This is a genomic window from Mycobacterium sp. NBC_00419, from assembly GCF_036023875.1.
Taxonomy (GTDB): Bacteria; Actinomycetota; Actinomycetes; order Mycobacteriales; family Mycobacteriaceae; genus Mycobacterium.
This window is the reverse complement of sequence record NZ_CP107931.1, coordinates 1-112,862: the sequence shown is the minus strand read 5'-3', so window position 1 is coordinate 112,862 and position 112,862 is coordinate 1. Positions and strand designations below refer to the sequence as shown.

Sequence of the window (112,862 nt, the reverse complement as noted above, 5' to 3'; positions counted from 1 at the left end):
GGTGGGTGAACGCATCCACGACGGGCCCACCGAGGCCGGCCAGCTGCGCCTGCACGATCTCCTGGCCGACACCCCATGCCGCGACGACTGCCACCTCGTCGTCCAGACGGCGGTCGTGGACGGTGATCGCCATGCCCAGGGCTTCGGGCAGGTCGCGGTGGATGCGTTCCAGAATCCGCTCGAAAAGCTCAGCGGGACGGGAATCGTCGCGAGGCTGGAAGCTGGGTACAGGCATTGCTGAGTATCACTCCCTGGCGACGACGGTGGCGACTCGGTCCAGCCCGGAGATTCCCAGGAGCGTGATGATGGGTCCGGTGGACGACACGATCATGGTCAGGTCGGTGGCCGCGGCCACGCTGAACAAGGCGCGGACCGCCGCACTGTCGCAGTAGTTGACCGCCGTCAGGTCCACGGTCAGCACCGCCGAACCCTCGGCGGCCCGAGTCAACGCGTCCTGAAACTGCGGGACGTTGGCCAGATCGATGTCGCCGGAGGCGGCCACGACAGGCGTCGTCCCATCGGCGGCCACGCCGACCCGGAACTGGGCCTCTGTCATCGGGTCAACTCCTGATCATCTCGACGGTGGTACCGCGTGCTGTGACGTTGCGTGCAGTTCGACAGGTGCGGCGATACCTCGTCATCCGTGGCCCCCGGGGCCGGGCGGCGGTCGCCGGCACGCGTCGCCGGACGCAATCAGAGTGAGCCTGTTCCCCCGGCGATGCAATCGCCGCAGCCTATCAAGGCGCCTTTGCGGTTTCAGCAGTAGTCAATGCGCCCCAACCACTAGGCTCACCTGCGGAGGGCCGCGGGGCACTGGGCCCCGAAAGCGCACGATTGATGAGGGTGGATTGATGTTCCGCGAGCTCGTTACCGCAGCAGCTGTCGCCGGCGCCGCACTGTGTGTGGCCCCGTCCGCCGGAGCCGACGAACCCCACGGCCCGTTCGCCGGTGACCCGCCGGGCATCAACTACGAGGCCTACCTGCACGCCCCGTGCTACAGCTTCGACCGCTTCATCTTCGGCCGCGGCCCCGGCGGCGAGCCGTTGGCCTGCCACTGGATTCCGAACCAGTCGACGATCGGGATGGACCGCTCTCCCGCCGACGCCGGCGCGTGGGTCGTCTCGTACAAGCTCTACGGCGTGCAGACCGTCGGCTCACCGTGCCCCGGCCCGCAGGCCGCCGCCCAGTCGCCCGACGGCCTGCCCATGTTGTGCCTGGGGGCACAGGGCTGGCAGCCGGGCTACCTGACGTCGGGCGAATGGGGCAACGGAAGCTCGTTCAACCCAGTCAGCTGAGCGGCTTCCGTCAGACGGCGGCCGCGGCCTCGTTGAGCTCGTCGAGCCGGCTGGTCGACTCCAGGTACTCCTGAACCCAGCGCTCGATCACCGTCGCGGTCTTGTCGACCTTGGTGAACTGGCCCACGACCTGACCCACCGGGTTGAACGCGACATCGACGGTCTCGTTGGGGTACTTGTTGGTCGCGGCGACCGCCATCCCGGAAACCATGTACTGCAACGGCATTCCGAGCGGCTCGGGGTTGCCCGCCGTCTGCCACGCCTCGGTCCAGTCGTTCTTAAGCATCCGGCAGGGCTTGCCGGTGAACGAGCGGCTGCGCACGGTGTCGCGGCTGGTGGCCTTGACGTAGGCGGCCTGCTGCACCGGAGTGTTGTGCGCCTCCTCGACCATCAGCCACTGCGAGCCGGACCATGCGCCCTGGCAGCCCAGCGCGAGCGCAGCGGCGATCTGCTGACCGCTGCCGATGCCGCCGGCGGCGAGCACCGGGCGGGGTGCGACCTCCTTGACCACCTGAGGCCACAGCACGATCGATCCGACCTCACCGCAGTGCCCGCCACCCTCGCCACCCTGGGCGATGATGATGTCGACGTCGGCCTCGGCGTGCTTGCGCGCCTGCGCGGGGGAGCCGCACAGCGCTGCGACCTTGCGGCCGGATTCGTGGATGTGCTTGATCATGTCAACCGGCGGGGTGCCCAGCGCGTTGGCGATCAGGGTCACCTTGGGGTGTTGCAGCGCGACCTCGACCTGCGGGGTGGCGGTGGCCTCGGTCCAGCCGAGCAGCTGCAGGGCGTTGGAGTCGGCGTCGGAGGTCGGGACCCCGTGATCGGACAGCAGCTTCTTGGCGAAGTCGAGATGCTGCTGGGGCACCATCTTCTTGAGCATCTCGGCGAGTTCGTCGCCGGACATGTCGGCGTTCATGCCTTCGTACTTGTTGGGGATGACGATGTCGACGCCGTAGGGATGGTCGCCGATGTGCTCGTCGATCCACTTCAGTTCGATCTCGAGTTCTTCGGGCGTGAAGCCGACTGCACCGAGTACGCCGAAGCCGCCGGCCTTGCTGACGGCCACCACGACGTCACGACAGTGGGTGAAGGCGAAGATGGGGAACTCGATACCGAGCTCATCGCAAAGGGGAGTGTGCATGACCGGCTCCTTAAAGCGGGCGGTTATCGACTGGAACGTGTTCTAGTTTAGTACCCCCGTACCCCGTCAAGTCCAGGTGTTACCCGCATCGACCTCACGAATGCCTATCGGCCCAGGTCGATCAGCCAAAGCGCCCGGGCGCGCCGCCGGAAACCACCTCGGCGACCAGCCACCGGATCAGCACCACGATGACGACAGCAGATCAGGCGCGCCATGAGCCGCGAGGTGGTGGTCACCCGCCGGTAGTGGCCGAGATCGACGCCAGCACCGAATCCTGAAGTTGCTCAGCACGTCTCGAGGGCCAGCCGGCCTGGGTGTCGAGCCACTGCATGCGAACGACAGTCCGGTGCTCAGAGTCATGGCGGCCTTCACGTGAACACGATGCGGACGTCATCCCTGTGTCACTTAACTGCGGCGCGTGCAGGAGTACCGTCGACAGTGTGCTCGCCGCAGAGCACGGATCAACGAATGGGGCCCATCATGGTTCTTCAACCGAGAGCCCGCCGCATCGTGACAGCCGCCTTAGCCGCCGCCGCTCTCAGCGTGCCCCTGGTGCCCGCTGCTACCGAGACGCTCACGCCGCCGGAGGCGGTCGCCAGCGCCGGACCGCCGGACTGCGTCAACGGAGTCGTCCCGCTCAACCCGTACGTCGTGAACTGCAATCTGCCCAAGCGGCCCACCCGCGTCATCGGATCCGCGCCCGACGCCGGGGCGATCATCGCCTGCCGGCACGTGCCGATCTGTATCTCGTACTACGTGAACTACCCCGGCACCGTGCTGATCCCGGGGTACCGACCCTAAGTCCGCGAACCCACGCCGGTTCGGCCGCCGACCAGCAATGCGCCGGCGCCCACCAGGAGGCCGACCACGGTGACCGGGATCGACCAGGCGCGCCGCGACGACACCTCCGACTGGCATTGCGCCACGTAATCGGCGTGCGGGACAACCTGGTTGAGGATCGGGACGTTAGCCACCGTCTTGCTGTTGGCTTCCCGGGCCGCGGACAGATCCGCCGAAATCGCGTTGCCACAGCCGATGCTGCCGCCGTTACCGTCCGTGGTGGACACCGGCACCAGCAGCGCGATGACACCGACCGCGAAAAGCACCGCACCAACCACTAGGACCAACCGCTTCACCGTCACGTCTGTCTCTCCTCGGGATGTTCGACGAATCGCAGCGGTGTCTACCCAACCGCCGATGACGCCAAACGCCCCCGGCCCGCTACGGCGCGGAGAACAACTCCACCTCGGACACCAGCGGCAGGTTCAACGTGGTGCGCAGCCCGGCCGGGGCGGCGATCACGGCCGGGATGGCGTTGACGACGCGAGCGGCGCCCGCGGCGATGGCCGCGTGATTGTGGTCGCCCTTGGTGCTCGTCGGGCAGATGTCGACGACGTAGGACGGCTCACCGGTGATCTCGACACGGTAGGAGCCGCCCTCCTGCGCGGGCTGCGCCCAGTCCGGCCGCAGGTCACCGCGCACCCGGGTGACGTGTTCGACCACGATCGCGGCGTGGTCGCCGACCATGCCCTTGATCTCGAAGCGGACCGCGGCCACGCCGCCCTTGGGGATATGGCCGGCCGCGATGTCGAAGGCCTCTGGGGCGGGTTCGCGTTCGTAACTCTCGGTGATCGAGTCCAATTCGAGGTTGAGGCCGTCGGCCAGCTGACGGATCGCGCAGCCCCACGCGACGCTGAGCACGCCCGGCTGGAACAGCATGGGCACCTCGTCGAGCGGCTGGCCGAAGCCCATCACGTCGAACATCACCGTCGCGCCGTCGTAGGTGGCGTAGTCGGCGATCTCCATGCAGCGCACCTGCGTGATGCTCGCGCAGGTGCTGGCGAACGCCAACGGGATCAGGTCGGTGATGAAGCCCGGATCCACCCCGTTGATGTAGATACTCGAATCACCTTGCCGCGCAGCTTCTTCCAGTGGTGCGATGTACTTGTCGGGCATGACACCCCAGGGGTACTGCAGGACACCGGGGGAGGTGCCCACCACGTTGATGCCCGCGGCGGCGATCTTGTAGACATCGGCCATCGCCTGCGGCATCCGGTTGTCGCCCATGGCGCAATACACCGCGCAGTCGGGACGAGTGGCCAGCACGGCGTCGAGGTCCTTGGTGGCCAGGATGCCGGTCGTCACATCAAGCCCGGCGAGTTCGCCCGCGTCCTTGCCCACTTTCTCGTCGGCCGACACACACAGTCCGGTCAACTCGAACCCCGGATTGCTGATCAGTTCGGACAGGGCCAGGCGCCCGACGTTTCCGGTGCCGATGTGAGCGACGCGGATAGCCATTCGTTCTCCTCGCGACGGTGAAGGTGTCGACACAGTATGCGCACTCGGCGGCGGAACTGGAACAGGTTCTATTTCGCCGAGACCGCTGAGGTAGCCTGTCGCGTCATGGGACGCGTAGCTGACAAAGTGGCAATCATCACCGGTGGAGCCCAGGGGATGGGCGCGGCCGACGCGCGGATGCTCGTCGCCGAAGGCGCCAAGGTGGTCATCGGCGACATCCTCGACGAGAAGGGCCAGCAACTGGCCGACGAGCTCGGCGACGCCGCGCGCTACGTGCACCTCGACGTGACCGAGGTCGACGAGTGGCAGGCCGCCGTCGACACCGCCCTGAGCGCCTTCGGCAAGGTCAACGTCCTGGTGAACAATGCCGGCATCGTGCAGGTCTCACCACTGAAGTCGATCGACGTCGATAAGTGGAACCGCGTGCTGGCCGTCAACCTCACCGGCGCGATGCTGGGCATCAAAGCCGTGCTGGAGCCGATGAAGGCCGCCGGCGGCGGGTCCATCATCAACGTCTCCTCGATCGAAGGCATGCGCGGTGCGTCCTGGGTGCACAGCTACGTCGCCTCCAAGTGGGCCCTGCGTGGCCTGACGAAGTCGGCCGCGCTGGAACTGGCCTCCGACAACATCCGGGTCAACTCGGTGCACCCCGGCTTCATCCGCACCCCGATGACCAAGCACTTTCCCGACGACATGGTCGGTGCACCGATGGGCCGTCCCGGCAAGCCCGAAGAAGTCGCCACCTTCATCGTCTTCCTGGCCAGCGACGAGTCGTCCTTCTCGACCGGCTCGGAGTTCGTTGTCGACGGTGGTCTGATCACCGACGTTCCGCACCGCGCGCTGCCCTGATTTTTTCAGCCCTTGGGATTGCGGCGGGTCCGCAACGCCAGCGAGCTGAACGCCGCCCCGATGGCGGCCCGGCCCAGCGCCGGAAGGTGCCCCAGCGCATTGGCCGCCGCACCGGGCCGGCCGGGAATGGACAGCCGCAGCACCGGCCAGTCCTGAGCCGCGGCCTTGGCCGCCAGGCCCGGGCGCGGGTTGACCGGCCGGGGATGCCCGACCAGCGCCATCAGATGGGCGTCTTCGTCGCCGTCGGCATAGAAGTAGCTGCGCGCCAGATCCACCTGGTTGGCGTCGCAAAACCGTTGCACGGCAGCCGCTTTCTGCCGGCCCCAGACGATCGGCTTGGATATCTGCCCGGTGAGCATCCCGGCCTCGTCGAGGTCGAAGGTGTTGCACACGACATTGGTGATGCCCAGCGCGCGGGCCACCGGCTCAGCGTGGATGGTCAGTGCCGAGGAACTGAGTACCACGGTGTGGCCGCGGTCTTGGTGGGCGGCGACGATCTGGCGCATCTGCGGATAGACCCGGTGGGCCACCTGCTCGACGTAGAGCCGCTCGCCGACGACGTCGAGGTCGGCCAGTGACTCGCCGCGCAGATACCCCGCAGCCCGAACCAGCAGCCGCTCGAACTGCATGCGGCCCAGCTTGTAGCGCAGCGAGGCCTCCAGGACACCGAGCACCTCACCGGCGCGGGCCTGTCCGCGGCGGATGCGGTCGCTGGCATGCGCCGTCGCGGTGAAGCCGGCCACCAGGGTGCCGTCAAGGTCGAAGAAGGCCCCGACCGCCGGTCCCTGCGGACTGCCGGTGATCTGCGCGACGGGGTCCGCTGACAAGATCACCCCACCATCATGACCGAGGCTCAACCCAGCGACAGGATCACCGGTTCGCCGCCTGGCCTGGCTCCGGCCACCAGGCCGGCCGGAATCCGGACGATACGACCCGGCGAAGCCGGCCACGCCAGACGCCGCCTGCCCACCTCGACACCGCCCTGACGTGCGATGACAGTGGGGAAACGCACCAACGTGTTGGTCCAGGCAAGCAACCGGTCGCGGGCCGGTGCGACGTCGTCAGGACGCATCAGCCCGGGGCTTATCCAGCGCAGCGGCGGCTCGGCCAGCAAACGAGTGGCGAGGCTCGACGGGACACGGCCGTCCAGGAATGCGTGGACCTGGGCGGCCACGTGCCGGCCGTCGAGCGCGGCGACGTCCGCGGTGTCCACCGGGTGCACCAGGTTGCCGATGGCGAACACGCCCGCCCGGCTGGTGCGCAGCGCGGTGTCGACCAGCGGTCCGCGGCTGTGCTCGTCGAGGGCCAGGCCGGCCGTGCGGGCCAGTTCGTGGTCGGGAACCCAGTCCCCGGTCAGGACCACGGTGTCGCAGTCCACGATCCGCCGGGCACCGGTGTCGATGTTCTCGATCTCCACCGCGCGCACGGTGGCGGAGCCGACGATCCGCGTGACTCGGGTGCGCGTGGCCACCGTCAGGCCAAGCCCGATCCGGGCCGCGGCGCTCAACCCCGTGTACGACTCGGGCCGGTGATGCACGGTGGTCATCAGGGCGGTGCGGCAGCCGGCGTGACGCAGGGTGAGAACCGCCGAATAGCTGACCAGTTCGGCGCCAACCACGACAGCGCGACGGCCGACGGTGCCGCCCTGGATGGTCACCAGGTTCTGCAGGTGCCCCGTGGTGTAGACACCGGCCGGCCGGTCACCGGCGATCAGTCGGGCGGGTCTGGGCCGTTCGCGGGCGCCGGTGGCCAGCACCACCGCCCGGGCCCCGACCGTTTCCCGGCCGCGCGGCGAGGTGGTGTGCAGCGCGTGATCACCGGCCCAGTCCGTGACCGTCGTCTCGGTGCGGATCTCGGCGCCGGCCTCGATCGCTTGGGCGACCAGTCGCCGCGCGTACTGTGGACCGCTGATGACCGTGCGCAGATCACGGATGCCGTAGCCCAGGTGATCGCTGTGCCGGGGTATGCCACCGGCCATCGACTCTCGTTCCAGCACAATCACTTTCAGTCCGCTGCCGGCGAGCTCAGCGGCAGCGGTCAGCCCGGACGGGCCGGCGCCTATGATGGCGACGTCGGCGCTCACCGCGGCTCCTCGAACCACCGCGAAACCTGCGCGCCGCAGAAGAATCCCTGACAACGGCCGTTGAGCACCCGGGTGCGCCGGCGCAGGCCGTCGAGGTCCATCGGCGGGATGACCGAGCGGCGGGCGTCGCGAAGTTCGCCTTCGGTGACCCGCTCACAGAAGCAGACGATCCGCCCGTAGGCGGGGTCGGCGCTGATCGCGGCCGCATCCTGGTAGGGCCGGGGGAAGGCTTCGCCGAGATTCGGCATCCGCGGCGCCGCGGGCAGATCGTCCCGGGGCGCCATCGCCAGCCCGGCCTGCTCGAGCAGGCCGGCTGAATGTTCGGCGATGGCCATGCCGGCAGTGAGCCCGGTGGAGCGGATGCCGCCGACCAGTAGGTAGCGCTGGACCGGGTCGGCCTCGATCAGATAGTCGCCCGCGTCGATGGCCGCCCGCAATCCGGCATAGGTTGCGGTGATTTCCTCCTGCAGCAGTCTGGGCATCAGCCGACTGCCCTTGTCCAGCAACGATTCCAGGCCGGCTGTACTGGTCGCGGTGGCGCCGCGGTCGGTCAGGTCCTCCGAGGTCGGGCCGAGCATCACATTGCCGTAGATGGTCGGGCTGATCAGGACACCCTTGCCGCGGGAGGTCGGCACCGGCAGCACGATGGTGTCCACCAGAGGCCGGGCGAGCTTGTCGTAGACGATGAGCTCCCCGCGCCGCGGTGTGACGGTGAAACGCGAATAGCCGAACTGGGCGTCGAGCCGGTCGGCGCCGAGCCCGGCAGCGTTGACCACCCATCGGGTGCTGACCGGACCGGCGGTGGTGTGCAGGGTGGTGTGATCGGGCCCGGCGCTCACCGATTCGACCCGATGTCCCCGATGCAGTGCCGCACCGCGGTTCACCGCGTCGGTGGCCAGTGCCAGGTTGACCGTCCAGGTGCAGATGATCGACTCACCGGGGACGGTCAGGCCACCCAGCGCCCCGGGTCCGAGGTCCGGGACGAGGCGGTACACCGTTGCGGCGTCGACGAGTTCGCACTCCGAGTACTCGTTGGCTTCGGCCTGCGCCTTGAGCGAGGGGAGGGTGGCGAGCTGTTCGTCGTCCCAGGCGACCAGGACTGCGCCGGTGCGTTCGATCGGAATCCCGGTCGGTTCGGCATACTGCGAGAGCAGCTGATAGCCCCGCCGGACCAGCCGGGACTCCAGGGTTGCGGGCTTGGCGTCGAAGCCGGTGTGCAGGATCGCGGTGTTGGCCTTGCTGGTGCCGTCACCGACGTCGTCGCGGGCATCGAGTAGTGCCACCGACAGTCGGTGGCCGGCCAGTTCACGGGCGATCGCCGAGCCGACGATGCCGGCTCCGATGACGGCGACGTCGTAGACCGGGGTCATGCCGGGTTCCCGAAGGTGGTCTCGGCGAGTTCGCGCCACCGGCAACGGAATTCGTCGGCGCGATCCTGCGTCCATCGGGGTTCGAAGGAGGCTGGCGGGGTCCAGGGCGCGACGACGGAGTCCAGCCCCTGCGCCGGATGCAGACTCAACCGGGCCAGCGCCGCCGCTCCCAGCGCGGTTGCGTGCGCCGACGGGTAGACGTCCACCGGCACCTGCAGGATGTCGGCGGTGGCCTGCATGAGCACCGCCGACTTGGTCAGGCCGCCGTCGACCCGCAGCCGGGTCAGCGGCGCGCCGGTGTCGGTTCCGATGGCAGAGGCCAACTCTGCGATCTGGGCGGCGATGCCCTGCAGCACCGCCAGCACGAGGTGCCCGGGCCCACTGGCGAGCGTGAGCCCGGAAATCGTTGCGGTAGCTCCGGATTGCCACCACGGGGCCGCGAGGCCGGCCAACGCCGGGACGCAGAGCACACCCTGGCTGTCGGCCGCGGCGACAGCATCCAGGTCCTCGGCCCCGGCGATCACCCCCAGCGAGGCCAGCCAGCGCACCGCTGATGCGGCGGTGTACACCTGCCCGTCGACGCAGAAGGTGTCGGTGCCACCGATCCGCCATGCCACCGAAGTCGTCAGCCCCGAGGTCGAGCGCACCGGATCCGAACCGGTGTTGGCCAACAGGAACGCGCCGGTGCCGAACGTGCACTTGGCCATCCCGGGCTGCAGGCAGGCTTGTGCGAGCAGCGCGGCCTGCTGATCGACGACGATTCCGCCGACCGGAACGTCAGCACCGAAACATGTTGTGGTGCCGATTATTTCGTCGTTGCCGACGATGCGGGGCAGGGCTTCGTCCGCCAGGCCGAACAATCGCAGCAGATCCCCGTCGAACTGCTGGGCGCCCAGTTCCACCAGCAGTGATCGGCTGGCCGTGGTGGCGTCTGTGACGAACTCACCGGTGAGTTGATGCAGCAGCCAGGAATCCGATGTGGTCACCACACCGGCGGTTTCGCGGTGACGACGCAGCCAGGCCATCTTGGGGGCGGAGAAGTAGGGATCGAGCACCAGTCCGGTGCGTGCCGCGATCTCGTCGGCGTGCCCGGCCAGTTCGGCGCACAGGGCCTGCGCGCGGCGGTCCTGCCAGACCACCGCGGGGGTCAGCGGCCGTCCGGTGGCAGGGTCCCAGGCCAGCACCGTCTCGCCCTGATTAGCAAGGGACACAACCTCGATCGGCCGGCCGGCTTCGGCGACCGCCGCACGCCCCGCCGTCAGCACCGAATCGAGTAGTTCCTGGGCATCCTGCTCGACTCCGCCGTCATCGAGGTAGCGCGGGTGTACCGGCACCTCGGCCAGCCCGACCACTCCGGCATCGGGGTCGACGACGATGGCCTTGGTGCCCGACGTCCCCTGGTCGATGGCAAGGACGGTCACGTCAGACATACAACCACGGCACCCGGGAATTACTCGCGGCGGCAAGCGTTGGACAGCGACGCCCGCCGCGACGGCCGCGTCGCGCTGACCATCGTCGCTCCTGAGCCGGGCGCGGTCATGACGCCGTATCTGTGGGTGACCGGTACCGCCCGCGTCGTCGAAGGCGGGGCACCGGAGCTGCTCACCGAGCTCGCCGCCACGATGGTCAAGGCCGACGGCGTCGAATTTCCGCCCAAGGATGCGCCGCCCGGATATCTCACCCGGATCCGCATCGACGCGGTGGGCGGTGTCGGACCCTGGGCCTGACAACCCCGGGTCAGGTCCGGGGCTCGGCTCCGGCCTTGGCGGCTTCCAGCTCGTCTTCCCAGGCGCCCTCGTCACGGCCCAGCGCGATGGTGGCCGCGGCCATGGTGCCCGCCGCGATCAGCAGAGCGACGGCGACCGGCTTGCTCACTGCCAGGTGCTCGCCGAGAACCACCTCACCGAGCAGCACCGCCACTACGGGTTCGAGCACCAGCATGGCGGGCACCGAGGCGCGCAGCGAGCCGGCGTGAAAGGCCGACTGCTGCAGCAGCGTCGCGATCACACCGACGACGACCAGCAGGTAGAACACCGGTGAGGCCATTACCCGCGCCAGGTTGCCTTCGGTGACGAGGTGCATCACGAGCTTGGTGAGCACGGCCACCACACCGAAGAGCACGCCGACGCCGACGGCCAGCATCAGTGCCCGGCGCCAGTCCGAGAGCCGCAGCGCCACCAGCAGGCAGCCCGCGACGAACAGCACACAGATACCGGCCGCGATCACCGCGGTCAGCGCCGAGCCTTCGTAGTCACCGGGCTCCGTGCGGGCCAGCGCAACGAACACCCCGAGCGACAGGGTCAGCAGCACTGCCCAGCCCCACTCCGAGCGGGTGACGCGGCGGTGTGCCAACCGCGCACTGAGCGGCAGGGCGAACAACAACGCCGACACCAGCAGCGGGGCGACCAGCAGGATCGACCCGTACGCCAGGGCCACCGCCTGGAACGCATAGCCGGTGCCCGCCGCGGCTGTGCCGGCCCACCACAGCCGGCGGCGGAGCAGCGTGGTCACCATCACGGCGCTGACGCCCTGGTCGGCGGGGACGTCCATGGTGGCTCGCTGGCGCACGACGATGCCGATAGCGGCGAACACCGCGCCGGCGAGGGCAGCTGCCACAACGAGTGCGTGCTGCAGCAATGTCCTCAATCCCTTCCACGACGGTGGCGTCCGAACCCCGACCCTAGGGCACACTGCCGAATAGCGAGCCTCAGCGCACTTGCACGACGACCGGAGCGCTGTTGTATCCGGTCACTCTCACCCATTGTGCCGGGGGACCGGAGTCGGGCACGGTTGCGGTGATGTCGACGGTCTCGCCGGGGAAGACGGTCACGTAGTTGTCGTCGTACTGGATCGGCAGGATCTCATCGGACAGCGGGCCGGTCAGCAGTTCGGCCCGCTCGAAGAAGGCGATCTTGGTCGTCGGGTTGTGCAGCTGCACGGTGACGTCGCGGCCGCCCGCGGCTGCCCGGGCGCTGATGTCCAGCGGCACCTTGGGCAGGTAGTTCAGCGCGGTCATATCGGCCCAGCTGACCTGCCTGGAATCGAATGCGGCGTCGTTGGCCGACGGCCCCACGTCATCGACCTGCTGGGACTGCCAGTAGACGTTGTTCGCGACGACAGCTCCGGATGAGTCGAGCAGTTCACACCGGACGAAGAACACCGGCGAGTCGGCAGGCCCGGGCGGCAGCGTCATCGCCTGCACGGCCCCGCCGGAGTCGACGGTGACGTCGTCGGCGGCCCGGTCGTCGCGAAGCTTGCCCGCCAGGTCATACGTGCGCACCCGGACCCGCATGTTCTCGCGCTTATCCGGTGTCTGGTTGACGACGGTCACCCTGGCCTGGCGGTGGTTGCCGGTGGCATAGGAGTCGAACACCACCGACAGCGGCGCCAAACCCTTCTTGGCGCCGTAGTAGGCACCGCCGGGGCGCAGGTAGTAGTCGAAGATGTTGCCGAAGAACGACGGCCAGTGGCTGTTGAGCATCCAGTAGATCGTCATCTTGTGGCCGTCCCAGCCGTTGGCGGCGAAGGACTCGAACTGCGCCCGGGTGGCCTCGTAGTGGGCCAGTTGCGCCTTGTTGGCGAACATCTCGGCATTGACCGACGGACCGTAGCGGCGGTCGATGACGCGTCGGACGTTGACCAGTTGAGAGTTCTGCGGCCCGGACCCGGCGTGGAAGAACCAGGTGTCGTTGATCGGCCACATCTTGTCCGGCGGGATGAACTTGCGCAGGCTGGCATAGGGCGGGATGTGCTCGTTGTCGCCCTGCTCCGCCGAGGACCCGCGGGCCGCGCCGTAGCGGCCGCTGAACCAGTACGACGGCGGGCGCCAGCTGTAGGGGCCGGCCATCTGGATGCCGTCCCACTGCGGCCGCCCGCCCGCATCGCGGGCGAATGACGACACGGTGTCGACGGTCGCGTTCTGCCAATGCAGGTCGTCGAGGATGCGGTGGTAGTCGGCCAGCACCCCGGCCGGCGGACGTCCGTCGCTGCCGTTGGCCCAGATGAACACCGACGGATGCGAGCGCAGCATGTCGATCTGGGAGCGCATGCTCTCCTGGGCGACGCGGCGGTCCTCGTCATCCCACTGCTGCCACTTCTCCCACTGGTTACAGCACATCCAGCCGTACATCAGCGGGATGCCCATCTCGTCGGCCATCTCGACGAACCGGGCCGAGGAGATCTTGGACTCCAGCCGCAACATGTTCAGTCCGAGATCCTTGACGTAGCGCAGGATCGCCGCATCCCGGTCGGGGTCGTATTTGAAGAGCAGATCGGGGGTGTAGGTGGCCCCGCGCACCAGGAAGTCCCTGCCGTTGACCTTGAGGTAGAAGTTGCCGCCGGTGCCCAGTTCGGCGAAGGAGTCGTCGCTGTCGCGGCTCTGGGTGATGCTGCGGATGCCGAACTTCGAGGTGGCGACGTCGGTGGCGACACTGTTCTGCACGAACTCCAGCTTCAGGTCGTACAGGTTGGGCGGGCCCATCGTGTAGGGCCACCACAGATCGGGATTGGCGACGTTCAGCGCGGCGAATCGATCAGGGGTGAAGGAGATTTCGCGGTCTTCGCCGGGTTGCAGCGATACCGGCTCGTCGACGTGGATGGGCGCCTTGCCGTCGCGGGTGATGGTCGCGCGCACCACCCCGCGTACCCGGTCGGTGGAGTAGTTGTGCAGTCCGGCGTACACGGTCAGGCGGGCGCGGTCGGTGTCGGGCAGGGGCAACTCGGAGTTGACCGTCGCCGAGCCGATCTGCACGGCACCGGATGTCTTGAGGTGCACGGGCTTCCAGATGCCCGCATTGCGGTCGGGGACGAACGAGTTGCCGTTGGCCGGGTTCTTGTCGGGCCCCTGATAGCCCAGATAGCGCCAGTTGATCCAGTCGTACCAGCTGTCGGCGAGTTCGACACCGTCGACGTCCTGGATCGCCCGTTCCGGGGTGACCTTGACGGCCAGCGTGTTGGGCTGACCGCGGCGGATCGCGGCGGTGACGTCGAGTTCGTGGTCGTTGTACATGCCGACGATCTGACGGTTGTCGGCCACCCGACGACCGTTGAGCCAGATGTCGGCGCGGTAGTTGATCCCGGGGAAGTCCAGCACATAGGTCTGCTGATTGGCGGGGGCGTCGAAGGTGGTGCGATACCACCAGTCCTGTTTGTAGAGATCCTGCGGAACATCCTTGAGCAGATTCTTGCCGTAATACAGGTTGGGATAGACGCCGTCGTCCTGGAGGATCTGCAGCACGGTGGCCGGCATCCGCTTGATCGGGTGCCAGCGTGAATCGTCGTAACCGGCCACCGACACCGTGGCCCCGTCGGCGTCGAGCTTGCTCGCCGAGCTCAGTGTCCAGCCGGTGGCCAGCTCGATGTCCTGGGCGGCCGACGGCGCTGGTCGGGCGACGACACCGAGGTCTCCGGCGCACACCAGCAGGAGCACGACGAGGAGGATCGCTCCGAGCCTCTTCGCCACCGTCGTCTGACTCCTTGCATCGAGTTTGCGAGACGACAACGGCACGGCAAACGCCACCTTGTCGCGGGGTACATCTTGGCAGAGCCCAACCGGGCGCGCCCGGACTGGTTTATGTGGGGCTCGGCACAGGGATCACCCGATCTGTCCTCGCGGTTACGAGTTGCAGGGAGGCGGCCGCCCAGACTCAGCCGTCGAACTAGGCTTACGCCATGACCGACCAAGACCGCGCCGCCGCTCGCCGCGAGATCGCCGATGCCCTGCTGACCGCCCTGGAGCGCAGGCACGACGTGCTCGACGCCATCGTGGACTCCGCCGACCGCGCCTCGGCGGTCGAGCAGATCACCGCCCTGCTGGGCACCTCACGACGAGGTGGTGAAGCGGTCATCGGGATGTCCTTCGACCAGCTGACCAAGGATTCGCGGCGCCGGATCGCCCAGGAGATCGAGGACCTCAACAGCCAGCTGAGCTTCACCCTCGGTGAGCGCCCGGCGAGTTCCGACGACAGCCTGCAGCTGCGCCCGTTCTCCCACGCCGACGACCGCGACCTGTTCGCCACCCGCACCGACGAGATCGGCGCCGCCGGCGACGGTTCGGGTTCGCCCGCCGGCGACCTCGATGACGAAATCCGTTCGGCGCGTGATCGTTTGAGTGCCGAGGAGGCGGCCTGGTTCGTGGCCGTCGACGGTGACGAGAAGGTCGGGCTGGTCTTCGGCGAGCTCGTCGAGGGCGAGGTCAACGTCCGGATCTGGATTCACCCGGAGCACCGCAAGAAGGGTTACGGCACCGCCGCACTGCGCAGGTCACGCTCGGAGATGGCGGCCTGCTTCCCGGCGGTTCCGCTGGTGATCCGTACGCCTGGCAGCACTCAGGGCTGACGGCCCGAACCGATGTCCAACGTGCAGGTCGCCGCAGTCATCGCCGCCGTCGTGGCGGCGTTCGGCCTCGTCGCCCTGGTCGTCGTGCTGGTCTACCGGCGGCGGTACCGGGCTGCGGCAGCGGAGCTGACCAGCCAGATCGAGGCCGAGGGGATCCTCCGCCCGTTCGAGAAGGGCGTGTACCGGGGCGCCACGGCGCCCGGATATCCGGTCGTCAAGAACAACGGCCGGATCGCGCTGACCCGCAGGCGATTGGTGTTCGTCACGCTCACCGGGGTGACCGTGGAGATTCCCCTCGATGCGATCACCGGCCTGCGCCAGTCCACAGTGTTCAAGGCCAGTGTGGCCGGCGGCTACACCCATCTGGTGGTCGCCACGGCGGCCGGTGAGATCGGCTTCTACGTCACGGATCTGCCGACCTGGTTACAGGCGCTGGCCGACGCGTCCGGTGTCGCCCCGGCCCACTCCTGACCGCGCAGCGGCGCTGCGTAATCTCGCACCTATGAGCGCACGCGCGGGAATCGTGGTGACCGGTACCGAGGTGCTGACCGGGCGGGTGGCCGACCGCAACGGTCCGTGGGTCGCCGACCGGCTGCTGGAGTTGGGCGTCGAACTGGCCCACATCACGATCTGCGGTGACCGTGCCGCCGATATCGAAGCCCAGTTGCGATTCCTGGCCGCTGAAGGTGTCGACCTGATCGTCACCACCGGCGGGCTGGGCCCGACCGCCGACGACATGACGGTCGAGACGGTGGCGCGATTCTGCGGGCGGGACCTGATCCTCGACACCGAACTGGAAGCCAAGATCGCGGCGATCCTCAAAGCACTGATGGCCCGCTACACCGGGGTCGACTTCGACGCCGTCATGGCCGCAAACCGCAAGCAGGCCATGGTGCCCGCGGGCGCCGAGGTCATCGACCCGGTCGGCACCGCACCGGGTGTGGTGGTGCCCGGCACGCCTACGGTGCTGGTGCTGCCCGGCCCGCCGCGTGAACTGCAGGCGATGTGGCCGAACGCCGTCGCCAGCGGTGTCGTCCAGAACGCCATCGCCGGACGGACCGTGTATCACCAGGACACCGTCCGCATGTTCGGGCTGGCCGAGTCCGGCCTCGCCGAAACGCTGCGGGAGGCCGAGCGCACCATCGGTGACTTCACCGACCTGGAGATCACCACCTGCCTGCGCCGCGGCGAGGTCGAGATGGTCACCCGCTACGAACCGCACAGTGCGGCGGTCTACGACCGACTGATGACGCTGGTCCGCGAGCGACACGGCGCGATGGTGTTCTCCGAGGACGGCTCGCTGGTCGACGACCAGGTGGCGGCGCTGCTGGCCGGACGGCGGATCGCCACGGCCGAGTCGTGCACCGCAGGGATGCTGGCCGCCCGCCTGACTGACCGCCCCGGCTCGTCGGACTATGTCGCCGGCGGAGTCGTGGCCTACGCCAACGAGGCCAAGACAGATCTGCTCGGAGTCGACGCCGCCCTCATCGACACCCACGGGGCGGTGTCCCAGGAAGTCGCCGAGGCGATGGCCGCGGGTGCGCTGGACCGGTTCGGCGCCGACACCGCGGTCTCGATCACCGGCGTCGCGGGCCCGGGCGGTGGGACACCGGACAAGCCGGTGGGCACGGTGTGGTTCTGCGTGCGACTCTCCGACGGCACCACGGTGAGCCGATCGGTGCGTCTGCCGGGGGAGCGTTCGGATATTCGGGAACGGTCCACGACGGTGGCGATGCACATGCTGCGCCGGACGCTGCGCGGCGAGACCGGTCCGACCTTCAGTTGAGGCAGATCGCGGCGTCGTCGATGTCGCCGCCGCGGGCCACGGGGGACTCCAGATCACACAATCCGAAGAACCGGCCGCCGAGGTGGGCCAGCTCGACGACGATCTCGACCCGATCGAGGCCTGCATCCAGGGCTGCGTCGAGCAGTTGGACGATCTCATCGCGGCAGACGTGGGCGCCCTCGGTCCGGATGTCGGCGGCCTGTGCGCGACGGGCCGCGCGGATCATCCGCCAGGCATAGTCGCGCTCGTCAGCGAACTGGGTCATCTGGAGAGCCTTTCGACGGCGGTGCGACGAGAACGCCGTCGATGCACCGGTTGCTTCAGTACGGGCCCACACTGCCGCGCCGCGACGGGCGGCGACCAGAGGCTTGTGGCCCACTGTAGGCGGGACGTTCGCCATGACAAACCGACGAAAGGTCGGATTAGCAGGCGCTCAACGGATTCCGGCTGACACCGAGGGGTCGACCGGAAAGTCGAAGTAGGTATCAGGGTAGGGCTCCGGCTGGAAGGTGAAGTGCCACCACTCCTGGTCGTAATTGACGAAGCCCTGATGTTCGAGACCTTCTTTGAGAAGCAGCCGGTTCTTGAGTTCATCGCCGCCCACCCGCGGGTCGAGGGTGTGGGCGAGAGTATCGAAACAGTCGAATCCGGTACCCATGTCGACTGAATTGTCGGGGAATCGGATAGCCTGTGGCGCAGCACAATCCAACAGCGGTTGATCCGCAGCGTAGGGCGCCTCGGTCGCCGCGGGCAGCGCGACCAGAGTGAGGTCCACGGTGCTTCCACGGCTGTGCCCGGACTTCTCGGCGATGTAGCCGTCAGCGAACAGCACGGACTTGTCCACCCGGGGATAGAACTCCGGCTTCATCCGCTGATCGGCGAGATCTCTTGCCCACGCGACGAAGTCGTTGACGGCGCGTTGCGGGCGATAGCAGTCGTAGACCTTGAGGCTGTAGCCGCGCTCGAGGAAGCCTTGTTGGGCGCGGCGTAGTGCGCCGGCGGCATCCCGGGTCAGGATGCACGTCGGGCTGCGATAGCCGTCGACCGGATCGCCGGTGAAGTTGTGCGCGGTGAAGTACCGCATCTCCTGCAGGATCGACGGGTCGACGTCCTGCAGGGCCACGAAGTCGGCCGGCGCGGCGGGATCAGGTTGGGCCAGCGCAGTCGGCGAGGCCACCACGGCAAAGGCCGTCGCGACCGCAATCAGCCAAAGATGCTTGCGCTCAGCGCTTTTCGTCACGATCCCAGAAGTCGAGCATCGTACCCAGAATATCCTCGGCGCGCCCGAGGCCGGCAAGGTGGCTTTCCCCGGGAAGTCGGTGCAGTTCGGCGTCGGGCAGGGCGTCGACGACATGGCGGCCGTGGGCGAACGGGACGATGTGGTCGCGGTCGCCGTGCCACCACCGGACCGGCACCTTGACCTCGTCGAGCCGGAAGCCCCAGTCGCGGGCGAACACCACGATGTCGGCGAACGGCGCCGCCAGCTGCTTTCGGCTCCCGTTGAGAAGGTCGTCGAGGAACATCGCCTTGAACTCCGGACGCACCAGCATCTTGCGGTCGGCCTCCGGTGAGATGCCGGCGTAGATGTAGAGGGCCGGTCCGGCGACCGGACGGACCAGCCGGATGAAGGTGCTGGCGGCCAGCCGGATGGGCCCGCCGGCCACCTCGATGAGCGGAGCGACGACCGACCCGAGCGCCATCAGACCGCCGCCGATCGCGTCGGGCCCCACCGTCGGGGCGACACCGCCGAGGACGCCGGCGGCCACGATCCGCTCGGGCAGGGCGGCCGCGCAGCCCAGGGTGTAGGGGCCGCCGCCGGACAGTCCGACGACTGCCATCTTGTCCACACCGAGGGTGTCGGCGATGGTGGTGAAGTCGTTGGCGAACGACAGCACGTTGTCGTACTGGAACGGCGTCGAGGAGCCGATCCCGGGCCGGTCGATGCCGATGAGCCGGATGCCGCGCTGCTCAGCGAACACCCGCGCCTCCATAGGGATCTGGCGGCGCGCACCGGGAGTGCCGTGCAACCAGAACACGGCGCGCCCCTGCGGATCACCGAACTCGGCGAAGCCGATCTGGCGGGCCTCGCCGACGGCGATGTTGCCTTCCAGCTTCGGGCGGGCGATAGAGACAGCCATGGGCTCAGTGTCGCACGCGCACCACACGGCCCCGCACAAGTTCACCGGACAGCAGAACTCAGTTCCGGCCCAGCCAGCCCGGGGGCCGGCGGCCCGCCCACGGCAGCGCGATCTCCAACTGAGCGGCCAGCTGGAGCAGCACCGTCTCCTCGGGTGCGGTGAGCAACACCCCGATCGGGAGGCCGTCGGGGGTGGCGGCCAGCGGCAGCGAAATGGAGGCCCATCCGGTGACGTTGGCCATCGTCGTCCATCCGGTGTGGGCGAACTCGACGTCGAAGAACGCCCGGGTGGTGCCACGCGGTTGGTCGAGTACCCGATAGGGCGGCGGCGGGGCCAGCAGCGTCGGCGTCAGCAGCACGTCGTAACCGGCCATCCCGGCCGCGAAACGCCGCGTCTGACCGTGCAGCGAGTCGATGGCGTCGGCGTAGGCGACGCCGGTGGTGGTGAAGCCTTCGCGCATCATCACCCAGCTGCTCGGCTCGAATTCGTCCTCGCGCGGCTCGCGGCCCAGATGGGCCGTCGCGAGGTTGTACAGCTGCACGTTGCTCACGTTGTGCAGGACGGCGATGGCGTCGGCCACCGCGTCGGCGTCGAAGGCCGGGGCACCCGGTGCGATCCGGTGGCCCAGGTTCTCCAGTGCGCCTGCGGCGGCCTCGACTGCGGCCGCCACCAGCGGGTCGGTGCCGGGGCCCGGGAACGGCGACTGCGTGCTGACCAGGATCCGCTGGGCCGTAGGGGCATGGCGGATCGCGGCGGCGAACGGCTGCGCGGGCAGGGCCGCGTTGTACGGGTCGCCTGGCGCGGATCCGGTGACCGCGTCCAGCAGTGCCGCACTGTCGCGCACGGTCCGGGTCAGTGCGTGTTCGACGGCCAGCCCTTCCAGGCTGTGCCCGCCCGGTGCGAACGACGTGCGTGCACGGCGTGGTTTGAGCCCGACCAGCCCGCAACACGACGCGGGCACTCGGATCGAGCCGGTGCCGTCGCCGCCGGAAGCCGCGGGTACGACCCCGGCCGCCACGGCTGAGGCCGACCCGCCCGACGAGCCGCCCGGTGTGATGGCCGGTGACCACGGGTTGACGGTCGGACCGAACAGCGAAGGCTCAGTGGTGCAGTGGTTTCCCCACTCCGGTGTGTTGGTCTTGCCGAACACCACCAGACCGGCATCCAGATAGCGCTCGACGAGCCAGGCGGTCTGGTCGGCGACATAGGTGCGCAGTGCCCGGCTGCCCATCGCCTCGGGCGCGCCGGCCAGCGAGGCGCCAAGATCCTTGAGCAGGAAGGGAACTCCGGCCAGCGGGCCGGCCGCACCGGTTCGCAACACCCCGGACTCGTCGAGGGTCGCGGCCTGCTCGCGGCCCCGGTCGAAGAGGTCGGTGATGACGGCATTGAGCCGGCGCGCAGCTTCCAGCCGCCAGATCGCGGCGTCGAGCAATTCGACTGCGGACACCTCACCGGCCGCGGCCAGCTCGGCTTGGCCGATCGCATCGAGGTCCGCTAGTTCGGCGGCGAATATGGCATCCATTGCCCGCGATCCTTGCCGCCTGCGACCGCGGCGGCAACCCGAGACGTCAGTGCTTGTTGTTGGCGTCGAGCAATTCGCTGGACTGGCTCTGGTCACTGGCGGCCTGCTGAGCAGCTTGTTGTTGCTCCTGGGCGGCCTGCGCATCCTCGGTGGCCTTCTCGGCCGCGCCCTCCGGGCTCGCCAGCGAGTTGCCCGGCTTGCCTGCCGAGGCCAGCTTGGCGTTGCAGTTCAAGAACAGCAGGACGGTGTCGGTGACCGGGCTGAAGTTGTCACCCTTGAGCCAGGGCGCCTTCTGCGAGCGCGTCACCACGCAGTCACCCTCGCCGACGGAGTCGCCGACCGATGACGCGATCACCGCCTTCTGCCCGGCGCCGCTGATGGCTGAGGACGCATCCGAGTAGGACTTGCCCGCGTAGTCGTCGGCGGCTGCGACGCCTGTGCCGACGAATGTGACCGATACCGCAGTAAGGGCGAAGGCGCCAAGCCCAAGCCCGATGACCTTGTTCACGTGTGTGCCTCCCGTGCCCATCTCCACCAGCTGCGTCACAGTCATCGGGACGCGAAACCACAGGCTAGAGGCAGTTTCTGCGAAGAAGCTGGGTGGTGGCTGCGAGCCCGCTGGGGTGCCCTCGGCGGCCCGCGGCTCCGACGGGTCGTCGCGCACCGGCACGACACCGGCCACCTGCACGACAACATCGGTTCGCCCGACTGCGGTTCACTGGGCCCATGGCATCAACACGGCGGCACCGGTCATCGGTGTTGCGCGACCCGCTGTCGGTGGGATTCGAGGCGCATCGCGGGCTGCTGATCCTGCGGTTGCGCTGGCACGCTCGGGCGGCCCGCCGGGCGGGGTCCTCAGAGGGCGGTCTTGTTGACTCTGGACCGGTATGACGACGGCGTCTCGCCGCAGAACTGGGTGAACGCCCGGGTGAATGACCCGACGCTGTCGAAGCCCACGGCCGAGGCGGCCTGCGCCACCCGCTGACCAGGGGCCGCGAGCAGGGCCATGGCGCGCAGCATCCGTGCGTGCAGAAGATAAGTGCGCCAGGACAATCCGGCCTCACTCTGGAATTGACGACGCAGCGTGCGCTCGGATACCGCGACGGCACGGCACACCTGCTCGAGGCTGACCGACTGCAGGTGCTCCTTGGTATAGGCCATCGCGGCGGCGACAACGGGGTCCTCGGACGTCGGAAGGCTCAGTGGCGCTTCATGATCCAGCGCCTCGGCCACCAGGTTGGCCAGGGTGACGAAGAACGAGTCGGACACCGCGTCACCTGCCGCCCGGGCGATCGGCCAGCGCATCGCATAGAGCAGCATCTCGCGCAGCAGCGGGGACACTGCCAGGATGCGCGCCCGGTCCCCGGGGTTGGACATCACCGACGGGTCGAACATCACCGCCAACGTCTTGACCGAAGGGTTCATCGTCGCCTGGTGTTGCAGGCCGGCCGGAATCCACGCCGCCTGCTGCGGCGGCAGAAGATAGTGCGCGGCTGCGGTCTCCACCTCCACCACCCCGCCGATGGCGTACTCAATCTGGTGAACGTCGTGGACGTGCCATCCGGTCACCAGTAGGTCACCTTCGTACAGATAGCTTCCGGCCAGGACCCGGCCACCGCGCCGCAGTTCGATCTGGGCAACGTTGGCCGGTGTGGAGCCCGGCCTAATTCTGGCCGTTTGGGCCAAGTCTCTGGCCGAATGTGCGGAGACGGTCACGATTATCGAGGGTACAACTGAGGCCATGAATGTCGACGACCTGATTCTGGTGAGCATCGATGACCACGTGGTCGAACCGCCCGACATGTTCCTCAACCACGTCCCGGCCAAGTACAAGCCCGAGGCCCCGATCGTCGTGACCGACGATCGCGGCGTCGATCAGTGGATGTATCAGGGTCGCCCGCAGGGTGTCAGCGGACTCAACGCCGTGGTGTCCTGGCCGGCCGAGGAGTGGGGCCGCGACCCGGCCGGCTTCGCCGAGATGCGCCCGGGCGTCTACGACGTGCACGAGCGAGTCCGCGATATGAATCGCAACGGCATCCTGGCCTCGATGTGCTTCCCGACGTTCACCGGCTTCTCCGCCCGGCACCTGAACATGACACGCGAAGACGTCACCCTGGTCATGGTGTCGGCCTACAACGACTGGCATATCGACGAGTGGGCCGGTTCCTACCCGGACCGCTTCATCCCGATCGCGATCCTGCCGACGTGGACGCCCGAGGGGATGTGCGCCGAGATTCGCCGGGTGGCCGCCAAGGGCTGCCGGGCGGTCACCATGCCGGAACTGCCTCACCTGGAAGGACTTCCGAGCTACCACGACGACGACTACTGGGGGCCGGTGTTCCGGACGCTCTCGGAGTGCAACGTGGTCATGTGCCTGCACATCGGCACCGGCTTCGGGGCGATCAGCATGGCGCCCAACGCACCGATCGACAACCTGATCATCCTGGCCACCCAGATCTCGGCGATGTGTGCGCAGGATCTGCTGTGGGGCCCGGCGATGCGCAACTATCCCGACTTGAAATTCGCCTTCTCCGAGGGCGGCATCGGCTGGATCCCGTTTTACCTGGACCGCTGCGATCGCCACTACACCAACCAGAAATGGCTACGCCGCGACTTCGGCGACAAGATGCCCAGCGACGTCTTCCGGGAACACTCGCTGGCCTGCTACGTCACCGACAAGACGTCGCTGAAGCTGCGCCACGAGATCGGCATCGACATCATCGCCTGGGAGTGCGACTACCCGCACTCGGACTGCTTCTGGCCGGATGCTCCCGAGCAGGTTCTGGCCGAACTGACTGCCGCAGGCGCCGACGACGCCGACATCGACAAGATCACCTGGCGCAACGCCTGCCGGTTCTTCAGCTGGGATCCATTCGCCCGCACGCCCAAGGAGCAGGCCGGCGTCGGCGCCCTGCGCGCCAAGGCCACCGACGTCGACGTCTCGATCCGCTCGCGCAGCGAGTGGGCTGCCCGCTACGCGCAGAAGCAGCTCGCCAAGGCCTGAGCAGGGGGTTGGCCGCGGCGGCGCCGTTGTGCCCTGATCTTGTCGTGGGGTAGTGGCATACTCGAACGCATGTTCGCACGAAGTCCGCACTACGACTACTTCGCGCCGTCGGATACGGCGCAGTCTCGCGGGCTGATCACGCAGATCGGGTTGGCCTCGCGGGCTGAGAACCGCGCTGCCGCCTTGCGATTGCGGGCGATCTGCGAGTTGTTCGAGTTGCGGCGCGCTGAGCGTGGCGAGCGTGCGGACTGGGCCGTCGACACCTGGGCAGCCGTCGGTGCGGAGGTCGCTTCGGCATTAAGGATCAGCTTGGCCAAAGCCGGCAGTTACATGACATACGCACTGGGCATGCTGACGCTGCCGGCCGTCAGCGAGGTGTTCCTCGCCGGCGATATCGACATGGGTGTGTTCCAGACGATCTACTACCGCACCGAGCTGATCACGGACGCCACCGTCACTGCCGAGGTGGACCATGAGCTCGCCGCGCTGGTGGCCCAGTGGCCGTCGATGACCAGAGGCCGGCTGGCGACCATGATCGATCAGGTCATCGCCCGCCATGATCGCGATGCCGTCCGCCAAGCTCAGGAAAAGGCCCTGGGTCGGCGGGTGACGTTGTCGGACAAGGGTGACGGCACCGCGGAGCTGACCGGGGCGTTGATGAACACCGATGCCGCCGCCCTCGACAACCGGCTCGACGCACTCGCGCGGACGGTGTGCGCGGATGATCCGCGCACGGTCGACCAGCGTCGCGCCGACGCCCTGGGTGCGCTGGCGGTGGGGATGGATCGGCTGGCGTGCCGGTGCGGGAGTGCGGAATGCCCGGCTGGACAATCTCCGGCGAGCAGCGGGGTGGTGATCCACATCGTCGCCGAACAGTCCAGCGTGGAAGACCGGTCAGACAAGCCGGCCTATCTCTTGGGATCCGGCACGCTGGTGTCCGCGGAGTTGGTCGCCGAGTTGGCCAGGCAGGCGCGGGTGCGGCCGCTAATGAATCCCGCCGACGCGTGCCCTGAGCGCGGGTATCGGCCCTCGACGGCGCTGGCCGACTTCGTACGTGCGCGCGATCTGACCTGCCGAGCACCCGGTTGTGATCGGCCGGCAACCCATTGCGACCTCGACCATACGATCCCGTGGCCGGCTGGACCCACGCACGCCTCCAACATCAAATGCCTGTGCCGTGTTCACCATTTGTTGAAGACTTTCTGGGGTTGGCTCGACCGACAATTACCGGACGGGACCGTGGTCTGGACACTTCCCAGTGGTCGCAGATATGTCACCACGCCGGGTAGCGCAGTGCTATTCCCCCGACTATGCGACCCCACGGGTGACATCACGTCGCGGTCGGTCCGGCCCGACGACGATCGCTCCGGCGAGCGCACCACGATGATGCCCATCCGCACGCGAACCCGGGATCAGAACCGGGCCGCTCGCATCGCTGCCGAACGTGCTCACAACCGAAGACCCACCGTTCACGCCGACAACGCCTTCGGTACGACTTCACCACGTCCCGACGAGGATCCGCCGCCCTTCTGAGAGCCCTACGGACCAAGAAGTTTGGTATCGGTAGCCGCGGCCGCAACCTGTACTTGCTCCTGACGGCGCCAACTGGGCGACGCACAGAGCGAAGGGAAAACCCGTGAAACGAGTTCTCGCGGTCGGTATCGGCGTGATCGGCTGCAGCATGCTGCTGATGGCGTGCTCGGACAACAACAGCGGCAAGGGCACCGCGTCGGCAACAGGTTCCGCGCCGACCAGTGCCACCGTCGCCAGCGGGGGATCGACCTCGGTGAAGGTCGACGGAAATGATCTGCCGGGTTTAGACCTCAGCACGGTGACGTGCGTCAAGCAGGGCGGCAACATCAACATCGCCAGTGGAGCAGTCGGCGGTCAGCAGGGTCTCGGTGTGGTCATGACCGACGAACCCACACCGAAGGTGACCTCCCTTGGCATGGTCGTGGATGGCAGCGCACTCGCGGTGAGCGACACCATGGGAGTCAAGACCGGTTCTGCCGACGTGAAGGTTGACGGCAGCACCTACACCATCAGTGGTGAGGCCGCCGGCGCCGACATGAAGAACCCGATGGCCGGGATGATCACCAAGAAGTTCGAGATCACCGTCAGCTGCAAGTGAGTTGAGCCAGCACGGGGAGGGATGGCGGACGTGTCACGCACGTCCGCCATCCCGGCGTTTGTCCGGACTGACGGCGCGGCCGACTTATGATGCAGCCGTGTCGATCCCCGGCGAGCTGGAGCGTGCTCGCCAACTCATCCTGGCCGCCAAGGAAGAAGCGGCCAAAGATCTTCTGCTGTCGGTCCTGCCCGAGATCGAGCGCGACAACCGCGACGATCTGGCTCTGGAAGTGTTCGCCTTGCTCGGCGAGCTGTATCTGAACCGAACCGCCTACGACGGCACCGAAGAGTGCCTGCGGCGTATCGACGAGTGCCTGGCGGCCTACTCGCAGGCCGCGCCCGGATCCGAGGAAGACCACATGACGTCGAGCTACCGGCTGCGGGCCCAGTTCCTGCGGGTGGGCCTGGCCGCGGCGCAGGGGGAGCACGAAGCGGCCGCCGCCCAGCTGGCGACTCTGCAGGACGACGACTGCGTGCAGCGATTCCCCGACCTGGCCGCCGACCGGCAACACCTCGGCGCGCTGGCCGGTGTCCTGTGCGCGACGGCGTTATCCGACGACGACCTGCACCCCCGCGCGGCAGCGTTGTGGCGCACCATCATTCCGGTCGTCGACGACCTCACCGAACCCTCGGATGCCGCCGACCAGCTGCTCGTGACCGGTGGTCTGGCCTACGGCCGGTTCTGTGTCGAGACCGGCCGGCTGGCCGAAGGCGAGCAGTGGCTGCAGCGGGCCGGCGCCCGGGCGCAGCGCCGGGACTGGACATTGTATTGCGCGCGAGCAGAACTCGAGACCGCCGCCGCCAGCTGGATACGAGGTGACCACCAGACCACCGAACGCCTCGTCGGCGGGGCCTACCCGGTGATCGCCGAGGGCAACCGCGCCCATGACGTCTCGCGGTCGTGGCTGTACTTCGGGCTGACCCGGCTGGGTGTCGGAATGGTGGAGGCCGCCGACGAGTCCTGGTCGCACGCCGAACGGCATTGGCGCGAACTTGGCAAGCCGCTTCATATCCACCGGATTCTGTTGCAGCGCAGCTGGATATCGGTGTACCGCGGTCGATTCGCCGAGGCCGTCGAACAGGTGGCGCAGGCTCGCGAACTCCTGGATCAGTGGCCACGCTCGAGCTGGCTGCAGTACGCCCGGCTCGACGATCACCTCGGCAACATCTGGCGGGCGGATGCGCTGGCGGATATGGGCTTCGACGGAATCAGCGAGCCGACCGACGACTTCAAAGCCACCGAGGCCCGGCAAGCGGCATCGCTGGGTGTCACCCGGGTCGAGCCCGGAAGCGACGCGCACCGCAGTGCGATGGCGAAGCTGGAGCGGGCAGCCGAGCTGAAGATCCCGGCCGCCCTTGCCGTCGACTCGGTGCGGTACTCGATGTTGGACGCGGACTCGCGCTGGCGCTGGGCTGCGCATGTTTCGGGGCGGATGCTGGCCGGCGCCTTCTCGGTGGCCTGGGAGTGGGAGAACACCGAGCTGCTCAGTGAACTCATCGAATACCACAGTGCACGAGGGACGTTCGCCCATGAACCGCTCGACGAGGCATTGGCCTGGGACGGCGGTGTCAGTACGACGGTGGTAGCCGACACCGCGGCAGAAGAGGCACTTGCCGCGGGCGGGGGATCGGTCGACGGCCTCACCCTGACCACGCTGGGTCCGCTGCCGAGACTGCAGATGGACCCTGCCCGCGCGCCGATCCTCGAGCGCTACCGGCAGCTGGCGCAGAGCCGCTACGGGCAGACCGTGACTTCTGACGGCCCGGCATGGTCGACATGGCCATGACCGCCGCCACGCTCGTGCTGCGGTTCGCCGATCTGGGCGTCGCGACCTACGGCAGCCTGCGGGTGGTCGGCCAGCCCGAGCGCACGGTGACCTGGGTGGTCGAGGAACCGATCCTGCTGGCGGCCATCGAGGAGCTACAAGGCGCACTGCCCGACCCCGAGGGCGCCGAGACGCTGGCCGAAGCGCTGAACCGGGCGCTGACCAGTGGCCCGTTCGCCACCGCCGAGCGTGAGCTGACGCTGGCCTACATCCTCGGCGTGCTGCTGATCTCCGCCCCGGCCTGGCAGCTACTGGCCGACTGCGTTTCCGATCCCCTTCCGCTGCTGTATATCTCGCCGAGCGCCCGGCTGGCCCGCATCCCGTGGGGCCTGCTGGCCGTGCCGCTGGCCGGCCCCAGCCGCGAGGAGTTGATCGCAGCCCGGGCCGCAGCGATCACCACCAGGGGAACCACGGCCGCCCGCATCCCCTGGCAACTCGCCGACATCTCCACCCTGACCGAGGGCCATCGGCTGATGGAACTGGCCGATGTGCTGATGGCCGTGCCACCCAACATCGCACACGCCCCGCGTACCCCGGCCCGTTGGCCCGAAAGACGTTCCACAGCAGCACTTCTGGTACTCGACCCGCGGGTGCCCGGCCAGCGCCCCGACTCGCCGCTGGGCTCGGTGCTGGGCCGGCCGTCGCCCGACACCCGGCTGTCCCGGCATTTCGCCGACGTAATGGCACGCCGCCCGGTCCTGCCTGATGCGCAATCGGCCGTCGAGCTGTTCCGCCGCACCGACGCCGACCGGGTGTGGTTGGCCGCCCAGCTGCAGCAACAGCCGAGCCGGCTGCTCTATGTCGGACACGCCAGCGCCGCCGACCGCGCCCACGGCTACGCCGACCGCGCCGCGATTCACCTGGCCTGCACCGCGGCGCAGCCGGGCGCTGCCGAGCCGGTCGGCGATCACCGCCCGCTGCTGGCCGCCGATCTGATGTCCGCGCAGCTGCCGATGCCGCCGCGGGTGGCACTGCTGGCCTGCGGTTCGGGTGGGGATTACCAGTTCGACGAGGCCACCGGACTGGTGGCCGCGATGGTGCTGTGCGGCAGCCAGCTGGTCACCGCGACGCTGTGGTCACTACCCACCACCGCCGGCTACCGCCGGTTCACCTCATCGATCGGCGACCCGATGGCCGACGTCGTCATCGCCGTCGACGCGGCCCACGAGGCCGACGACGCCGCGCTCGCCGTCAACGCCTGGCAGCGCACGCAGATGCGGCGCTGGCGCGACGGCGACACCAGCGCCTGCCCGCTGTACTGGGCGGCGCTGGTGACGTTCTCGGTGGACGGTGCCCGGTGACCCCGTCACGCCTGGGGCAGGCACACCGCGATCGTCGACTCGTTGTCGGGCCGGTAGTAGGTATCGACGATGCTGCCCGGCTCGACTTTGGGCAGCTCCGAGGCCGGGACCACGGTGATCTCGCGGGCCGGGAACTGGCCGCCGCCGCGCCTGCGCACCATCACGTCGAGTTCCACCTCGCGGAGGTCTTCGCCGGCATATCCGGTGGCCCGCATCCCGGTCACCACACCCGACGACCGGGTGCCGTGCCGGATCAGGTCCGCCTGGGTGTCGGTGAAGGCGGCGCGCACGGCGGTCACCTCGTCGGCCAGCGACAGCCGCTCACGGGCCTGCGGGTCGAACGAGACCAGCAGGATCATTCCCGGCCGCAACGACGAGGCGTCCGGGTCGCCCTGGCGATGGCAGAGCCGTCCGGCGAAGCGCTCGCCGTCGACGCTTTCGACCTCGATGACCACGAGGGGATCGGCAGAGTCGGCGACGGCCCACACCGTTCCGAGTGCGACGGAGCGGGCGACCGTGGGCCTGCGCCGCTTCGGCCGGGGCGGCTGGCCGCACAGACCGGCGGCGACGATGATCGTTGCGAGTGCGATAGCGGAGACGACGGCAATGGCGCCCAGCAGTGTGTCAGACATGCCGGCAAGGCTGTCGCGGCAGCCGGGCTACCGAACCCAACTTTGCCCGGCCCTTATTCTGACGGGATGGACGCCGGGCCTGGCACGGTGATGACCGCCGGCGCGACGCATCCGCGCCGGGCGGTGATCGACCGCGCCTGGCGGGCGATCGGACCCGGCGTCGAGGTGCTCAGCGGTGACGACGGCGGGCCGCTGCGGCGGACCGTCAAACGCATCCTCGACCCACTGGTGTTGCGGCTGCGGGCCAATGCCGCCTACTCGGCCCCGTTCGTCAGCACCGAGGTGGCCGGGGAGATGACGCGCCTGATCGCCGAGCACGCCGAGACATTGCGCTGCACCGCTGCGTGGTTCGGCCTGATGAAGGCGCAACGCCGCCGACTACGCGTGACCACGGGCAACGCCCAGGATCTGTACTTCCCGGTGTGTTTCGAATTGGCGGTGACCAAGGGCGGACCCGCCCAGGACGGTGCGGACGTGGCTGCCGCGACTCTGCGGGCCGTCCACGACGACCGCGACCGTACCGACGTCGAGGTACTCAACCGCCACCTGGCCAACCCGCAGGTCCTGGCCCGGTTGTCTCGGCAGCTGCAGCACAGCTGGGCCGATGTCCAACCGGGCGACACCATATCCGGCCCGTTCTTCGCCGGCCTGACCACGGTGCTGGGCCCGGCCGATTCGCACCGTGAACGGGTTGCCCGACAACGTGTGTGGTCTGCCCTGATCGCCGATGCGACGCCCTACAACGTGGGCGCGTCCGCCCGCATCGCCGGCGCACGTCTGCCGTGGTCGCTCGTTGCGGTGGGGCTCACCTCGCACCTGCCGCTAGAGCCGCCGCAGGTGGTCGCCGACACCGAGGGGGAGCGCCCGCTGGACCGCGGGGTCGTCGACCGGGTGCGGGCCACCTTGCGTCGCGCCCTCGACCGCGACGAATTGCCCGACGTTCCGCTGCTGTGCGCCGAAGAGGTCGATCGGGCCTGCGCGCCCTGGGGGTTCCTCGGCGAGGACAAACAGGCCACCCTGGTCGCCGGGATCGAGGTGTCCGGTGAGCTGGCACCACTCGATGAGCACGCCGTGGCCCGCTATCAGCTGGCGGCCACCGTCCAGGCCCGGCTTCGCAAGGAGGCCTACGTGCTGCATGCGCGGCGGGTACTGGCGGCGGGCGAACCCATCCATCCCCGCCAGCGCCACGTCGTCGACGATCTCGCGACGTTCGCGCGCCCCTACCTGAGCCGATTGTGGGCCCGGCTGCATGGCCGGGACGTGTGGCAGGAGCCCTGCGACGATGTCGAGGACATCAGGGCGCTACTCGAGGGAGTGGCACGCTCGGTGAGCCTCGATCACCGGCAGCGCATCAAAGCGATGCTGGAAGTGCAGGTGGCCCAATGAGATTGGTCGCCGATGAGGGACTGTGGAGCACCGGGCCGGCGCCGGCGCCGGTGCCGCTGGCCGCGGTCGTCGAAGTCGACGGTGCGGTCCTATCGTGGACGGTCGACGAGTCGCCCGAGCGCCCGCCGCAGATCACCCTGACTGATCCGGCGCGCGCGGACTGGCTGTGGCGGGTCGTCGGCGAAGCGGGGCACCGCGCCCTCGCCTCGGCAACCCAGGGCACTCCGCCGGGGCCTTCCGCGGAGGTCGAGATTGCCAGCCTGGAGGTGCTGCCCGGATCGGTCGACCAGCTCCGCCGTCTGGCGCTGGGGCACTGGCTGCGCAGGTTCTGGCCGGCCAGCGTGCCAGACGGGATCGCCGGCCTGGACGCTGCCGTGCTGGATGCCGAGATCGCGGTGGTCACCGCCGACGCCGATGACTTCTTCGGCGACGCGACGCTGGATTCCGACATCGCCGCGCTGCTGGCCCCGCACGCCGACGCGCTGCGACGTCACGTCGCCGCCGGTGACCCCCGCATCGTGGAATTGGTGCGCCGCTGCGTGGATCTCGTCGACGACGCGGGAATCGAGGCCCCGGGCTGGCCGGCGGTCGCCGACGCTCTCGACGAACTCGGCGCGACACCGGCGGGCTATCCCTCGGGCAGCCGGGACGACTACGCCCTGGCCGCCGGCCGGGGCACTCGATTCGAACCGGCCACGGTGATCGCCAGGGGAGTGACGTCGATGGCCTGGACCGCGGTACCCGGCGCGGTCTTCGACGCCGCCGAGGACACCGTCGAGTGGATCATCGCCGCCGAAGACGGGCAGGCCGTCGCGGCTATCAACACCCAGACACTCGGACCCGGGTCCCCGGCCGGCATTTCGGTTTCCCTGCGCTGCAACACATTACGCGCCGACGGGGTTCTCGACGACGATGGACGGGCGAGCCTGGCACTGGTGGGAGATCACGGCGGGCCGGTCACCCCGGCCCAGGCCTGGGATGCCGACTGGTCGGCGACGACGGTGACGGTCGGCGTCGCGGTCGACGAACCGGCCCAGGTGCGCGACCGGATCAGGCGGTTCGTCAGACAGCGGTTGGACCGGCCCCGGCCGGATGCTTTTCTGGCCGAGATCCTGGCAGCCGAGTCCGACTACTAGGTGGCCAGCGGGGAGGGCGGGCCCGGCTTGGCGTTGGCGGCGTCGCGGCGCTGGGCCGCCATCCCGGCGAGCGCCTCGAACACCACCCGGTGGGCGGCATTGACCGTCAGTTCGGCGTGGTCGTAAGCCGGCGCCACCTCGACGACGTCGACGCCGACCACGTCATGCTCGTGGCACAACTGGCGGACCATGCGCAGCAGGTCGGCACTGGTGATACCACCCGGTTCCGGCGTCCCGGTACCCGGTGCGTGTGCCGGATCGAGGACGTCGATATCGACTGAGACATAAAGCTTGTCGGCCTTCGCGAGAGCCTCGCTCACCGCCTTGGCCATCACCGACTTGAACCCGTGATCCCAGATCTCCTGCATGGTGTGCCAGACCATGCCTTGTTCCTGCATCCACTCGAAGGTGTCCTGCGGGGGCCAGTAGCCCCGCAGGCCGACCTGCACGAAGTGTGTTCCCGGCACCGCACCGGACTCGATGAGCCGGCGCATGGGGGTGCCGTGGCTGGCCAGGTTGCCGTCGATGATGTCGGCGGTGTCGGCGTGCGCGTCGAAGTGCACGATCCCGACATTGCCGTAACCGTGCACCTCGGCGACCGCGGTGGCGGCCGGCCAGGTGATCGAGTGGTCGCCGCCCAGGATCACCGGGACGATGCCGCGCGAGGCCACGGTGTGCACCCGCTCGCGGATATTGGCATGTGACTGCTCGGTCAATCCGTGCGGGCACCAGGCATCGCCGAAGTCGACGACCTCGAGCCAGTCGAAGATCTCCAGCCCGAGGTCCATGTGGTAGGTGCCTGGCTCATAGGCGGTGGAGCGGATGGCGCGCGGCCCGAAGCGGGCCCCGGGCCGGTTGGTGGTGGCCACGTCGAACGGCGCGCCGACGATCGCGACGTCCGGCTGCCACGAGTCGAGCTGCTCGGGTTCGGTGAGGAAGGGGCGGTTCCCGAATGAGGCGACGCCGGCATAGGGCAGATCCAGCTGCTCTGCCATGCCAGGTGGCAGTTCACGGTTGGGCTTGTGGTTATGGCCGGAACTCATTGGGCAGACAATACCTCCGGCCGCCGCCGGCAGCGGTGCCGTTCGCCTCATCGGGTGCAGGACCTAGTGCCCTTTGCTGCACCACCGGGGAGCGGGACAGTAGAGGTGGGCGGGCGCAAAGGGGGAGGAAGCTACATGTTCTTCACACGCAGGCATGTCCACATGAGATGGCCTCATCGGCGAATAAAATTGACGCACAACAACTTCTGGCTTCATTCGCGGCCCGCGCATTTTCGGCCCGGGACGGTGCCGACATTTCGGCTCACCGACCGACTGCACGAGGGCCGCACGGTCACCGTGACAGCCAACGAGATCTCGGCAACACTGTCGGACTGGCTGTCCGAACTCGGGGTGCGCAGCCCGCTGACAGAGGACCTCGCATCCGCGCTGCGCGGTGGCGACTGGACCGCCGCCCGCGCCATCGCCGAGAACCTGTCGGTGGACGTCACCTCGATGTCCTGACGACGAGTCCCGCCGCTCTGAAATCCGATCAGACCAGGGGGGTTTCGGGTTCGTCGTCCTCGTCCAGCACACTGAGCGTCGGGCGGACCACGTAGCGGGCCTGGTTGCCGCCGGCACGGCGTGCCTCGTACATCGCCGTCGTCGCCAGCGCGACGATCTCGTCGAGAACCTCGTGCGGTGGATGCGCGGCCAGCGGCCGAAGCGGCGTGCTGACCACGCCGATACTTGCCGTCATCCCGGTCGGGCTCGCGGCGATGGCACCTCGCACCCGCTCAACCAGAGGCGACGGGTCGGTGGTGGTGAACGTGTCGGCGATGAGGTATTCGGCGTCGCCGATGTGGGCGACGATCGCGTTGCTGCGCACCGTTTCGCGCAGGGCCTGGCCCGCCGCGATCCGGGCCCGGTTACCGCCTCGGTTGCCGACCACACTGACCATCGCCGCGAAGCTGTCGATGTTGACGAGGGCGACCACCAGGTAGCGGTCGTCGTCGCGGTTGCGGGAGGCCAGCAGCGTTGCGGCCTGTTCGTCGAACGCCTCCCGGTTCAGCAGACCTGTCAGCGGCTCGTAACCGTCCGGGCCGACCGCGGTTCCGGTCAGCCTGACCACGAGGCGACACGAGAACGCGGCGAACGCGAACAGCAACAGCAGCATCGTGGCGGACACCAACGCCAGCAGCGGATCACGGTCGGCGATCGTCACCGCCAGGAAGATGACCGTCGCGACGGCCACCGTGATGGTGGCGATCAGCAGTCGCATTCCGTGCAGAAGAGCGACGTACCCGATCATCAGGGCAAACGCGGTCGCACCGGATAGGCCGTATGCGGGGTCGACCGGGGTGAGGCAGGCTAACGGGACCCCGACCATCGATCCTCCGGCGAGGAGGGCGGATTCGGTGCGGGTCGGCCAGCGATGCCGCAGCCAGATCGCGCCGCTGGCGAAGCAGGCGATCGCGACCGCACCCAACACCCAGCCGCCGCCCGGCTCCCGCAAAGGAAGCGGGCTGATCAGCACGACCAGCAGCATGACGCCCAAGGTGAACAGGAAGGACGCGCTGACGCGGGAGGTGAAGGTTTGCGCTCCGCGAGCGGCCAGCAGCGCGGTGAGTGTGTAGTACTGATTGAGGCTGCGGCCCATCCACGGCAACCTCATGCACCATTCCCCTCGATGATCGCGTCGGCTCTCCGGTGTGCCCAGCAATCCCGAACACCCTGTTGGCCATGGCCGGGAACCGAGCCTAGCAAACACTCGCACACCTGGCCACCCTCCAATGGCAAAAACCGGCATCCAGGCCGCCGGCTGCGCTCAGGTGCCGGGTGAGCCTGTCGCACGGTGCACCGACACGGCGTAATCGCCGCCGCTGAAGGGCTGGCTGTCCCAGGTGGCCCACCGCGACACCAGCGTCAGCCCAGCCTGCTCGGTGAGCCGGTCGTATCGTTCGATCGGCAGCCGGTCGGGCCGCAGGCTGAAGCCTGCGACCAGTAGGCCACCCGGCGCCAGCCGTGCCACCAGGCCGGCCAGCACCTGTTCCTCGGTCCCGGGCTCGAGGAAGATCATCACGTTGCCGGCGAGCAGGACGACGTCGAACGGCCCGTCGACATCGGAGCCCAGGGCAGCAAGATCGGCTTGGATCCACGGCAGCTCAGGAGCTTTGCGGCGAGCCGCCGAGAGCATTCCCGCATCGGCGTCGACGCCGGTGACCGCCAGGCCACGACGGGCGAGCTCGATGGCGACCCGGCCCGTTCCGCAGCCGGCGTCGAGCACCGATCGGCCGCCTGACTCGCGCAGCAGTCCCTCGACGAAATCGGCCTCACCGTGGATGTTGTGCCCGGCGTCGGCCAGCGATTGCCATCGAGCGTCGTAGTCGGCACCGCGGGGCGCCGTGGACTTCTGCCACCGGTTGCTCATCACACCATCGTCGCAGAAACCCGGATCAGGCCGGCACCACGATGGTGAGCTCATTGCCGTCCCGCTCGACGCGCATCTTCGCCCGCCTCGCCACCGCGGCTACCCCCGCCGCGTCGTCGGGTTCGGATCTGGTGGCCGCCAGGACGCGGGCCAGCCGACCCTTGTGGGCCTTGTTGAAGTGGGTGACCACGGTGCGCCGGCCGTCGGGGTGTTCGGCCAGGACGTCGACGCGCACCGCGCCGGACAGCTTGCCGAGCCCGGCGTAGGAACCCGAACGCAGGTCGACCACAAGCTCGGCGTCGGCCAGATCGGCAAGCACCGGCTCCAGGATCGGCCGCCATCTGGCGGCCAGCGTCGGGCGGCCGGGGAGTTTCGACGACGCTGACAGCCGGTAGGCCGGCACCAGATCGTCGGCTCGCAGCAGACCGAACAGCGCTGAGCCCACAGCGAGCCGGGCGCTCGCGCGTGCGGACTCGGCCCCGCGCAGCGAACCGACGTCGAGCGCGTCGTAGAGCACGCCGGTGTAGCGCGTGATCGCGGGCAGTGTCGGGGAGCTCAGCAGTGCGGCGTTGCGTTCGACCTCGGCGTCCTGGGTCGACGACAGTCCCAGGGCGCGCCTGCTGGCCGCCACGTCGGAGGCCAGCTCGACGAGTTCGTCGACGAGTGTTCTGCGCAGCGGCGTGAGTTCGGGCGAGCTCAGGGCATCCAGGCGCAGCGCAGGTCCGTCACCTCCGACTTGTTTGGTCTCCGATGGCGGCAGCAGCACGATCACGACGCAGTACCTTAACCGCCGCCGGCACGGCGCCGAATTTGGTCAGCACGGTTGCGGCGCTGCGGCGCCCTCGGATATTGACTGACCTGTAAATTGGTTGTCATGTCGCTGAGAACCTTGCGGAGGCGTTGGTAGTGCTCGACGAACAGCTTTCTGCCGCGGAGGAAGTCCGCCGGCTGAAGCTGCTCATCGACCGGCTGCCCGCGATCATCGGCTACTGGGACCGCGATCAGTGCAATCTCCTGGCCAATGACACCTACGTGGAGTATTTCGGGTTCGCGCCGGGAGAGGTCCGCGGCCGGCACATGCGGGAGATCGTCGGAGCCGAGCTCTATGCCACCGTTCTGCCGCACGTCGAGGCAGTCCTCGCCGGACGCATCCAGGCGTTCAACACCACGCTGACCGATTCGCGCGGCGTCAGCAGGCAGTTCGATGCCACCTACATCCCCGACATCGTCGACGGCGAGGTCCGGGGCTTCTACTGCCACGCCATCGACGTCACGCCCCGGGTCGAGGCCGAGCGGGTCCGCGACGCCGCGCTGCGCCTGTTCCAGGTCAGCATGGCCAATGCGCCGTTCGGCGAAGCCGTGCTGACCACCGGCGGCCGGGCCTTGCGGGTCAACCCGGCGCTGTGTCGCATGATCGGGTACACCGAGGAGGATCTCGCGGGTGCGGACTACCGCATCTATGTCCACCCCGACGACGTAGGCGCCGGCGAGGACGAGATGGAAGCCCTGCTGGCCGGAACGGTGCAGCAGATCTCCTCCGAGCGCCGTTATCTGCGCCGCGACGGCTCCGTCATCTGGCTGCAGCGCACCGCGGTGCTGGCACCGGGCGCGGACTACGGCGCCGACGACGTGGTGATCGCACAGTTTCAGGATGTGACGGCCCGCAGGCACGCCGAGGCCGAATTGGCCCGCATGGCGGTCACCGACCAGCTGACCGGTCTGCACAACCGCCGCGCCCTGGTCCATCAGATCCAGGAGCATCGAGCCGCGGCACCGGCGGCTCCGGTCGGCATCGTGTTCATCGATCTCGACTCGTTCAAGAACGTCAACGACGAGCATGGGCACGCCACCGGCGACGCCGTCCTCACCGAGGTCGCGCAGCGACTCAGCGCAACCGTGCCCGCTCCGAACTCGGTGTTCCGGCTCGGTGGTGACGAGTTCGTCGTGCTGCTCCCCGAAGCCCAGGACGCCGCTGCGGTGTCCACCGTGGCCGAGCGGATCTGCGCGGCGATGACCGAGCGCTACGGCCTCGGCGACATCGCGGTGCACCTCACGGCATCGGTGGGCTGGACCTGGGGGCCCACCGACGATCTGGAAGAGCTCATCCGCAACGCCGACCTGGACATGTATCGGCACAAGGCGCGCCTGCGCGGGACCACTCAGCGGTAAGCCAACAGCAACGGCACACGCTGCTCGGCGGTGGTCAGCGATCCGTGATGGCCGACGAGGGCCGACTCACCGGGCTCTACCATGCGGCGCAGCATCGCCGCGTTGCCTCGTGCCGCTGCGACGACGTCGCCGATACGTGGCCGGACACGGTCAGCCACCGCCGCCCCGAACCAGCCCGCGTCGATCGCCTCGTCTCTGGTCACCACCCAGGCCCGGGAACCGAGCGTCTCGCTCCAGGTAGCCCGAACGTCTGCCACGGCACCGGCCTCGGTGTAGACGTGCCGGGCCCGCGGCTCACCGCCCAGCGCGGTTACGCCGTCCAGAAGTGTTGGGGTGCTATCGATATCGACTGATTCCGAGCTGTCGACGCTGACCATCCCGTGGTCGGCCACCACGGCGAGCAGCCCGCCCGGCGCAAGCGCGTTGAGAACCGATTCCACCAGACGATCGACGTGTCGCAGCTGCATCCGCCAGGCCGGCGAGCCCGGCCCATACAGGTGCCCCAGCAGGTCCAGTTCGCTGTGGTAGCCGTAGCAGAACCCGCCTGCGGCCACCGCCGAGTTCACCTGGGCGGCCAAGTCGCCCAGCGCGTGCACGCCGACATACTGCCCGCCCCGCAGCACCGCACGCGTCAGTCCGGAGCCGGTGAACTCCGCACCGGACACCACGCTGACGGCCACGCCCGCGGCGTGCGCCCGCTCGAAGGTCGTCGGCATCGGCTGGACCGTCTCGGGGATGGCGACCTCGCGCAGATCGTCACCCCAGGGGTGCGGGCGCCAGCGCAACGCGTTGATCACCCCGACGTCGGGCAGCCGGAAGGAGTAGCCGACCATTCCGTGTGCGCCGGACGCGCAGCCGGTGCCGATGGCGGCCAGCCCAGCGGCCGTCGTGGACGGAAACCCCACCTGCAGTGTCGGTCCGCGCAGTTCAGCCATGACCGGGGCGTCGGCGCGGTAGGTGTCGAGAAGTTCAGCGCCCAGCCCGTCGATCAGCAACACACAGGCGCCGCCTACCGGGCCCGGCAGGGCCAGGCGGTTGTCGAAACCCGCCACCCCCATCGCCGCGAGGACTGCGGGCACCACATCGGCGAGGTGCGGCGCAGCCGGGTCGGGGCGGGGTAGATCCACGCTTGGAAGCCTGCCACATCGGTGCCCGGCCGGGATGGGAGTCAGGGTGTCCCGAAACCGGCCTTCGCGAGGATCGCCTGACCGGCCGGGCCGGTCACCAGATCGACGAATTTGCCTGCTAGACCGGGGGATTGGGCCTGTTTGAGGGTGGCGATCGGGTAGGTGTTGACCGCCCCGGATGCTTCGGGGAACGGTACCGCGGTGACCTTGTCGCCGGCCGCAGCGGTGTCCGTGACGTAGACGAGTCCGGCGTCGGCCTGCCCGCTGGTCACCTTGCCCAGCACGTCGGTCACCGAGGATTCCTCGCTCGCCGGGGCGAGGTCGACGCCGGTGGCGGTCTCCACCTTCTGCGCCGCCGAGCCGCACGGCACCTGCGGCGCGCAGACGACGACGCTGATCCCGGGCTTGGCGAGATCCCGAAAAGTGCTGATCTGCTTGGGATTTCCCGGCGCCACCGCGATCGTCAAGGTGTTGGACGCGAAGTTGACCGGGGCACCGGCCAGCAGACCGGCCGCCGCCGCCTTATCCATGTTCTTGGTGTCGGCGGATGCGAAGACATCAGCGTGGGCGCCCTGGGTCAGCTGGGTGACGAGATCAGCGGAGCCCGCGAAGGAGAACTCGACCGACGAGCCGGGGTTGTCCTTGTTGAACTGGTCACCGATCTCGGTGAAGGTCTTCTTCAACGATGCCGCGGCGAACACCACGATCTTTCCACCGGCGGGCGCCGAGGAGTTCTGGCCCGAACCACAGGCGGGGAGCGTGACGAGAAGCAGCGCCGTGGCCAGCGCGGGCCACCGCCGTTTCATGACTGCCCGCCCGGGGTCTCGACGATGACCGTGGTGGCCTTCACCACCGCGACGGCGATACTGCCCGGCTCGAGGTTGAGGTCGCGCACGGCCTCACTGCTCATCAGCGAGACCACCGTGAACGGGCCGCACTGCATCTCGACCTGGGCCATCACGGTGTCCGTAACGACCCGGGTCACCAGGCCGGCGAACCGGTTGCGCGCCGAGCTGGCGATCGACAGCGGGTCTTTCGGCGCGACCGAGGCGTGGTCGCGGGCGAAGGCGGCCAGCGCGGCGCCGTCGATGGTCTTGCGCCCGGCCGCGTCATTGCTGACTGGAAGGGCACCGTCGTCGATCCACCGCCGTACCGTGTCGTCGCTGACTCCGAGAAGTTCGGCGGCCTCGCGAACTCTGATAGTGGGCACGTCGGCAGCCTAACCGAAATGTCCGCATCTGCGGTTCAAAAGTGGCTATACACCCGCGAACACGGAGATAGAGCGTTTCGGGGCGGTGCAATCAGGGGTGTCGACCGTAAGGTGTGGCGGTGCCAGGCAAGAGATACGTTGCGGTCGCGGCAGCGGCCGCGTGCTGGTTTCTCAGTCCAGTCAGTGCCCAGGCCGACCCGAACGCGCTGTGGACGATCGTGCACGACCAGTGCGTCGCCGACGAACTCGCGCACCGCGATCCGGCGCCCTGTTCCCGGGTGGATCTCAGCGGCGGTGAGCAGCATGGCTACGTCGTCATGAAGGACATCGACGGAGCCCGGCAGTACATGCTTTTACCCACCGCGCGCATGTCCGGTATCGAGAGCCCCGAACTGCTCGCACCCGATGCGACCAACTACTTCGCGCTGGCCTGGCAGGCGCGGGCATTCGTCGAGCAGCGGGCCGGGGGGACTCTGCCACGCGACTGGATGAGCCTGGCGGTCAACTCCGCGGTGTCGCGGTCCCAGAACCAGCTGCACATCCACCTCGATTGTGTGCGCGCCGACGTGCGCGACGCATTGCGCGCACAAGCCGCCCTGATCGGGCCAACGTGGGCACCGTTTCCAGTACCGCTGGCCGGGCATACGTACTGGGCGATCGCGGTGCCGGGCACCGAACTGTCCGCCAACCCGTTCACCCTGCTGGCCGACGGGATCGACGGGGCACGCGGCGACATGGGGCTCTACACCCTGGTGGTCGTCGGCGCCGACGACGTGGGCGGGCGACCGGGCTTCGTGGTGTTGGCCGACCGTGCGAACGGCGAGACCGGCGATTTCGCCGGGGGAGAGCAGCTACAGGACCACGACTACTGCCCGCCGCCGATTCCCGCTACCGGCTCAACGGCCAAATAGGGTTACGACGGCGGCAGCTGGCCGTTGCCGGACGCACCGGCCAGGCCGTTGATGACGTCGATGTAGTGCTTGAGCTGCAGTCCAGACAGCCAGGGCGGGTTCTGGCCCGGCGGCGGCGCATCGGTGAGCTGCCACGGCTGGCAGCCGTTGGTCTTGAACGCGGTATCCGTCGGCTCGATCTGGACGACCTGCGGCTTGCCGCTGAGCGCGTTGTCCAGGGTGCTCGCGCCGTCCGGGCCGCCGATCCGCCGCCAGTAGCACCGGTCGCCCTCGACAGGGCCCGCCGAGGCGTAGGTGCCCGCGACGATATCGCTGCCGACGGTGTAGGTGCCGTTGTGGTCGATCGCCGTTTGAGGCGTTGCGGGCGGGGTCGTCGGCGCCGTGGTCGGAGCCAGTGACAGCGCAGGCGCCGCTGACGGCGCCGCCGACGTCGAGGGTGTCGGTGCAGGTGAAGGATCCGGCGTCGTGGGATCAGCGCCTGCGGCGCCGGCTCCCGCGAGGACCGCGGCAGCAGTCAACGCCGCAGCGGTCAGGATTGCTGATGTTCGAACCACGTTGATCAGGGTACGCGCGCCGGCCGAGCCGGCGAGCCGCGCTCAGGCGGTCTTGCTCAGCAGCGGCAGCAGGAAGCGGCGGCGGTTGAGGATCGCGTCGTCGAATTCGTGCTCGGCCTCAGCCACCGACGCCACCACCGGGAACAGGATGTCGTTGTTGCGGATACGCAGACGCCGGGTCACCGCATCGCTGCCGACGACAGCCCAGTCCACGCCGACCACACTGCAACGGTCATCGACGGCGAACAGCAACCGAAGTGCTTGGGGGCTAAAGGAATCCACCCCGCTGAGATCGAGCACGAAGGGCTGGTCGGCCAGGACGAACCGCTTGACGTAGTCGGTCACCTGGTCGACGTTGGAGGCATCGATGCGGCCGCTGATCGCCGCTACTGTCGCCACATGCCGGAAGTGGGCGCGAACGTGGGCACCCTTGTAGTCAACAGCGGGGTTGCCGTAGCGAGAGGTGAAACTCGTCATGTGCAGCCTCAATTCCGGTCAGTGTGCGGATGCGGGTACGCCTTGCGGCCTCCCCACCAATGACCCAAACGCTATGCCGCAAATCTAAGGCGGCTGGGAGCAGTGCCTAAAACTCTGTTAAGAACCCAACTTTCGCTCGACTCCGCGAAAACGGGCAACATCGACCGAACCGGCGCGACCCTACTGATCAGTAAGGATCGCTGGACGGCACCTCTAGGAAAGCGCCGGCAGGACCTCATCGGTGAGCAGCTGCACCGATTTCCAGGCCTCCTCGATGGGCATCCCGCCGACCAGCGGATGCAAGGTGATGGGGCCGAAGTCCTCGGCGCCGCGCACTTCGGCGATCAATTCCTCCGGGGTCAGGAAGCGGTACCGCCCCGAGGCCCGCACCTGGTCGAGGGTTTGCACACCGGGCAGATGCATCAGGGACCGGGTCTCCTGCGACCACTGCCCATAGGTCACGGCCTCCCACAGGATGTGCTCACCGAGTTCGGCCCAGGCCCGATCTGGGTCGGTGTGCAGGTAGATCATCCCGCGATTGACCTCGGCGGGCATGATGACGAACGGCCGGATGCCGGCCTCCCGGCACAGCTCGCGGTAGTACTCGGCGAGGTCGGGCCGGTGGTCGGGCAGGCTCAACGGCAGACCGAAGCGGACCGCACGGCGCACCGTCGCCCGCACCCCACCCCCGACATACAGCGGCGGACGCGGGCGCGACCAGGTGCCCGACACCACGCCGGTCTCCCCGGACCAGGCCGCCAGCATGGTCTCCAAGGCCTCGTCCATCAGCTCACCGCGCCTGCTGAAATCCACGCCGAGGGTGTCGTACTCGACTTCGCGATAGCCCAGGCCGACGGTGGTGTGCAGGCGCCCACGGCTCATCGCGTCGACAAGGGCGATGTCCTCGGCCATCCGGACCGGATTCCACAGCGGCCCCAGCGCGCAGTCGATGCTGGCGATGATGTTTGTGGTGCGGGCCAGCAGCATCCCGGCGGTCATGACCGGATTGCAGCTCCACCCGTGGCCGGTCGCGTGGTGCTCGTCGACGCTGACGGCGGCAACCCCGCGGGTGTCGACGTACTGCGCCAACTCCAGTGCCGCCGAAAGCAGTTCACCTTGGAGTTTGGGATCGCCACCGGGGGAGGCGAAGTTGAACCGCAGAACAGCAAGAGCCATCAGAGCACTGTATTGGGTACGGGTCACGGTTTGGCAGACCAGGTTCGTCGGTTCCCGGTTCTGTCGGGTGGCGCCGCTACGGTGACTGCGTGCGCGAGGACCCGACGCTGAGCACCGCCCTGCAGTGGCTGGGTCTGTGGCTCGTGGCGACCGCGCTTCTGGGGCTGGCGGGTCTACTGAACAACGTGGTGTGGGTGCTAGCCGCACTTACCGCGCTCGCCACCGTGGTGAGTGCGTGGCGGGCCGGGCTGGCTTATCTCGACCATCGGCAGAACCGGCGTCTCGACGCCCTCTACCGCGCCTCCGGGCAGGCCGCCGTCGACGCGATGACCGGCGTCGAATTCGAGCACTACGTCGCCGCGGTACTCCGGGGTCGTGGCTACGACATCGAAATGACCAAGGCCACAGGCGATTTCGGGGTCGACCTGATCGCCACCCGCGACGGCGTGCGCACCGCGGTGCAATGCAAGCGGGCGGCCCGGCTGGTCAACGGCGCCGCGATCCAGCAGGTGGTCGCGGGTGCGGCGGTCTACGAGTGCACCGCCACTATGGTGGTGTCCAATCACCGCTACACCAGAGCGGCCGAACAGCTGGCCGAGGTGCACGGCTGCGCGCTGGTCGATCGCACCCGGCTGGCGCGACTGGCGCGCAACCCCGTTCAGCCGACGAAGCGCTCCCGGTAACTACGCAACCGGGCGGCCACATCGTCGGGGTCGAGTCCGACGTCGGCGAGGTCGTAGATCACCTCGCCGTAGCGGCCCCGGGGATGCGCTGCGATGAACTCCGCCATCGCCGAACGCACCTCGTTGTCGAAGGGCTGATCGGCCAGTTCGTAGATCGACGCCAGCGTGCCGGCCTCGTCGGCCATGAAGTCGGTGAAGCGCACGTCGATCGACTGATCGGCAGGCAGCACATCGCGGTGCCATACGCATCCGTTGAACAGGTCTTCGGCGCGGCCCAGCCAGTAGTTCCCGATCTTGCGCGGATCGGGATGCGCGGTCGCCATCCGGGAGGCGTAGGCCACCATGGTGGACATCGACCGGGTCACGTCGACGGGATCGCGATGGGTGACGACGAACGTGGCGTCCGGGAAGGTCGCATACAGCGTCGGGAACTGTTCAAGGTGCTGCGGCGATTTGAGCACCCATCGTGTTCCACCGCGAAGGAACTGCAGTGCCTTCAGGCTGCGTTTGAGGTAGGCATACGACGGGCCCTGATCGTGGGCTTTGTAGTACTCGGCGAAAGTCGGCAGATAGTAAGTGGTTTCGAACAGCATGGTGGACAGATCGTTGGCCAGCAGCTGAATCTCTTCGTGCGCGTGGTCGACGGTCATGTCGTGCATGCGCCGGAACTCCGGCATCGAGGTGTTCACCAGATCCAGGCCGGCTGAACATCGGTCCTGGCGCGCTTGGTCCTCCTCGCCGGGTGCGGGGAAGGGCTCGAGGCTTTCCCAGTACGGCAGGTAGCGCAGGTTCGGGTCGGCGGCCATCAGGTTGTGCAGGTGGGTGGTCCCGGTGCGGGGCAGCCCGCAGATGATGATGGGCCGTTCGATCTCGATGTCCTCGATCTGCGGGTGCTCGGCGATCAGGGCCTCCAGCCGCAGCCGGTTCACCAGGTTGCCGACGAGTTGCTCGAAGGCCACCGCGACGCCGACATCGGACAGTCCGGCCTCCTCTCGCAGCGATGCGCACAGCACGTCGAGCCGTTCACGGAAGGCCGGGTCGCCGAAATCGTCGAGTCCGGTTCGCTCAGTCGCCGCGGAGAGCAACGCCTGCGGATCGAGTTCGAGAATTGCGCCATAGCCGGCCAGCGCCTCGCGCATCGCCCACGCCGCCTCGGGATACACCGGGTCGGCCAGGTCGGTGAATCTGATGGGCGCGGGCCGGGCGACACCGGCGGTCATGCCGACAGCTCCGCGACGTCGACCACCCGGCAGGTCGGGCGTGTGGGGGTTTCCTCGGGCAGGAACCAGCGCAGCCAGATCAGGCCCTTGCGGCGCCCGGCGGTGGACACCCAGTTGGGCTGGCCGGGATCGCTGTCGCTGACCACGATTCGCCACGACCCGTCCGGCTCGTAGGTGACATGCGCGCCGTTGATGGTCACCTTCTCGTAGGTGTAGTCGTAGGTGTGCAACCACGGGTTCCACAGGCAGAGGTTCCAGAACACACAGGGCGGCGACGTGCCTTCGATGATCAGTGCCTGATTCGGCGCCAATTCGTAGGCTCCCATCGCGTACGCCGCATCGCCTGCCGCCCAGCCGTAGGTCTGTTGCGGAACCGGGTAGGGTTCGGCGATCTCGTTCGGCGGCTCGACCTTGACGGGGATGAACGAAACCTGTTCGTTGAGCCAGTTTTTGGCTGCCCGCAGCCGGCGGATCAGGTCGGTGCGGCTCTCGATGAGGCGGGCCGGCGGGTCGACGGCCTCGATCGTCCACTGCACGCGCCGATCGGATTCCGGGTTCTCCAGGTAGTCGCGGGTCAGTGCGACGACGGCATCGGGTTCGAGTTTGAGCCATGCCCTGGGCTGCGGATCGGGGCTGATGGTGAACTCGAAGTTGCCCTCGTCGTCGAACTCCAGTGAGCGGTCGTTCATGGTCCCGACAATCCGATTGCTGTAGTGCCCGTCGTCGGGGCCGCCGTAGACGGTGATGGACAGATACACCGAGTCACCACGGTTGCCGCGGACCCGGTAGGTGCGATTCGGGTCGATCGGCGCAAGCTGATAGAAGGCGTCGGAGTTGTCGCCGCCCCAGCGCTGGTAGGGGCCGATCACGTCGACGAACCGGGGGTTGGCCTTGTCACCCCACACGTAGGCGTCGACGGCGACCCGCAACAGGCTGAACGTCAGGCGATAGCCGTCGATGACGTCAGGCTCGTCAAGTGGGGGATCGGCGTTGAGGATTTTGCCCTCGATGGCCGCGACCTCATCGAGCAGGTCGCGGAACGCCTTCGAAAGCTCCTGCGCCACAACATCGTTCGTCATCGCTGTTCCTTGTCTTGTCGGTCGTCCTGCACGCCTCGCATCACCAGGGCGGACAGCTTGTCGGCGAGTTGATCGGAGGTGTCACGCCCGTCGACCAGCGCGGTGTAGAACGCCGCTCCGACGAGGGTGTTGAACAACGTGTCGGTGTCGACATCGGCGCGCACGACGCCCTGTTCGGCGCCGGCGCGCACCAGTGCGGCCAGCTCGGCGCGGATCATGTCATCGAGCAGTTGCTGTGTGCGGATGTGCAATTGGGCGTCGCGGCGCCGTTCGGCAAGGATGCCCATTGTCGCTGCCTCCACCACCGGCTCGCGCCAGAAGGCGAGCGCCCGCCGGATGAATTCGTGAAGATCGCGGGTGAAGTCCCCGGTCCGCACCACCATGTCGGGTTCGGCGGCCGAACCGAACGCCGCCTCGAACACGACATGGGCTTTCGACGGCCACCGCCGGTAGATCGTCGGGCGGCTCACGCCCGCCGACCGGGCGATCGACTCCATGGACACCTGCTCGTATCCGACGTCGGTCAGGAGCCGTCGGGTGGCCGCCATGATGGCGTCATCGGTGCGTGGATCACGGGGCCGCCCACGCACCGGCTCGCGTCCGGATTCGGGTTCCGGGACAGCGGTGGGGCTCACGGCGGTTTATGTTTCGTTACGTCACGTAAATTGTCAACAGGCTTCTGCCCGCGCGATTACGCAATTCTGACCCCTGCCGCGATGGCGTAGCCGCGGTTTGGGCAGGGCCATACGGTGAACTTCTGAACAGTTCAGTTCGTGACACCACCGTGGGCCGCGCGCACACCCGTCGGCGTCACGGCGAGACCATCAACGGCCGGGAGGTCACCTCATGAAACTTCGATTCCACCGCGCCATCCGAACGGCCGCCCTGGTTCTGGCCAGCACCGCGCTGGTGTTCAGCGTGGCCAGCCCGCCGGCCGCCGTCGCCGACGACCAGCTGAACTTCACCGGAACGACCCTCAGCGGCGCCCCGTTCAACGGGGCAAGCCTGCAGGGCAAGCCCGCGGTGCTGTGGTTCTGGACGCCGTGGTGCCCGTTCTGCAACGCCGAGGCTCCCAACGTCAGCGCGGTGGCGGCGGCCAACCCGAAGGTCACCTTCGTGGGCGTCGCCGCCCGGTCCGACGTCGGTCAGATGGAGAACTTCGTCTCGAAGTACAACCTGAACTTCACCAACCTCAACGATGCGGACGGATCGATCTGGGCGCGCTTCAATGTGCCGTGGCAGCCCGCCTACGTGTTCGTGCGTCCCGACGGAACCTCGACGTTCGTGAACAACCCGACCTCGGCGATGTCGCAGCAGGAGCTCACCGACCGGGTGCGCGCCCTGGCCTCCTGACGTCCCGGTGGACCAAAACCTGATTGGTCTGGCCTTCGCCGCCGGAATGGTGGCGGCCTTCAATCCCTGCGGATTCGCGATGCTGCCGGCCTACCTCGCGCTGGTCGTCAACGGAGAGGAATCCAGCCGCCTGGCGGCGGTGGGCCGCGCACTGGTTGCCACCCTCGCGATGGCACTGGGCTTCCTCGTGGTGTTCGGATCCTTCGGCCTGTTGACCGTGTCGGTCGCCTCGACAGTGCAGCGCTATGCGCCGTACCTGACCGTGGTTGTCGGGATTTTCCTTGTGGCCCTGGGATTGTGGCTGGCGTCCGGGCGGGAACTCGGACTCGGTTCGGGCCCTGCTCGGTTCGGTGGCCGCTGGACACCCACGGCCAAGGTCGGGTCGATGTTCGGCTACGGCGTGGGGTATGCGATCGCATCCTTGTCGTGCACCATCGGCCCGTTCCTCGCCGTGACCGGCAGCACCGCACGCGGCGGTTCCCTGCTCGACGGCCTCGCGGCCTACGTGGCCTACGCGGCCGGGCTGGCCCTCGTCGTCGGGGTACTCGCGGTGGGGGTCGCCTTCGCCAACTCGACCCTGGTCGACCGCATGCGCCAGGTGTTGCCCTACGTCAACCGGATCAGCGGGGTGGTGCTGGTTCTCGTCGGGCTCTACGTCGGCTACTACGGCGTCTACGAGATCCGGTTGTTCAGCGGGGGCGGCAGTGCGCAGGACCCGGTGATCGACGCCGCGGGCCGGATCCAGCGGGCGGTGGCGGGCTGGGTGTACGCACACGGCGGCTGGCCGTGGCTGCTGGCGCTCGGAGTTCTGCTCGCCGCGGCGGTGACCACCGGGGTGCTGTGGCGCCGACGCCGGCGCAGCACCGTCGGCTGAGACCACTGCCTGCGCCGATACACAGTTCAGTGGTGCGCACAGCGGGCATCGTTATACTCCGCTGCACGTCCGAACCCGGCTCGGCCGACGAGGAGATGGGACAGGCAATGAAGTATCCGGTGCGAACTCTGGGGGGTGCCGCCGCCGTGGTGATGGCGCTGAGCGGCATTCCGCTGACCATCACGACGATCCAGCCCAGCGGCGAGGCCAAGGCCGATGTCTGCGCCAGCGCGGGCCGGCGGGTCACGGTCAGCGGCTGCGCCAATCTGGCCGACGTGGTGGCACCGTATGTCCCGCCGCCGGCCTACTACGCGCCTCTGCCCGAGGACTACCCGCCGCCTCCGCCACCGCCACCGGTCACCGGGTGCGTGGGCTGGAATGGCCGTTGGGTCAACGCCGGCGCCTGCAACTAAGCACTAAACGACGAAACCCCGCGGACCGAAGTCCGCGGGGTTTCGCTGTTTAGTGCTGTCAGGCCAGATCGAACCGGTCGTTGTCCATGACCTTCGCCCACGCCGCCACGAAGTCCTTGACGAACTTCTCCTTGGCGTCGTCCTCGGCGTACACCTCGGCCAGCGCCCGCAGCTGCGAGTTCGAGCCGAAGAGCAGATCGACACGGCTGGCGGTGTACTTGGCCGCACCGCTGCTGCGATCCTTGCCGACGTAGGTGCCGTCGTCAGCCGACGACGGTTCCCACTTGGTGCTCATATCGAGCAGGTTGACGAAGAAGTCGGTGCTCAGCACACCCGGCTTGTCCGTGAACACACCGTGCTTGGTGCCACCGAAGTTGGTACCGAGCACGCGCAGCCCGCCGACCAGAACCGTCAGCTCCGGACCCGACACACCGAGCAGGTTCGCACGGTCGATCAGGTGGTACTCCGCGGGCAGGTTCAGGCCCTTGCCCGCGTAGTTGCGGAAACCGTCGGCCTTGGGCTCCAGGTAGGCGAACGACTCGACATCGGTCTGATCCTGGGTGGCATCGCCACGACCCGAGGTGAAGGGCACCTCGATGTCGAATCCGGCTGCGGCAGCTGCCTTCTCGACACCGACGTTGCCGCCGAGGACGACCAGGTCGGCAAACGACACCGGGAAGCCGGCCGAGGACTGGATGCCCTCCAGCGCCCGGATCACCTGAGCCAGTTCGTCAGGCTCGTTGACCTCCCAGCCGAGCTGCGGCTGCAGCCGGATCCGGCCGCCGTTGGCGCCGCCGCGCATATCGCTGTTGCGGTAGGACGACGCCGACTTCCATGCGGTCGAGACCAACTGCGCCACACTCAGACCCGAGTCGGCGATGGCCGACTTGAGCGCGGCGACCTGATCCGCCGACAGAGCGGTCCCGGCCGGGACCGGGTCCTGCCAGGTCCAGGTCTGCTGGGGAACGTCCGGGCCGAGGTACCGGACGACCGGACCCATGTCGCGGTGCAGCAGCTTGAACCAGGCCTTGGCGAACTCGTCGGCGAGCTCCTCCGGGTGGTCCAGCCAGCGGCGGGTGATCTCGCCGTAGATCGGATCGAACCGCATCGAGAGATCGGTGGTCAGCATCGACGGGTGGGTCTTGCCGTCGCCCTGGGCCATCGGGACCGAGTTGGCCCAGCCGTCGTTCTTCGGCTTCCACTGGTTGGCGCCGGCGGGGCTCTTGAACAGCTCCCACTCGTTGCCGTAGAGGATCTCCAGGAAGCTGTTGTCCCACTTGGTCGGGGTGTGGGTCCAGGTGACCTCGAGCCCACTGCTGACCGTCTCGTTGCCGAGGCCCGAGTTGGCCCAGCCGAGGCCCTGCATCTCCAGCGGCGCGGCTTCGGGCTCGACCCCGTTCTCGACCGGCGTGGCGCCGTGGGTCTTGCCGAAGGTGTGACCACCGACGATCAGCGCCGCCGTCTCGACATCGTTCATCGCCATCCGGCCGAAGGTCTCGCGGATGTCGACCGCCGCGGCCAACGGGTCCGGAACACCTTCCGGGCCTTCGGGATTGACGTAGATCAGGCCCATCATGGTGGCGCCCAGCGGGTTCTCCAGCTTGCTGCGGTCGCTACCGGCGTAGCGCTCCTGCGAGCCGAGCCATTCGGCCTCGGCGCCCCAGTAGACGTCCTCTTCGGGCTCCCAGTAGTCGGCCCGGCCGAACGCGAAGCCCGCGGTCGCGAAGCCCATGTTCTCCAGCGCCCGGTTGCCTGCGTAGACCAGCAGGTCCGCCCACGACAGTTTCTTGCCGTACTTCTTCTTCACCGGCCACAGCAGTCGGCGCGCCTTGTCCAGGCTGACGTTGTCCGGCCAGCTGTTAAGCGGGGCGAAGCGCTGCATGCCCTTACCGCCGCCGCCGCGGCCGTCCTGCACGCGGTAGGTGCCGGCGGCGTGCCAGGACATCCGGATGAAGAACGGACCGTAGTGGCCGAAGTCGGCGGGCCACCAGTCCTGCGAGTCGGTCATGACCGCGTCGACATCCCGAGCCAGTTCGTCGAAGTCCAGGCTCAGGACCTCGGAGCGGTAGTCGAAGTCCGGGTCCATCGGGTTGATGACCTCGGGATCCTTCTGAAGGATCTTGAGGTTGACGGCGTTCGGCCACCAGTCGCGGTTGCTGCCGCCCTCGACGGGCGGCTTGATGCGCATCGGGCAACCGCTCTCGGCGGGTTCGCTCTGTGCCGCACCGATGGGTGGGGTTTCCTCAGCCACGTTCATTCCTTTCGGGATTGGGTGTTGGTGAATCCGGCCGCGATCACGGTTGTGATCGCGAAATCTGGTGGGTGGAGCAATCGGGGCACAGGCCCCAGTAGATGACCTCGGCTTCGTCGATGGCGAAGCCTTCCAACAGGCCGCTGTCGTCGGCCGCGGTCAGGCAGGGCGCCTCGCCGACGGCACAGTCGACGTCGCCGATCACCCCGCAGTGGCGGCAGACGATGTGGTGGTGGTTGTCGCCGACCCGCGACTCGTAGCGCGCCACCAGACCCGAGGGCTGGATGCGGCGGACAAGGCGTGCCGTGGTCAGAGCGTGCAGGACGTCGTAGACGGCCTGGCGGGAGACATCGGGCAGGCCGGCGCGCACCACACTGAAGATCGTCTCGGTGTCGGCGTGCGGGTTGGCCTGCACGGCCTCTAGAACCGCTACCCGAGGCCGCGTGACACGCAGGTCAGCTGAACGCAGCTGGTCTGCGAAATCCGACATCGAGCTCACAAGGGAGATACTTCCACCCTTTTCTGGAATGAGTCAAGACTAAGTTTCCGGCGTGTCGGGGAGTCCTCGATCACGGTCGAGGCGCGTCGCCGGCCTGGGTCGGCACGACAGGCGTGAGCGGTGGCAACGGTTTCGGGCTGAAGTCGTTGGGTCCGCCCGTCATCCCTTTGCTGGTCGGCTGGACCGGCCCGGTGGTGGTGGTCGGCGCCGGCGCGTCCGAGGGGCTGCCGCACGCCGCCAGCACGGCCACTGCGGCCGCCGCCAGAAGCGCGGCGCAACGCCGTCCCGTCGAACGCCTCATCCGCTGACCCTCCGCACGATCCCACCCTGCACCCGAAGCCGGGCCGCGGGCACGTACCGAAGCTACCCCCCGGCCCGGTGCCCAACAGAAGTTTGCCCGATCTACCGACGGATGTCCTGCTAGGCGAGACGGGACCAGTGCCGAGCGCCTGTCTGAAGGTCGGCTCGGTATGGTGATGCGTCCCCTGTCGTCTGATCAGGAGCAGCTTGGTGCCCCTCAACACGGTCGCGCTCGAACTCGTGCCACCGAATACCGACCGCGGTCCCGAGGAGATTCTGGACGAGGCGCGCAAGGTCGTGCGGTTCTCCGGCGAGACCGGGCTAGCCGGGACGGTCCGGCACGTGATGATCCCGGGCATGATCGCCGAGGACGACGACCGTCCGGTGGAGATGAAGCCCAAGCTCGACGTGTTGGACTACTGGTCCCGCATCGCACCGGAACTTCCCGGCGTCCGCGGACTGTGCACCCAGGTCACCGCGTTCATGGACGAGACCGCCCTGCGCGGCCGGTTGGCCGAGCTGCTCACCGCCGGCATGGAGGGCATTGCCTTTGTTGGGGTTCCGCGCACGATGAGCGACGGCGAGGGCTCCGGCGTCGCCCCCACCGATGCCCTGACGATCTACCGCGACCTGGTGCCCAACCGCGGCGTCATCCTGATCCCCACCCGCGACGGCGAGGCCGGACGATTCGGCTTCAAGTGCGGTCAGGGCGCGACGTACGGGATGACGCAACTGCTGTACTCGGATGCCATCGTGGGGTTCCTGACCGACTTCGCTCGCGAGCACGACCATCGCCCGGAGATCCTGCTCTCGTTCGGTTTCGTCCCCAAGGTCGAAACCCGCGTCGGGCTGATCAACTGGCTGATCCAAGATCCCGGCAACGCGGCGGTCGCCGCCGAGCAGGACTTCGTCACGACGCTGGCCGGCAACGAACCCGAGATCAAGCGCAAGATGCTCGTCGACCTCTACAAACGGATCATCGACGGCGTCGGCGACCTCGGCTTCCCGCTGAGCATTCACTTCGAGGCCACCTACGGCATGTCGAAGGCGGCGTTCGAGACGTTCGCCGAGATGCTGGCCTACTGGTCCCCGTCGGCCTCCTGACAGTTCGGCCGCCGTGCAAACCCTGATCGACTTCGACAACGCGCCGGTGTTCGCGATCCCGGTCCGCGACGGCTACGCCGGCTTCACCGGGCGCGAGGGAATGCTGCTGGAGGGCCCGCAGGGCTGGGGTGAGTTCAGTCCCCCCGGCGCTGCCGCGGACCTGCACACCGTCCGTTTCCTGACCGCGGCGGTCGAAGCCGGAACAGTCGGCTGGCCGGACCCGGTACGCGGGCGGGTGCCGGCCGCGGTGGCCGTGCCCGCCGTCGCTGCCGATCGCGCCGCAGTCATCGCCGCACAGGCCGGCTGCGCCGCGGCCGACGTACGGGTGGCCTGCCATCCGGACTCCTTGTCCGAGGACATCGCTCGGCTCGAAGCGGTGCGCGGCGCACTCGGACCGGCGGCCGCCATCCGCTGCGATGCCGGGGGAGCGTGGGACGTCGATACCGCCGTCGCGTCCATCGCCGCCCTCGACGCCGCCGCGGGCGGGCTCGAGTTCGTCGAGCAGCCGTGCGCGACGCTTCCGGAGTTGGCCGCCGTCCGCAGGCGCGTCGACGTCCGTATCGCCGCCGACGAGTCGATCCGCGATGCGCTCGATCCGTTCGGTCTCGACCTCGCCGACGCCGCCGACATCGCCGTGCTCACGGTGGGTCCGCTCGGGGGTGTGCGCCGCACACTGCGGCTGGCCGAGGCCTACGGCATGCCGTGCGTGGTGTCCTCACCGCCGGACTGCAGCATCGGCCTCGCCGGCGGTCTCGCGGTGGCCGGCGTGCTGCCCGAACTTCCCTTCGCCTGCGGCCTGGCCACCGTCATGGTGCTGCAGGGTGACCTGGTCTCGCCGGGCCGTTCGTTGATCCCGGTGGACGGCCATCTGCCCGTCGCGCCGATGCCGGCGGCGCCCGACCGCGATCTTCTGCAGCGGTTCGCGGTGACCGACGCCGAACGGGTCGCGCAGTGGCGCGAGCGATTGCGGACCGTCCAGCACCTGCTCTAGCGCCGCGGCCGCCAGGCCGCGATGGCGACACCGACTCCGATCAACGCGATCAGCGGTCCCAGCACCGACCACGTGGTCGTATTGCTCATCGGACTGCCCTGCACGGCCCCGAAACCCTGCAATGTGAACAGCAGGCCGAACAGCGCCACCAGGACACCGAGACCACCGACGACGTTGCGCATGTCAGTTCTTCCCTCCGTTGGGGATGGCGGCCGAGACGGCCCGCATCAACACTCGTTTGACTTTCACCGCACCGGTTTCCGCACTCGCCCGCTGCGGCGGTTCCAGTTGCAGCACATCGCCTTCGGCGATCGCGCCCGGTTTCACCACGTCGCCGTACGCGCCGAGGCACCGTCTCGAGTGGGCAGCGATGGCCCGGGTGATGTCGCGATCCTGCTTAAGCTCGGGCTGCTCGTGGGAGGGCATGACGCAACGGATGGTGGGGATCAGCGGCGCCAGGTCGGCGTGCGGGCCGTGCAGCACACCCCCGCACCAGTCCCACTCCGGATGCGCCGAGTCCGAGGCGGCATCGACCAGGATCGTCGGCCGGAACCGCCGCACGTCGAACTCGGAATCGGGGGCCAGCGCCGCCATCGCGGCCAGGCTCTGCGTGGTCAGGATGTGCACCGGGTAGGCGTCGACGTAGCTGCCGACCGGGGTGGCATACCGGGTGATCTCGGCTAGCTTGCGCACCGGGAACATCGACAGGTCCGGCAACGGCTCGTCGTCGGCGAGACCGAAGATCGTCCGCAGGTCACTCTTGGTGGCCATCGGGGTTCGGTATTGCTGACGCTCGGATATCGGTGGCAGCGAACGTAATTCGACGTCGTGGTCGACATATTCCGACAATGCCCGGTGAACACCGGGGTCCGAGCTGGAGAACTCCCGGCCGTCGGGCAGTCCGATGAGGACCTCGGGCGCATGCCCCGGCCCTGCCTCGGCGGTCGGGGGCTGGGCGTATCTGGCCGTGCACCACAACAAACCCGGCAGCTTCTTGGCGCTGGTGGTGGTGTCGTGTTCGACGTCACGCACCGCCCAGGTGCGATCGGCGTGCAGACCGAGCGTTCCGATCTGGGCTGTGGCGATCCGCTCGCCGGCCATCGACTTGACCGGGTATCGCCAGAGGGACACGATGCGACCGGCCTCGACCATGGGTGCCAGCTTATGCCTGCCGCCCGCCCGCCGGTGAACGTGTCAACGCCCTGCCGTTGGCGCTGTACTCACCTGCTGCCAGGATGGTGCTGCACATTTGCGGTAGGGAAGGCGCCAGGGCAACACCATGTACGACCAGAGCAGCGGCTGGGACTCCAACGAATCCCACGACGTCGGATTCCGCATCGATCCGGTGCTGGCCCGCAGTTGGCTGCTGGTCAACGGCGCTCACGCCGACAAGTTCGCGGCGGCGGTACGGTCGCGGGCCGACATCGTCGTGCTCGACATCGAGGACGCCGTCGCGCCCAAGGACAAGATCTCGGCGCGGGACAACGTGGTCCGCTGGCTGGCGGCCGGCAACAGCGACTGGGTGCGCATCAACGGCTTCGGCACGCCGTGGTGGGCCGACGACCTCGAGGCATTGGCCGCGTCGTCGATCGGTGGGGTGATGCTGGCGATGGTCGAGTCCGTCGACCATGTCACCGAGACCGCCAAGCGGTTGCCCAACATCCCGATCGTCGCCCTGGTCGAAACCGCGCGCGGACTGGAACGGATCACCGAGATCGCTTCGGCGAAGGGAACCTTCCGGCTGGCGTTCGGCATCGGCGACTTCCGCCGCGACACCGGCTTCGGCGACAATCCGGCCACGCTGGCCTACGCACGGTCGCGATTCACCATCGCCGCCAAGGCCGCGCACCTGCCCGGCCCGATCGACGGCCCGACGGTGGGCTCGAGTGCATTGAAGCTCAGCGAGGCCACCGCGGTCTCCGCCGAGTTCGGCATGACCGGCAAGATCTGCCTGACGCCGGATCAGTGCCCGGCGGTCAACGAGGGCCTCGCACCGTCGCAGGAAGAGATCACCTGGGCCAAGGAGTTCTTCGCTGAATTCGAGCGCGACGGCGGCGAGATCCGCAACGGCTCGGATCTGCCCCGGATCGCCCGCGCCAACAAGATTCTCGACCTGGCCCGCGCCTACGGCATCGAGGTCTCGGAGTTCGACGACCAGGAAGTCCATGTCAGCGCCCCGTCGGACACCTACCACTACTAGGCTTCACCTCCTGCGGCCCCGCGTAGCTTTTTTCAGGAGCAGTGCCATGACCTCACGCCTGTTCAGCCTTGCCGGACGGCTGATGAGCCGCCCGTGGATGCGGCCGGTCACGCGCACGTTCAGCGATCTGCACGCGACCGTGTACCGGGCGACCGGTGGCGCGGCGCAGAACCCGAACTATCCGACCATGCTGCTGACCGTCACCGGCCGTAAGAGCGGCAAGCGGCGGACGGTGCCGCTGATCTACCTCGAGGACGGCGATCGGCTGGTGATCGCCGCGGCCTATGCGGGCAGCGATTCCGATCCGACGTGGTGGTTGAATCTGCAGGCGAACCCGGAAGCTGTTGCGCGGCTGCGGGATCGGGAGATCCCGGTGCGTGCCGAGCTGGCACCCGCCGAACAGCGCGGCGCGCTGTGGCAGCGGCTGGTGGCGATGTATCCGTACTTCACCGAGTACCAGCAGCGCACCGGCCGGGAGATTCCCGTGGTGATCCTGACACCCACCGGATAACTCAGGGTTTGACGGCCTGCAGCGTGTAGCTCAGCGGCAACCGATCGCCGTGTTCGGTCAGCCGCCATTCACCGTCGTCGTCCTGGCGCATCCGCCCGGGCAGCGCATCCCAGGGCACCGAGTCGTGTTCGACGAGCATGGTCAGGCGCAGGCCGGCGTCGAGTATCGCGGTGACGATCTCACCCATGCCGTGGTTCCATTCCCGCGATTCGGTGTGGGCGAAAACGGAATCGGTCTCCACATAGGTGTCCGAGGCGTCGAACCGTAACGGCTCCTCGTGTTCGAAGTACGGATATGCCAGCGCGATGACGTCGGTGCGTACCTCGTCGACAGACCACAGCACCGGGTGACCCTCGCGCAGGAACAGCCGCCCGCCCGGCCGCAGCAACCGGGCCACCGATTCGGCCCAGCGCCCGACGTCGGGCAACCACACCAGAGCCCCGATTCCGGTGTATACGAGATCGAAAGCATTGTTGCCCAACGCTTCCGGCGCTGCGTAGACGTCGGATTCGACGTAGTCGACGCTCACCCCCGCAGCCGAGGCGACGCCGCGGGCGATCTCCAGCGCGGCGGGGGAGAAGTCCAGGCCGGTCATCCGCGCCCCGAGACGGGCCAGCGAGATCGTGTCCGTGCCGATGTGGCACTGCAGGTGTACCGCGCGCAACCCCGACACTGCCCCCAGCCGGGGGACGTCGAAGCGGACGACGTCGGAGAGCCGGTTCGGATCGGCGATGAGTCGTTGAACGGCATAGTCCGGCGATGCCGCATGCGCCGGGGCGCGCTCGTCCCACATCGCGCGGTTGACCTCACGGTGCTCGGTGTACACACCACCACTGTGGCAGCACGCCGCCGATTCAGCCCACGTTCACCCGCCCGGCATCAACCGAACATTGAAACACGAAATGGATTTCCGTATTCTTGTGTCTACGGTCACGATCTGAAGGAGATGATGATGTCCCACCCGATTCGCCGCCGGGCGGCCCTGGTTCTCACGCCGGTGATCGCCGCGTCGATGGTCTTGGCACCCGTGGCGGCCGCAGAGCCGGCCCCGCCTGCACCGCCACCCGGGTCAGGACCCGCCGACCTGATCATCGGGGAGATCGAGGCGCTGGGCTACAACGTGGCGATCAACTGGGTCAACGGGCAGGACTCGACCCCGCAACTGGCACGCTGCCGCGTCGTGGCGTTCCACAACCCGGACAGATCCGGCGGACCCGCCCAAGCCGGGACGACCGTGTACGTCGACGTCCTGTGCCCTGACGAGTCCGAGGACTGAGCCGACTCCTACAGGTCCACCGGCATCGGGGTGACGTTCCAGATGTCGTCGCAGTACTGCGCGATCGCCCGGTCCGACGAGAACTTCCCGCTGCGGGCCGCGTTGAGGATCGACATCCGTGACCAGGTGTCGCGGTCCTGCCAGGCCGCACTGACCTTGGCCTGGCAGTCCACATACGAGCGGTAGTCGGCCAGCACCAGGAACGGGTCGTGGTGAATCAGGTTCTCCACCACGGGTCGAAGGACCTCGGTGTCCCCGTGTGTGAACGCCCCCTGCAGGGTCAACTCCAGCACCTCGGCGAGTTCAGGATCGTTCTCGATGTAGCTCGCGGGCCGGTAGCCCTCGGCCTTGATCCGCTCCACCTCGTCGACGGTGAGGCCGAACAGGAAGAAGTTCTCGGCGCCGGCTTCCTCACGGATCTCGACGTTGGCGCCGTCGAGGGTCCCGATGGTCAACGCGCCGTTCATCATGAACTTCATGTTGCCGGTGCCGGAGGCTTCCTTGCCGGCGGTGGAGATCTGCTCGGAAAGGTTGGCAGCCGGATAGATCAGGTGGGCGTTCTGCACGTTGAAGTTCGGCAGGAACACCACCTTCATGAAGCGGTTCACATCGGGGTCGTTGTTCACCGTCGCCCCGACCGCGGTGATCATCCTGATGATGCGCTTGGCCATGAAGTACCCGGGCGCGGCCTTGCCGCCGAAGATGAAGGCCCGGGGGGCGATCGCGAAACTCGGATTCTGCTTGAGGCGGTTGTAGAGCGTGATGATGTGCAGGACGCTGAGATGCTGGCGCTTGTACTCGTGGATCCGCTTGACCTGGATGTCGAACATCCACGTCGGGTCCAACTCGATACCGGTGGTCGAGTGGACGAACTCGCCGAGGCGGCTCTTGTTGGCGCGCTTGACATCTCGCCAACGCTGCCGGAACTCGGGATCATCGACGAAATTCTCGAGTGCGCGCAGCTGGCCGAGTTCGGTCAGCCAGCCCTCGCCGATCGTCTCATCGAGCAGGTTGCGCAGACCCGGGTTGGACAGTGCCATGAAGCGGCGCGGCGTCACGCCATTGGTGACGTTGCCGAACCGCTCCGGCCACATCTCGTAGAAGTCCTGGAGCACACTGGCTTTGAGCAATTCCGAGTGCAGCGCCGCCACCCCGTTGATGGCATGACTGCCCACCGTGGCCAGGTGCGCCATCCGCACGCTCTTGCCGCCCTCCTCGCCGATCAGCGACATCCGGCGGATGCGGTCCTCGTCGCCGGGAAAACGTGCGCGCACCTCGTCGAGAAAGCGGTTGTTGATCTCGTAGATGATCTCCAGGTGCCGCGGCAGCGACTCCCCGAAGATCGCCAGCGGCCACGTTTCGAGCGCCTCGGGCAGCAGCGTGTGGTTGGTATAGCCGAACGTCTCCAGCGTGATACCCCACGCCTCGTCCCACGTCAGATGGTGCTCGTCGATGAGCAGACGCATCAACTCGGCCACCGCGATCGACGGATGGGTGTCGTTGAGCTGAATGGCCCACTTCTCGGGCAGCGCGTCCAGTGGCAGGCTCGCCCGCTCGGTGTGGATACGCAGGATGTCCTGCAGCGAGCACGACACGAAGAAGTACTGCTGCTGAAGCCGCAGACGCTTACCCGCGTCGGGTTCGTCGTTGGGGTAGAGAACCTTCGAGACCTTCTCGGCGACGACTTCGTCCTCGACGGCCTTGTAGAAGTCGCCGGTGTTGAAGGCCTCCAGCGCGAAGGACTCCACCGACCGGGCACTCCAGAGAGTCAACGTGTTGCACGTATTCACCCCGTAGCCCTGGATCGGGGTGTCATAGGAGACGCCCTTGATGACCTGTTGGGGAATCCAGCGCACGCGGTGATGGCCGGCCAGGTCCTCGTACTGCTCGGTGTAGCCACCCCAGTTGACGATGTAGCTGGCGTCCGGCTTGTCGATCTCCCAGGGGTTACCGCCCACCAACCAGTTGTCGGTCTTCTCGACCTGCCAACCGTTCTGGATCTCCTGGTCGAAGATGCCGAACTCGTAGCGGATGCCGTACCCGATCGAGGGGCGCTCCAGGGTGGCCAGCGAGTCCAGGTAACAGGCGGCCAGCCGGCCAAGGCCACCGTTGCCCAGCCCGGGCTCCTCTTCACAGGCGATGATCTCGTCGAGCTCCTGACCGAGCGCGGCCAGCGCCTCCCGGGCCTGCTTCTCGATGCCGAGGTTGAGCAGGTTGTTGCCCAGTTGGGGGCCCATCAGAAACTCGGCAGACAGGTAGCACGTCACCTTGTTGGACAGGTCGAGCCAGTCCTGGGTGGTCGCCATCCAGCGCTGCTGCATGCGGTCGCGCACCGCTAGGGCCAGCGCTCGGTAGTAGTGCTCGGGTGTCAGCGCCGCGGCGGGCCGGGCGATCGAGTACATGAGGTGGTCGCTGATCGCGCGGCGCAGCGCGTCCGCGGACAGGCCGGTGCGGCTGTGCTCATGCGGCGGCGGGGCGGACCCGGTGGCGTCGAAATCGCCCACGTTGCCGGCCGTGGTGTTGACGACGTCGGTCATTGCCTGCTCCCTGCTTCTAGACAGCTGCTGTTGAGGACCGCAAGTCTGACATCGCCACGTTTCAGCGCGGCGAGGTCCGCGAGTCGCTTCCGTGAACTATGGCCCATCAGCGGGCGTGCTGCAGGCCGAGCAAATCTGACGAGTCCCGCTTCTTGCCTCTGCCCGCAGCTCGGGGCTATACAGTTTTTCAAGGTTGTTCACTGCCGTGCAGCCCACCGCGTCAAGATCGGAGAACTTCAGTGACGTCGACTGTCGAAGCGGGGGATCAGGTCCTGACCGTCGCGCGGGGGATGCGCGATCTGGTGGCCGCCCGGGCCGCCGAGTCCGAGCAGTTGCGCACCATGTCGCCGGCGATCGTCGAGGAGATGTGGGGCAGCGGCCTGATGTCGTCGTTCAACCCCGTCGAAGCCGGCGGGGTCGAACCCACCTTCGCCGAGATGATCGAGACATGGATCGAGATGGCGTGGCAGGACGGATCCTTCGGCTGGATCGGCATCGCCAACCTGCCCTCGGCATTCGCGGTCGCCGCGTACCTGCCGGACGACGGGTTCGCCGAGGTGTTCACCGCCAACGACAACAAGGTGACGATGGGCGGGCAGTTCTTTCCCAACGGCCAGGGCGCCGCGGTCGACGGTGGCTACCGGGTGACGGGGTCGTGGAGTTTCGGCTCCGGCACCGGCCACTCGGAATACGTGTGCGCGGGCTTCTTCCCGCTCGACGACGGCCAGCCGCGGATGGCCGAGGACGGCCTCCCGGACATGCAGGTGGCCGTGATCCCGCGCGAGGAGATCGTGTTCAAGGACGGCTGGCATGTCCAGGGCCTGCGGGGAACCGGCTCGTATGACTACAGCGTCGAGGACGTCTTCGTGCCCACCAGCCGGACCTTCCCGCTGTTCTCCCGTATCCCGAACCGGGGGAGTTCCCCGGCCACCCGGATGGGCCTGATGCCGGTGACCGCCGCGGGCCACGCGTCGTGGGCGCTGGGTGTGGCCAAGAGCATGCTCGACGATGTCCAGGCCCTGGCGGCCACCAAGTATCGGATGAGCGATATGGCCTCGCTGGCGAGCCGTCCGACCTTCCAGAAGGACCTCGCACACAACGTCTCGGCGTGGCGGGCGGCCCGGCTGCTGATCCTGGACGCGTTCAGCGCCGCCGAAGCCGCCGTCGGCGCCGGCGAGGACCTCACCCCGATGCTGCGGGCCGACATGCGCGCCGCTGCCGTGTACGCCACCGACGTGGCACGCAACTGTGCCGAGTGGGCCCACCTGGCGGCAGGCACCACGGCGATCCGGGAGGGCAGCCGGCTGGAGCGGGGTTTCCGCGACATCTACACCGGCACCCAGCACGCGTTCATCAGTGAGAAGGTCGCCATGGACGCTGCCCAGATCTGGCTCGGCATCATCGAGGATCAGCCGGGTCTGTAAACCGCGGCACGCTCAGTGATACCGGCGCCTCGAGCGCCTGTCGCCGCTAGAGTCAGGAAGCTATGACGACCTGGTCGGCCCCGGCGACACTCGATGCCCGGTCCTGCAGCCGCCGCCAGGCCAGACGCCTCAGTCGGCAGTTCGCCGAAGTGGGTGTCGACATCACTCCCGAGCGCCTGCGGCATATCGCGATGGGCCGGCCGAGCAGCGAAGCAGAGTTGATCGACGTCAACTTCGCGCTCACCGCCAGCCAGCTGCTCGAGGAGAAGCGCCAGGCCAAACGTGGTCGCAGACAACGCCACCGGTGGACACGGTCGCTGATCGTGATCGGTGCGGTCGTCGTCGCACTCAACCTGCTGCTGTGCCTGGGACTGGTGATGTTCGTCCTGACCCAGCACACGTCACCGTACTGAGGGGCGCTACCCCTTAGCCGGTCACGTACGAGTCGGCGACGTCGAGCGCCTTGTCCAGGATCGCCAGACCCTCGGCAACCTCGGCGTCGGTGATGTTGCACGCCGGGACCGCGTGGATCCGGTTGAAGTTGGCGAAGGGCAGCAGGCCCCCGGACTTGCACGCGGCGATGACGGCGTTCATCGCCTCACTCGATCCGCCGTAGGGTGCCAGCGGTTCCCGGGTGGCCTGGTTGGCGACGAGTTCGATCGCCCAGAACACACCGAGCCCGCGCACCTCGCCCACCGAGGGATGCCGGGAGGCCAGCTCGTACAGGCCCGGGCCGAGCACCTTCTCGCCGAGCCGGGCTGCGTTGGCCACCATGCCCTCGTCTTCCATCGCGTTGATGGTCGCGACCGCTGCCGCACAGGCCAGCGGGTGTCCTGAGTAGGTGAGCCCGCCCGGGTAGGCGCGGTCGGCGAAGGTGGCATAGATGGCGTCATTGATGGCCACGCCACCGAGCGGCACATAGCCGGAGGTGACGCCCTTGGCGAACGTCATGAGGTCGGGCACGACGTCGAAATGGTCGATGGCGAACCACTTTCCGGTCCGACCGAAGCCTGCCATCACCTCATCGGCGATGAACACAATTCCGTGCCGGTCACAGATCTCCCGCACGCCGGCCATGTATCCGGGCGGGGGCACCATGATGCCCGCGGTGCCGGGCACCGACTCCAGGATGATCGCGGCGATGGTGGTCGGGCCCTCGTGGGCGATGAGACGCTCGAGGTACTCCAGCGCGCGCTGCGATTCCTGCTGCTCGTTGTCGGCGTAGAACGACGAGCGGTACAGGAACGGGCCGTTGAAGTGCACGACGCCGGCGCTGGCGTAGTCGTTGGGGTAGCGCCGCGGGTCACCGGTGAGGTTGATCGCGGTGTCGGTACCGCCGTGGTACGAGCGGTAGCGGGAGAGCACCTTGCGCCGGCCGGTGTGCAGCCGGGCCATGCGCACCGCGTGCTCGACGGCGTCGGCGCCGCCGTTGGTGAAGAACACCCGGTTCAGGTCACCGGGGGTGCGCTCGGCGATGAGGCGGGCGGCCTCCGAGCGCGCGGCATTGGCGTGCTGCGGGGCGATGGTGCACAGCTTGGCTGCCTGCTCGGCGATCGCCGCGACGACCTTCGGGTGCTGGTGGCCGATGTTGGTGAACACCAGCTGGCCGGAGAAGTCGAGCAGCTTGGTGCCCTCACCGTCCCAGATGTAGGAGCCCTCCGAGGCGACGACCGTCATCGGCTTGATCTGCGCCTGGGCCGACCAGGAGTGGAAGACGTGCTGGCGGTCCAGCTCGTAGGCACGGGCGGCCTCGGCACGGGCGGTCTCGAGGTCCTGGCCGCTGGGCAGCAGGTGGGAAGCGGTTGCAGTCATGTGAGTGAGTGCCTCTTTCGAGCTCAGTTGTTCTGGGGGAAGCCGAGATTGATGCCACCGTGGCTGGGGTCGAGCCACCGGGTGGTGACGACCTTGCCGCGGGTGAAGAAGTGCACTCCCTCGGATCCGTGGGCGTGGGTGTCACCGAACAACGACGACTTCCACCCACCGAAACTGTAGTAGGCCGTCGGCACCGGGATCGGCACGTTGATGCCGACCATGCCGACCTCGACCTCGTTCTGGAAGCGCCGCGCGGCGCCGCCGTCGTTGGTGAAGATCGCGGTGCCGTTGCCGTAGGGGTTGGAGTTGATCAACTCCAGCGCCTCGTCGTAGGTGTCCACCCGGACCACCGACAGCACGGGTCCGAAGATCTCGTCGGTGTAGACGCTCATCTCGGGGGTGACGTGGTCGATCAGCGTCGGGCCGAGCCAGAAGCCGTCCTGGTCACCGTTGGCGGACACTCCGCGGCCGTCGACGACGATCGTGGCGCCGTCGGCCTCGCCGGCGTCGATGTAGGAGGCCACCTTGTCCCGGTGCACCTTGGTGACCAGCGGGCCCATGTCGGAATCCTGGGTGCCGTCGCCGATCTTGAGCGTCTTGGTGCGCTCGGCGATCTTGGCGACCAGCTCGTCGGCGATCGGACCGACGGCCACGGCGGCCGAGATGGCCATGCAGCGCTCGCCTGCCGAACCGAACCCGGCGTTGACCATGGCATCGGCGGCCAGATCCAGGTCGGCGTCGGGCAGGATCAGGGCGTGGTTCTTCGCTCCGCCGAGGGCCTGCACCCGCTTGCCGTGCAAGGTTCCGGTCGAGTAGACGTACTGCGCGATCGGGGTGGATCCGACGAACGACACTGCCTTGATCGCCGGGTTGGTCAGCAGTTCGTCGACGGCGACCTTGTCGCCCTGCAGCACGTTGAACACACCGGCGGGCAGGCCGGCCTCGGCCCACAGGTTGGCGATCCACAGCGACGCCGACGGGTCCTTCTCGGACGGCTTGAGCACCACGGTGTTACCGGCGGCGATCGCGATGGGGAAGAACCACATCGGCACCATGGCCGGGAAGTTGAACGGAGAGATGACGGCCACCGGCCCCAGCGGCTGGCGGATCGAGGCCACGTCGACGTTGGTCGAGGCGTTCTCTGTCATGCCGCCCTTGAGCAGATGTGCGATACCGCAGGCGAATTCGACGACTTCCTGGCCGCGGCTGACCTCTCCGAGTGCGTCGGAGAGCACCTTGCCGTGCTCGGCGGTGATGAGCTCGGCCAACTCCTGCTTGCGGGCGTTGAGCAGTTCGCGGAACGCGAACAGGATCGTGGTGCGCTTGGCGATCGAGGTATCCCGCCAGCCCGGGAAGGCGGCGCGCGCGGCCTCGATGACGGCGCGTGCGTCGGCGACGTCGGCCAGGGCGACCTGGCCGGTCACCTGGCCGGTGGCCGGGTTGGTGACGGGTGCGGTGCGGTCGCTGCTGCCGGCGAAGGACTTGCCGTCGGCCCAGTGGGCGATGGTGCGGACGCGGGTGTTGGGCGCTGCGAGGGTCATGCATTGATTCTCAACGGCCCAGTCCCACCTCACCGCCGACAGTATGTATGCATCTGCCGCTGAACTCTTACACTGTGTAAGTGCAACCGACGCTCCAGGAAGTTCTCGACCTCCCGGCGCTGCGCGCCGGCGAGCCGGAGGTGGTCTGCGCCGGCCCGTTGGACGTCCCTGTGCGCTGGGTGCACGTCAGTGACCTCGCCGACTTGTCCGGTCTGCTGACCGGGGGCGAGTTGGTGCTGACGACGGGCCAGGCGCTGGCCGACCCGCAGGTGCGCGACGGCTATCTGCCCGGGTTGGCCGCCGCCGGTGCGGTGGGTGTGGTGATCGAACTCGGGCTGCACGTCCAGGAGGTTCCGGAGTCGGTCGTGCGGTCGGGCGCCGAGCTGGCGTTTCCGGTCATCGTGCTGCACCGCCCGGTGCGCTTCGTCGACGTCACCGAGGATGTCCACCGACGGATCGTCGCCGACCAGTACGCCGAGGTGGCGTATGCCCAGCGGGTGCACGAGGCCTTCACCGCGCTGAGCATGCGCAGGGCCTCGATCGACCAGATCATCGCCGCCACCGCGGACATGCTCGAGACGCCGGTCGTCTTGGAGGACCTCAACCGCCAGGTGCTCGCCTTCGCCGCCCGCGGGGTCCCGACTTCGCAACTGTTGTCGGACTGGGAACGCCGGTCCCGGCTTGCCGGCCCGCATTCGTGGACCGCGCGACCGGTCGGGCCGTACCGCGAGGTGTGGGGCCGGCTGATCGCGCCGGCTGTCGTCGACCCCGATTCCCGGACGGTGACCACGCTGGAGCGGGCGGCCCAGGCGCTGGCCCTGCACCGCATGGTCGAGCAGAACCGGACGTCACTGGAGTTGCGGGCACAGAGCGGCCTGGTGGACGACCTTCGCCGGGGGCGCATCGTCGACGAGGCGGAGGCAACCGCACGGGCCCACGCCTTGGGGCTGCGTCCTGCGCTGACCTACGTGCCGATGGCGGCGCGCCTTCGAGAAACTGCCGCCGCCGATCAGGTGGTGGTTCAGCAGCGCCGGGTGCGCACGCTGGACGCGATCATGCACGCGGTGCGCGCGGCCGGTCATACCGGGCTGGCCGCCACCCGCGACGACGGCCAGATCGACCTGGTCCTGGCGCCGCAGCGGGCCAGCTACCAGCCCGGTTCGCTGGAGGCGGCACTGACGCTGGTGTGCGCGGAGATCCGCCGCGCGGTGCTGCGACTCGACGGTGTGAGCGACTGCGTGATCGGCGCCGGACCCGAATCGAGCCGCCTCATCGACGCCGTCGGCGGATTGCGCGAAGCCGGTCACGTGGCCGAAGTCGCCATGTCGATGCCGTTGCACGACAAGCCTTTCCATCGTTCCGCCGACGTCCGGCTGCGCGGCCTGATCTCGCTGATCCGCTCGGATCCCCGGGTGCAGGCCTTCGCGGAGACGGAGTTGGCCGGCCTGCTGGCGCACCGGGCCACCCACGGCGACGACACCTTCGACCTGCTGCGCGCCTTCCTCGATGCCGGCGGCAACAAGGCCGAGCTGGCGCGCACATTGCACATGTCGCGGCCCACGCTGTACTCGCGACTCGACGCACTCGAGCGGATCGTCGGCCTCGATCTCAACGACGCCGAGTCGCGGGCGTCGCTGCATGTCGCGATGCTCGTCCTGGGCTCGGCAGGGGAGTAGTCGCGGTCACTCCTGCTCCACTTGCCGGCGCTCGTCCTTGAGCCGTTCCTTGCTGCGCAGCAACCGCAGCAGGGTCACCAGGACCAACCCGCCGACGATGTTGCCGACCACCGTATAGCCGAACCAGCCCAGCCAGTCGGCGTAGCCGAACGGAGCGTCACCGGTGATCAGCGCGCCGAAGATGAGCAGCGAGTCCAGTATCGAGTGGAACAGCGTGAGACCGGCGAGCAGGAACGCCCCGGCCACCGCGGCCGCGATCTTGCCGGGTACCGAATCGGTTCCGTGCTGCATCCGCGTCATCAGCGTGATGACCATGCCGCCGAGCACCGCCAGCGCCGCGGTCTGCACCGACAGCGGCGCCGTGGCGAAGTGCTCGGCCGACTCGATGGTCTGCTCGGCCAGGTTCGGCAGCGCCGCCATGATCAGCGCCATGATCACCCAGCCGCCGAGCAGGTTCGCGGCCAGCGTGCCGCACCACAGCTTGAGCAGCTGGCCAAAGCTGGCCCGCTTGGCCGCCACCGTCGTCACCGGGACTAAGAACCCCTCGGTGAACAGCTCGCTGCGCCCGAGCAGCAGCGCGAGGAACCCGATCGAGAACGCCAGGCCCGCCAACAGCTGATTGTGGGTCTGCGCGAGTACCGACAGATACGCCAGGACTCCCATCGCCACCTCGGTGCCACCGAAGAACCCCGTCACCAGCACCTCCCGCCAGGTGCGGTGCAGACGCTGGCTGCCCTCCTCCACCATCCGGCCGAAGGCTTCTTCGAGTTCGTCCTCGATCGGACTGTCTGACTCGCCGAGTTGGCGCTGGCTCGTTGTGCTCACGGCGTCGGGTACCCACAAGTGGTACCGCAATACACTCGACAGCCGTGGGCATACTCGTCGGGTTCGCGCCGTGGATCGTGTACTGGGTCCTGGTCGGCAATGTTCCGTTCGACACCGCGGTGCTGGTCGCCCTGGGCACCGCGATCGCCGGGCTCGTGCTCGGACGGGTGAAGAAGGCGCCGGGGCTCACGTTCGAAATCGGCGCTGTCGCAACCTTCTCGGTGCTGGCGATCCTGACCTTCACGGTCAGTCAGTCGTTCATGGAGCGGTGGATTCAGCCGCTGAGCAACGTCGGCATCTTCCTGGTGGCACTCGTCGGCGTCCTCGTCGGCAAGCCGTTCGTCCGCGAGTTCGCCGCGGCCGGCCGGCCCGACGATGTGGTCAACAGCGAACTGTTCGGACGCATCACCACCACGTTGACCTGGATCTGGGTCGCCGCCTTCGGCGCGATGACGGTGTCGTCGGCCATCCCTCCCATCGTGCAGGGCGACGCGACCATCCTCGACACCAGGACGCCGCTGTCCTTCCTCTGCTACTGGGTCATCCCGTTCGCGCTGCTGGGCCTGGCCGCACTGGCCTCACGGCTGCTTCCCGACAGGATGACCGTGCCGGACAACGTGATTCGCGAGACGTCGTTCGTGGCCTACAGTGAGGCCGCCATCGACGAGCTGTACTACCTCGCGCAAGAGCATGCCAATCGCGAGGTGGGCGCGGGTAAAGAGGCCTACGACGTCAAGGTCGGCGGCATGGGTATGGCACTCACCGGCGACGACACCCGAAAGTCGTGGCCGTCGACCTATCGGGTTCGCGACCGCGCCCGCTAGGGCTCCGTCTCCGCGAGGGCCTTAACCCCGGCCACCACGACCGTCATCGACTGCCGGAACTGTTCCATCCTCGTATCCACGATCTCGGCGGCGCGCTGCGGCTCCCGCTCGATCATCATGGTGACGCCGGACTTTCCCGTGCCCAGGCGCGACGAGTAGCGCAGTCGCGTCCCGTTGGTTGCTGGCGACAAGTCGAACCGCCAGATCGCAGCCGGTCCCTCGGGGTCGCCGACCGTCCATTCGAAGGTTCGCGGCGGCTCGAAGACGGTGATGTGCGAGCGGGTGGTCCACACCCCCACGGCCTCGTGGCGGTTGGTGCCCAGGAACTGGGCGCCGAGGCAGGGCGCATCGAAGCTGTCGGCCCAGCGAACACTCTGGAGTTCGGTGCTCAGCGGGGGCATCAGGGTGATGTCGCTCACCAGCTCCCAGACCCTTTCGATCGGCGCTGCGATCTCGGTAGACACCTCGACTACGGGCTGCGCCATGGCGCACAGCATAGGCACCCACCAGACCCGGTGGGCCGGAGTTCTCAAACACGCTGAGCGCCAACGGCGCAGTCGGCACACCGTCCGAAATCGCAACTGTTTGGCCAATATTGGACAGCGCTGAGGACACCGTTGCGTCACGGTTCGGACAAAACGCCTGCTCAGCGAAAAATCCGGGTAGCCGCCGCCAGGATGTTTGCTGTAGAAGTGACAGAAGTGAAGTGTGTGAACACCGAGGGAATTTGCTCCTGAGGCGTTCGCAGCACGGGGGATATGAAGTTCGGCCTGCGGTCGCATCACCAGATCATCGGCAGGCCCGTAGGAGATGGAGTCAGAAGATGAAGCGCCTGTGTGCCAGCCTGTATGCCATTGCGATCAGCCTGGCCGTGTTGCTGGCGATCCCGGGCTTGGTGTCGGCAACGGCCGGCGCCGCGCCGGTGAGCCGCGATCAGTACGTCAAAATCGTCATCGACCGCGGACTGGCCCAGCGCGGGGTTCCGTACTCGTGGGCCGGTGGCGACATCACCGGTCCCACCCTCGGGAAGGGGGCGGGCGCCACGACGGTCGGTTTCGATTCCTCGGGCCTGATCCAGTACGTCTACGCCGGCGTCGGCGCGAAGCTGCCGCGTTCCTCGGGTGACATGTACAACGTGGGCCAGCGCGTCACGGCCGACCAGGCGCTTCCTGGCGACCTGATCTTCTACGGACCCGACGGCACTCAGAGCGTGTCGATGTTCCTCGGTAACGGTCAGATGCTGGAGGTCACCGACACCGCGGTGGCGGTCTCACCCGTGCGCACCAAGGACATGGCGCCGTACCTGGTCCGCGTCATCGCCTAACTCCGCGGCCTAACCCCGCTGCCTAACCCCGCGCAGCAACCAGATCTGTTGCACCCCAAGGCTATCCGCCCCCGCGCGGCCGATCATCCCCGCCTGCTACGCGCAGTCGGTGCAGATCAGTTGCGAGGAATCGGCCAGCCGGCTGCGGTGGTGCACCAGGAAGCAGCTCGTGCAGGTGAACTCGTCGGCCTGCTTCGGGATGACCCGAACAGTCAACTCCTCATCGGAGAGGTCAGCCCCGGGCAACTCGAACGAGTCGACGGCGTCGGCTTCGTCCACATCGATAACCGCCGTCGCCGCATCGTTGCGCCGACCCGCGAGGTCCTCCAGCGATTCGTCCTCAGGCTCAACCTGAGTGCGGCGGGGGGCGTCGTAATCAACCGTCATATCCGTGCCTTCCCGATACGTTCTCTATCAACCGACGCGACAACGCGGCTGAATCCGGGTTTGTTCCCGGTCTGCGCTCTTGCTAAACACCGCGCCCGCGCTCAGTACGTCCAGCCGTCGGCAGCCTGGTCGTCGAAGGTGCGATCGATCCGTTCGAACCTGCGCCGGATCGAGCCCCGCGCGTTGGTGTGCGGTAGAACATACAGCCTGTTGGCCTCAACGGCATCAACCGTGAGGCGGGCCACGTCATCGACGCCCAGGACGACGTCGTCGGTCACATGCTCGGAAAACGGCGGTTCTTCGCCGCTGCCGGACGGACTTTCGTCGACCGGGTCGCCCAGGACGCCGGCCCGGCTGCGCTGGGAGGTGTTCTCCAGGTTGGTGCCCACCAGCATCGGGCACAGCACCGATACCCCGATGCCGTCGGGGCGCAGTTCGCGCGAGAGCACCTCAGCCAGCGCGACAACGCCGTACTTGGCCACGCAGTACGGTCCCAGACCGACATTGGCCACCAGACCGGCGAACGACGCCGTGAACAGGATGTGACCCCCGCCGCGGCGCTGCAGGCGAGGGACGAAGACCTCGACACCGTGGATCGGACCCCACAGATCGACGTCGATGAGCCAGCGCCAATCCTCGTGGGACATCTCGGCGATCGGCCCGGCCAGCGCGACGCCGGCATTGTTGAAGACGATGTCCACCGGGCCCAGCAGTCGCTCGGCTTCGTCCGCGAGATGTTCGACGTCCCCGAGTCGGGTGACGTCGCAGATCACCCCGTGCGCGGTGTGGCCGTCGGCCCGCAACGCCGCCACAGCATTGTCGAGTGCCGGTTGCGCGACGTCGCCGAGTACCACCTGAGCGCCCCGTCGGGCGAATTCCCGGGCACTGGCCAGGCCGATGCCGCTGGCCCCGCCGGTGATGACCGCGCGGCGCCCCTCCAATGTCCCCACGGGGCGCAAACCTAGCGCACCCGCTCTGGCACCACGGTCAGATGCGCCAGAGCGACTCCTGGGCGACGCTGGCGACCAGCACGCCATCGTGGCGGTGGATCGATCCGCGGGCCAGTCCACGGGCATCGCTGTGGCTCAGGGCGACCGAGTCGTACAGGTGCCACTGATGGGGATCGGTCGGACGATGCAGCCACAGCGCATGGTCCAGGCTCGCGGCGCCGCCGGGCCCCGGGGTCTCCTGGCCGGGCGGGCGGGCCGAGGACACCAGCCCCATATCGGAGATGAACGTCAACGCACACGCCCGCAGCAGCGGATCATCCTCGATCGGCTTCCGGGTGCGGAACCAGAACGGCTGCTCGGGCCAGTCGAGGGCGGCCCCGGCTGCCACCCGTATCTCGAAGTGATCCGCCCACCGCTCGGGAAGCCGCGTGACCACGGTGGCATCGGCCATCGGCAGCCTCGCGGTGTCGCTGTGCTGCCAGTCGGTGGTCGTCTCCGGGTGATGAAAGGAGGCCATCATCTCGAAGATCGGCACGCCACCCTGGGCCGCGGTGACCCGGCGGGTGTTGAACGACCGGCCGTCACGCGTGCATTCGACGGTGTACTCGACGTCCACGCCGACCTTGCCGCCCCGGATGAAGTAGGCGTGCAGCGACTGCGGCTGCCGGGATGGGTCGACGGTCGCCGCCGCAGCCGCCAGTGACTGTGCCGCGATGAGGCCGCCGTAGAGCCGCGGGCCGGCCCCGCCCGTTGCCGAGGTGCGGAAGCTGGTGCCGCTGCCGTCGAGCCGGACCAACTCGGCAATCCAACTCGGCATGGTCCCCCTGCGACGTGCGGTGACGAAAATCGCACCCACGATAGCGTGCGACGATGGCCTCAGCCTGCCCGGGATCGGGTCCCCGGCTGCTTACACTGCGGTCATGGATGGGCGGCACGGCGAGGTACCCGAAGGCCTGCTGCGCATCGAGGACTGCCTCGACGAACGGGGCGGTGTGGTGCTGCCGGCCGGGGTGACTCTTATCTCGCTGATCGACCGCAATATCGCCAATATCGCTGACGCCGTTGCCTATCGATACCTCGACTACGGTCACGACGCGCACGGACATGCCACCGAGCTGACCTGGACACAGCTCGGGCGGCGGCTGCGGGCGATCGGTGCGCTCATCCAGCAGACCGCGGATGCCGGTGACAGAGTGGCGATCCTGGCCCCCCAAGGCCTGGAGTACATCGCGGGGTTCTTCGCCGCGATCAAAGCGGGCACTATCGCCGTGCCGCTGTTCGCACCCGAACTCCCGGGACATGCGGAGCGACTGCGCACCGCCCTCGACGACGCCCGTCCGTCCACGGTGCTGACCACATCGGCGGCCAGTGCGGCGGTGGCGGGTTTCCTCGATCAGCTGCCGCCGGCTCGACGGCCACGGGTGATCCTCATCGACACCGTCCCCGACTCGGCGGCAGAGGCCCTCAGCCCCTTCGTTATTGACGTCGACGACATCTCGCATCTGCAGTACACCTCCGGGGCCACCCGCGCCCCGGTCGGCGTCGAGATCACCCACCGCGCGGTCGGCACCAACCTGATCCAGATGATCCTGTCGATCGACCTGCTGGACCGCAACACTCACGGTGTCAGCTGGCTGCCGCTCTACCACGACATGGGACTGTCGATGATCGGCTTCCCGACGGTGTACGGCGGCCATTCGACGCTGCTGTCGCCGACGGCGTTCGTCCGGCGCCCGTTGCGCTGGATTCAGGCGCTGTCCGCCGAGTCCAGGTCCGGCCATGTGGTCACGGCCGCACCGAATTTCGCCTACGAATGGACCGCGCAACGCGGCCTGCCCGATCCGGACGAGGACATCGACCTCGGCAACGTCGCGATGATCATCGGCTCCGAACCCGTCAGCATCGAGGCCATCCGGACCTTCGATGCGGCGTTCGCCCCGTACGGGTTGGCGCCCACGGCGTTCAAGCCGTCCTACGGCATCGCCGAGGCCACCCTGTTCGTGGCCACCATCGCTCCGACCGCTACCCCGACGGTCGTGCATCTGGACGGCGCCCAGTTGGCGGCCGGGCAGGCCGTGCCGATCTCAGCGGCCAATCCCGATGCGGTGCAACAGGTGTCGTGTGGCCGGGTCGCCCGCAGCCTGTGGGCGGTGATAGTCGACCAGCAGACCGGTCACGAATTGCCCGACCGCCAGGTGGGGGAGATCTGGTTGCACGGGCACAACATCGGCCGCGGCTACTGGGGACGTCCCGCCGAGACGCGGGCGACGTTCGGCGCACATCTGGGCACGCGCCTGCCCTGCGGCAGCCACGCCGACGATGTGGCCGGCACTGCGCGGTGGCTGCGGACCGGGGACCTGGGTTTCTACCTCGACGGCGAGCTCTATGTCACCGGCCGCATCGCCGACTTGGTCACCGTCGACGGCCGGAGCTTCTATCCGCAGGACATCGAAGCGACCACCGCGGACGCCTCACCGCTTGTGCGCCGAGGCTATGTCGCCGCGTTCTCACTGTCCGGCAACGACGTTGCCGAGTTGGGCGGCGGGGACGGCGCCGATCAGCTGGTGATCATCGCCGAACGGGCAGCCGGTACCAGCCGGGCAGATCCGCAGGCCGCGATCGCGGAGATCCAAGCCGCGGTGGCTCAGCGCCACGGCATCGCAGACGCGAGAGTCCATCTGGCGTCCGCGGGGACCATCCCGCGGACCACCAGCGGCAAACTGGCCCGCAGGGCGTGCCGGACCGCCTACCTCGAGGGCGCGTTCACCCATCGCTGACCGGTCCGGCGTCGACTGCCCGGGCCCGAAAAGATAAGCGGCCCTGCACAGGACAGGCTTGCCTCACGGTGAGCGCAAGCGCAGGCGCGGTGTTAGCGTTTGCCGATGTTGGACGTCGTTGCCAAGTCGGTGATCTGGGACTTCCACGTCCAGTGTGACCGGTGCACCGATGCCATCGATGTGTCGGTTCTGGTGTGCATGCCCGCCCCGGCCCTCGCCAAGCACGCTCTCAACGAACTGCTGGTCGACTTCGGCTGGCTGCCGACCGTCGACGGCGGCTACTGTCGCCGTCACGCGGTGACGGTCCGAGCCCGATAGCCCTACCCGACAAGCGCTTTCACCACAGCGAACATCGGGTCGCCGGGCCCGATGTCCAGGGTGCACTGGTCGACTCGTGGGTCGGGGACGAAGGCCCAGAACAGCACTCCCGCCGAGCCGGCCTGACGCTGGGTCTGCGCCTTGCGTCCTAGATCGTCGGCACGCGCCGACAGGGAGCGGCAGGATCCGGCAGGCTGCCCCATCTCGGCCACCACCAACGGCTTGCCCACTGAAGCGGCCTGCTGGAGACGCCGTTGCACACCGTCAGCGGCGGAGCCGGGCAACGCGACCCCGGGTGGCCCGTAGTCGTGCAGGTCGAGCACATCGACACCGGGGGACTGGGCCGCCTTCAGATAGTCGTCGCCCGCCGATCCGCACTGCCCGCCACCGGCCAGGCCCGCCCAGATCGGGGTGTCGGAGTCGATGGCCCGCAGTCGGCCGCCCGCGCCGTCGAAGAATCCGCGCAAGGCAGCGCCGGCATCCGGCGGGCAGGACCGCTGCTGCCACTGGCACAGCCGGTCACCGCACACACTGGGTTCGGGTTCACCGATGAGTTCCCATCCCGCCAGTGCGCGCGAGCGACCCCAGCGACGGACCGCGGTGTCCAGCCAGGCGGCGTAGGACGAGGATGTCCAGGCGCCGGCGTACCAGTCGTAGCTCTTGAAGCCGCCGTCGTCGCAGGCACCTTCGCCAGCGCCCAACGTCACGACGAGCAATTGTTCATGTCGTTGCGCCGCGGCGAATACTGCATCGAGGGCAGTGAAGTCGGCGGCGCCGGTGCGCCGATCGCGCGCCAGTGGTGCGAATGCGTTGAAACGCGTGAGCGAGTTCGGCGGCAGGGATCCGAAGTACCGGTCCAGATCCACCTGTGCACCGCAGCCGGTGTTCACCGCCCAGTTGGTGCCGAGTTGATAGGCGTCGAAACCCACCGGCCACCAGGGATGCCCGTCGAGGGTGAAGCCACCGTTGACGACGCTGACCCGCGTACCGGTATCGGCGTGGCCGGCCTGGGGCGTCCCCACGACACTGACCCCGCCCGCCACGGCGACTGTTGCCGCCAGCACGGCTGCCCATCGTCGAAGATTCATCGCTGACCCACCCTAGGTGGTGCGCGAGAGTTCGCCGCGACGATTTGACGCAGCCGTAACGAACCAGGAAGCCGTGCCTATCTACAGACATGAAGCCATCGACCCGGCGATTTATGGGTAGTGCCGCAGCTTTGCTGGCCTTCGCGTCTGCCGGCCCGTCACCGCACGCCACCGCCGACGCTGTCCAGGTGCCCTGCGGGGTGCTCAACCAGCTTCGCGACACGCTGGACAACAGCGTCTCGGCCGGCATCGGCGGCGTACGGACGGTCATCACCTCGCCGTACTTCACCGGCGGCCCGCAGAAGCGCGACGCTGACGCCAACCTCGCGTTGGTCAGCCACGGCGTGCACGCCCTGGAGGACATCAACGGCGCCAACAACGTCCCGTCACTGGCGCCGATGCTCACCGCACTGGGCCGCGCCGCCGACGATATGACCGCAGCCGTCGATGCGCTGTTCCAGCCGACGGGGGGCGGCTTCGGCTACGGCTTCGACTACGGCTCGACACTGTCGGTCGCGTGGCCGCAACCGGCCACCTGGACTGTCATCGACTACGCAGACCAGAAGAAGGACGACGTCTACGCGTTGGTGAACGGCCTGCAGACAAGCTGCACCGGCTGAACGCCTTGCCGTTCAGCGGCCCTTCCACCGTGGTGCCCGCTTGTCCTGCCACGCCCGGATACCTTCGCTGACGTCCTCGGTGGCCCCGGCGACCTTGCGCATGACCTCCCCGAAGCGGACCGACTCGATCCAGCCCATGTCCGCGGTCCGCCACGCCACTTCCTTGGTGGCGCGCTGCGCCAAGGGGGCGGCCTGGGTGAGCACCCTGGCCCACGACCGTGCTTCGGTGAGCAGATCAGCGGGCTCCACCAGCTTCCACACCAGACCAATCTCCTTGGCGCGCTGGGCCCCGACAGCCTGTCCGGTCAGCAGCAACTCCATGGCATTGGCCCAGCCGACCCGGGTGGGAAGCCGGATGGCACCGACGATGGTGGGTACACCCAGGCGCACCTCGGGGTACGAGAACGATGCCTCGGTGCTCGCAATCACGAAGTCGCAGAACAACACTCCGGTCAGGCCGTACCCGACGCACGGTCCGTGGACGGCGGCGATCGTCGGCTTGAAGAGCTCCATGCCACTTTCGAACGAGTTGATCGTGGGCTTCTCCCAGAAGGTGCCGCCGAAGGTCCCGACCGAACCTTCACCGTCTTTGAGATCGCCACCGGCGCAGAACACATCGCCGTTGGCGGTCAGAATCCCCACCCAGGCATCCTCGTCGTCGCGGAACCGGTCCCACGCGGCGTTGAGGTCCTGTCGCAGCGCGCCGTTGATCGCGTTGCGCGCCTCGGGGCGATTGAGGGTGATCGTGGCGACGTGGTCGTCGCATTCGTACGTGACCAGGGGCATGGCTGAACTGTAGTGATGAACCCTAGGATTCCACCCTGACGTGGGCGAGCCGCGGCGATAATGACGTGAATCGGTTGAGTAGGGAGGACATCGGCATGACCAAGATGTGGGCAGCGTTGTTGGCAGCCGTGGCAGTGGCCGCGGCACCGTTGGTGGTCGCACCGGCCGCGCAGGCCGACGTGTGCGGGGATGTCGGCGGCCGGCATGTCAGCGTCGGTGGTTGCACCGATGTCGCCGGTGACGTCGCAACGGGGGCGGCGGTGGCAGGCGCCGCGACCGCCGACGACGCTGCGGCACAGGCAGCTGCGGGCCAGCCGCCGTGCTACACCCCGCAGGGCGTGCCGTACTACACCCCCGGTGACGCGCCCTGCAACTGAGCTCTACTGCTCGCCGAGGCCCATCATCTCGGTGACGTGGTGGTCGCGGCCGGCGGTGTAGCCGCCGTCGACGGCGATCGCCTGACCACTGACGAAGCTGGCATCGGGCGACAGCAGGAAGGCCGCTACCGCGGCGACTTCGTCGGCCCGGCCGAAGCGTCGCAGCTTGTGCTCGTGGCGCAGACCTTCACGGGAGTGCTCGAGGCCCGGCAGGCCGATCACCGATTCGAGCAGTGGGGTCTGGATGAAGCCCGGGCAGATGGCGTTGGCGCGAATCCCGCTGGGGCCGTAGTCGATCGCGATGTTCTTGGTCAGCAGCACCACGCCGCCCTTGGCCGCGTTGTAGGAACTGCCACCCGCGGTGCCTTCCAGGCCTTCGATGCTGGACAGGTTGACGATCGAGCCGCGCTCATCGTCAGCCCGGTCCTGCTGGGTCATCTGATTCAGCGCCGCCCGGTTGACCACGAAGGTGCCCTTGAGATTGACCCCGAGCACCCGGTCCCATTCCTCGTCAGGCAGCAGGTGCACGGGTCCGCCGCCGGCTATCCCCGCCGAGTGCACTACGCCGTCGAGTCGGCCGGCGGCCGCGACGACGTCGGCGACAGCGGCTGCGACCGCGTCAGCGTCGAGGATGTCGGCCTGCCGGTAGGCGCTCAGGCCGGCGGGCCCGTCGGCGGCCAGGTCGATGCCCACCACGGTCGCACCGGCGGCCAGTAGCCGCTGCACTGTCGCCAACCCGATGCCCGAGGCGGCACCTGTGACGAGAATTCCCTTGCCCTGGAGACCGTTCGCTGCGCTCAACGCAATTCCTTTCCGCGGGCCGAGGGGAGTGGTGGGCCCGCCGATCAAGATGCCAGAACTCCCGAGTTCAGGCGAAGAACTGTCTCAGTTGGCCGGCGATCACGGTCGGGCTTCCACCCTGATCCTGGGCAGCGCCGTGGTTGATGGCGGGCAGCTCGACCGAGGTCGCATGCGGCAGCACGTCCAGGAGGGCATCGCGGGTGCCGGTGAACAGCGGCGGCGCACCGGCACCGCACATCAGCAGGCATTGCGCCGCGACCTCGCGGTAGACGTCGATCGTGCCCTCGGTTGCCGCGACCACGTGGAGTTCGGGGATCAGCGCGGGCACCAAGTCGCGCAGCGCGACGGCGTCACCTCGCGCCGCGAGCGCATCGAGTGCCAGCAGGGCGCGACAGACCACCGGCGTGGTCAGGAGCCGGCCGAGAAGCCGATAGACCGCCGAAACCGATTGTGTCCGTGGGTCGTTGCCCGCATCCCGGCAAGCTTCGATACCGCTGTGGCGATATCACCCGTGGCCACCAGGGCGGCACCGCGCGCAATGGTCGCTGTGAACTCGTCGATGCCGGGCTGCCCGACGAACACGACCGGTTCGAAGACCGCCGCCTTGCGGATCTGCGGGATCGACACCGCGCCGTGCAGGGCGAACAATCCACCGTTGGCGGCCCCGAAGACGCATTCGGCGCCGGTTTCGGCGACCACCGCGGCGAGGTCCTCGTCCTCACGCTCGATGCTGTAGTCCGGTCCGTAGGGACCGCTCATGCCGCGGCCGCGCCGATCGGGGATACAGACGGTGAATCGGTCGGACAGTGCGGCGCCGAGTTTCATGTAGTGCTGGGAGGCCAGCCCACCGCCGTGCAGGATCACGACCGCGGGTCCGTGGCCCAGCTGGCGGAAGCCGATCGTCGTGCCGTCCGTCGAGCGCACCGACTTCGTCGAATAGCCGACCTTGCCGCCCACGATGCCGCCGTTACCCCAGGCGTCCAGATGCGGCCGCCAGCACTGTCTGCACACCCTCCCAGGTGCTGCGGATGATGTCGGCGACCGGCTCGATCCCGCCGATACGGGAGGACACCTGGCCGGTGTTGGCGACGCTGGCCTCCATGTCACCGCCGAAGTAGAGGTCGGCGATCCCGCCGAGCAGGGGAGTCCCGGTGTGCTCGGCGGCGCGCCGGGCCAGCCCGGTGCGCAGCACGCGCATCGTCGGATTGCCCGGGATGTCGAGCAGCACGGTGCCGGCGTCGTCGGCGGCCACGATCGCCTCCTTGAAGTTGACGTGCACCGCCGATTCGCGGCTGGCCAGCATCCGGGTACCCATCTGGACACCCTCGGCACCGAGCACGACCGCCGCGGCGGCCGACCGGGCGTCACAGATACCGCCCGCCGCGATGATGGGCAGGTCGACATGCTCGGCCACGAGTGGAAGCAGCACCATCGTGGAGGCCGCGAGCGCGGATTTGAAGCCGCCGCCTTCGACGCCTTCGACCACCAGGGCGTCCACGCCGACGTCGACGGCCTTGCGGGCACCGGCCAGCGAGCCGACCACGTGGACCACCGTCATGCCGGCGTCGTGCAGACGGGCTGTGAACAAGCCCGGGTCACCCGCCGAGGTGAAGACGTGCCGCACCTCGGCCCGGGCCAGCACGTCGACGATCGACGGATCCCGCTTCCAGCCCTGGATCATCAGGTTGGCGGCCACCGGACGGTCGGTCAGGGTGCGGACCTTCAGCAGGTCAGCGCGACCTTCCTCGGTGAGTGTCTCGATCATCCCGAGGCCACCGGCCTGCGACACCGCCGCCGCCAGCGCTGCCCGGGCGATGTAGGTCATCGGCGCCTGGACGACGGGGTAGGTCACGCCCAGCAAGCTTTGGATCCGGTTGGCCACGCATCATCTCAGCACAGGGCCACCCCTGCAGGGCGTAACAGCTGTGCCGATGTATGCGACGATGCCGTTAGAGTTCGCTGATTTCGTGCCCGACAGCAGTGCCGGCGAGCGCAACAGAGAGGACCGCCGGATACATGACCGATCGGCAGCGCACAGTCACATTCGCCCTGGCAGGCGTCGCCGTCGCGGCCGCGGCCCTGGCCGCGTCAGTGCCGGCCGTCGCCGAGCCCGCGGATCCAGCTCCTGCGCCGGTGACCACCGTCGCCGAGGCTCCGCCGCCGGCCCCGGTGCCCGGTGACGGGTCGTCGATGACACCGAACCAGCCCGCGGTCGCCGCGGGCGATCCGGCTGCCCCACCGGCTCCCGTCTTCCGTCAGGAGGTTCCCGAGATCGCGAACCCGACCTACGGCTCGGGTGGGGGAGTTCTCGGCAGTCTCAAGGACCTGTGGCACCAAGCCCAGAACCCGTACTACGCGCCCGACGAAGTGATGGGCGCGGGCGGTTCGGTGGCCCCGCCGCCCGGGGCCGGGCCGGCGCCGGCGCTGCCACCCGGATACGTGTCGATCAACGCACCGGGTTCTGAGACGCCCGCGAGCGCCAATCAGGGCGGCGGATCCGCGGCGGGACGTCCGGCACTTCCGCCGGGCTATTACTCGACGAGCGGCCCGCCGCCACCCGGGTACGAGTTCGCACCCCCACCCGGGGCCGCCCCGGCGACGACCGCGGTAGCTGTGCCGGCCCAGTAGCGGCGGCCCGGCGCTGGGGCACTGAGAATGTCAGTGCCGCAGCGCATTTCATCCGTGCCCTGGACTAGGACGCGCTGAGGATCTTGATCGCGAAGATCAGGGTGTCACCCGGCTCGATCCCGGCCCGCGGCTCACCATCGGGGTAGCCGTCGGCCGACGTCATTGCGACCGCAACCGTGGAACCCACCTTCTGGCCGGCGATGGCCTTCTGGAATCCCTTGACGACGCCATCGAGGGGGAAGTCGGCAGGCTCGCCGCGTTCGTAGGCACTGTCGAACACCGAACCGTCACGTCCATTGACGCCCATGTAGCAGACCGAGACCGTCGCGGTCGGTGCCACGACGGGCCCGTCGCCCGCCTTGAGGGTGTGGACCTGGGTTTCCGACACGCTGAACGGTGCGCCCACCTTGATATAGGGCGCCGTCGTGTCGGTGGACCCGCTCACCGCGACGCTCCCGGTGGAGCCCGAGAGCGTCCACTGGGGGTCCGCGACATTTCCCGGGGCAACCGTCGGGCACCCGCCGGCGGCGACCGGCGGTGCTTGAGGGACCGCGGAGGAGAGCGCATCGGCGACCGAAGACGTGCTCGACGCCGTCGACGATGTCGACGACGCCTTGGTGTCCGACCCGCAGGCGGTCAGCGTCGTGGCGACTGCGGCGGCGCACACGACGAGCGCTGCAGAGGAGGACCAACGAGAAATGTTCACGGCCGCCACGGTACAGCCATCCGGGACCTGCGCGACCGCCCGGGCGGCGCGGACGTCGCGATTTCAGCGCCCGGCTCGGACCGTTAATCACATTCGCTTTATGCAAGCGCTTGCAGCGACAGCGAATGGCACCGCGATGGGCTACTCGGATCATGTACTGCGCATTTGTTCAGAAATTGCGGATCAAGCAAATAATTGGCTTAACGCAGCCGACAATATTTGCCAAGCCGCCGACAGGCCGAGGCCGGGCGGCCACCACGAAATCACTTGACGAGTAACGCCTTCGGGCGCGCAATGCGTTGCAGGACCTGACGTCTGCCGTTCGGAAAAATTTTCACCAATTCGTGCTGCAGCCGGAACATCACTGAGTTAAGTTTCGCCCGTTAGCGTTTGCCGGTAGAAATAACCGCACAGTAGGGGACGCACAATGGGGAACTCAGGATCGGTCATTGCGGTCGGCACGAAAGTGCGCACACCCCTTGCAAGACAAGGCATCCCCCGTCCCACCGAGCTCTATGCCGCATTGGCGGCAGGCATCCTCGCTCTGGGCGCCAGCGCACTGCTGGCAACCGGGTGCGGCGTGGCTCACGCGGACAGTGGCCGATCCGCTGGCCACTCAGCCTCCTCCGGAGACAGTGGAGGGTCCGACTCCGCGACGAGTGCGTCGGCGGCATCGGCTCGCAGTGCGAGTGGGTCGACCGCGCAAGCAGCCGCGGGCCTGCCGAAGGCAACCCGCCGCTCGCTGATACAGGCCCTTCCGGTGTCGGCGCAAACGACCCGCATTGTGACTGTGCCGTCGGCGGTTTCGTCGCCGCCGGCTACTCAGGAGGCGTCAGCGGCCACGACTACCGGAACCTCACCGGCTGTCCAGGCCATCGGTCTGGTCGCCGCCGTGGGCTCGGCAACCCCGGCAGCCCCGGCTGCCGCCGCATCAGCCGCAGCGACGACATCGACGAAAACCGCTGCCGCCGCGTCAGCACCGACGCGGCGCAGCACCGGCGGATCGGGCAAGCCGACCACACCGAGCGCCGCCTCGACTGACAGCACCGCGTCGCTGCAGGCACTCTTCGACAATCTGAAGTCCGGTCAGACCCTGACCTTGAACGCCGGGACCACCTACAAGCACAGCGGTGTGCTGACGATCAACGCCTCCAATGTGACCATCAACGGCAACGGTGCGACGCTGCAGGCGACCAACGACGCCACGTCCTCACTGTCGATCCTTGGTGACGGAGTCACGCTCACCAATCTGAACCTCAGTGCTGCGTTGACCGGTACCCGCTACTCAGCACCCAATCAGAACAGCCTCAATATCCAGGGCGACAACGCCACGGTCAGCAATGTCACCATCACCGGTTCGGCGGCCGCCGGCGTGTTCGTCTACGGCGCAAGCGGTTTCAAGCTGTCCAACGTCACGGTGCAGAACACTCGTGCTGACGGCGTCCATATCACCAACGGCTCGTCGTTCGGCCAACTCACCAACGTCACCACCAAGCTGACCGGTGACGACGGCATCGCGGTGGTCTCCTACGGCGACGACCCGACGCCGTCCCACGACATCGTGATCAACTCGTCGACAGTAGCCGGAACCACCTGGGGTCGTGGACTGTCGGTGGTCGGCGGCTACAACATCACCGTCAACAACATCGCGGTGTCCGCGACGTCTGCGGCCGGCATCTACATCGCCACCGAAGGCGCGCCCTACTACACCAGTTCGGTCAGCAACGTCACCATCACCGGCGGCACGGTCACCGGCGCCAACACCAGCACGAGCGTGATCCACGGTGCGGTATTGATCTACTCGGGTAACACCGGAGCCAGCATCAGCAACGTCACCATCTCCGGACTGACGATCGCCAGCACGCCGACCACAGCCGGCCGGAACGCCGGGATCATCGTCGATGCGGGCACCGTCAGCGGCATCCGCCTGGCCAACATCGCGCTCAAGAACACCAGCCTTTGGTCGCTCGGACTGTGGAACGTTCCGGCCGGCAGCTACTCGGTATCCGGGTGGACCCTGAACGGAAAGGCCCTCACTGTCGTATAACTCTCTGTAGTCCGTCATAAACGCTGTCGTGGCGTCGACGGGTGGTTTGGTCGTATCACCACCTATCTTCATGGGTGACACAACCGCCACTACGACAGAGGGCAGGAAAACAGGTGGCCGCGGAAGAAAGCTTCGCACCGTCGAAGCAGGAGCGAATCGTGGAGGCGGCACTCGATGTGTTCGCTGAACACGGCGCCGCGGGCGCGACCCTGCAGATGGTCGCCAACGCGGCTGGCGTGTCGGTGGGATTGGTTCAGCATCACTTCGGTTCCAAGGACAAGCTGATCGCGGCGGTGGACGCGCAGGCCCTGTCGGTGATCGGGGCCGCCATGTCGCAACCGCTTCCCTCCGATCCCACCGAAGCCGTGCTCGAACTCGGCAGACGGGTGATTTTCCTGCTCTCCGAGCGGCTGACCGCCGTCGACTACCTGGCGCGCCTGCTCGTCGAGGGTGCCCCTGCCGGGGCAGCGTTCTTCGATGCGACCGCGTCGATAGTGATGGCGCACTGGCGTCAGCTCGACGAGATCGGTGCCACAGCAGAAAATCTCGATTTGGTCTGGGCTGCGCTCAACCCCATCGTTCTCACGATGGGTGCGGTCATCATGCGCAAGCACATCGACCGCCACCTGCCCGAACCGCTCACCAACCTCACCCAGCTTCGGCGGTGGGGGGATTCGGTCGATGCTCTGCTGGAGCGGGGCCAGATTAGGCGTCCACCGGAGTAGCCGCGCTGATTCAGCAAACCTACAATACGTCCGTATTGTAGTATCAGCAAATCATGATTAGCGTGCCTCCTCCAGACGGTCACATTAGTGCCGAGCATCTCGCGCGCGCCCTCGCAACCCTGGGGGAGCCGGCACGGGCGGCCGTGCGGACAGCACATGACGAGGCGTACTCGTATGCCAGCAACTTCGTGGGATCGGCGCATCTACTCCTCGGGCTCATCGCTGATGCGTCGCACCGGATCACCGTGGGGCTCGAACAACGAGGGGTTAGCCCTGCGGCGATCCGGGAGCGCATCGAGCAGGTCTCGGGGGTCCGTCAGCGGGCATCACCGCGGTTCGTGCACCTACCCTTCAGCCCGCATGCCCGATCGCTGATCGTTACCGCGTCCCAGCGGGCACAGGAAGCCGGAGCGGCGGCTACCGAACCCGATCACCTCTGGTTGGCCCTGACCCGCAGTCACGGACTGCTGGCCCGACAGGTTTTGTCGGATCTGGGCCAACTCGAGTTCGTCGACCAACTGGCGCACACCGAGATCGAACTGTAACCACAGCATCGCCGGCCGATTTCAGGCTCAGTGGCCACCCCTGAGCGTGCGGCCATCACGCAATCCACCAGCTGGACAACCACTTTTGACACTTGGCACGTGCCCGATCAACTCGGTCCGGTGCGCACCGGAGCCGAAAAAGTCTTCGACGGAACCGAACTCACTCTCAGCAAAGGCTCAGTCGTTCCCGTCATCCTAGGCAGGAGCGCCGATTCGGCGTATGTACTCCGTGTCTCGAGGAAGCAGAACGCACGCAATGAGTGACCGCTACACATATCAACCGCAGGGCAACGATCAGTTCGCGCAGGCCAAAGAATATGCCCAGCAATTCAACTCGGAACCGTGGCAGACCAGCGGGTACCCGAACCCCGGATACACCCAATCCGGACCGGCATATCACCAGCCGTATGGACCACGCCGCGAGGCGCGCGACAATGCCCATCCGCAGGTTAGGCGTGCAGCGTCCGGGCAAAGAAGGGGAGTGGGCGCTGCCGTCCTGGTCGCCGGGACAGCGGTCGTCGCCATGGCCGTCGGGGCCGCAGCTACCGCAGCCGTCGTCGGCAATTCCAGCCACTCGGTACCCAATGCCACCGAGCCTGCGCCGGTCGCCGTCCACCAGCCCGCGCCGGCGGCCCAGGGCCAGCCTGCCGCGGTCAGCGCGCCCGGGTCGGTCGAAGAGGTCTCGGCCAAGGTACTGCCCAGTGTGGTGAAGATCCAGATCGACAGTGGTCAGGCCCGCGAAGAAGGTTCGGGCATCATCCTCAGTTCCGACGGGCTGATCCTGACCAACAACCATGTCGTCGCCGCAGCGGGCGACGGAGGTCGAGCGCAGGCCACGGTCACGCTGTCGGACGGCCGTACCGCGCCCTTTGCCGTCGTGGGCACCGACCCGGCCGATGACATCGCGGTGGTGCGCGTCCAGGGTCTGGACAACCTCACCCCGGTCAGCATCGGCTCCTCGAAGGACCTGAAGGTCGGCCAGAACGTGGTGGCGATCGGTTCACCGCTGGGCCTTCAGGGCACGGTGACCACCGGGATCATCAGCGCGCTGAACCGGCCGGTGGCCACCGGCGACGAACAGACCGGCCAGCATTCGGTGATGAGCGCGATCCAGACCGACGCGGCGATCAATCCGGGTAACTCCGGCGGGGCGCTGGTCGACATGAGCGGCAACCTGATCGGAGTGAACTCCGCGATCGCCTCCATGGGCGGTGGCCAGGATTCGCCTGGGGCGCAGGCGGGTTCGATCGGTTTGGGCTTCGCGATCCCGGTGGATCAGGCCAAGCGGATCGCCGACGAACTGGTCTCGACCGGGACCGTGCAGCGCGCCTCGCTGGGCGTGAAGCTCAGCTCCGACGACAGCGGGCACGGCGCAGCGATCGCCGGAGTGGTCCAGGGCAGCGCCGCCGCGCAGGCCGGCCTCGAAAAGGGCTCGGTGGTCACCAAGGTCGACGACCAGGTGATCGACGGCCCCGAGGCGCTCGTCGCGGCGATCGGCTCCAAGGCGCCGGGCGATACCGTCGCCCTGACCTACGACGACCCGTCGGGTTCGTCGCGCACCGCGCAGGTCACCTTGGGCCAGCAGCAGCAGTCCTGACCACGTCACCCGATGGGTCGCCAGGCGCCCAGAACGGCCTCCCGGTACCAACCTGACCGGTTACGGATCTGGACCCCGGGGACGTTCTGGGCGTTGACGCGGCTGTCGATGATGTGTTGGTCGTCGATGTAGATCACGACATGGGAAGCCGCGCTTGGGTTTCCGTTGGGATGCAGAAAGATCAGGTCTCCGAGCTGGAACGGTCCTTCGCCGGGGATACGGCTGCCCATCGGGCCTGCGCTGCCGGCGAACTGCTTGCGGACGTCACCACCGAACTTGATGCCCAAGCCGTAGTTGTACACCCAGGCGGTGAAATTCGAGCAGTCCAGCCCACGCCCGGCATCCCATGCGGTGGTGCCGGATGAAGCGTCGCTGTCCGGATTCTCTTCGGCGTCACCGGAATACGTCGACGTCGGTGGGTCCCAGCCCGGAATGTGGTGGTGGCGGTATTGCAGACCCAGCGGGTTGTCGGGGGTGTTGATGTAGCGCATCGCGACCGCGAGTACCCGCTCCTGCTTCCAGGTGGTGGGGTCACAGCCGGAGTCCTGGGGGATGACCGGCGGCGGCAAGGTGTTGGCCGCGGGTCCCCATCCACTGTTCTTGTAGCGCCCGTCGGCCGTGGTGGTGTACCACTGGTCGGCAGCCACGGGGGACTGCGGCAGCTGGTCGCGCCCGGCGAAGTCAGATGTCAGCGAATCCCAGCTGCACGAAAACGGATAGCCACCTGCACCTGGTTCGGCGTTGCCGAGCCCGGAGCCACCAACGGCCAGGGCCGCCGATGCCAACAACAGGGTCAGCAGCATCACCAGGAGTGAGCGCGTTCGAGAGATCACCACAGCCTCATCATTTTCAGCGGTGCAATCCCGCGATCCTAGGCGGGCGCGGTTGCCGGCCGGTGCGGAATCGTCTGAGGCGGGGGAGCCGCGGGCAACGCTTCACAGCCGTTCGACCATCCCCGAGAGCGGTCTTTTCTCCGGTGAGATAGATCACTTGACAACGGCGGAATCCCAGCTCAGGCATCGGACTTGTAGCAGGCAGTGCCACCTCTGAACAGAAGCGATGGCAGAGCAGACCCAAGGACGGGGACATCTGATGAAGGCATCATTGCTGACCGGCACAGCCAAGGCCGCGCAGGCCGCCATCTTCACCGCTCTGGCCACGGCCGCGGTTGTCGCCGGGCCCGCGGCCACTGCCAACGCCGCCGACGACTCGTGCGCCGCTGTCGAGGTGGTCTTCGCCCGCGGAACGTTCGAGGCTCCCGGGGTTGGTGCCACCGGCCAGTCCTTCGTCGACGCGCTGAGCGCACGGTTGCCGGGACGAACGGTCCAGGCGTACGGGGTGAACTACCCGGCGTCGCTGAACTTCGGGCAGGCCGTCGACGGCGTCGCCGACGCCACCAACAAGATCCAGGCGATCAGCACCGAATGCCCGTCGACCAAGATCGTGCTGGGCGGCTACTCCCAGGGGGCCGCGGTCGCCGGATACACGACGGCGAGCACTGTGCCGGCCGGATACGCACTGCCGGCCGGCATCTCCGGCCCGATGCCGGCGTCGGTCGCCTCGCACGTTGCCGCCGTGGCCCTGTTCGGCACGCCGGACGACTGGTTCCTCGGGCTGGCTGACCGCAGTGCGCCGCCGATCAGCATCGGTGACCTGTACGCCGGCAAGACGATCCAGCTGTGCGCTGCGGGTGATCCGGTGTGCTACCCGGGCGGTCTGGACCGCTCAGCGCACAGCGCTTACAAGAGCAACGGAATGACCGATCAGGCGGCCGACTTCGTGGCGGGCAAGCTCGGCGGCCCGGTCGCGGCGGCACCCGTGGTGCAGACAGCCGCTGAGGTGGACCCCGGCAACTGACCACACACGGCCGGAAGGCGTCACCCCGGGCTGGCAGTCCACGGCTCGCGGGCGAAGACCTCCTCGACCATCGGGCGGAAGAATTCCAGCGGCCGGTGCTCGAAATCGGCGTCGAAGCAGTTCTGGTCGTAGTTTTCGCAGAACTCGACGCAATCGTCGAACCAGGCGTGGCCGCGGTACCTGTCTCGGGCATCCCGGACACCACCCATATGAGGGGCGTAGTAATACTGCTGAAACTCGGGATGCACCTTGACGATCCACGCGATGCGTTCGGAAACGTAGGGGGCGATGACGGCCGATGCGAAGGCACCGTGAGCGTGGGGCGCGTAGGTGTCGCCGATGTCGTGCAGGAGCGCGGCGACGACGTACTCGACGGGTCGCCCGTCGTCGAAGGCGCGGGTTGCCGACTGTAGCGAGTGCTCCAACCGGGTGATCGGATAGGCCTGCTGGCCGTCGGCGAGGGCTTCGACCAGGGCCAGGACTCGATCGACGAGCCCGGCATTGTTCGCCGCTTCCGCGGCGTCGATGAGCGCGTAGTCTTCCGCAGTGCCCTCGGCCATCGTGCGGTAGGTAGCCCGGGTTGGCGTGCTCATGGCCCCCTCCTCTCGACACGTGTTCGGCTCAACGCTAGCCGCGCTGTGTTGCGGCAGCGTATCCGAACTCAACGGCCGGTCATGGCGCCCGCGGCGGTCGCTTTGCCATGATGGATGACATGAGCACAGAGCCCGGCACGCCACGCGCGCCGGTTCTGCTGTATGACGGCGTCTGCGGCGTCTGCAACAGCGCCGTGCGCACCGTGTTGCGGTTCGACCGTCGCGGCACGTTGCAGTTCGCCGCGCTCGACAGCGATTTCGCTCGCGCGGTGCTTGCTCGCCACCCGCAGGCAATGGGGGTGGACTCGGCGGTCTTCGTCCGCAACGTGGGCCAGGCCAACGAGACGGTGGAAGTACGCGCCGCAGCCCTGTTGCGGCTGGCCGACTATCTCGGTGGCTACTGGAAGCTCACGCTGGCCGCGTACGCGATACCGCCCCGGATCCGCGACTGGCTCTACGACCGCTTCGCCACGTTCCGCTACCGCATCGGCGGTCAATACGACACCTGTCCGGTGCCCTCGCCTGAGGTGCGCAGCCGCTTTCTCGATGAGCTCTAGGGCCTTACGGCCGAAGGGAATCACTGGTGGGCCAACGGCGGGTCAGTTCCTGTGGCGTCCAGGCCGGCCACGCAGGCGAGCCGACGAGGAAACCCCCGTGCAGCTGGGCCACGATTTGGGGGCCTTTCCGAGTGCTGTTGTCGTAGAACGTCGCTTGGTCGGCGCGGGCCGCTGCCTGGGTGACCAGGTCCCACAACCGTTGATACCGTTCCCGAATCTTGTCTTCGGGCACGGCGTGTCCTCCTGCGGCCACACGGTGCCGAACACGCTGCACCGCAAGCTCTTCGGGCACCAATACCGCGTGGAGCACGACGGTGTAGCCGGCCGAGTGGGCCGCCCCGAGCAGTTCAAGCTTGGAGGGATGCGAAAAGACCGTCTCGGCGAGGAACGACTCGCCGGTCTCGATCAGCTTGTCGCGGGTCGCCGCGGCGAGGCGGGCGGCGTCGTAGGCATGGGCGACCGGATCAGCCGGCCAGCGTCGTGTGGCGATCTCGTCGGCGTTGACGAACACACTGCCCGGTAGCAGCGGCGCGAGGGTCAACTCCACGAACGTCGATTTACCGGCGCCGTTGGATCCGACAATGAGGTCGAGACGTTTCATCGCGCGGCGTCAACAGTGCACTGCAGCGCCGACATCACGCCTTGTGGAGCAACGAGGTGCTGCCGTCGTGGTGGTACTGCACGATCTGACCGTTCTCGTCCAGGGCGACGGTGGTGACACCGCGGGCGGCCAGCACCGCTCCGTAGTCAGTGGTGGCCAAACTCTCCTCGATCGCGGCGGAGATCTCGGCGTTGAAGACCACTGCCTCTTCGGTGCCGAGCTCACGCAACGCGAGCTCGCCCGCCAAGGCAGCCTCGACCTTGCGGCGCGCTGCGCTGTGCTGGCCTGATACCGCCCGGCCGATCCGAGCCCAGTGATCAAGCTGTTGCTTGGCCGAGCGGCTCTGCCGAGCGCCCTCATCCGCGGCGCTCTCCATCAGATCCACGGCGACCCGGGTCACCCGGTCAGCGGCCTGCGCCATGACACACCTCCGATGTAGCAAACTGATACGAGCGTAGCAGATTGCTACATCGCCGTTGGGGTGGCGGTTTACGCTTACTCGCCGTCGGAATAGTCCGCGCTGATCCAACGATCCGGTCGCACCGTGAAGAGCACGCTCGCCACATCACCCATTCCTGCTACAAACGCCCGGCCGGCTTCAGCACCGAGGTAGCGAATCGCGATGGCTTCGCGCACGTCCAGCGGCGCCGGTGTCGTGGCATCCACGACGGTGCCCTCCACAACGACGTACTGGTATGGAGGGTCCTCGCGTTGGACAACCAGCGTGACCACACCGGCCTCTTCGATGAGCCGAGCCTTGCGCGACGATGCACCGGTGTTGATCCGGATGTGACCGTCGGCCGTGTAGTCGTACCAGATTGGAACGCTGGCGGGCGGGCGCCCGTTGTCGGCCGCCACCGACAACACACCGACATGCTTGTCGCCGAGAAACTGCTGCCGTTCCTGGTCTGTGAAAGCTCTCATGGACCAGGGCAACGCAGGTAGCCCCGCCTGCTATTCCGGCTCACCGCGATCGAAGCGCGGCGCCTGGTCAGCGGTGTTCGCTCGCGAGGGCGGGGGGAGAGTGCATCCGGCCACCTGTTGGACGCTTGATCGCATGACGGAAGACGCGTATATAGTTAATTCATTCACCGGATCTGCGCGCGGAATCCCGTTGTCCTATCACGACGATTACGAGCGGCGCGACGGCGAATGGTTGATCGCGCGGCGTCAGCTGTTGTTCTGGTACCGCGATTCCGACACCTTGCCAGCAGGGCTCAACCGAGATACCAACTACCGAGTATTCGCCAAGTGGCCGACCCTGCCCGAGGCATGGCCGTCGTGGACTCGGTTCTGGGCTGAACCGGACGTGTCGAGAACCGAACATCCCAGCATCACGCGTTCGTGACGTTGGACCCTAACCGGGAAGCATCACGGCGCCGGCAGCACCTCATCAAATAAGCCAAGCGCATTCACGTGTGACATGGTTGTCGGCGGGACGGCTCTCTCCGCTGCGGTTTCCACCCCGGTCGGGGGACTGACGCGATGAGTCTCTTCGTGTAGTCGTCGCTGGGTGTCCGTAGTACGTCGTCGATCGGGCCTCGCTCGACGATCTCGCCACGGTGCATGACGATCACGTCATCGGCGATGTGCCGGGCGACGGCCAAGTCGTGGGTGATGAAGAGAAATGCCGTGCCCGAGTCACGGCGGATCTGCGCGAGCAGGTTGAGGATCTGCGCCTGAATGGACACGTCGAGTGCGGCGACCGCTTCGTCGAGAATCAACAGCTGCGGATCGGCCGCAAGCGCGCGGGCGATCGCGACGCGCTGACGCTGACCGCCTGAAAGGGCGCGCGGCGACGCGTCAGCTTGGCGCGTGCCCAGGCCGACTTGGTCGAGCAGTTCCTCGATTCGCGCGGCGACGCCGTGATCGCCGAGCTCCGAGTCGTGTATGTCGAGAATCTCTCGCAGCGAGTCGCGCGCGCTCTGGCGCCTGTCGAGCGATCCATACGGGTCCTGGAACACGATCTGTATTTGCCGAGCCCACCGGCGACGCAGCGCCGTCGACACCCGACCATCGGGTCGGTCGACGCCCTCGACGGTGATGGTGCCCGCGCTCGGGCGCTCCAGCCCCGCGATCATCCGGGCGACGGTCGTCTTACCGGAGCCGGACTCGCCCACGATGGCCAGCGAACCACCCGCCGGCACCGAGAACGATGCGCCGGCAACCGCGACGTGGTGCCCGAACGCCTTGCGTAGCCCGTCGACGGCAAGCAGAGTCTCAGGCACGGGGCGCGCCTTCAAGCACAGTTCCGTCGGCGATCTGTTCGGCGAAATGGCATGCCGCCACGCCATTGTGAACGGGTTTGAGATCGGGTCGCTCCGAGCGGCAGAGGGGCTGGCAGTACGGACAGCGGTCCGCGAAGCTGCAGCCGTCGGGTGCCTCGTAGCCGGCCAGCGGCCTGCCGGGAATCGCTGCGAGCGTTCCCCGTTCAACGTCGACGTCGAGGCTCGGGCGGGCACCCAGGAGTGCGCGGGTGTAGGGATGCGCACCGTCGCTGTGGAGTCTGTCGGAAGCTCGTTCCTCGACCAGCCGCCCGGCGTACATCACCGCCGTTCGATCGCAGACGGCGGCAGCCAATTCCAGGTCGTGGGTGATGAAGACCATGCTCATCTGCCGGTCGCGGCGTAGCTCGTCGATGATGGCCATCACCTCTTCCTGGGTGGTCACGTCCAGCGCCGTCGTCGGCTCGTCGGCGAGCAGTAGTTGCGGCTCCACGATGAGCGCCGCGGCGATCATCACCCGCTGCAAGAGACCCCCGGAGAATTCGTAGGAGTACTGGCGTAGCCGCCGCTCGGCGTCGGCGATGTGCACGGTGCGCAGAGCATCCGCGGCGCGCCGCTCGGCTTCCTTGCGTCCGACCTTGCGGTTGGCGACGAGGACCTCGCACAGGAAGTCGCCGATCGGGCGAACGGGGTTGATGTGCGCTCGCGGGTCCTGGAACACCATTGCCACCCGCATCGAGCGCCACTCGCGTAAGGACTTGGCGCCCATGTCGGGAACCGATGTGCCGTCGAAGCGAACGTCCCCCTGCGTGGATGCGCCCTTGGGAAGAAGTCGCATGATCGCTCGGGCGGTCATCGATTTGCCCGAACCTGATTCGCCCACCAGGCCGAGCGCCTCGCCGGCTCCCACGGAGAACGACACCCCGTTGACGACCGTCTGAGGACGGCCGTCGATCGGGAGTGTGACGCTCAACGCGTCGACCTCGAGCAAGGGCCTAGTCATCGAGGTCATCGAGCCCCCTTCGAGAGGAGCTGCTGCGAGACACGTTCGCCGATGACGTTGAAGGCCACCACCGCAAGCACGATGGTCAGCGCGGCATAGAGCGACTGAGCGGGATGACCATCGACGATCGATGGCTTGCCGTTGGCGACCATGAGTCCCCATTCCGGGCTGGGCGGCTGGAGGCCGAGTCCGAGGAAGGAGACCGCCGCGATGTCGAGCATTGCGTAGCCGAAGCCGACGACGATTTGGGTGACGATGAGCGGACCAAGGTTGGGCACGACGTGACGCAGGCAGATCTTCCACGGCGACTGGCCCTGCACGACGAGTGCCTCGATGTAGGGGAGGTTGCGTTCGCGCAGCGCGGCTGGGCGCAGGATGCGCGCGATGTAGGGAACGTTGGCTATCGACAGGGCGATCACCGGCGCGACGAGGCCGCTGCCGAAGACGGCCGCGGCGACGATCGCGAGGATCAGTCCAGGGAAGCCGAACAACAAGTCTAGAAAGCGCGCCACGATCGCATCCCACCAGCCGCCGAACCATGCGGCGGACACGGCCAGCAGCGTGCCGACCGCTCCGGCCAGCAGCATCACCACCGCTGGGGCGGCAAGGCTCGGGCGCGCTCCACAGATCAATCGGGACAACAGGTCGCGGCCGGTGTCGTCGGTTCCGAGCAGATGGGCGGGCGAGGGAGCGGCGAAGAGGTTGAGTTGGTCGAGCTCGGTCGGGTCGTGCGGTGCGACGAGCGGCCCGAAGATGGCGAGCAGGATGAACAGCACACCGATGACCGCCGCCGCGGCGAACGCAAGGTTGGCGGAGCCCAGCCGTCCGGTGACACGTCGGACACGGGTGGAACCGGCGAGGACGATGGCGCTCATCAGGTGCGTCCCTGCACAGCTTGGCGGGGGTCAAGCGCGACGTTGACGACGTCGACCACGGTGTTGACCACCACGAAGGCGGCGACCATCATCAGCGAGAGAATCTGAACCACGGCGAGGTCCTGCTTGGCGGCGCTGTCGACGAGCAACGAGCCGATCCCGTCGATGCCGAATGCCTCCTCGGCCACCGCGGTCCCCGCAAACAGACCTGCGATCATCAGCCCCGACACTGCCAGGATTGGTGGTGAGGCGTTACGCAGTACGTGGCGTCGGACGATCCACCGATTGGGCAACCCACGACTGCGGGCGGCGTCGACGTGCTCGGAGCCGAGCTCACCACGCACCGATACCTGCGTCACCCGCGCCACCCACGCGATGTAGGCCAAGGCCAGTGAGATCGCGGGCAGTGTCAGGTGCCAGAGCTTGTCGCCGAGCCCCTCTCCGGCACCAAACACTGGGAACCAGGAGAGCTGGGTCGAGAAGATGGCGATGAGGAACACCGCGACGACGAAGGTCGGGAAGGCCATGGCCACCGAGCTGCCAACGGTCACCGCCGTCTCGACCCGACCGCCGCGCAAACCGGCGAGCGTGCCGCCACCGATGCCGAAGATCACGATCAGCACGCCTGCGAACAGCACCAGTAGCAGTGTGTTCGGGATCCGCCCCAGCAGCAGATGCGAAACGTCGTCCCGGTAGGCCATCGAGCGCCCCATGTCACCGCGCAGGATCTGCGTTGCCCACCGCCCGTACTGGGAGAAGAACGGGTCGTCCAAGTGGTATTCCTGGTGAATCCGCGCGACGACTTCCGGGTTGGGCTTGCCGCCGCCGACGAGCAGAGTCGCAGGGTCGCCAGGGGAGATGAACAGCAGCCCGTAGATCACCACGCTCGCGACGACGAGGGTCAGGGCCAGCGCCACGATCCGTCTGAGGACGAAGCGGACGATCGTCAACCTACGATGCCCCGATCATCGCCGCCCACGGCATGTTGATGTAGGCGAATGAAGCCGGCGCACCGGTGATCCTCTTGTTCATGAACAGGCGCTCGTACGGCGTGCCGATCGGAACGCGCTGCTTTTGTGCCTCCCAGATCGACTGTGCGTCGACGTATGCCTGTGCCGAGGCCGCCGGATCGGTCGCCTCACGCGCCTTCGCGATGTCGGCGTCCACCTGGGGGTTGTCGAAGCCGGTCCAGTTGAACAGCGCATCCTTGGGGAACAGCAGGATCGCGTACGACAGTGGGTCAGGAACCTCGACGTAGCCCGCGCTGAGCACGAGGTCGACGTCCTTGCGCTTGGAGGCGTCGTAGAACAAGCTGGAGAACTCGGTCGCAGGCATCTGCTTGAGGTCGAAATTGAGTCCGATCGACTTCGCGGATGCCTGGACGAACGTGGCGATCTGCAACTGCGACTGATCGCCGGCGGGCAGTGCCAAGGTCATGGTCTTGGTTGGCGCTCCGACCTTCGCGACGAGCGCCTTGGCGCCTTCGATGTCGGGCCTGGAGTTGTCCGGTAGGGCGTCGTAGGCCTTCTGGAAGACGGCCGCGCCCGGGCCCTTGCCGAAGGAGGAGGGTGGGATGACCGCCCGGTTGGCCGTTCCTGCGCCGTGCCATACGTTCTTGACGATTGCCGCGCGGTCGATCGCCTTATCCAGTGCCTGCGCGAGCTCCGTCTTGGCCATCGGTGTTTCCGGGTTCGCGGGGCTCAGGTTGAAGACCTGGGTGCTGGGGCCGAGGTACAGCTTGCCCGCGTCGGTCTTCTGGAGCGTGTCGAAGCTCGTCGAGGGCGCCTCGTAGGTGCCGTCGATCTCGCCGGACAACAGCGCGCTGGTCAGGGTCGAAGTGTCTTCGAGGAACTTGAAGTTGACCGTCTTGACCATCGGCTGGAGCTTGGAATCCCAGTATTCGTCGCGCGCCTGGAGGGTGATGCTCGAGCCGGCATTCCAACTGGCCACCTTGTATGGACCAGTGCAGATCGGCGGGTGGCTCGCGGTGCCGTAGCTGGCGCCGGCGGCGGTCGCATCGGCCACGTCGACGATGTCGCCGAACTCCGTCGACATGCCCTCGGCGAAGAGGATGTCCGGCTTACTCATCGTCACTGTCACCTCGAGCGGGCCGGTTGCTTCGATCGACTTCACCGACGTGAAGAAGTCACCGTTGATCGGCTCCGTCGCCGGGTCCATGTTGCGCTTCAGGCTGCCGGCGACGTCGTCGGCCGTCATGGTCTTGCCGTTGGAGAACTTCACGCCGGGACGAAGCTTGTAGACGATGCTGGTCGGCGTCTGCGTCCAGCTCTCGGCGAGGCCGGGAGATGTGCTGTAGTCGGCGTTCATCCGCAGCAGGGGCTCGCAGACGTTCATCAGCACGGTGTTGGGTGAGTAGTCGCCGGTCTTGACAGGGTCGAGTGTCGTGGGCTCGCCGGTGGAGAGCGCCCAGTTGATCGAGTCGACGGGGCCCTTGCCCGGCGGCGTCGTGGCCGATGCATCCGTGGGCGGTTCCATCGCCTTGGTGTTCTCACCTGAGTTTCCGTTGCCGCCGCAACCTGCCACGAAGATTGCCGCGGCGGTGACGGTGAGCAAGGCAGTCGTCTTACGAAGCATCGTTACGTTCCTCCGGTAGTGCGGTTACGGCCAGCGGTAGTGCGGTTACGGTCAGGCGTGCCGGCCAGTCGGCCGAGACGTGCAGCGTCTGCTGGGATGCTCGTGGCTCGACAACCGTCCACCGGTTCTCGTCGGTGCCGGAGTTCGGGACGAACAGCGGGAAATCGCTTGACGAAATGTGAATGCGGAGAGCGTGATTCGGGCGAAGTCGGTAGCCGGTGTGGCCGAGGTTGACGTGCGCCCGAGAAATAGATCGGGCGTCGTCGAGATGAACCTGCCCGCGCACGATCATGTGCGCACTGCCGTCCGGGGCGACGTCGAGGAGCTTGACGAACACGTCGGCGGTCGGAGCCGTGCTCGACACGCGAGCTTCGACCTCGACCGGACCAGCGAGGTCGAGTGGTTCGGTGAGTCGCTGGCTAGTGAATGTCAGCACGTCCCCGCGGTCGCCCGTCGCACTTTCATCTGGATAGTCGAAAAGGAAGGCGAAGGAGTTCTTGACTGCCGACGGAATCAGGTTGTCCGGATCGAAGCCCCACTGGACCTCTCCTGCCTCGCCCGCGCCGGCATCCACCAGGTGGCCGCCCGGGGTTGCACCGGCCGCGCTGCTCAACCCGGAGAGATCAAAGCTTCGCTTGGTTGCCTCGGGGGGCGGCCACTGCGACGACGTCTGCCAACCCACGTGGCCGAGTTCCCAACGGACCTTCGGGAGAGTGTCCGGTGACTTGAGTCCCCGCACGAAGACGTCGAGGAAGTCCAGTGCGTGCGACGTGTAGAGGTCGAGCATCCGCTCCAACGCCTCGTCGTTGACGCCGTGATCGTCTTCTTTTGTTATCGGTGCCAGGTCGAGGATGTAGTTCTCGTGATCGAAGCAGCCGGCCTCGACGTATTGCACTGCCGCCCACTGGGGAAGTGATTCCAACTCCATCACGTCGCGCATCTGCGGGATCATCAGATTGTCGAACCAGCCGACGGTCTGTAGGACGGGGATGGGTTTGGCATCGCGTGGATGCTTGAGGTCGAACGGTCCCTTCTTGTCCACCCGGACTGGGGTCTGCGAGTCGAACGACGAGGATCGGGCGCCGATGGCCTCGAATGCCTCCTCGAACGCTTCGGTCAAGGGGCGGGTGTCGTAGTTCGGGTCGTATTCGTAGGCCTCGTGGTCGATCCAGTGAGTTGCGAGGTAGTAGGCGCCCTCCATCCACGGCACGGGTTGACCGAAGCCGCCAAGGCCACCACGATTCACTGTGGTCAACTCGTAGGTCGTCACCCGCGGGACGATCGCCTTGAGCGCTGGGTGGGCGGAGACCACGGCGGCCCACTGCGTGAAGCCGTAGTAGGAGTCGCCGAACATGCCGACCGCGCCGTCGCTCCAGTCTTGGGCCACTATCCAGTCAATGGTGTCGTACCCGTCCTCGACCTCGTGGTCGAATGGCTCCGTCAGGCCTTGCGACCGAAACTTTCCACGCACGTCCTGCACGACCATCGCATAGCCGCGGTCGGTGAATCGCCGAGCGATCTTGTCGAAGAACACGTACCGACTGTTCTTGTCGTACGGCAGGCGGACGAGCACCGTCGGTGCGTGGGAGACGCCGGACGGCAGGTACACGTCCGTCGCGAGGACTGTGCCGTCTCTCATGGGAACCGCGTGCTCCGTCGCGCTGTCGCCGACAGGTTCGGCGACGGTACGGACGATCTGCAATTCACTCACGCGAACGTCTCCTCCTTGACCCCTAATGGCGACACCGACGAGCCGAGCGCTCGGATGAGGACGTTGTCTCCGTCACGGTAAGACAACACTGTTGTACAACACTGTTGTCTCGTCAAGCGGAAGGGCTAAGGTCGCACTATGCCGCCCGAAATCGATACGAGCGCACGTCTCACGGAGATCGCCCAAGCCACCCTCGATGTGGCCCGCGAGGAGGGGCCGCGCTCCGTCACGATCCGAGCCGTGGCCGCCCGCATGGGTCGGTCGACGACGGTCATAACGAAGTACGTCCCCAGTCGATCCGCGCTGCTGGTCAACGCGGTATCGCATGTTCGTGCCAGGTGGGACGCCGCGGTGGCGGAGGTGCTCGACCGGAAGTCTGGCGTGGATCGTCTTCGCGCGCTTATGGATTGGACTCTGGATACGGAGGACTATGACGACGCGATCCGCCGGCTGTGGCACGAGATCCTCGCCAAGGAGGAACCCGCCAGCGACCAATGGGAGGCGCTGGTCGACGAGGCCCACGATGACCATGCATCGATCGCCAGGACGATCGAAGAGTCCGAGGTCGATGCGCCTCCATGGCTGGCCGACGTTCTCTTCCTAGTGTCGCGCGGGTTCTTCGTCTCGACAGTCAAGGATCCAGAGGGGTGGACTGGCGACCGAGCGCGCGTTGCCGTCAACGCAATGCTCAACGACGTCATCTCCCCGAGCGCTGCCAAGTCCACACGTTCGAAGAACCAAGCGAACGCGACCGAAGGCCCGGCCTAGGGCCCCGGCACGGGAGCAAGCGACTCTCGGCGACCGTTCACACGACACTGCTGAGGATCGCGATAACCAGCCCGGCGAGGGTCAGCATCCCGACCATCGCCGTGGCGGCGATCGCCCGGCGTCGTCGTTGCGGGCGAACGTCGTAGATCGCCATCGCGATGCCGGCGAGGATCAACGCTGAATAGGCCGCCAGCCCCACCGTCAGCGCCGCCGTTGAGGCGCCACTGGCCAGGGTCACGGTGTGCACGTCGTGAGCCTAACGGCGCGCTAAGACGTTCACTTCAATGGTTCGGGGGTGAAGGTGACGTCGACACCGCCCACGGTCATCGTCACCTGACTTTCCATCACCATTACCTGCGCCGAGACCCGTCGATCGACAGTTTGGGCCAGTTGCTGCACCGGTGCGTGTGGTATCTGCACCACCGACAGGTTCCGCAGCCCCGCCACTTTGGGTCCCACGGTGCGCCACCAGGTGGCCACGCCGGTGGCGAACGGGAATAGGAGCACCTGGTCGGCCTGACTGGCCGCCTTGCCCAAGGCTCGTTCATCGGGCTGGCCGACATTGATCCACTCCAGGATCCGGCCCGTGTAGTCCGCGAGCCGCAAGTCCGGTACGCCAGGGGTGGACAGGCCCGCCCCGAACGCCAGATCACCGTCGACGTCGCTGAGCCGGTGTGCGCGCAGCCCGAATGCCAACAACCGCAACACCATTCGCTCATCGGTTTCACTGGGATGACGGGCCACGGTCAGCGTGTGATCGGCGTAGTAACCGTGATCGACATCGGAGATGCCAAGTTCGACTTTGAACACTGTTGCAGAAAGGGCCACGTCATAGTGTCCACCCTGGGGCTGTTCCGCGGGGCATCAGGTACTAGAGCTGCCCCAAGGGCCGGCAGGCATTGGACAACGGGTTCCAGTAGTCGCCGGGCGCACAGTTGTCCGCCGGACGCGGCGTCTGGCAGGTGTTGGTGATCGGATCCCAGAACTGTCCGTTGGGGCAGTTGAGGGGGTCCGCCGAACCGATCCCGGCTCCGAGCAGCGATACGGCGGCGATGGGAGCGGCGGCAAGAACGGCGACGGTCGAACGGGCAAAGAGATTTCGCATACGTAGATCTTGCCCGATGTCATGACTCCACAAACGCCGTCGGTACGGAACGCAGACTGCCCGGAATCGGCGTTACATGGAACATGGCGGCATGGCGGTGGGGGACCGGGTCGGCGAGTCCCGACGACGGAGCCTTATGGCCGACGGCGGGTGTCACCAGCCCTCAGTGAGGACACGGTCGAGCATGTCGGCATAGTGATTGGCGCCGTCCATGTCGATGCACAATGGCGGCTTGGTCTTCAGGATGTTCTTGCGTTCACCGGTCGGCTGTATCACGACACCGAGTTCGAGCATCCGGTCACAGATGGCCAAGGTCTCCTCGGGTGCGGCTTCCAGCGTGTCGCGGTCGCGGACCATCTCCACGCCAATGTAGAGACCAGAGCCGTGCACGGTTCCGATCAACCGGTGGCGGGTGGCCAGTTCCCGGAGCCTCGAGATCAGATGCGTCCCTACGGTCATCGCATTGTCTTGCAGACGTTCCTCGTGGAGCGTGTCGAGTACCGCCAGGCCGACAGCGCTCGACAGCGGGCTGCCACCGGTGGACGAGAAGAAGTAGCCTTCGGCGTGGAAACGCTCTGCGATGGCCCGGCTGGTGATGACCGCGCCGACGGGATGACCGTTGCCCGTCGCTTTGGCAATCGTCACGATGTCGGGCACTACGCCTTGTTGCTCGAAACCCCAAAACCATTGGCCCAGACGACCGTAGGCAACCTGGACTTCGTCGGCGATCGCCAACCCGCCGGCGGCCCGAACCGCGGCGTATACCGCGTCCAGGTAGCCATCGGGGAGGGCCATTCCACCGGCGTTGCCGTAGACGGTTTCGGCGAGGAATGCCGCCGGAGCGCGCCCACCGTGCGCGAGCTCGGTGATGACGTCGACTGCCTCGGTGGCATACTTCCAAGCCTCGGCGCCGCGATATTTGCCGCGGAAGCTGTTCGGGGATTCCACCGTGTGCACCCAGTCCGGCCGGGTGGTCAGGGCATTCGGGTTGTCCGCAGTGGAGGTCGACACCGCATCGGTGGCGTACGTCCAGCCATGATAGGCCTCGCCAACGGCGACGACATCACGAGAACCAGTGGCTGCCATGGCAAGTCGGATCGCGAGGTCGACGGACTCAGAACCTGAGTTCACCAGGAACACGGTGTCCAGAGGATCGGGGAGCAGTGCCGTGAGGCGTTCGCAGAACTCGACCACCACCGCGTAGTTGAATCGTGAGTTGGTGTTGAGCCGGTTGAGTTGTCGGGTCGCGGCGTCGGCAACGGCGGGGTGTGCATGGCCCAGCACGGTGACGTTGTTGACCATATCCAGGTAGCTGCGCCCCCGTGTGGACAGCATGTGATGCCGCCAGCCGCGCTCGATTTGGGGAGGGCGCGTGTAGTAGTGCTCCTGGACGTCGGCGAACGTTGCCGCCCGTCGTTCCAGCAGGTCTTGCTGTGCCGAACGGCGATGAGGCAGCCCGAGCAGCGGGGCGGGATCTGATGTGAGCGCCAGCCAGCCTGGTGCGTACTCCGGCCGAACCGTCTCCGGCGCTACGGGCGCCCCGCTCGGGTGTACGGCTAGGTGGATCCGCTGTCCGGCAGGCATTGTCGCCAGCGGGTCCCCCTGGACCACTCGTTCGATCGCCGGATTGAACGTTGCGCCGGTCAACCGCAACTCATGAGAACCGTTACGCAATATGAGTTCGTCGTCGTCAACGGTTACCTCGCCGTCCCACGGCGCAGTCAGTTGAGTGGCATCGGCCGACCAGACATCAATGCCCGTGGTGATCGTGGCGCTGCTCTGCGCCGCTAGCGGCTGACTGTGATCTAGACGCGCAGCACCGTAGGCGGTGACGACAGCTCGCGCGCCTGACGCCAATGCCTCGCCTGCCAGCCGCGTCGTCAGGTCGGGGTTGAGCCAGGCGCCTCGGTCCACGGAGTCCGAATCAACTGAAAGATCAAGGGTTGCAATGCCTGCCGGCTCAATCTCAAAGATCGGCCGGGGCATGTCCGGGCCGCGGCGGGGGACTGCGACGTCAAGCCGGTCGCGAATCAGGGCAGACATGACCGCCGTCGGAACGGACAGCGCCTGATCGAGAAGGGCGCGTTCCCGCTGCACCGTGGTGGCCGCATACTCGTTGCCCGGGTCGATGGCGACCTGTTGCAGATCGCTGATCAGCAATACCGCGGTCCTGGCGACGACCATCGGCCACAGCGCATCGATCTCCTCGCCGCTGAGCGGCCGGATGGCATGAAATGCTGAAATCACCGACAGCGTGGCAGCCGGTTCGACACCTGGATGATGCAGGGTGGAGGCGACGGTAGCGGCGAGTTCGGCGACCGCCCAGGTATGGGTCAAGTCACCGAAGTCCAAGACCCCGTCCGGGTGCCGCCTGCCGTCGAGTCCCCACGAGCCCACCGTATTGGTGTCGGCAATGTCGAGGTGCACGGCCTGACGGGGCAGGTGAGCGTCGAGACGTTGCAGTGCGTCGACCGCGGCGGCCGTTGCGGTCGTGATCTTGGCGGCCTCGAACGAGTCGGGTAGGTACCCCGCAAGGAAGTCGACGACACGGCCTGCAAAACGCGGATCCCACTGCAGCACGCGCCGCAGCCCGGGATGCTCGAATGAGAGCAGCGCTCGGCTGACGCGGCCCGCAACGTCACCCATTTCGGCAAGGACCGTCGGTGCGAGGTAGCCGGACTCCGCCAGGGTGCCGCCGGGCAGGAAGGTCAGCAGCCGTGCTGAGCCCTGACCACCGGGCAGTGTTGAGAACTGTCGGCCCTGGCGGTCGGGAATGGCACGGGAGAGTCGCAGTGCTGGCTCGCGTTCGGCGACCCAATCCGTCGCTGCTACCTGGGCGTCGATCTCAGCGTCACCGAAAGCCGGATTGGCCACCTTCAACACCCCGACCACCGCTCCACTGGCATTGGTCATCAAGAAATTGGCGTCTTGCTGACTGCCTAAAGTGGCGGCTGTGGCGTCGATTCCGTAGTTTTCGGCGACGAATTGGGCGGCGTCGCGCTCAGTGACCAGTGGCGCTGGCAGTTCGGGGTGGGCGAAGAAGTCGAAGCCCGTGGTTGAGGAGGTCACCGCGGTGTCCTTTCTGGGGGAGTCGTGATGTCGGTCTGGATGGCCCGCTTGTCAGACGTCGCCGCGAACGACGAGTCGGTCGTGCTTGGTACTCACCCTCGCGAGATAGAGCCGCCCGTATCCGCTCCAATTGGTGACCAATTCTACAATCACCCGGCACCGGGGCGACTTTACGGGTTCCTCCCACGAAGCGCCACTCCCAATGGCGGACGATCGGCGTGGTACACAATGGATCGAATGCTGACGGATCGAGAGGGGTAGCGGCCGTGGTATCCATGCCCGGTGAGCACGCCGAAGTGCATGCGCTCTTGCCGTCCCGAAGCACAACGGGCGAGCAGGTCGCCGATCTCGTTCGCGAGGAGATTCTGTCCGGCGAGATTGTCCGCGGTGCGTCGCTGCGCGAAGAAGTGATCTCCGAGCGCTACCAGGTGTCCCGCCGCACCGTGCGGGACGCCCTGCGGGTGCTCGAATCAGAGGGCCTCGTGCGCCATCAGCGACACAAGGGTTCGACGGTGGTCGATTTCAGCGCCGAGGACATCACCGACATGTACCGCTCTCGAGAAGTACTGGAAGTCGGCGCGGCCAAACGCTGGTGCACTTCGGATCAGCCCAGTGGCGGACAACGCTTCGACCAACTCACGACGGCGATCGACCAGCTGGAGCGCGCCTCACGCGGCACCGACTTCCGCGCAATCGTTCAGTCCGACCTCGACTTCCACGCCGCCATCATCGGGCTGCTCGACAGCCCTCGAATCGACCGCTTCTTCAAGGCCGTCGAAGCCGAGATGCTCTATGCCCTCGCCATTCTCGAGGCAAGTTCGGGGGAGTACAAGACCGGCGCCGCGCAGGCATTTGGCGAGCACCGCGCGATCTACGACGCGCTCGAACAGCGCAACGAGCGCCTTTCTACGCGACTGATTTCTGAGCACCTGAATGTCAACCGCGACATCCTGATCCAAATCGTCGCTAGCTGATTGGCGTCGGACGCGATGTCCGGAGAAGGTCCATGGCGTCGGCGTTCGGCCGGCAACACCGTCGTTGGCCAGGTGACGCGGGGTCGGCCATTGCCAAAAGCGCAACCTCTCCACTACCTTGTAGCATTGGTGAACAATGATGCAATAGGGGAATGGGTTTGGCAGAGCGGACACCCGATCGGCGAATGGGATTGGCGACATACGACATCGCCGCCGCCGTCGACCACCAGTACGGGCTGAGCAGCGCTAGATTGCGCCGACTCGGTGGCGAGTACGACCAAACCTTCGCCCTCACAACCGATGGCGGGTTGCGTGCGGTCGTCAAGGTCTATCGCGCCAACGAAGTGGGCAGCGTGCGTTGGCAACACCAACTGCTGGATCGCCTCGCTGGACTACTTCCCGTTCCGGCAGTGCTGCGTGGAAGCGACGGCGCCGACGTGGCACTCCTCGACGATGAGCTGTGCTTAAGCGTGTACTCCTGGATCGACGGCTCACTGTTGTCTGATCTGCCAGAGCACCCCAGTGAACTGCTGATCGACTGGGGGCGCACGGCGGGAAACATCGTGGCCGGTCTGGCCGGCGTGCAGGAAAACCCGCAGGCGGCCAAGACCCACGGGTGGGACCTGCTAGCTGCACCGGAAACGATTGGGACGCTTCTGCCCCTGATCGGCGATCCGGCGCAGCGCGAGGTGGCGCTGGCCGCTGTCGAGGTGTTCGCCACGGTGGTCGCGCGTCACATCGCCGACCTACCCAAAGGCGTTGTGCACCAAGACCTCAACGATTTCAATGTGTTCGGGGATCGGGCGCGAGGACGCATCACCGGCGTCATCGACTTCGCCGATTCCCTCTATACCGCTCGAGTATGCGAACCGGCGATCGCCGGCGCCTACGCGATGCTCCGAAAAACCGACCCAATCAGCGCCCTTGCCGATGTCGCAGCGGGGTTCGACCAGGTGGTTCGACTCACTGACACCGAAATTTCACTGCTCTATCCCTTGGCGATGATTCGCCTGGTCTGCAATGCGACGATCTGGACCGCGCGCCGCGGAGGCCCGGCTGACGAATACGGTACGGCGCGTTCCCGGCACACCTGGCAGGCCCTGGCCGCGTTGCGACCGATCCATCTTGACGAGGCCGAGACCCGGTTGCGCGCGACCCTGAACCGTTAGTCCCTCGAATGCAAAGAAGCACACCATGACTGTCCTGCAGAAGTCGGAGTCGAAGTGAATTCCCAGCCCATGCACATGGCCAACGCCTACGACGGCACGGGCGCAGCGGGATTGGATCCCGACAGCCGGGCACTCAACGAACGCCGCGAGGCCGTACTGGCACCGACTTACCGGCTGTTCTACCGCGAACCCGTCGCGCTGGAACGCGCCGCCGGAGTGTGGCTCTACGACACCGCGGGGCAGCGTTACCTCGACGCCTACAACAACGTCCCGGTGATCGGCCACAGCCATCCCCACGTGCAGCGGCTCGTCAACGATCAGCTGGGCGTGCTGAACACCCACACTCGCTACCTCACCGAATCGGTGGTGCGATATTCGGAGCGCCTGGTGGCGCTTTTCCCGCCCGCCCTGTCCAAGGTCGCCTACACCTGCACGGGCAGCGAAGCCGTCGACCTTGCCCTGCGCACCGCCCGCTATCAGACTGGCGCGCAGGGGATCATCTGCACCTCACACGCCTACCACGGCGTCACCACAGCGGCAGCGGAGATCTCACCGAGTCTGGGGCCAAACAACCCGATACCACCGCACGTGGTCCTCGTCGACGCACCCGACTTCTATCGCGAAGAGCCACGCGAGGCGGGCGAGGCCTTCGTCGAACAGGTCCGCGCGGCCATCGCCACCCTGAACCAACGCGGGGTTGGCCTGGCCGGCATGATTGTCGACTCCGTGTTGTCCAGTGACGGTGTGCAGTGCGACCCCGCCACCTTCCTGCGCCCAGCCGCGGAGCTGGTGCATGACGCCGGGGGGCTGTGGATCGCCGACGAGGTGCAGGCCGGTTTCGGGCGGCTGGGTACCGGCTGGTGGGGATTCGAGCGGCACGGGCTCCAACCCGACCTGGTGGTGCTCGGAAAGCCGATGGGCAACGGCATCCCGATCGCCGCGATGGTGGGACGCGAAGAGGTGATGGCCAAGTTTGGCCGAGACATGCGCTATTTCAACACCTTTGGGGGAAACCCCGTCAGCATCGCCGCAGCGACCGCCGTCCTGGACGTCATCGAGGAGGATCGGCTGATCGACAACGCGCGCGATTCCGGGGCCTACCTGATCGCTGGATTGCGGGAGTTGGCGCAGCGCCATCGAGTGCTGGGCCACGTCAGGGGGACCGGATTGTTCGTCGCCGTCGAAATCGTCGTCGACGACGAACGCAAGACTCCCGACGCCGCGGCAGCCGCCGCGATCGTCAACGAACTGCGGCAACGGCGCGTGCTGATCAGCGCGTCCGGCAAAGGGCAGAACGTTCTGAAGATCCGTCCGCCGCTGCCGTTCACCGCAGCGCACGCCGATGTACTCCTCGCCGAGCTCGACGCGACCCTCTAACACCATTCACTTCGTAGATAGGACCAATTCGTGACCAGTGCACCGTTTCAAGTCGTCAATCCCGCTACGGGGGAGACGAATCCGCCGCAGGACTTCTTCGACGCGGGGCAGGTGGAGGCGGCTCTGCAGGGGGCCTGCGACGCGCAGCGCTCGTGGTCGGCGCGGGTGGTAGACGACCGGGTGGAGGTGTTGCGAGGTGTGGCACGCTACCACCGCGAGCACCTCGAGCAGATGGCGACGCTTGCGGTGCGCGAAATGGGCAAGCCACTGGTCCAAGCGCGCGCAGAGGTCGAGTTCAGCGCCGACATCTACGACTACTACGCCGATCACGCGGCCCAATTCCTCGCCGACTCGCCGATCGCGCTGAGTGGCGGGCAGGGGAGTGCGGCGATCCGCAAACGACCGATCGGGGTCGTCCTGGGGATCATGCCGTGGAACTTCCCCTACTACCAGGTGGCCCGTTTCGCGGCGCCGAGCTTGGCCGTGGGCAACACGGTGCTGCTCAAACCTGCTCCGCAGTGCCCGGACTCGGCTGCGGCGATCACCGAGGCGTTCGCCGCAGCCGGCGCTCCGACCGGGGTTTACACCACCGTGCTGTTCGATGAAGCGACCATTGCGACCGTCATCGGCGACAGCCGGATCGCCGGCGTCAGCTTCACCGGCTCCGAGCGAGCCGGCGCCATGGTGGGCCAGCTGGCCGGGGCCAACATCAAGAAGGTGGTGCTCGAGCTCGGCGGGTCCGACCCCTTCCTCGTCCTCGACGTCGCCGACCTCGACGCGGCGGTGAACGCCGCGGTCGAGGCTCGGCTGGACAACGGCGGGCAGTCGTGCAACGGGGCGAAGCGCTTCGTCATCCTCGACCGCCACTACGACGAGTTCGTGGCGCGTTTCACCGAGAAGCTCGCCGCGGTGTCCCCGGGCGACCCGATGGATGAGGCGACCGTGCTGGGACCGCTGTCCTCGGTGGCGGCGGCGACCCGGTTGGAAGCCCAGGTGCGCCGTGCTACCGAGGCCGGGGCGACCGTCCTGCTCGAAAGCACCCGCGACGGAGCCTTTTACGGCTGTGGGGTGCTGGCCGATGTGACACCGGACAACCCCGTCTATGCCGAAGAGCTGTTCGGTCCCGTCGCGGTCGTGTACCGCGCGGGCAGCGAGCACGACGCGGTGCGCATCGCCAACGACACCCCCTTCGGGCTGGGGTCCTACGTCTTCACCGACGACTCGGATCAAGCCGCCCGCGTCGCCGACGCTCTGCAGACGGGCATGGTGTACGTGAACGGGGTGGGACTGGACGCCGCTGAACTGCCATTCGGCGGCGTCAAGCGATCGGGTGTCGGTAGGGAATTGGGTGCACTGGGCATCGAGGAGTTCGTCAACAAGCAGCTCCTGCGGTCGGTCGACGCCCGCTGAATCATGAAATCGCGTGCCCCAAGCCGACGTGGCAGCACTGGGCATGGCATTAGCGACTACCACCCTTGAAAACGCTACTGACGGGGAGTTCTGATCGCGCTGACGGAACGGGGTTTTGCCCTGCGGTGACAGATCGGCTCCGCGCCACGTGGTGATAAACCGTATAGGTTGCGAGACTACGGTCACCTGCTATATTGGTCACCAATTCAGCAAAGGAACGAATGACGATGACCTTCGTGAACGGCGCCGTATGGCGTGGTGGGCTACCCGACGCGGATCGACTCGACCTGGGCCGCGGATACCTTGGTCCCGCATTCGCCGACAGGTATGCCCATCTGATTCTGGCTGGGGGCGTGCTCGTCGCGGCGCTGAGCTTGGTTGGCGCCGCCGGGTCGCAGTGCTCGCCGCCCCGCGGCATGAAGGAGGACGGGCCCTGACCGATACCGGCGCCACCGCCACCGAACAGACCACCGGAGCACCCGGATCCAAGCGAGCCGACGGCAGACCCGTGATCGAGATCGATCACGTCGTCAAACGGTTCGACGACTATGTCGCCGTGGACGACGCTGATTTCTCCATCGGGGCTGGCGAGTTCTTCTCGATGCTGGGGCCGTCGGGCTGTGGCAAGACCACCACGTTGCGCATGATCGCGGGCTTCGAGACCCCGACCGAGGGCGCGATCCGCCTGGAAGGCGTCGACGTCTCGCGGACGCCACCGAACAAGCGCAACGTCAACACCGTTTTCCAGCACTATGCGTTGTTCCCGCACATGAGCGTGTGGGACAACGTCGCCTACGGGCCGCGCAGCCAGAAGAAGGACAAGGCCACCGTCAAGAAGAGCGTCGATGAGTTGCTCGAGGTGGTGCGCCTGACCGACTTCGCCCAGCGCAAACCCTCGCAGCTCTCCGGTGGCCAGCAGCAGCGGGTCGCGCTGGCCAGGGCGCTGGTGAACTATCCGAGCGCGTTGCTGCTCGACGAGCCCCTCGGCGCGCTGGACCTCAAACTGCGCCACGTCATGCAGTTCGAACTCAAGCGCATCCAGCGCGAGGTCGGCATCACGTTCGTCTACGTGACGCACGACCAAGAGGAAGCGCTCACCATGAGCGACCGCATCGCGGTCATGAACCAGGGCAAGGTCGAACAGATCGGCACCCCCACCGAGATCTACGACCGGCCCGCGACGGTGTTCGTCGCCGGATTCATCGGGCAGGCCAACCTCTGGCACGGTCGCCAGACCGGCCGCGCCAACCGCGACTACATCGACGTGGAGGTGCTCGGGGCCACACTCAAGGCACGTCCCGGTGACACTGCCATCGAGTTCGGCGGCCAGGCGACGCTGATGGTGCGTCCCGAACGGGTCCGGGTGTCCATGGACCGGCCCACCGGTGACATCGCCGCGGTCCCGGCCAAGGTCGTCGACCTCACCTTCCAAGGACCGGTGCTGCGGCTGGCGCTCGTGGCTGCGGACGGCTCGCCGGTCCTGGCCCACGTCGGGCCCGAGCAGAACCTGCCGATGTTGCGGCCCGGCGACGACGTCTACGTCTGCTGGTCACCCGATGCCTCGCTGGTGCTACCGGCGGCCGACATCCCGACCACCGAAGACCTCGAAGAGATGCTCGACAACACGTAAACCCTTTCAACAGACCCGATCCCGCGCGCTTCGTCCCTCGACCAGCTCCCCACGAAAGGCATTACGGCACATGGCCACAGAGATTGACCCCCGGCTCATCGCCCAGCTCGCATCTCGCCGCCGGTTCATCGGGGGTGGCGCCGCCGCGGCGGCAGCTCTGGTCTTGGGCCCGTCCTTCCTCGCCGCGTGTAGCAAGTCGGACAACTCCTCGGGTGCGGCCAGCGGTCCCGCCACCCCGTCCGACGACGGCTCGCCGGCCACCGGCAAGCTGCGGATTTCGAACTGGCCGCTGTACATGGCCGACGGGTTTGTCGCCGCGTTCCAGACGGCGACCGGCCTCACGGTGGACTACAAGGAAGACTTCAACGACAACGAGGAGTGGTTCGCCAAGAACAAGGAGCCGCTGTCGCGCAAGCAGGACATCGGCGCCGACCTCGTGGTCCCGACGCAGTTCATGGCCGCCCGGCTCAACGGCCTTGGCTGGCTCAACCCGATCAGCGAGAGCCGCTGGACCAACAAGAAGAACATGCGTCCCGATCTGCTCAACGCCGAGGCCGATCCAGGCCGCAAGTTCAGTGCGCCGTACATGTCCGGTATGACGGCGCTGGCCTACAACCGCGCCGCCACGGGTCGCGACATCACCAAGATCGACGACCTGTGGGATCCCGCGTTCAAGGGCAAGATCAGCCTGTTCTCCGACACCCAGGACGGCCTGGGCATGATCATGCTGTCGCAAGGCGCCTCGGTGGAAAACCCGACCATCGAGGGCGTTCAGAAGGCCGTCGACCTGATCAAGGAGCAGAAAGACAAGGGCCAGATCCGCCGGTTCACTGGCGACGACTACGCCAACGACCTGGCGGCGGGCAATGTCGTGATCGCCCAAGCCTATTCGGGTGACGTGGTTCAGCTGCAGAAGGACAACCCGGACCTGAAGTTCGTGGTGCCCGAGACCGGCGGCACCACGTTCGTCGACACACAGGTGATCCCCTACACGACGCAGAACCAGAAGGCCGCCGAGGAGTGGATCAACTACGTCTACGACCGGGCCAACTACGCCAAGCTCGTCGCTCACACCCAGTACATTCCCGTGCTGACGGACATGACCGATGAGCTCAACAAGATCGACCCGGCGCTGGGCTCCAACCCGTTGATCAACCCGCCGAAGGAAACCCTGGATAACCTGAAGACCTGGGCAGCTCTCACCGACGAGCAGATCTCGGAGTTCAACAAGGCCTACACCGCGGTCACCGGCGGCTGACGGCATGGCCGGTGTAGCCAGCAGCAACCGGCAGCGGAGCAAACTTGCTCCGTACTTGATGATCCTGCCCGCACTTGTGTATCTCGGGATCTTCTACGTCGTCCCGTTCGTTTCGTTGTTCCGCACCTCGCTGTCCACCATGGGCGGCTCGATCTACCTGCCCAAGCTCACCTTCGGCTGGGACTTCGCCAATTACGGTGAGGCGCTGAGCACGTACCGCGAGCAGATCCTGCGCTCCTTCGGTTACGCGCTGGCCGCCACGGTGCTGTGCATTCTGCTGGCCTTCCCGCTGGCCTACGTGATCGCCTTCAAGGCGGGCCGCTACAAGAACCTGCTGCTGGGCCTGGTGATCCTGCCGTTCTTCGTGACGTTCCTGATCCGCACCCTGGCCTGGAAGACCATCCTGGCCGACGACGGCTGGGTGGTCAGCGGGCTCAACGCGATCGGGCTGCTGCCGCCTGATGGGCGACTGCTCTCGACGAGTTGGGCGGTGATCGGCGGCCTGACCTACAACTGGGTCATCTTCATGATCCTGCCGCTCTACGTCAGCCTGGAAAAGATCGACCCCCGGCTGCTGGAGGCCTCCCGCGACCTGTACGGCACCAACCGCCGGATGTTCGGCAAAGTGATACTGCCGCTGGCCATGCCCGGCGTGCTGGCGGGCAGCATGCTGGTGTTCATCCCGTCGGTCGGTGACTTCATCAACGCCGACTACCTGGGCAGCACCCAGACGAAGATGATCGGCAACGTCATCCAACGCCAGTTCCTGGTGGTCAAGGACTATCCAGCCGCGGCCGCGCTGAGCTTCGTGCTGATGGCGCTGATCCTGGTCGGCGTGCTGCTCTACACGCGGGCCCTGGGTACGGAGGATCTCGTATGACCGAGGCTGGGGTGGCCATCGCCCAGACGATCGACCACGGTGGCCTGGCCAAGCCGGGCCGCAACTTCCGCGGCACGTTCAAGCTGGGCGATCTGGCGCTGCGCATCGTCGCCGGGCTGGTGTTGCTCTACCTGTTCCTGCCGATCCTGGTGATCATCGTCTTCTCGTTCAACAAGCCGGCAGGCAAGTTCAACTACACCTGGCAGGGCTTCACCTGGGACAACTGGGCCAACCCCTTCAAATACCCGGCCCTGACCGAGGCCCTCAAACTCAGCATCAACGTGGCCGCGGTGTCGACCCTGATCGCCTTGGTGTTCGGCACGCTGGTCGCCGTTGCCCTTGTGCGCCAACGGTTCCGGGGCAGCAAGGCGGTCGACACCTTCCTGGTGCTGCCGCTGACCTCACCCGAGGTGGTGATGGGCGCCTCGCTGCTGACGTTGTTTCTCGACATCGGCTGGGCCACCGGTTACACCACGATCGTCATCGCCCACATCGCCTTTCAGATCAGCTTCATCGCGATGACGGTGCGGGCCCGTATCCGCGGGTTCGACTGGACGCTCGAGGACGCATCGCTGGACCTGGGCGCCAACGCAACGCGGACATTCTTCAAAATCACCTTGCCGCTCATCGTGCCCGGCATCGTCGCGGCCGCAATGTTGTCCTTCGCGCTGTCGCTCGACGACTTCATCATCACCTACTTCGTCAGCGGCTCGACGGTGACCTACCCGCTGTACGTCAACGCGGCGGTGAAAGCGGCTGTACCGCCTCAGATCAACGTCCTGGCCACCGCCATCCTGGTGATCAGCCTGATCCTGCTCGGCATCGGCACGCTCTACCGGCGCAAACGCGGAGCCTGAGCCCCGGC

The 112,862-nt window shown here is 67.4% G+C and carries 118 protein-coding genes and 2 pseudogenes (1 of these 120 running past the window's edge); 54 read left to right on the top strand and 66 right to left on the bottom strand.

The window, feature by feature from the left end; genetic code table 11:
- Positions 1-235, bottom strand: the beginning of a protein-coding gene (locus OG976_RS00600; protein WP_328356451.1) for an ANTAR domain-containing protein. It extends 578 nt beyond the left edge of the window; 235 of the gene's 813 nt are visible here — the first part of the coding sequence; the start codon lies at positions 233-235; its stop codon lies off the left edge, out of view.
- 9 nt (positions 236-244) lie between these two features.
- The gene (locus tag OG976_RS00595; protein WP_328356448.1) at positions 245-556 is read right to left on the bottom strand and encodes an STAS domain-containing protein; all 312 of its coding nucleotides are present in this window, start codon (positions 554-556) and stop codon (positions 245-247) included.
- A 295-nt stretch (positions 557-851) separates the two neighbouring features.
- Between OG976_RS00595 and OG976_RS00590 the strand changes: the two genes are divergently transcribed.
- Positions 852-1,295, top strand: a complete 444-nt coding sequence (locus tag OG976_RS00590) for a hypothetical protein (protein WP_328356445.1) — start codon at positions 852-854, stop codon at positions 1,293-1,295.
- Between the two features lie 10 nt (positions 1,296-1,305).
- Here the strand turns inward: OG976_RS00590 and OG976_RS00585 are convergent, their stop codons facing one another.
- On the bottom strand, positions 1,306-2,439 hold the full coding sequence (locus OG976_RS00585; protein ID WP_328356442.1) for a nitronate monooxygenase: 1,134 nt from the start codon (positions 2,437-2,439) through the stop codon (positions 1,306-1,308).
- A gap of 552 nt (positions 2,440-2,991) precedes the next feature.
- On the opposite strand from OG976_RS00585, the gene OG976_RS00580 reads away from it, so the two are divergent.
- Positions 2,992-3,240: a hypothetical protein gene (locus OG976_RS00580; RefSeq protein WP_328356439.1), complete on the top strand. Its 249-nt coding sequence runs from the start codon at positions 2,992-2,994 to the stop codon at positions 3,238-3,240.
- Here OG976_RS00580 and OG976_RS00575 read toward each other — a convergent pair.
- On the bottom strand, positions 3,237-3,581 hold the full coding sequence (locus OG976_RS00575) for an aminopeptidase (protein ID WP_328356436.1): 345 nt from the start codon (positions 3,579-3,581) through the stop codon (positions 3,237-3,239). The two genes, OG976_RS00580 and OG976_RS00575, sit on opposite strands and share 4 nt — an antisense overlap.
- 79 nt (positions 3,582-3,660) lie before the next feature.
- Positions 3,661-4,737 (bottom strand): NAD(P)H-dependent amine dehydrogenase family protein, encoded by a 1,077-nt coding sequence (locus OG976_RS00570; RefSeq protein WP_328356433.1) that lies wholly within the window; start codon positions 4,735-4,737, stop codon positions 3,661-3,663.
- A gap of 105 nt (positions 4,738-4,842) precedes the next feature.
- On the opposite strand from OG976_RS00570, the gene OG976_RS00565 reads away from it, so the two are divergent.
- A complete protein-coding gene (locus tag OG976_RS00565) occupies positions 4,843-5,586 on the top strand; it encodes a glucose 1-dehydrogenase (RefSeq protein WP_328356430.1) in 744 nt (247 codons plus the stop codon).
- A gap of 5 nt (positions 5,587-5,591) precedes the next feature.
- On the opposite strand, the gene OG976_RS00560 is transcribed toward OG976_RS00565, so the two are convergent.
- Genes OG976_RS00560 through OG976_RS00545 form a run of 4 tightly spaced genes read right to left on the bottom strand, consistent with a single transcriptional unit; the run spans position 5,592 to position 10,460 of the window.
- Positions 5,592-6,413, bottom strand: coding sequence for an HAD family hydrolase (locus OG976_RS00560; protein ID WP_328364057.1), 822 nt, complete (start codon positions 6,411-6,413; stop codon positions 5,592-5,594).
- A gap of 26 nt (positions 6,414-6,439) precedes the next feature.
- Positions 6,440-7,669: an NAD(P)/FAD-dependent oxidoreductase gene (locus tag OG976_RS00555; RefSeq protein WP_328356427.1), complete on the bottom strand. Its 1,230-nt coding sequence runs from the start codon at positions 7,667-7,669 to the stop codon at positions 6,440-6,442.
- Complete coding sequence (locus OG976_RS00550; protein WP_328356424.1) at positions 7,666-9,039, bottom strand: NAD(P)/FAD-dependent oxidoreductase; 1,374 nt, start codon at positions 9,037-9,039, stop codon at positions 7,666-7,668. The genes OG976_RS00555 and OG976_RS00550 overlap by 4 nt, the downstream gene beginning before the upstream one ends.
- On the bottom strand, positions 9,036-10,460 hold the full coding sequence (locus tag OG976_RS00545; RefSeq protein ID WP_328364054.1) for an FGGY family carbohydrate kinase: 1,425 nt from the start codon (positions 10,458-10,460) through the stop codon (positions 9,036-9,038). The genes OG976_RS00550 and OG976_RS00545 overlap by 4 nt, the downstream gene beginning before the upstream one ends.
- A gap of 57 nt (positions 10,461-10,517) precedes the next feature.
- Here OG976_RS00545 and OG976_RS00540 point away from each other — a divergent pair.
- Positions 10,518-10,766 (top strand): annotated as a pseudogene (locus OG976_RS00540) (PPOX class F420-dependent enzyme); the annotation flags it as partial.
- A gap of 10 nt (positions 10,767-10,776) precedes the next feature.
- Here OG976_RS00540 and OG976_RS00535 read toward each other — a convergent pair.
- The gene (locus tag OG976_RS00535) at positions 10,777-11,676 is read right to left on the bottom strand and encodes a DMT family transporter (RefSeq protein WP_328356421.1); all 900 of its coding nucleotides are present in this window, start codon (positions 11,674-11,676) and stop codon (positions 10,777-10,779) included.
- A gap of 70 nt (positions 11,677-11,746) precedes the next feature.
- Positions 11,747-14,500: a glycoside hydrolase family 2 protein gene (locus OG976_RS00530; protein WP_328356418.1), complete on the bottom strand. Its 2,754-nt coding sequence runs from the start codon at positions 14,498-14,500 to the stop codon at positions 11,747-11,749.
- 209 nt (positions 14,501-14,709) lie between these two features.
- Here OG976_RS00530 and OG976_RS00525 point away from each other — a divergent pair, with 209 nt between their 5' ends.
- The 3 genes from OG976_RS00525 to OG976_RS00515 are packed head-to-tail and all read left to right on the top strand — an operon-like array spanning position 14,710 to position 17,161.
- Positions 14,710-15,375, top strand: coding sequence for a GNAT family N-acetyltransferase (locus OG976_RS00525; RefSeq protein WP_328356415.1), 666 nt, complete (start codon positions 14,710-14,712; stop codon positions 15,373-15,375).
- 12 nt (positions 15,376-15,387) lie between these two features.
- A complete protein-coding gene (locus OG976_RS00520; protein ID WP_328356412.1) occupies positions 15,388-15,846 on the top strand; it encodes a hypothetical protein in 459 nt (152 codons plus the stop codon).
- A 31-nt stretch (positions 15,847-15,877) separates the two neighbouring features.
- A complete protein-coding gene (locus tag OG976_RS00515) occupies positions 15,878-17,161 on the top strand; it encodes a competence/damage-inducible protein A (protein WP_328356409.1) in 1,284 nt (427 codons plus the stop codon).
- Here OG976_RS00515 and OG976_RS00510 read toward each other — a convergent pair.
- From OG976_RS00510 to OG976_RS00485, 6 genes are all read right to left on the bottom strand, one after another.
- On the bottom strand, positions 17,154-17,426 hold the full coding sequence (locus OG976_RS00510) for a hypothetical protein (protein WP_328356406.1): 273 nt from the start codon (positions 17,424-17,426) through the stop codon (positions 17,154-17,156). The two genes, OG976_RS00515 and OG976_RS00510, sit on opposite strands and share 8 nt — an antisense overlap.
- 168 nt (positions 17,427-17,594) lie before the next feature.
- Positions 17,595-18,401, bottom strand: a complete 807-nt coding sequence (locus OG976_RS00505) for a M15 family metallopeptidase (protein WP_328356403.1) — start codon at positions 18,399-18,401, stop codon at positions 17,595-17,597.
- Positions 18,385-19,299, bottom strand: coding sequence for an alpha/beta fold hydrolase (locus OG976_RS00500; protein WP_328356400.1), 915 nt, complete (start codon positions 19,297-19,299; stop codon positions 18,385-18,387). Before OG976_RS00500 ends, OG976_RS00505 begins: the two co-directional genes overlap by 17 nt.
- 58 nt (positions 19,300-19,357) lie before the next feature.
- A complete protein-coding gene (locus OG976_RS00495) occupies positions 19,358-20,821 on the bottom strand; it encodes an amidase (protein ID WP_328356397.1) in 1,464 nt (487 codons plus the stop codon).
- A gap of 46 nt (positions 20,822-20,867) precedes the next feature.
- Positions 20,868-21,374, bottom strand: coding sequence for a hypothetical protein (locus OG976_RS00490; protein ID WP_328356394.1), 507 nt, complete (start codon positions 21,372-21,374; stop codon positions 20,868-20,870).
- 302 nt (positions 21,375-21,676) lie between these two features.
- Positions 21,677-22,537 carry an AraC family transcriptional regulator gene (locus OG976_RS00485; RefSeq protein ID WP_328356392.1) on the bottom strand — a complete coding sequence of 287 codons (861 nt, stop codon included), beginning with the start codon at positions 22,535-22,537 and terminating at the stop codon, positions 21,677-21,679.
- 25 nt (positions 22,538-22,562) lie between these two features.
- On the opposite strand from OG976_RS00485, the gene OG976_RS00480 reads away from it, so the two are divergent.
- The 5 genes from OG976_RS00480 (at position 22,563) to OG976_RS00460 (ending at position 29,082) form a co-directional block, all read left to right on the top strand.
- A complete protein-coding gene (locus OG976_RS00480; protein ID WP_328356389.1) occupies positions 22,563-23,825 on the top strand; it encodes an amidohydrolase family protein in 1,263 nt (420 codons plus the stop codon).
- Positions 23,826-23,894: 69 nt separating this feature from the next.
- Positions 23,895-25,358: an HNH endonuclease signature motif containing protein gene (locus tag OG976_RS00475; RefSeq protein ID WP_328356386.1), complete on the top strand. Its 1,464-nt coding sequence runs from the start codon at positions 23,895-23,897 to the stop codon at positions 25,356-25,358.
- Between the two features lie 157 nt (positions 25,359-25,515).
- Entirely contained in the window at positions 25,516-25,956 is a 441-nt protein-coding gene (locus OG976_RS00470) for a lipoprotein LpqH (protein WP_442930574.1), read from the top strand.
- Positions 25,957-26,053: 97 nt separating this feature from the next.
- Entirely contained in the window at positions 26,054-27,742 is a 1,689-nt protein-coding gene (locus OG976_RS00465; RefSeq protein WP_328356380.1) for a hypothetical protein, read from the top strand.
- Positions 27,733-29,082, top strand: a complete 1,350-nt coding sequence (locus tag OG976_RS00460; RefSeq protein WP_328356377.1) for a CHAT domain-containing protein — start codon at positions 27,733-27,735, stop codon at positions 29,080-29,082. The genes OG976_RS00465 and OG976_RS00460 overlap by 10 nt, the downstream gene beginning before the upstream one ends.
- 5 nt (positions 29,083-29,087) lie before the next feature.
- Here OG976_RS00460 and OG976_RS26790 read toward each other — a convergent pair whose 3' ends face one another.
- Positions 29,088-29,714 (bottom strand): hypothetical protein, encoded by a 627-nt coding sequence (locus OG976_RS26790; protein WP_442930401.1) that lies wholly within the window; start codon positions 29,712-29,714, stop codon positions 29,088-29,090.
- A 66-nt stretch (positions 29,715-29,780) separates the two neighbouring features.
- Between OG976_RS26790 and OG976_RS00450 the strand changes: the two genes are divergently transcribed.
- Positions 29,781-31,100 carry a hypothetical protein gene (locus OG976_RS00450; protein WP_328356375.1) on the top strand — a complete coding sequence of 440 codons (1,320 nt, stop codon included), beginning with the start codon at positions 29,781-29,783 and terminating at the stop codon, positions 31,098-31,100.
- Positions 31,097-32,236 (top strand): hypothetical protein, encoded by a 1,140-nt coding sequence (locus OG976_RS00445; protein ID WP_328356372.1) that lies wholly within the window; start codon positions 31,097-31,099, stop codon positions 32,234-32,236. Before OG976_RS00450 ends, OG976_RS00445 begins: the two co-directional genes overlap by 4 nt.
- Here the strand turns inward: OG976_RS00445 and speB are convergent.
- On the bottom strand, positions 32,233-33,231 hold the full coding sequence (speB, locus tag OG976_RS00440) for an agmatinase (protein ID WP_328364051.1): 999 nt from the start codon (positions 33,229-33,231) through the stop codon (positions 32,233-32,235). The two genes, OG976_RS00445 and speB, sit on opposite strands and share 4 nt — an antisense overlap.
- 294 nt (positions 33,232-33,525) lie before the next feature.
- On the opposite strand from speB, the gene OG976_RS00435 reads away from it, so the two are divergent.
- Positions 33,526-33,741, top strand: a complete 216-nt coding sequence (locus tag OG976_RS00435) for a hypothetical protein (protein ID WP_328356369.1) — start codon at positions 33,526-33,528, stop codon at positions 33,739-33,741.
- Positions 33,742-33,769: 28 nt separating this feature from the next.
- Here the strand turns inward: OG976_RS00435 and OG976_RS00430 are convergent, their stop codons facing one another.
- From OG976_RS00430 to yaaA, 3 genes are all read right to left on the bottom strand, one after another.
- Positions 33,770-34,891, bottom strand: coding sequence for a GGDEF domain-containing protein (locus tag OG976_RS00430; protein WP_328356366.1), 1,122 nt, complete (start codon positions 34,889-34,891; stop codon positions 33,770-33,772).
- A 153-nt stretch (positions 34,892-35,044) separates the two neighbouring features.
- The gene (locus tag OG976_RS00425; RefSeq protein ID WP_328356363.1) at positions 35,045-35,647 is read right to left on the bottom strand and encodes a class I SAM-dependent DNA methyltransferase; all 603 of its coding nucleotides are present in this window, start codon (positions 35,645-35,647) and stop codon (positions 35,045-35,047) included.
- Positions 35,648-35,672: 25 nt separating this feature from the next.
- Entirely contained in the window at positions 35,673-36,419 is a 747-nt protein-coding gene (yaaA, locus tag OG976_RS00420; protein ID WP_328356360.1) for a peroxide stress protein YaaA, read from the bottom strand.
- A gap of 134 nt (positions 36,420-36,553) precedes the next feature.
- On the opposite strand from yaaA, the gene OG976_RS00415 reads away from it, so the two are divergent.
- Positions 36,554-37,816 carry a diguanylate cyclase domain-containing protein gene (locus OG976_RS00415; protein ID WP_328356357.1) on the top strand — a complete coding sequence of 421 codons (1,263 nt, stop codon included), beginning with the start codon at positions 36,554-36,556 and terminating at the stop codon, positions 37,814-37,816.
- Here the strand turns inward: OG976_RS00415 and OG976_RS00410 are convergent.
- The 3 genes from OG976_RS00410 to OG976_RS00400 are packed head-to-tail and all read right to left on the bottom strand — an operon-like array spanning position 37,807 to position 40,153.
- On the bottom strand, positions 37,807-38,943 hold the full coding sequence (locus OG976_RS00410; protein WP_328356355.1) for an alkaline phosphatase family protein: 1,137 nt from the start codon (positions 38,941-38,943) through the stop codon (positions 37,807-37,809). The two genes, OG976_RS00415 and OG976_RS00410, sit on opposite strands and share 10 nt — an antisense overlap.
- Positions 38,944-38,984: 41 nt before the next feature.
- Positions 38,985-39,749 (bottom strand): molybdate ABC transporter substrate-binding protein, encoded by a 765-nt coding sequence (gene modA, locus OG976_RS00405; protein WP_328356352.1) that lies wholly within the window; start codon positions 39,747-39,749, stop codon positions 38,985-38,987.
- Positions 39,746-40,153: a TOBE domain-containing protein gene (locus OG976_RS00400; RefSeq protein ID WP_328356350.1), complete on the bottom strand. Its 408-nt coding sequence runs from the start codon at positions 40,151-40,153 to the stop codon at positions 39,746-39,748. Before OG976_RS00400 ends, modA begins: the two co-directional genes overlap by 4 nt.
- A gap of 119 nt (positions 40,154-40,272) precedes the next feature.
- Here OG976_RS00400 and OG976_RS00395 point away from each other — a divergent pair, with 119 nt between their 5' ends.
- Positions 40,273-41,064 (top strand): CDP-diacylglycerol diphosphatase, encoded by a 792-nt coding sequence (locus OG976_RS00395; RefSeq protein ID WP_328356347.1) that lies wholly within the window; start codon positions 40,273-40,275, stop codon positions 41,062-41,064.
- Between the two features lie 2 nt (positions 41,065-41,066).
- Here the strand turns inward: OG976_RS00395 and OG976_RS00390 are convergent, their stop codons facing one another.
- From OG976_RS00390 to OG976_RS00380, 3 genes are all read right to left on the bottom strand, one after another.
- A complete protein-coding gene (locus OG976_RS00390) occupies positions 41,067-41,618 on the bottom strand; it encodes a hypothetical protein (protein ID WP_328356344.1) in 552 nt (183 codons plus the stop codon).
- 42 nt (positions 41,619-41,660) lie between these two features.
- A complete protein-coding gene (locus OG976_RS00385) occupies positions 41,661-42,095 on the bottom strand; it encodes an STAS domain-containing protein (protein WP_328356341.1) in 435 nt (144 codons plus the stop codon).
- A gap of 213 nt (positions 42,096-42,308) precedes the next feature.
- Positions 42,309-43,271: an LLM class flavin-dependent oxidoreductase gene (locus OG976_RS00380; protein ID WP_328356338.1), complete on the bottom strand. Its 963-nt coding sequence runs from the start codon at positions 43,269-43,271 to the stop codon at positions 42,309-42,311.
- An 89-nt stretch (positions 43,272-43,360) separates the two neighbouring features.
- Between OG976_RS00380 and OG976_RS00375 the strand changes: the two genes are divergently transcribed.
- Positions 43,361-43,954: a restriction endonuclease gene (locus OG976_RS00375; protein ID WP_328356335.1), complete on the top strand. Its 594-nt coding sequence runs from the start codon at positions 43,361-43,363 to the stop codon at positions 43,952-43,954.
- On the opposite strand, the gene OG976_RS00370 is transcribed toward OG976_RS00375, so the two are convergent.
- Genes OG976_RS00370 through OG976_RS00360 form a run of 3 tightly spaced genes read right to left on the bottom strand, consistent with a single transcriptional unit; the run spans position 43,930 to position 46,888 of the window.
- Complete coding sequence (locus OG976_RS00370) at positions 43,930-45,174, bottom strand: sulfotransferase family protein (RefSeq protein ID WP_328356332.1); 1,245 nt, start codon at positions 45,172-45,174, stop codon at positions 43,930-43,932. The genes OG976_RS00375 and OG976_RS00370 overlap by 25 nt on opposite strands.
- Entirely contained in the window at positions 45,171-46,253 is a 1,083-nt protein-coding gene (locus OG976_RS00365) for a DUF1214 domain-containing protein (protein WP_328356330.1), read from the bottom strand. Before OG976_RS00365 ends, OG976_RS00370 begins: the two co-directional genes overlap by 4 nt.
- Positions 46,250-46,888 (bottom strand): TetR/AcrR family transcriptional regulator, encoded by a 639-nt coding sequence (locus OG976_RS00360; RefSeq protein WP_328356327.1) that lies wholly within the window; start codon positions 46,886-46,888, stop codon positions 46,250-46,252. The genes OG976_RS00365 and OG976_RS00360 overlap by 4 nt, the downstream gene beginning before the upstream one ends.
- Before the next feature lie 211 nt (positions 46,889-47,099).
- Between OG976_RS00360 and OG976_RS00355 the strand changes: the two genes are divergently transcribed.
- The 3 genes from OG976_RS00355 to OG976_RS00345 all read left to right on the top strand — a co-directional run bounded on the left by OG976_RS00355 (position 47,100) and on the right by OG976_RS00345 (position 48,893).
- Positions 47,100-47,606: a protein disulfide oxidoreductase gene (locus tag OG976_RS00355; RefSeq protein WP_328356324.1), complete on the top strand. Its 507-nt coding sequence runs from the start codon at positions 47,100-47,102 to the stop codon at positions 47,604-47,606.
- A gap of 7 nt (positions 47,607-47,613) precedes the next feature.
- A complete protein-coding gene (locus OG976_RS00350; RefSeq protein ID WP_328356321.1) occupies positions 47,614-48,480 on the top strand; it encodes a cytochrome c biogenesis CcdA family protein in 867 nt (288 codons plus the stop codon).
- A gap of 119 nt (positions 48,481-48,599) precedes the next feature.
- Positions 48,600-48,893 (top strand): hypothetical protein, encoded by a 294-nt coding sequence (locus OG976_RS00345; RefSeq protein ID WP_442930573.1) that lies wholly within the window; start codon positions 48,600-48,602, stop codon positions 48,891-48,893.
- A gap of 58 nt (positions 48,894-48,951) precedes the next feature.
- Here the strand turns inward: OG976_RS00345 and katG are convergent, their stop codons facing one another.
- Together katG and OG976_RS00335 are read right to left on the bottom strand one after the other, a co-directional pair.
- Positions 48,952-51,144 carry a catalase/peroxidase HPI gene (katG, locus tag OG976_RS00340; RefSeq protein WP_328356316.1) on the bottom strand — a complete coding sequence of 731 codons (2,193 nt, stop codon included), beginning with the start codon at positions 51,142-51,144 and terminating at the stop codon, positions 48,952-48,954.
- A 43-nt stretch (positions 51,145-51,187) separates the two neighbouring features.
- On the bottom strand, positions 51,188-51,643 hold the full coding sequence (locus tag OG976_RS00335; protein WP_328356313.1) for a Fur family transcriptional regulator: 456 nt from the start codon (positions 51,641-51,643) through the stop codon (positions 51,188-51,190).
- Positions 51,644-51,756: 113 nt separating this feature from the next.
- Between OG976_RS00335 and OG976_RS00330 the strand changes: the two genes are divergently transcribed.
- The 3 genes from OG976_RS00330 (at position 51,757) to OG976_RS00320 (ending at position 54,038) form a co-directional block, all read left to right on the top strand.
- Positions 51,757-51,951 (top strand): hypothetical protein, encoded by a 195-nt coding sequence (locus OG976_RS00330; protein ID WP_328356311.1) that lies wholly within the window; start codon positions 51,757-51,759, stop codon positions 51,949-51,951.
- A 202-nt stretch (positions 51,952-52,153) separates the two neighbouring features.
- Positions 52,154-53,047 carry a mycobacterial-type methylenetetrahydrofolate reductase gene (locus tag OG976_RS00325; protein WP_328356309.1) on the top strand — a complete coding sequence of 298 codons (894 nt, stop codon included), beginning with the start codon at positions 52,154-52,156 and terminating at the stop codon, positions 53,045-53,047.
- A gap of 13 nt (positions 53,048-53,060) precedes the next feature.
- Complete coding sequence (locus OG976_RS00320) at positions 53,061-54,038, top strand: o-succinylbenzoate synthase (RefSeq protein ID WP_328356307.1); 978 nt, start codon at positions 53,061-53,063, stop codon at positions 54,036-54,038.
- Here OG976_RS00320 and OG976_RS00315 read toward each other — a convergent pair.
- Together OG976_RS00315 and OG976_RS00310 are read right to left on the bottom strand one after the other, a co-directional pair.
- On the bottom strand, positions 54,035-54,220 hold the full coding sequence (locus OG976_RS00315) for a hypothetical protein (protein ID WP_167100908.1): 186 nt from the start codon (positions 54,218-54,220) through the stop codon (positions 54,035-54,037). The two genes, OG976_RS00320 and OG976_RS00315, sit on opposite strands and share 4 nt — an antisense overlap.
- A gap of 1 nt (position 54,221) precedes the next feature.
- Positions 54,222-55,190, bottom strand: coding sequence for an MOSC domain-containing protein (locus OG976_RS00310; protein ID WP_328356299.1), 969 nt, complete (start codon positions 55,188-55,190; stop codon positions 54,222-54,224).
- 127 nt (positions 55,191-55,317) lie between these two features.
- Here OG976_RS00310 and OG976_RS00305 point away from each other — a divergent pair, with 127 nt between their 5' ends.
- Positions 55,318-56,238, top strand: coding sequence for an HpcH/HpaI aldolase/citrate lyase family protein (locus OG976_RS00305; RefSeq protein ID WP_328356296.1), 921 nt, complete (start codon positions 55,318-55,320; stop codon positions 56,236-56,238).
- A 46-nt stretch (positions 56,239-56,284) separates the two neighbouring features.
- The gene (locus OG976_RS00300; RefSeq protein ID WP_328356293.1) at positions 56,285-56,749 is read left to right on the top strand and encodes a nitroreductase/quinone reductase family protein; all 465 of its coding nucleotides are present in this window, start codon (positions 56,285-56,287) and stop codon (positions 56,747-56,749) included.
- 1 nt (position 56,750) lies between these two features.
- Here OG976_RS00300 and OG976_RS00295 read toward each other — a convergent pair whose 3' ends face one another.
- Positions 56,751-57,575 carry a class I SAM-dependent methyltransferase gene (locus tag OG976_RS00295; protein WP_328356290.1) on the bottom strand — a complete coding sequence of 275 codons (825 nt, stop codon included), beginning with the start codon at positions 57,573-57,575 and terminating at the stop codon, positions 56,751-56,753.
- 126 nt (positions 57,576-57,701) lie between these two features.
- On the opposite strand from OG976_RS00295, the gene OG976_RS00290 reads away from it, so the two are divergent.
- Positions 57,702-58,025, top strand: a complete 324-nt coding sequence (locus tag OG976_RS00290) for a hypothetical protein (protein ID WP_328356287.1) — start codon at positions 57,702-57,704, stop codon at positions 58,023-58,025.
- 8 nt (positions 58,026-58,033) lie between these two features.
- Here OG976_RS00290 and OG976_RS00285 read toward each other — a convergent pair whose 3' ends face one another.
- Positions 58,034-60,562, bottom strand: coding sequence for a glycogen/starch/alpha-glucan phosphorylase (locus tag OG976_RS00285; protein ID WP_328356284.1), 2,529 nt, complete (start codon positions 60,560-60,562; stop codon positions 58,034-58,036).
- A 290-nt stretch (positions 60,563-60,852) separates the two neighbouring features.
- Here OG976_RS00285 and OG976_RS00280 point away from each other — a divergent pair, with 290 nt between their 5' ends.
- Positions 60,853-61,986: an acyl-CoA dehydrogenase family protein gene (locus tag OG976_RS00280; RefSeq protein ID WP_442930572.1), complete on the top strand. Its 1,134-nt coding sequence runs from the start codon at positions 60,853-60,855 to the stop codon at positions 61,984-61,986.
- A 62-nt stretch (positions 61,987-62,048) separates the two neighbouring features.
- Positions 62,049-62,399, top strand: a complete 351-nt coding sequence (locus tag OG976_RS00275; RefSeq protein ID WP_328356278.1) for a hypothetical protein — start codon at positions 62,049-62,051, stop codon at positions 62,397-62,399.
- Between the two features lie 13 nt (positions 62,400-62,412).
- Here the strand turns inward: OG976_RS00275 and OG976_RS00270 are convergent, their stop codons facing one another.
- Entirely contained in the window at positions 62,413-63,798 is a 1,386-nt protein-coding gene (locus tag OG976_RS00270) for an aspartate aminotransferase family protein (RefSeq protein ID WP_328356275.1), read from the bottom strand.
- 23 nt (positions 63,799-63,821) lie between these two features.
- Positions 63,822-65,339, bottom strand: coding sequence for a CoA-acylating methylmalonate-semialdehyde dehydrogenase (locus OG976_RS00265; protein ID WP_328356272.1), 1,518 nt, complete (start codon positions 65,337-65,339; stop codon positions 63,822-63,824).
- A gap of 80 nt (positions 65,340-65,419) precedes the next feature.
- On the opposite strand from OG976_RS00265, the gene OG976_RS00260 reads away from it, so the two are divergent.
- Positions 65,420-67,015 carry a PucR family transcriptional regulator gene (locus OG976_RS00260; protein ID WP_328356269.1) on the top strand — a complete coding sequence of 532 codons (1,596 nt, stop codon included), beginning with the start codon at positions 65,420-65,422 and terminating at the stop codon, positions 67,013-67,015.
- A gap of 6 nt (positions 67,016-67,021) precedes the next feature.
- Here OG976_RS00260 and OG976_RS00255 read toward each other — a convergent pair whose 3' ends face one another.
- Positions 67,022-67,840 (bottom strand): formate/nitrite transporter family protein, encoded by an 819-nt coding sequence (locus OG976_RS00255; protein WP_328356266.1) that lies wholly within the window; start codon positions 67,838-67,840, stop codon positions 67,022-67,024.
- 44 nt (positions 67,841-67,884) lie between these two features.
- Between OG976_RS00255 and OG976_RS00250 the strand changes: the two genes are divergently transcribed.
- Positions 67,885-68,664, top strand: coding sequence for a hypothetical protein (locus tag OG976_RS00250; protein WP_328356263.1), 780 nt, complete (start codon positions 67,885-67,887; stop codon positions 68,662-68,664).
- Here OG976_RS00250 and OG976_RS00245 read toward each other — a convergent pair.
- Positions 68,661-69,149, bottom strand: a complete 489-nt coding sequence (locus OG976_RS00245; protein WP_328356260.1) for an SRPBCC family protein — start codon at positions 69,147-69,149, stop codon at positions 68,661-68,663. The genes OG976_RS00250 and OG976_RS00245 overlap by 4 nt on opposite strands.
- 338 nt (positions 69,150-69,487) lie before the next feature.
- Between OG976_RS00245 and ripD the strand changes: the two are divergent.
- Positions 69,488-69,982 (top strand): annotated as a pseudogene (gene ripD / locus OG976_RS00240) (NlpC/P60 family peptidoglycan-binding protein RipD); the annotation flags it as partial.
- Between the two features lie 102 nt (positions 69,983-70,084).
- Here ripD and OG976_RS00235 read toward each other — a convergent pair.
- The 3 genes from OG976_RS00235 to OG976_RS00225 form a co-directional block, all read right to left on the bottom strand.
- Positions 70,085-70,375, bottom strand: a complete 291-nt coding sequence (locus OG976_RS00235) for a DUF4193 domain-containing protein (RefSeq protein ID WP_328356257.1) — start codon at positions 70,373-70,375, stop codon at positions 70,085-70,087.
- A gap of 101 nt (positions 70,376-70,476) precedes the next feature.
- Positions 70,477-71,325, bottom strand: a complete 849-nt coding sequence (locus OG976_RS00230) for an SDR family NAD(P)-dependent oxidoreductase (protein WP_328356254.1) — start codon at positions 71,323-71,325, stop codon at positions 70,477-70,479.
- A 37-nt stretch (positions 71,326-71,362) separates the two neighbouring features.
- A complete protein-coding gene (locus OG976_RS00225; protein ID WP_328356251.1) occupies positions 71,363-72,142 on the bottom strand; it encodes an acyl-CoA thioesterase in 780 nt (259 codons plus the stop codon).
- 103 nt (positions 72,143-72,245) lie between these two features.
- Between OG976_RS00225 and OG976_RS00220 the strand changes: the two genes are divergently transcribed.
- Positions 72,246-74,102 (top strand): fatty acyl-AMP ligase, encoded by a 1,857-nt coding sequence (locus tag OG976_RS00220; RefSeq protein WP_328356249.1) that lies wholly within the window; start codon positions 72,246-72,248, stop codon positions 74,100-74,102.
- Between the two features lie 105 nt (positions 74,103-74,207).
- A complete protein-coding gene (locus tag OG976_RS00215) occupies positions 74,208-74,420 on the top strand; it encodes a hypothetical protein (RefSeq protein WP_328356247.1) in 213 nt (70 codons plus the stop codon).
- Positions 74,421-74,422: 2 nt separating this feature from the next.
- Here the strand turns inward: OG976_RS00215 and OG976_RS00210 are convergent, their stop codons facing one another.
- A complete protein-coding gene (locus OG976_RS00210; protein ID WP_328356245.1) occupies positions 74,423-75,508 on the bottom strand; it encodes a beta-mannosidase in 1,086 nt (361 codons plus the stop codon).
- A 113-nt stretch (positions 75,509-75,621) separates the two neighbouring features.
- On the opposite strand from OG976_RS00210, the gene OG976_RS00205 reads away from it, so the two are divergent.
- Positions 75,622-76,128, top strand: a complete 507-nt coding sequence (locus OG976_RS00205; protein ID WP_328356243.1) for a hypothetical protein — start codon at positions 75,622-75,624, stop codon at positions 76,126-76,128.
- A 12-nt stretch (positions 76,129-76,140) separates the two neighbouring features.
- Here OG976_RS00205 and OG976_RS00200 read toward each other — a convergent pair whose 3' ends face one another.
- Positions 76,141-76,914 carry an enoyl-CoA hydratase/isomerase family protein gene (locus OG976_RS00200; RefSeq protein ID WP_328356241.1) on the bottom strand — a complete coding sequence of 258 codons (774 nt, stop codon included), beginning with the start codon at positions 76,912-76,914 and terminating at the stop codon, positions 76,141-76,143.
- A gap of 95 nt (positions 76,915-77,009) precedes the next feature.
- Here OG976_RS00200 and OG976_RS00195 point away from each other — a divergent pair, with 95 nt between their 5' ends.
- Positions 77,010-77,291: a hypothetical protein gene (locus tag OG976_RS00195; protein WP_328356239.1), complete on the top strand. Its 282-nt coding sequence runs from the start codon at positions 77,010-77,012 to the stop codon at positions 77,289-77,291.
- Between the two features lie 3 nt (positions 77,292-77,294).
- Here OG976_RS00195 and OG976_RS00190 read toward each other — a convergent pair whose 3' ends face one another.
- The 4 genes from OG976_RS00190 to OG976_RS00175 form a co-directional block, all read right to left on the bottom strand.
- A complete protein-coding gene (locus tag OG976_RS00190) occupies positions 77,295-78,092 on the bottom strand; it encodes an SDR family NAD(P)-dependent oxidoreductase (protein ID WP_328356237.1) in 798 nt (265 codons plus the stop codon).
- Positions 78,093-78,159: 67 nt separating this feature from the next.
- Positions 78,160-78,492 (bottom strand): hypothetical protein, encoded by a 333-nt coding sequence (locus tag OG976_RS00185; RefSeq protein ID WP_328356235.1) that lies wholly within the window; start codon positions 78,490-78,492, stop codon positions 78,160-78,162.
- 8 nt (positions 78,493-78,500) lie between these two features.
- Positions 78,501-79,049, bottom strand: coding sequence for an alpha/beta fold hydrolase (locus tag OG976_RS00180; protein WP_328356233.1), 549 nt, complete (start codon positions 79,047-79,049; stop codon positions 78,501-78,503).
- 10 nt (positions 79,050-79,059) lie between these two features.
- A complete protein-coding gene (locus OG976_RS00175; RefSeq protein WP_328356231.1) occupies positions 79,060-79,974 on the bottom strand; it encodes an NAD(P)H-dependent flavin oxidoreductase in 915 nt (304 codons plus the stop codon).
- 134 nt (positions 79,975-80,108) lie between these two features.
- Between OG976_RS00175 and OG976_RS00170 the strand changes: the two genes are divergently transcribed.
- Complete coding sequence (locus OG976_RS00170) at positions 80,109-80,720, top strand: hypothetical protein (protein ID WP_328356229.1); 612 nt, start codon at positions 80,109-80,111, stop codon at positions 80,718-80,720.
- Between the two features lie 64 nt (positions 80,721-80,784).
- Here OG976_RS00170 and OG976_RS00165 read toward each other — a convergent pair whose 3' ends face one another.
- A complete protein-coding gene (locus OG976_RS00165; RefSeq protein WP_442930400.1) occupies positions 80,785-81,426 on the bottom strand; it encodes an FKBP-type peptidyl-prolyl cis-trans isomerase in 642 nt (213 codons plus the stop codon).
- Positions 81,427-82,210: 784 nt separating this feature from the next.
- On the opposite strand from OG976_RS00165, the gene OG976_RS00160 reads away from it, so the two are divergent.
- From OG976_RS00160 to OG976_RS00145, 4 genes are all read left to right on the top strand, one after another.
- Positions 82,211-83,473, top strand: coding sequence for a right-handed parallel beta-helix repeat-containing protein (locus OG976_RS00160; RefSeq protein WP_328356225.1), 1,263 nt, complete (start codon positions 82,211-82,213; stop codon positions 83,471-83,473).
- Positions 83,474-83,586: 113 nt separating this feature from the next.
- Positions 83,587-84,198: a TetR/AcrR family transcriptional regulator gene (locus OG976_RS00155; RefSeq protein WP_328356223.1), complete on the top strand. Its 612-nt coding sequence runs from the start codon at positions 83,587-83,589 to the stop codon at positions 84,196-84,198.
- Positions 84,199-84,341: 143 nt separating this feature from the next.
- Positions 84,342-84,743, top strand: coding sequence for a Clp protease N-terminal domain-containing protein (locus OG976_RS00150; RefSeq protein WP_328356221.1), 402 nt, complete (start codon positions 84,342-84,344; stop codon positions 84,741-84,743).
- Between the two features lie 256 nt (positions 84,744-84,999).
- Positions 85,000-86,340 carry a S1C family serine protease gene (locus tag OG976_RS00145; RefSeq protein WP_328356218.1) on the top strand — a complete coding sequence of 447 codons (1,341 nt, stop codon included), beginning with the start codon at positions 85,000-85,002 and terminating at the stop codon, positions 86,338-86,340.
- 5 nt (positions 86,341-86,345) lie between these two features.
- Here OG976_RS00145 and OG976_RS00140 read toward each other — a convergent pair whose 3' ends face one another.
- Entirely contained in the window at positions 86,346-87,173 is an 828-nt protein-coding gene (locus OG976_RS00140; RefSeq protein ID WP_328356215.1) for a C40 family peptidase, read from the bottom strand.
- A gap of 259 nt (positions 87,174-87,432) precedes the next feature.
- Here OG976_RS00140 and OG976_RS00135 point away from each other — a divergent pair, with 259 nt between their 5' ends.
- A complete protein-coding gene (locus OG976_RS00135; RefSeq protein ID WP_328356212.1) occupies positions 87,433-88,197 on the top strand; it encodes a cutinase family protein in 765 nt (254 codons plus the stop codon).
- Positions 88,198-88,217: 20 nt separating this feature from the next.
- On the opposite strand, the gene OG976_RS00130 is transcribed toward OG976_RS00135, so the two are convergent.
- The gene (locus OG976_RS00130; protein WP_328356209.1) at positions 88,218-88,790 is read right to left on the bottom strand and encodes an HD domain-containing protein; all 573 of its coding nucleotides are present in this window, start codon (positions 88,788-88,790) and stop codon (positions 88,218-88,220) included.
- A 119-nt stretch (positions 88,791-88,909) separates the two neighbouring features.
- Here OG976_RS00130 and OG976_RS00125 point away from each other — a divergent pair, with 119 nt between their 5' ends.
- Entirely contained in the window at positions 88,910-89,347 is a 438-nt protein-coding gene (locus OG976_RS00125; RefSeq protein WP_328356206.1) for a thiol-disulfide oxidoreductase DCC family protein, read from the top strand.
- A 4-nt stretch (positions 89,348-89,351) separates the two neighbouring features.
- Here OG976_RS00125 and OG976_RS00120 read toward each other — a convergent pair whose 3' ends face one another.
- The 3 genes from OG976_RS00120 to OG976_RS00110 form a co-directional block, all read right to left on the bottom strand.
- Complete coding sequence (locus OG976_RS00120; RefSeq protein WP_328356203.1) at positions 89,352-89,948, bottom strand: zeta toxin family protein; 597 nt, start codon at positions 89,946-89,948, stop codon at positions 89,352-89,354.
- A 34-nt stretch (positions 89,949-89,982) separates the two neighbouring features.
- Positions 89,983-90,369 (bottom strand): TA system antitoxin ParD family protein, encoded by a 387-nt coding sequence (locus OG976_RS00115; RefSeq protein WP_328356200.1) that lies wholly within the window; start codon positions 90,367-90,369, stop codon positions 89,983-89,985.
- Positions 90,370-90,443: 74 nt separating this feature from the next.
- The gene (locus OG976_RS00110; protein ID WP_328356197.1) at positions 90,444-90,872 is read right to left on the bottom strand and encodes a pyridoxamine 5'-phosphate oxidase family protein; all 429 of its coding nucleotides are present in this window, start codon (positions 90,870-90,872) and stop codon (positions 90,444-90,446) included.
- A 133-nt stretch (positions 90,873-91,005) separates the two neighbouring features.
- On the opposite strand from OG976_RS00110, the gene OG976_RS00105 reads away from it, so the two are divergent.
- Complete coding sequence (locus tag OG976_RS00105) at positions 91,006-91,296, top strand: hypothetical protein (protein WP_328356194.1); 291 nt, start codon at positions 91,006-91,008, stop codon at positions 91,294-91,296.
- 64 nt (positions 91,297-91,360) lie between these two features.
- Here the strand turns inward: OG976_RS00105 and OG976_RS00100 are convergent, their stop codons facing one another.
- From OG976_RS00100 to OG976_RS00075, 6 genes are read right to left on the bottom strand one after another with little or no spacing between them, the layout of a single operon-like run.
- Positions 91,361-92,176, bottom strand: coding sequence for an ABC transporter ATP-binding protein (locus OG976_RS00100; RefSeq protein ID WP_328356191.1), 816 nt, complete (start codon positions 92,174-92,176; stop codon positions 91,361-91,363).
- On the bottom strand, positions 92,169-93,185 hold the full coding sequence (locus OG976_RS00095; protein WP_328356188.1) for an ABC transporter ATP-binding protein: 1,017 nt from the start codon (positions 93,183-93,185) through the stop codon (positions 92,169-92,171). The genes OG976_RS00100 and OG976_RS00095 overlap by 8 nt, the downstream gene beginning before the upstream one ends.
- The gene (locus OG976_RS00090) at positions 93,182-94,051 is read right to left on the bottom strand and encodes an ABC transporter permease (protein WP_328356185.1); all 870 of its coding nucleotides are present in this window, start codon (positions 94,049-94,051) and stop codon (positions 93,182-93,184) included. Before OG976_RS00090 ends, OG976_RS00095 begins: the two co-directional genes overlap by 4 nt.
- A complete protein-coding gene (locus OG976_RS00085; protein ID WP_328356181.1) occupies positions 94,051-95,001 on the bottom strand; it encodes an ABC transporter permease in 951 nt (316 codons plus the stop codon). The genes OG976_RS00090 and OG976_RS00085 overlap by 1 nt, the downstream gene beginning before the upstream one ends.
- A 1-nt stretch (position 95,002) precedes the next feature.
- The gene (locus OG976_RS00080) at positions 95,003-96,646 is read right to left on the bottom strand and encodes an ABC transporter substrate-binding protein (protein ID WP_328356178.1); all 1,644 of its coding nucleotides are present in this window, start codon (positions 96,644-96,646) and stop codon (positions 95,003-95,005) included.
- The gene (locus OG976_RS00075) at positions 96,636-98,357 is read right to left on the bottom strand and encodes a CocE/NonD family hydrolase (protein ID WP_328356175.1); all 1,722 of its coding nucleotides are present in this window, start codon (positions 98,355-98,357) and stop codon (positions 96,636-96,638) included. The genes OG976_RS00080 and OG976_RS00075 overlap by 11 nt, the downstream gene beginning before the upstream one ends.
- Before the next feature lie 138 nt (positions 98,358-98,495).
- On the opposite strand from OG976_RS00075, the gene OG976_RS00070 reads away from it, so the two are divergent.
- Entirely contained in the window at positions 98,496-99,125 is a 630-nt protein-coding gene (locus OG976_RS00070) for a TetR/AcrR family transcriptional regulator (RefSeq protein ID WP_328356172.1), read from the top strand.
- Between the two features lie 37 nt (positions 99,126-99,162).
- Here OG976_RS00070 and OG976_RS00065 read toward each other — a convergent pair whose 3' ends face one another.
- The 4 genes from OG976_RS00065 to OG976_RS00050 form a co-directional block, all read right to left on the bottom strand.
- A complete protein-coding gene (locus tag OG976_RS00065; RefSeq protein ID WP_328356169.1) occupies positions 99,163-99,372 on the bottom strand; it encodes a hypothetical protein in 210 nt (69 codons plus the stop codon).
- 29 nt (positions 99,373-99,401) lie between these two features.
- Positions 99,402-99,953: a YaeQ family protein gene (locus tag OG976_RS00060; RefSeq protein ID WP_328356166.1), complete on the bottom strand. Its 552-nt coding sequence runs from the start codon at positions 99,951-99,953 to the stop codon at positions 99,402-99,404.
- Between the two features lie 43 nt (positions 99,954-99,996).
- Positions 99,997-100,230, bottom strand: coding sequence for a chitin binding peritrophin-A domain-containing protein (locus tag OG976_RS00055; RefSeq protein ID WP_328356163.1), 234 nt, complete (start codon positions 100,228-100,230; stop codon positions 99,997-99,999).
- Positions 100,231-100,383: 153 nt separating this feature from the next.
- Positions 100,384-103,299: an aminotransferase gene (locus OG976_RS00050; RefSeq protein ID WP_328356160.1), complete on the bottom strand. Its 2,916-nt coding sequence runs from the start codon at positions 103,297-103,299 to the stop codon at positions 100,384-100,386.
- Positions 103,300-103,574: 275 nt separating this feature from the next.
- Between OG976_RS00050 and OG976_RS00045 the strand changes: the two genes are divergently transcribed.
- The 9 genes from OG976_RS00045 (at position 103,575) to OG976_RS00005 (ending at position 112,854) form a co-directional block, all read left to right on the top strand.
- Positions 103,575-104,273, top strand: a complete 699-nt coding sequence (locus OG976_RS00045; protein WP_328356157.1) for a GntR family transcriptional regulator — start codon at positions 103,575-103,577, stop codon at positions 104,271-104,273.
- 251 nt (positions 104,274-104,524) lie between these two features.
- Positions 104,525-105,442 (top strand): phosphotransferase, encoded by a 918-nt coding sequence (locus tag OG976_RS00040; protein ID WP_328356154.1) that lies wholly within the window; start codon positions 104,525-104,527, stop codon positions 105,440-105,442.
- Positions 105,443-105,511: 69 nt separating this feature from the next.
- Positions 105,512-106,819, top strand: coding sequence for an aspartate aminotransferase family protein (locus OG976_RS00035; protein ID WP_328364048.1), 1,308 nt, complete (start codon positions 105,512-105,514; stop codon positions 106,817-106,819).
- A 30-nt stretch (positions 106,820-106,849) separates the two neighbouring features.
- The gene (locus OG976_RS00030; protein ID WP_328356151.1) at positions 106,850-108,229 is read left to right on the top strand and encodes an NAD-dependent succinate-semialdehyde dehydrogenase; all 1,380 of its coding nucleotides are present in this window, start codon (positions 106,850-106,852) and stop codon (positions 108,227-108,229) included.
- A gap of 227 nt (positions 108,230-108,456) precedes the next feature.
- Positions 108,457-108,666: a hypothetical protein gene (locus OG976_RS00025; protein WP_328356148.1), complete on the top strand. Its 210-nt coding sequence runs from the start codon at positions 108,457-108,459 to the stop codon at positions 108,664-108,666.
- A 71-nt stretch (positions 108,667-108,737) separates the two neighbouring features.
- Positions 108,738-109,859, top strand: a complete 1,122-nt coding sequence (locus tag OG976_RS00020) for an ABC transporter ATP-binding protein (RefSeq protein ID WP_328356145.1) — start codon at positions 108,738-108,740, stop codon at positions 109,857-109,859.
- Positions 109,860-109,929: 70 nt separating this feature from the next.
- Positions 109,930-111,117 carry a polyamine ABC transporter substrate-binding protein gene (locus tag OG976_RS00015; RefSeq protein ID WP_328356142.1) on the top strand — a complete coding sequence of 396 codons (1,188 nt, stop codon included), beginning with the start codon at positions 109,930-109,932 and terminating at the stop codon, positions 111,115-111,117.
- Positions 111,118-111,121: 4 nt separating this feature from the next.
- Positions 111,122-111,997: an ABC transporter permease gene (locus OG976_RS00010; protein WP_328356134.1), complete on the top strand. Its 876-nt coding sequence runs from the start codon at positions 111,122-111,124 to the stop codon at positions 111,995-111,997.
- Positions 111,994-112,854 carry an ABC transporter permease gene (locus tag OG976_RS00005; RefSeq protein WP_328356132.1) on the top strand — a complete coding sequence of 287 codons (861 nt, stop codon included), beginning with the start codon at positions 111,994-111,996 and terminating at the stop codon, positions 112,852-112,854. The genes OG976_RS00010 and OG976_RS00005 overlap by 4 nt, the downstream gene beginning before the upstream one ends.
- Positions 112,855-112,862 lie beyond the last annotated feature (8 nt).

Excerpts from the sequence above, each read along its gene's own strand:
- OG976_RS00010 (WP_328356134.1), top strand. The coding sequence starts at position 111,122 with ATGGCCGGTGTAGCCAGCAGCAACCGGCAGCGGAGCAAACTTGCTCCG.
- OG976_RS00095 (WP_328356188.1), bottom strand. The coding sequence starts at position 93,185 with ATGACCTCGATGACTAGGCCCTTGCTCGAGGTCGACGCGTTGAGCGTC.
- OG976_RS00080 (WP_328356178.1), bottom strand. The coding sequence starts at position 96,646 with ATGCTTCGTAAGACGACTGCCTTGCTCACCGTCACCGCCGCGGCAATC.
- OG976_RS00235 (WP_328356257.1), bottom strand. The coding sequence starts at position 70,375 with ATGACGGTTGATTACGACGCCCCCCGCCGCACTCAGGTTGAGCCTGAG.
- OG976_RS00445 (WP_328356372.1), top strand. The coding sequence starts at position 31,097 with ATGAGATTGGTCGCCGATGAGGGACTGTGGAGCACCGGGCCGGCGCCG.
- OG976_RS00310 (WP_328356299.1), bottom strand. The coding sequence starts at position 55,190 with ATGGTCGAGGCCGGTCGCATCGTGTCCCTCTGGCGATACCCGGTCAAG.
- OG976_RS00120 (WP_328356203.1), bottom strand. The coding sequence starts at position 89,948 with ATGAAACGTCTCGACCTCATTGTCGGATCCAACGGCGCCGGTAAATCG.
- OG976_RS00105 (WP_328356194.1), top strand. The coding sequence starts at position 91,006 with ATGACGGAAGACGCGTATATAGTTAATTCATTCACCGGATCTGCGCGC.
- OG976_RS00565 (WP_328356430.1), top strand. The coding sequence starts at position 4,843 with ATGGGACGCGTAGCTGACAAAGTGGCAATCATCACCGGTGGAGCCCAG.
- OG976_RS00265 (WP_328356272.1), bottom strand. The coding sequence starts at position 65,339 with ATGACCCTCGCAGCGCCCAACACCCGCGTCCGCACCATCGCCCACTGG.
- OG976_RS00315 (WP_167100908.1), bottom strand. The coding sequence starts at position 54,220 with ATGCGCAACGTCGTCGGTGGTCTCGGTGTCCTGGTGGCGCTGTTCGGC.
- OG976_RS00245 (WP_328356260.1), bottom strand. The coding sequence starts at position 69,149 with ATGGCGCAGCCCGTAGTCGAGGTGTCTACCGAGATCGCAGCGCCGATC.
- OG976_RS26790 (WP_442930401.1), bottom strand. The coding sequence starts at position 29,714 with ATGTCTGACACACTGCTGGGCGCCATTGCCGTCGTCTCCGCTATCGCA.
- OG976_RS00460 (WP_328356377.1), top strand. The coding sequence starts at position 27,733 with ATGGCCATGACCGCCGCCACGCTCGTGCTGCGGTTCGCCGATCTGGGC.
- OG976_RS00270 (WP_328356275.1), bottom strand. The coding sequence starts at position 63,798 with ATGACTGCAACCGCTTCCCACCTGCTGCCCAGCGGCCAGGACCTCGAG.
- OG976_RS00490 (WP_328356394.1), bottom strand. The coding sequence starts at position 21,374 with ATGACTGTGACGCAGCTGGTGGAGATGGGCACGGGAGGCACACACGTG.
- OG976_RS00590 (WP_328356445.1), top strand. The coding sequence starts at position 852 with ATGTTCCGCGAGCTCGTTACCGCAGCAGCTGTCGCCGGCGCCGCACTG.
- OG976_RS00195 (WP_328356239.1), top strand. The coding sequence starts at position 77,010 with ATGACCAAGATGTGGGCAGCGTTGTTGGCAGCCGTGGCAGTGGCCGCG.
- OG976_RS00480 (WP_328356389.1), top strand. The coding sequence starts at position 22,563 with ATGAATGTCGACGACCTGATTCTGGTGAGCATCGATGACCACGTGGTC.
- OG976_RS00430 (WP_328356366.1), bottom strand. The coding sequence starts at position 34,891 with ATGAGGTTGCCGTGGATGGGCCGCAGCCTCAATCAGTACTACACACTC.
- OG976_RS00500 (WP_328356400.1), bottom strand. The coding sequence starts at position 19,299 with ATGGCTGTCTCTATCGCCCGCCCGAAGCTGGAAGGCAACATCGCCGTC.
- OG976_RS00425 (WP_328356363.1), bottom strand. The coding sequence starts at position 35,647 with ATGAGCAACCGGTGGCAGAAGTCCACGGCGCCCCGCGGTGCCGACTAC.
- OG976_RS00365 (WP_328356330.1), bottom strand. The coding sequence starts at position 46,253 with ATGACGAACGATGTTGTGGCGCAGGAGCTTTCGAAGGCGTTCCGCGAC.
- OG976_RS00355 (WP_328356324.1), top strand. The coding sequence starts at position 47,100 with ATGAAACTTCGATTCCACCGCGCCATCCGAACGGCCGCCCTGGTTCTG.
- OG976_RS00130 (WP_328356209.1), bottom strand. The coding sequence starts at position 88,790 with ATGAGCACGCCAACCCGGGCTACCTACCGCACGATGGCCGAGGGCACT.
- OG976_RS00525 (WP_328356415.1), top strand. The coding sequence starts at position 14,710 with ATGACCGACCAAGACCGCGCCGCCGCTCGCCGCGAGATCGCCGATGCC.
- OG976_RS00290 (WP_328356287.1), top strand. The coding sequence starts at position 57,702 with ATGTCCCACCCGATTCGCCGCCGGGCGGCCCTGGTTCTCACGCCGGTG.
- OG976_RS00145 (WP_328356218.1), top strand. The coding sequence starts at position 85,000 with ATGAGTGACCGCTACACATATCAACCGCAGGGCAACGATCAGTTCGCG.
- OG976_RS00115 (WP_328356200.1), bottom strand. The coding sequence starts at position 90,369 with ATGGCGCAGGCCGCTGACCGGGTGACCCGGGTCGCCGTGGATCTGATG.
- OG976_RS00110 (WP_328356197.1), bottom strand. The coding sequence starts at position 90,872 with ATGAGAGCTTTCACAGACCAGGAACGGCAGCAGTTTCTCGGCGACAAG.
- OG976_RS00215 (WP_328356247.1), top strand. The coding sequence starts at position 74,208 with ATGTTGGACGTCGTTGCCAAGTCGGTGATCTGGGACTTCCACGTCCAG.
- OG976_RS00225 (WP_328356251.1), bottom strand. The coding sequence starts at position 72,142 with ATGCCGAGTTGGATTGCCGAGTTGGTCCGGCTCGACGGCAGCGGCACC.
- OG976_RS00055 (WP_328356163.1), bottom strand. The coding sequence starts at position 100,230 with ATGCGAAATCTCTTTGCCCGTTCGACCGTCGCCGTTCTTGCCGCCGCT.
- OG976_RS00495 (WP_328356397.1), bottom strand. The coding sequence starts at position 20,821 with ATGGATGCCATATTCGCCGCCGAACTAGCGGACCTCGATGCGATCGGC.
- modA (WP_328356352.1), bottom strand. The coding sequence starts at position 39,749 with ATGAAACGGCGGTGGCCCGCGCTGGCCACGGCGCTGCTTCTCGTCACG.
- OG976_RS00585 (WP_328356442.1), bottom strand. The coding sequence starts at position 2,439 with ATGCACACTCCCCTTTGCGATGAGCTCGGTATCGAGTTCCCCATCTTC.
- OG976_RS00135 (WP_328356212.1), top strand. The coding sequence starts at position 87,433 with ATGAAGGCATCATTGCTGACCGGCACAGCCAAGGCCGCGCAGGCCGCC.
- OG976_RS00370 (WP_328356332.1), bottom strand. The coding sequence starts at position 45,174 with ATGACCGCCGGTGTCGCCCGGCCCGCGCCCATCAGATTCACCGACCTG.
- OG976_RS00475 (WP_328356386.1), top strand. The coding sequence starts at position 23,895 with ATGTTCGCACGAAGTCCGCACTACGACTACTTCGCGCCGTCGGATACG.
- OG976_RS00045 (WP_328356157.1), top strand. The coding sequence starts at position 103,575 with ATGCCCGGTGAGCACGCCGAAGTGCATGCGCTCTTGCCGTCCCGAAGC.
- OG976_RS00515 (WP_328356409.1), top strand. The coding sequence starts at position 15,878 with ATGAGCGCACGCGCGGGAATCGTGGTGACCGGTACCGAGGTGCTGACC.
- OG976_RS00380 (WP_328356338.1), bottom strand. The coding sequence starts at position 43,271 with ATGGCTCTTGCTGTTCTGCGGTTCAACTTCGCCTCCCCCGGTGGCGAT.
- OG976_RS00210 (WP_328356245.1), bottom strand. The coding sequence starts at position 75,508 with ATGAATCTTCGACGATGGGCAGCCGTGCTGGCGGCAACAGTCGCCGTG.
- OG976_RS00090 (WP_328356185.1), bottom strand. The coding sequence starts at position 94,051 with ATGAGCGCCATCGTCCTCGCCGGTTCCACCCGTGTCCGACGTGTCACC.
- OG976_RS00550 (WP_328356424.1), bottom strand. The coding sequence starts at position 9,039 with ATGACCCCGGTCTACGACGTCGCCGTCATCGGAGCCGGCATCGTCGGC.
- OG976_RS00015 (WP_328356142.1), top strand. The coding sequence starts at position 109,930 with ATGGCCACAGAGATTGACCCCCGGCTCATCGCCCAGCTCGCATCTCGC.
- OG976_RS00280 (WP_442930572.1), top strand. The coding sequence starts at position 60,853 with ATGCGCGATCTGGTGGCCGCCCGGGCCGCCGAGTCCGAGCAGTTGCGC.
- OG976_RS00170 (WP_328356229.1), top strand. The coding sequence starts at position 80,109 with ATGACCGATCGGCAGCGCACAGTCACATTCGCCCTGGCAGGCGTCGCC.
- OG976_RS00595 (WP_328356448.1), bottom strand. The coding sequence starts at position 556 with ATGACAGAGGCCCAGTTCCGGGTCGGCGTGGCCGCCGATGGGACGACG.
- OG976_RS00385 (WP_328356341.1), bottom strand. The coding sequence starts at position 42,095 with ATGACGAGTTTCACCTCTCGCTACGGCAACCCCGCTGTTGACTACAAG.
- speB (WP_328364051.1), bottom strand. The coding sequence starts at position 33,231 with ATGGCAGAGCAGCTGGATCTGCCCTATGCCGGCGTCGCCTCATTCGGG.
- OG976_RS00205 (WP_328356243.1), top strand. The coding sequence starts at position 75,622 with ATGGGTAGTGCCGCAGCTTTGCTGGCCTTCGCGTCTGCCGGCCCGTCA.
- OG976_RS00450 (WP_328356375.1), top strand. The coding sequence starts at position 29,781 with ATGGACGCCGGGCCTGGCACGGTGATGACCGCCGGCGCGACGCATCCG.
- OG976_RS00025 (WP_328356148.1), top strand. The coding sequence starts at position 108,457 with ATGACCTTCGTGAACGGCGCCGTATGGCGTGGTGGGCTACCCGACGCG.
- OG976_RS00200 (WP_328356241.1), bottom strand. The coding sequence starts at position 76,914 with ATGCCCCTGGTCACGTACGAATGCGACGACCACGTCGCCACGATCACC.
- OG976_RS00070 (WP_328356172.1), top strand. The coding sequence starts at position 98,496 with ATGCCGCCCGAAATCGATACGAGCGCACGTCTCACGGAGATCGCCCAA.
- OG976_RS00470 (WP_442930574.1), top strand. The coding sequence starts at position 25,516 with ATGGCGTGCTCGGACAACAACAGCGGCAAGGGCACCGCGTCGGCAACA.
- OG976_RS00305 (WP_328356296.1), top strand. The coding sequence starts at position 55,318 with ATGTACGACCAGAGCAGCGGCTGGGACTCCAACGAATCCCACGACGTC.
- OG976_RS00220 (WP_328356249.1), top strand. The coding sequence starts at position 72,246 with ATGGATGGGCGGCACGGCGAGGTACCCGAAGGCCTGCTGCGCATCGAG.
- OG976_RS00285 (WP_328356284.1), bottom strand. The coding sequence starts at position 60,562 with ATGACCGACGTCGTCAACACCACGGCCGGCAACGTGGGCGATTTCGAC.
- OG976_RS00570 (WP_328356433.1), bottom strand. The coding sequence starts at position 4,737 with ATGGCTATCCGCGTCGCTCACATCGGCACCGGAAACGTCGGGCGCCTG.
- OG976_RS00510 (WP_328356406.1), bottom strand. The coding sequence starts at position 17,426 with ATGACCCAGTTCGCTGACGAGCGCGACTATGCCTGGCGGATGATCCGC.
- OG976_RS00275 (WP_328356278.1), top strand. The coding sequence starts at position 62,049 with ATGACGACCTGGTCGGCCCCGGCGACACTCGATGCCCGGTCCTGCAGC.
- OG976_RS00005 (WP_328356132.1), top strand. The coding sequence starts at position 111,994 with ATGACCGAGGCTGGGGTGGCCATCGCCCAGACGATCGACCACGGTGGC.
- OG976_RS00300 (WP_328356293.1), top strand. The coding sequence starts at position 56,285 with ATGACCTCACGCCTGTTCAGCCTTGCCGGACGGCTGATGAGCCGCCCG.
- OG976_RS00520 (WP_328356412.1), top strand. The coding sequence starts at position 15,388 with ATGTCCAACGTGCAGGTCGCCGCAGTCATCGCCGCCGTCGTGGCGGCG.
- OG976_RS00125 (WP_328356206.1), top strand. The coding sequence starts at position 88,910 with ATGAGCACAGAGCCCGGCACGCCACGCGCGCCGGTTCTGCTGTATGAC.
- OG976_RS00035 (WP_328364048.1), top strand. The coding sequence starts at position 105,512 with ATGCACATGGCCAACGCCTACGACGGCACGGGCGCAGCGGGATTGGAT.